At 70.5% G+C, this 91,586-nt stretch carries 80 protein-coding genes, 2 tRNA genes and 1 pseudogene (1 of these 83 cut by a window edge); 52 read left to right on the forward strand and 31 right to left on the reverse strand.

Going from position 1 to position 91,586, the window contains the following annotated elements:
- On the forward strand, positions 1-90 hold the 3' portion of the coding sequence (locus tag ACIHFD_RS44520; RefSeq protein ID WP_397372082.1) for a TetR/AcrR family transcriptional regulator. It extends 621 nt beyond the left edge of the window; 90 of the gene's 711 nt are visible here — the last part of the coding sequence; its start codon lies beyond the left edge, outside the window; it ends in the stop codon at positions 88-90.
- Complete coding sequence (locus tag ACIHFD_RS44525) at positions 87-1,499, forward strand: MFS transporter (RefSeq protein ID WP_397372083.1); 1,413 nt, start codon at positions 87-89, stop codon at positions 1,497-1,499. Before ACIHFD_RS44520 ends, ACIHFD_RS44525 begins: the two co-directional genes overlap by 4 nt.
- A 298-nt stretch (positions 1,500-1,797) precedes the next feature.
- Here the strand turns inward: ACIHFD_RS44525 and ACIHFD_RS44530 are convergent, their stop codons facing one another.
- Positions 1,798-2,730 carry a DUF5996 family protein gene (locus ACIHFD_RS44530; RefSeq protein ID WP_397372084.1) on the reverse strand — a complete coding sequence of 311 codons (933 nt, stop codon included), beginning with the start codon at positions 2,728-2,730 and terminating at the stop codon, positions 1,798-1,800.
- 14 nt (positions 2,731-2,744) lie between these two features.
- The gene (locus tag ACIHFD_RS44535; RefSeq protein WP_397372085.1) at positions 2,745-3,506 is read right to left on the reverse strand and encodes an MBL fold metallo-hydrolase; all 762 of its coding nucleotides are present in this window, start codon (positions 3,504-3,506) and stop codon (positions 2,745-2,747) included.
- 79 nt (positions 3,507-3,585) lie between these two features.
- Here ACIHFD_RS44535 and ACIHFD_RS44540 point away from each other — a divergent pair, with 79 nt between their 5' ends.
- On the forward strand, positions 3,586-3,984 hold the full coding sequence (locus ACIHFD_RS44540; protein ID WP_313043208.1) for a MerR family transcriptional regulator: 399 nt from the start codon (positions 3,586-3,588) through the stop codon (positions 3,982-3,984).
- 9 nt (positions 3,985-3,993) lie between these two features.
- On the opposite strand, the gene ACIHFD_RS44545 is transcribed toward ACIHFD_RS44540, so the two are convergent.
- Together ACIHFD_RS44545 and ACIHFD_RS44550 are read right to left on the reverse strand one after the other, a co-directional pair.
- The gene (locus ACIHFD_RS44545) at positions 3,994-5,178 is read right to left on the reverse strand and encodes a hypothetical protein (RefSeq protein WP_350725879.1); all 1,185 of its coding nucleotides are present in this window, start codon (positions 5,176-5,178) and stop codon (positions 3,994-3,996) included.
- A 113-nt stretch (positions 5,179-5,291) separates the two neighbouring features.
- Positions 5,292-6,926, reverse strand: coding sequence for a dolichyl-phosphate-mannose--protein mannosyltransferase (locus tag ACIHFD_RS44550; RefSeq protein ID WP_397372086.1), 1,635 nt, complete (start codon positions 6,924-6,926; stop codon positions 5,292-5,294).
- Between the two features lie 56 nt (positions 6,927-6,982).
- Between ACIHFD_RS44550 and rsmI the strand changes: the two genes are divergently transcribed.
- Both rsmI and ACIHFD_RS44560 read left to right on the forward strand, forming a co-directional pair.
- A complete protein-coding gene (rsmI, locus tag ACIHFD_RS44555; RefSeq protein WP_397372087.1) occupies positions 6,983-7,852 on the forward strand; it encodes a 16S rRNA (cytidine(1402)-2'-O)-methyltransferase in 870 nt (289 codons plus the stop codon).
- Positions 7,853-7,904: 52 nt separating this feature from the next.
- Positions 7,905-9,449 carry a dolichyl-phosphate-mannose--protein mannosyltransferase gene (locus ACIHFD_RS44560; RefSeq protein ID WP_397372088.1) on the forward strand — a complete coding sequence of 515 codons (1,545 nt, stop codon included), beginning with the start codon at positions 7,905-7,907 and terminating at the stop codon, positions 9,447-9,449.
- On the opposite strand, the gene ACIHFD_RS44565 is transcribed toward ACIHFD_RS44560, so the two are convergent.
- Complete coding sequence (locus tag ACIHFD_RS44565) at positions 9,385-10,860, reverse strand: hypothetical protein (protein WP_355197484.1); 1,476 nt, start codon at positions 10,858-10,860, stop codon at positions 9,385-9,387. The two genes, ACIHFD_RS44560 and ACIHFD_RS44565, sit on opposite strands and share 65 nt — an antisense overlap.
- 171 nt (positions 10,861-11,031) lie before the next feature.
- On the opposite strand from ACIHFD_RS44565, the gene ACIHFD_RS44570 reads away from it, so the two are divergent.
- Both ACIHFD_RS44570 and metG read left to right on the forward strand, forming a co-directional pair.
- The gene (locus ACIHFD_RS44570; RefSeq protein ID WP_363970623.1) at positions 11,032-12,252 is read left to right on the forward strand and encodes a glycosyltransferase family 2 protein; all 1,221 of its coding nucleotides are present in this window, start codon (positions 11,032-11,034) and stop codon (positions 12,250-12,252) included.
- An 88-nt stretch (positions 12,253-12,340) separates the two neighbouring features.
- Positions 12,341-14,122, forward strand: coding sequence for a methionine--tRNA ligase (gene metG / locus ACIHFD_RS44575; protein WP_350725869.1), 1,782 nt, complete (start codon positions 12,341-12,343; stop codon positions 14,120-14,122).
- Here the strand turns inward: metG and ACIHFD_RS44580 are convergent.
- Together ACIHFD_RS44580 and ACIHFD_RS44585 are read right to left on the reverse strand one after the other, a co-directional pair.
- Complete coding sequence (locus ACIHFD_RS44580; protein WP_397372089.1) at positions 14,067-15,302, reverse strand: FAD-dependent monooxygenase; 1,236 nt, start codon at positions 15,300-15,302, stop codon at positions 14,067-14,069. The genes metG and ACIHFD_RS44580 overlap by 56 nt on opposite strands.
- A 46-nt stretch (positions 15,303-15,348) precedes the next feature.
- Positions 15,349-18,552: a BTAD domain-containing putative transcriptional regulator gene (locus ACIHFD_RS44585; protein WP_397372090.1), complete on the reverse strand. Its 3,204-nt coding sequence runs from the start codon at positions 18,550-18,552 to the stop codon at positions 15,349-15,351.
- On the opposite strand from ACIHFD_RS44585, the gene ACIHFD_RS44590 reads away from it, so the two are divergent.
- Both ACIHFD_RS44590 and ACIHFD_RS44595 read left to right on the forward strand, forming a co-directional pair.
- The gene (locus ACIHFD_RS44590) at positions 18,551-19,426 is read left to right on the forward strand and encodes a TatD family hydrolase (protein ID WP_397372091.1); all 876 of its coding nucleotides are present in this window, start codon (positions 18,551-18,553) and stop codon (positions 19,424-19,426) included. The two genes, ACIHFD_RS44585 and ACIHFD_RS44590, sit on opposite strands and share 2 nt — an antisense overlap.
- Before the next feature lie 109 nt (positions 19,427-19,535).
- Positions 19,536-20,453 carry a ubiquitin-like domain-containing protein gene (locus tag ACIHFD_RS44595; protein WP_397372092.1) on the forward strand — a complete coding sequence of 306 codons (918 nt, stop codon included), beginning with the start codon at positions 19,536-19,538 and terminating at the stop codon, positions 20,451-20,453.
- Positions 20,454-20,456: 3 nt separating this feature from the next.
- Here the strand turns inward: ACIHFD_RS44595 and ACIHFD_RS44600 are convergent, their stop codons facing one another.
- Positions 20,457-21,644, reverse strand: coding sequence for a hypothetical protein (locus tag ACIHFD_RS44600; RefSeq protein WP_397372093.1), 1,188 nt, complete (start codon positions 21,642-21,644; stop codon positions 20,457-20,459).
- Positions 21,644-23,527 carry a protein kinase gene (locus ACIHFD_RS44605; protein WP_397372094.1) on the reverse strand — a complete coding sequence of 628 codons (1,884 nt, stop codon included), beginning with the start codon at positions 23,525-23,527 and terminating at the stop codon, positions 21,644-21,646. The genes ACIHFD_RS44600 and ACIHFD_RS44605 overlap by 1 nt, the downstream gene beginning before the upstream one ends.
- A 46-nt stretch (positions 23,528-23,573) precedes the next feature.
- Here ACIHFD_RS44605 and rsmA point away from each other — a divergent pair, with 46 nt between their 5' ends.
- The gene (gene rsmA, locus ACIHFD_RS44610) at positions 23,574-24,434 is read left to right on the forward strand and encodes a 16S rRNA (adenine(1518)-N(6)/adenine(1519)-N(6))-dimethyltransferase RsmA (protein WP_397372095.1); all 861 of its coding nucleotides are present in this window, start codon (positions 23,574-23,576) and stop codon (positions 24,432-24,434) included.
- Positions 24,435-25,529: 1,095 nt separating this feature from the next.
- On the forward strand, positions 25,530-25,901 hold the full coding sequence (locus ACIHFD_RS44615; protein ID WP_397372096.1) for an NlpC/P60 family protein: 372 nt from the start codon (positions 25,530-25,532) through the stop codon (positions 25,899-25,901).
- On the opposite strand, the gene ACIHFD_RS44620 is transcribed toward ACIHFD_RS44615, so the two are convergent.
- Positions 25,874-26,716, reverse strand: coding sequence for an arginase family protein (locus tag ACIHFD_RS44620; protein WP_397372097.1), 843 nt, complete (start codon positions 26,714-26,716; stop codon positions 25,874-25,876). The two genes, ACIHFD_RS44615 and ACIHFD_RS44620, sit on opposite strands and share 28 nt — an antisense overlap.
- Positions 26,717-27,063: 347 nt before the next feature.
- A complete protein-coding gene (locus ACIHFD_RS44625; RefSeq protein WP_397372098.1) occupies positions 27,064-27,966 on the reverse strand; it encodes a 4-(cytidine 5'-diphospho)-2-C-methyl-D-erythritol kinase in 903 nt (300 codons plus the stop codon).
- A gap of 354 nt (positions 27,967-28,320) precedes the next feature.
- On the opposite strand from ACIHFD_RS44625, the gene ACIHFD_RS44630 reads away from it, so the two are divergent.
- Entirely contained in the window at positions 28,321-30,153 is a 1,833-nt protein-coding gene (locus ACIHFD_RS44630) for an ABC-F family ATP-binding cassette domain-containing protein (RefSeq protein WP_397372099.1), read from the forward strand.
- A 373-nt stretch (positions 30,154-30,526) separates the two neighbouring features.
- Here ACIHFD_RS44630 and ACIHFD_RS44635 read toward each other — a convergent pair whose 3' ends face one another.
- A complete protein-coding gene (locus ACIHFD_RS44635) occupies positions 30,527-31,033 on the reverse strand; it encodes a MarR family winged helix-turn-helix transcriptional regulator (protein WP_192788092.1) in 507 nt (168 codons plus the stop codon).
- Between the two features lie 57 nt (positions 31,034-31,090).
- Here ACIHFD_RS44635 and ACIHFD_RS44640 point away from each other — a divergent pair, with 57 nt between their 5' ends.
- The 4 genes from ACIHFD_RS44640 to ACIHFD_RS44655 are packed head-to-tail and all read left to right on the forward strand — an operon-like array spanning position 31,091 to position 34,899.
- Positions 31,091-31,861: a trans-aconitate 2-methyltransferase gene (locus tag ACIHFD_RS44640; protein ID WP_350725846.1), complete on the forward strand. Its 771-nt coding sequence runs from the start codon at positions 31,091-31,093 to the stop codon at positions 31,859-31,861.
- Positions 31,858-32,196 (forward strand): glyoxalase, encoded by a 339-nt coding sequence (locus ACIHFD_RS44645; RefSeq protein ID WP_350725844.1) that lies wholly within the window; start codon positions 31,858-31,860, stop codon positions 32,194-32,196. The genes ACIHFD_RS44640 and ACIHFD_RS44645 overlap by 4 nt, the downstream gene beginning before the upstream one ends.
- Positions 32,197-32,248: 52 nt before the next feature.
- Positions 32,249-33,727, forward strand: coding sequence for a CHAD domain-containing protein (locus tag ACIHFD_RS44650; RefSeq protein ID WP_397372100.1), 1,479 nt, complete (start codon positions 32,249-32,251; stop codon positions 33,725-33,727).
- Positions 33,724-34,899, forward strand: a complete 1,176-nt coding sequence (locus ACIHFD_RS44655) for a cytochrome P450 (protein ID WP_397372101.1) — start codon at positions 33,724-33,726, stop codon at positions 34,897-34,899. The genes ACIHFD_RS44650 and ACIHFD_RS44655 overlap by 4 nt, the downstream gene beginning before the upstream one ends.
- 24 nt (positions 34,900-34,923) lie before the next feature.
- On the opposite strand, the gene ACIHFD_RS44660 is transcribed toward ACIHFD_RS44655, so the two are convergent.
- From ACIHFD_RS44660 to ACIHFD_RS44675, 4 genes are all read right to left on the reverse strand, one after another.
- Positions 34,924-35,754 (reverse strand): NUDIX domain-containing protein, encoded by an 831-nt coding sequence (locus ACIHFD_RS44660; protein WP_397372102.1) that lies wholly within the window; start codon positions 35,752-35,754, stop codon positions 34,924-34,926.
- A complete protein-coding gene (locus ACIHFD_RS44665; RefSeq protein ID WP_364242436.1) occupies positions 35,747-37,807 on the reverse strand; it encodes an RNA degradosome polyphosphate kinase in 2,061 nt (686 codons plus the stop codon). The genes ACIHFD_RS44660 and ACIHFD_RS44665 overlap by 8 nt, the downstream gene beginning before the upstream one ends.
- Positions 37,808-37,995: 188 nt before the next feature.
- The gene (locus ACIHFD_RS44670) at positions 37,996-38,955 is read right to left on the reverse strand and encodes a TetR family transcriptional regulator (RefSeq protein WP_397372103.1); all 960 of its coding nucleotides are present in this window, start codon (positions 38,953-38,955) and stop codon (positions 37,996-37,998) included.
- A 43-nt stretch (positions 38,956-38,998) separates the two neighbouring features.
- Complete coding sequence (locus tag ACIHFD_RS44675; protein WP_397372104.1) at positions 38,999-39,937, reverse strand: acyl-CoA desaturase; 939 nt, start codon at positions 39,935-39,937, stop codon at positions 38,999-39,001.
- Between the two features lie 300 nt (positions 39,938-40,237).
- Here ACIHFD_RS44675 and ACIHFD_RS44680 point away from each other — a divergent pair.
- From ACIHFD_RS44680 to ACIHFD_RS44735, 12 genes are all read left to right on the forward strand, one after another.
- Positions 40,238-40,309 (forward strand) — tRNA-Gln (locus tag ACIHFD_RS44680).
- A 126-nt stretch (positions 40,310-40,435) separates the two neighbouring features.
- The gene (gene glmU, locus ACIHFD_RS44685) at positions 40,436-41,887 is read left to right on the forward strand and encodes a bifunctional UDP-N-acetylglucosamine diphosphorylase/glucosamine-1-phosphate N-acetyltransferase GlmU (protein WP_350725832.1); all 1,452 of its coding nucleotides are present in this window, start codon (positions 40,436-40,438) and stop codon (positions 41,885-41,887) included.
- A complete protein-coding gene (locus tag ACIHFD_RS44690) occupies positions 41,884-42,861 on the forward strand; it encodes a ribose-phosphate diphosphokinase (RefSeq protein ID WP_350725830.1) in 978 nt (325 codons plus the stop codon). The genes glmU and ACIHFD_RS44690 overlap by 4 nt, the downstream gene beginning before the upstream one ends.
- 167 nt (positions 42,862-43,028) lie before the next feature.
- Positions 43,029-43,643 carry a 50S ribosomal protein L25/general stress protein Ctc gene (locus tag ACIHFD_RS44695; RefSeq protein WP_363970667.1) on the forward strand — a complete coding sequence of 205 codons (615 nt, stop codon included), beginning with the start codon at positions 43,029-43,031 and terminating at the stop codon, positions 43,641-43,643.
- A 63-nt stretch (positions 43,644-43,706) separates the two neighbouring features.
- The gene (gene pth, locus ACIHFD_RS44700) at positions 43,707-44,291 is read left to right on the forward strand and encodes an aminoacyl-tRNA hydrolase (RefSeq protein ID WP_350725826.1); all 585 of its coding nucleotides are present in this window, start codon (positions 43,707-43,709) and stop codon (positions 44,289-44,291) included.
- A 108-nt stretch (positions 44,292-44,399) separates the two neighbouring features.
- The gene (locus tag ACIHFD_RS44705; RefSeq protein ID WP_397372105.1) at positions 44,400-45,839 is read left to right on the forward strand and encodes a sugar transferase; all 1,440 of its coding nucleotides are present in this window, start codon (positions 44,400-44,402) and stop codon (positions 45,837-45,839) included.
- A complete protein-coding gene (locus ACIHFD_RS44710) occupies positions 45,839-46,603 on the forward strand; it encodes a 3'(2'),5'-bisphosphate nucleotidase CysQ (protein WP_355197436.1) in 765 nt (254 codons plus the stop codon). Before ACIHFD_RS44705 ends, ACIHFD_RS44710 begins: the two co-directional genes overlap by 1 nt.
- 20 nt (positions 46,604-46,623) lie before the next feature.
- Complete coding sequence (cysD, locus tag ACIHFD_RS44715; RefSeq protein ID WP_350725820.1) at positions 46,624-47,538, forward strand: sulfate adenylyltransferase subunit CysD; 915 nt, start codon at positions 46,624-46,626, stop codon at positions 47,536-47,538.
- Complete coding sequence (cysN, locus tag ACIHFD_RS44720; protein ID WP_397372106.1) at positions 47,538-48,800, forward strand: sulfate adenylyltransferase subunit CysN; 1,263 nt, start codon at positions 47,538-47,540, stop codon at positions 48,798-48,800. Before cysD ends, cysN begins: the two co-directional genes overlap by 1 nt.
- A gap of 87 nt (positions 48,801-48,887) precedes the next feature.
- Positions 48,888-49,784, forward strand: a complete 897-nt coding sequence (locus tag ACIHFD_RS44725; RefSeq protein WP_397372107.1) for a sulfotransferase — start codon at positions 48,888-48,890, stop codon at positions 49,782-49,784.
- Positions 49,781-50,662, forward strand: a complete 882-nt coding sequence (locus tag ACIHFD_RS44730) for a glycosyltransferase family 2 protein (protein ID WP_397372108.1) — start codon at positions 49,781-49,783, stop codon at positions 50,660-50,662. Before ACIHFD_RS44725 ends, ACIHFD_RS44730 begins: the two co-directional genes overlap by 4 nt.
- Positions 50,659-51,555, forward strand: a complete 897-nt coding sequence (locus ACIHFD_RS44735; RefSeq protein ID WP_397372109.1) for a WecB/TagA/CpsF family glycosyltransferase — start codon at positions 50,659-50,661, stop codon at positions 51,553-51,555. The genes ACIHFD_RS44730 and ACIHFD_RS44735 overlap by 4 nt, the downstream gene beginning before the upstream one ends.
- Here ACIHFD_RS44735 and ACIHFD_RS44740 read toward each other — a convergent pair.
- From ACIHFD_RS44740 to ACIHFD_RS44765, 6 genes are read right to left on the reverse strand one after another with little or no spacing between them, the layout of a single operon-like run.
- Positions 51,545-52,429: a sulfotransferase gene (locus ACIHFD_RS44740; protein WP_397372110.1), complete on the reverse strand. Its 885-nt coding sequence runs from the start codon at positions 52,427-52,429 to the stop codon at positions 51,545-51,547. The genes ACIHFD_RS44735 and ACIHFD_RS44740 overlap by 11 nt on opposite strands.
- Positions 52,426-53,691, reverse strand: coding sequence for a lipopolysaccharide biosynthesis protein (locus tag ACIHFD_RS44745; RefSeq protein WP_397372111.1), 1,266 nt, complete (start codon positions 53,689-53,691; stop codon positions 52,426-52,428). Before ACIHFD_RS44745 ends, ACIHFD_RS44740 begins: the two co-directional genes overlap by 4 nt.
- On the reverse strand, positions 53,679-54,524 hold the full coding sequence (locus tag ACIHFD_RS44750; RefSeq protein WP_397372136.1) for a sulfotransferase domain-containing protein: 846 nt from the start codon (positions 54,522-54,524) through the stop codon (positions 53,679-53,681). Before ACIHFD_RS44750 ends, ACIHFD_RS44745 begins: the two co-directional genes overlap by 13 nt.
- 5 nt (positions 54,525-54,529) lie before the next feature.
- Entirely contained in the window at positions 54,530-55,426 is an 897-nt protein-coding gene (locus ACIHFD_RS44755; protein WP_397372112.1) for a hypothetical protein, read from the reverse strand.
- On the reverse strand, positions 55,423-56,703 hold the full coding sequence (locus ACIHFD_RS44760) for a hypothetical protein (protein WP_397372113.1): 1,281 nt from the start codon (positions 56,701-56,703) through the stop codon (positions 55,423-55,425). The genes ACIHFD_RS44755 and ACIHFD_RS44760 overlap by 4 nt, the downstream gene beginning before the upstream one ends.
- Positions 56,700-57,971, reverse strand: coding sequence for a Wzz/FepE/Etk N-terminal domain-containing protein (locus tag ACIHFD_RS44765; RefSeq protein WP_397372114.1), 1,272 nt, complete (start codon positions 57,969-57,971; stop codon positions 56,700-56,702). Before ACIHFD_RS44765 ends, ACIHFD_RS44760 begins: the two co-directional genes overlap by 4 nt.
- A 323-nt stretch (positions 57,972-58,294) precedes the next feature.
- Between ACIHFD_RS44765 and ACIHFD_RS44770 the strand changes: the two genes are divergently transcribed.
- A complete protein-coding gene (locus tag ACIHFD_RS44770) occupies positions 58,295-59,305 on the forward strand; it encodes a hypothetical protein (RefSeq protein WP_350726204.1) in 1,011 nt (336 codons plus the stop codon).
- On the opposite strand, the gene ACIHFD_RS44775 is transcribed toward ACIHFD_RS44770, so the two are convergent.
- The 3 genes from ACIHFD_RS44775 to ACIHFD_RS44785 form a co-directional block, all read right to left on the reverse strand.
- Positions 59,250-60,125 (reverse strand): sulfite exporter TauE/SafE family protein, encoded by an 876-nt coding sequence (locus tag ACIHFD_RS44775; protein WP_397372115.1) that lies wholly within the window; start codon positions 60,123-60,125, stop codon positions 59,250-59,252. The two genes, ACIHFD_RS44770 and ACIHFD_RS44775, sit on opposite strands and share 56 nt — an antisense overlap.
- A complete protein-coding gene (gene cysC / locus ACIHFD_RS44780) occupies positions 60,122-61,336 on the reverse strand; it encodes an adenylyl-sulfate kinase (RefSeq protein ID WP_397372116.1) in 1,215 nt (404 codons plus the stop codon). Before cysC ends, ACIHFD_RS44775 begins: the two co-directional genes overlap by 4 nt.
- A 70-nt stretch (positions 61,337-61,406) precedes the next feature.
- A complete protein-coding gene (locus ACIHFD_RS44785) occupies positions 61,407-62,126 on the reverse strand; it encodes a class I SAM-dependent methyltransferase (protein ID WP_397372117.1) in 720 nt (239 codons plus the stop codon).
- A gap of 170 nt (positions 62,127-62,296) precedes the next feature.
- Here ACIHFD_RS44785 and ACIHFD_RS44790 point away from each other — a divergent pair, with 170 nt between their 5' ends.
- The 11 genes from ACIHFD_RS44790 (at position 62,297) to ACIHFD_RS44840 (ending at position 72,883) form a co-directional block, all read left to right on the forward strand.
- Positions 62,297-62,551 (forward strand): signal peptidase I, encoded by a 255-nt coding sequence (locus ACIHFD_RS44790; protein ID WP_355197411.1) that lies wholly within the window; start codon positions 62,297-62,299, stop codon positions 62,549-62,551.
- Between the two features lie 92 nt (positions 62,552-62,643).
- Positions 62,644-66,132, forward strand: coding sequence for a transcription-repair coupling factor (gene mfd / locus ACIHFD_RS44795; RefSeq protein ID WP_397372118.1), 3,489 nt, complete (start codon positions 62,644-62,646; stop codon positions 66,130-66,132).
- Positions 66,133-66,161: 29 nt separating this feature from the next.
- Positions 66,162-66,767, forward strand: coding sequence for a SurA N-terminal domain-containing protein (locus ACIHFD_RS44800; protein WP_350725791.1), 606 nt, complete (start codon positions 66,162-66,164; stop codon positions 66,765-66,767).
- Positions 66,768-66,770: 3 nt separating this feature from the next.
- Positions 66,771-67,709, forward strand: coding sequence for a MazG family protein (locus tag ACIHFD_RS44805; RefSeq protein ID WP_355197407.1), 939 nt, complete (start codon positions 66,771-66,773; stop codon positions 67,707-67,709).
- Positions 67,710-67,812: 103 nt separating this feature from the next.
- A complete protein-coding gene (gene eno, locus ACIHFD_RS44810) occupies positions 67,813-69,090 on the forward strand; it encodes a phosphopyruvate hydratase (RefSeq protein ID WP_397372119.1) in 1,278 nt (425 codons plus the stop codon).
- Positions 69,091-69,223: 133 nt separating this feature from the next.
- Positions 69,224-69,640, forward strand: a complete 417-nt coding sequence (locus tag ACIHFD_RS44815; RefSeq protein ID WP_350725786.1) for a septum formation initiator family protein — start codon at positions 69,224-69,226, stop codon at positions 69,638-69,640.
- Positions 69,630-70,118: a DUF501 domain-containing protein gene (locus tag ACIHFD_RS44820; RefSeq protein ID WP_364242828.1), complete on the forward strand. Its 489-nt coding sequence runs from the start codon at positions 69,630-69,632 to the stop codon at positions 70,116-70,118. The genes ACIHFD_RS44815 and ACIHFD_RS44820 overlap by 11 nt, the downstream gene beginning before the upstream one ends.
- Positions 70,109-71,056, forward strand: coding sequence for an exopolyphosphatase (locus tag ACIHFD_RS44825; protein WP_397372120.1), 948 nt, complete (start codon positions 70,109-70,111; stop codon positions 71,054-71,056). The genes ACIHFD_RS44820 and ACIHFD_RS44825 overlap by 10 nt, the downstream gene beginning before the upstream one ends.
- 173 nt (positions 71,057-71,229) lie before the next feature.
- On the forward strand, positions 71,230-72,351 hold the full coding sequence (locus tag ACIHFD_RS44830; RefSeq protein WP_397372121.1) for a hypothetical protein: 1,122 nt from the start codon (positions 71,230-71,232) through the stop codon (positions 72,349-72,351).
- An 86-nt stretch (positions 72,352-72,437) separates the two neighbouring features.
- Positions 72,438-72,764, forward strand: coding sequence for a PadR family transcriptional regulator (locus ACIHFD_RS44835; RefSeq protein WP_355197401.1), 327 nt, complete (start codon positions 72,438-72,440; stop codon positions 72,762-72,764).
- Entirely contained in the window at positions 72,761-72,883 is a 123-nt protein-coding gene (locus tag ACIHFD_RS44840) for a hypothetical protein (RefSeq protein WP_397372122.1), read from the forward strand. Before ACIHFD_RS44835 ends, ACIHFD_RS44840 begins: the two co-directional genes overlap by 4 nt.
- A 45-nt stretch (positions 72,884-72,928) precedes the next feature.
- Here ACIHFD_RS44840 and tnpA read toward each other — a convergent pair whose 3' ends face one another.
- Positions 72,929-73,357 carry an IS200/IS605 family transposase gene (gene tnpA, locus ACIHFD_RS44845; protein ID WP_397372123.1) on the reverse strand — a complete coding sequence of 143 codons (429 nt, stop codon included), beginning with the start codon at positions 73,355-73,357 and terminating at the stop codon, positions 72,929-72,931.
- A 53-nt stretch (positions 73,358-73,410) separates the two neighbouring features.
- Here tnpA and ACIHFD_RS44850 point away from each other — a divergent pair, with 53 nt between their 5' ends.
- The 9 genes from ACIHFD_RS44850 (at position 73,411) to ACIHFD_RS44890 (ending at position 80,534) form a co-directional block, all read left to right on the forward strand.
- The gene (locus ACIHFD_RS44850) at positions 73,411-74,694 is read left to right on the forward strand and encodes an RNA-guided endonuclease InsQ/TnpB family protein (protein ID WP_397372124.1); all 1,284 of its coding nucleotides are present in this window, start codon (positions 73,411-73,413) and stop codon (positions 74,692-74,694) included.
- Between the two features lie 140 nt (positions 74,695-74,834).
- On the forward strand, positions 74,835-75,629 hold the full coding sequence (locus tag ACIHFD_RS44855) for a uracil-DNA glycosylase (protein ID WP_397372125.1): 795 nt from the start codon (positions 74,835-74,837) through the stop codon (positions 75,627-75,629).
- A gap of 95 nt (positions 75,630-75,724) precedes the next feature.
- A complete protein-coding gene (locus tag ACIHFD_RS44860; RefSeq protein WP_355197395.1) occupies positions 75,725-77,041 on the forward strand; it encodes an NAD(P)/FAD-dependent oxidoreductase in 1,317 nt (438 codons plus the stop codon).
- A gap of 80 nt (positions 77,042-77,121) precedes the next feature.
- Positions 77,122-77,634 carry an ACT domain-containing protein gene (locus tag ACIHFD_RS44865; RefSeq protein ID WP_350725772.1) on the forward strand — a complete coding sequence of 171 codons (513 nt, stop codon included), beginning with the start codon at positions 77,122-77,124 and terminating at the stop codon, positions 77,632-77,634.
- Between the two features lie 16 nt (positions 77,635-77,650).
- The gene (locus ACIHFD_RS44870) at positions 77,651-78,226 is read left to right on the forward strand and encodes a peptide deformylase (RefSeq protein WP_397372126.1); all 576 of its coding nucleotides are present in this window, start codon (positions 77,651-77,653) and stop codon (positions 78,224-78,226) included.
- Between the two features lie 49 nt (positions 78,227-78,275).
- Positions 78,276-78,348, forward strand: a tRNA-Leu gene (locus ACIHFD_RS44875).
- Positions 78,349-78,867: 519 nt separating this feature from the next.
- Positions 78,868-79,659 (forward strand): Bax inhibitor-1/YccA family protein, encoded by a 792-nt coding sequence (locus ACIHFD_RS44880; RefSeq protein WP_397372127.1) that lies wholly within the window; start codon positions 78,868-78,870, stop codon positions 79,657-79,659.
- Positions 79,660-79,827: 168 nt separating this feature from the next.
- Positions 79,828-80,061, forward strand: coding sequence for a DUF4287 domain-containing protein (locus ACIHFD_RS44885; RefSeq protein WP_185068609.1), 234 nt, complete (start codon positions 79,828-79,830; stop codon positions 80,059-80,061).
- Between the two features lie 65 nt (positions 80,062-80,126).
- Positions 80,127-80,534 carry a PPOX class F420-dependent oxidoreductase gene (locus ACIHFD_RS44890; protein ID WP_397372128.1) on the forward strand — a complete coding sequence of 136 codons (408 nt, stop codon included), beginning with the start codon at positions 80,127-80,129 and terminating at the stop codon, positions 80,532-80,534.
- Between the two features lie 308 nt (positions 80,535-80,842).
- Here the strand turns inward: ACIHFD_RS44890 and ACIHFD_RS44895 are convergent, their stop codons facing one another.
- The 3 genes from ACIHFD_RS44895 to ACIHFD_RS44905 form a co-directional block, all read right to left on the reverse strand.
- On the reverse strand, positions 80,843-82,057 hold the full coding sequence (locus ACIHFD_RS44895) for an acetyl-CoA C-acetyltransferase (protein ID WP_397372129.1): 1,215 nt from the start codon (positions 82,055-82,057) through the stop codon (positions 80,843-80,845).
- Between the two features lie 45 nt (positions 82,058-82,102).
- Complete coding sequence (locus ACIHFD_RS44900; RefSeq protein WP_397372130.1) at positions 82,103-83,461, reverse strand: PQQ-binding-like beta-propeller repeat protein; 1,359 nt, start codon at positions 83,459-83,461, stop codon at positions 82,103-82,105.
- An 89-nt stretch (positions 83,462-83,550) separates the two neighbouring features.
- Complete coding sequence (locus tag ACIHFD_RS44905) at positions 83,551-84,558, reverse strand: SGNH/GDSL hydrolase family protein (protein ID WP_355197389.1); 1,008 nt, start codon at positions 84,556-84,558, stop codon at positions 83,551-83,553.
- A gap of 146 nt (positions 84,559-84,704) precedes the next feature.
- Here ACIHFD_RS44905 and ACIHFD_RS44910 point away from each other — a divergent pair, with 146 nt between their 5' ends.
- Positions 84,705-86,075 carry a cystathionine beta-synthase gene (locus ACIHFD_RS44910; RefSeq protein WP_397372131.1) on the forward strand — a complete coding sequence of 457 codons (1,371 nt, stop codon included), beginning with the start codon at positions 84,705-84,707 and terminating at the stop codon, positions 86,073-86,075.
- Here ACIHFD_RS44910 and ACIHFD_RS44915 read toward each other — a convergent pair.
- A complete protein-coding gene (locus ACIHFD_RS44915) occupies positions 86,072-86,929 on the reverse strand; it encodes an NAD(P)-dependent oxidoreductase (protein ID WP_397372132.1) in 858 nt (285 codons plus the stop codon). The genes ACIHFD_RS44910 and ACIHFD_RS44915 overlap by 4 nt on opposite strands.
- 64 nt (positions 86,930-86,993) lie before the next feature.
- Here ACIHFD_RS44915 and ACIHFD_RS44920 point away from each other — a divergent pair, with 64 nt between their 5' ends.
- Positions 86,994-90,092, forward strand: coding sequence for a BTAD domain-containing putative transcriptional regulator (locus tag ACIHFD_RS44920; protein ID WP_397372133.1), 3,099 nt, complete (start codon positions 86,994-86,996; stop codon positions 90,090-90,092).
- Here ACIHFD_RS44920 and ACIHFD_RS44925 read toward each other — a convergent pair.
- Positions 90,015-91,121, reverse strand: a pseudogene (locus ACIHFD_RS44925) (sensor histidine kinase); the annotation flags it as partial. The gene ACIHFD_RS44920 and the pseudogene ACIHFD_RS44925 overlap by 78 nt on opposite strands.
- A 108-nt stretch (positions 91,122-91,229) precedes the next feature.
- On the opposite strand from ACIHFD_RS44925, the gene ACIHFD_RS44930 reads away from it, so the two are divergent.
- Positions 91,230-91,418, forward strand: coding sequence for a hypothetical protein (locus ACIHFD_RS44930; RefSeq protein ID WP_397372134.1), 189 nt, complete (start codon positions 91,230-91,232; stop codon positions 91,416-91,418).
- Positions 91,419-91,586: the final 168 nt, after the last annotated feature.

The raw sequence follows: 91,586 nt of genomic DNA on the forward strand, positions 1-91,586 counted from the left end.
TCCGGGCGGGGCGGGTCGTCCCCGCTCACCTCCGAGGAACTGGTCGACCTGTTCCTGCACGGCGCGCTGAAAGGCGGCGAGGCCGGGTGACGGACCTCTACGAGGACCTCCCGGCCCGCAGCCGCACGGCGGTGACGTACGCCCTGCTCGGCTGCGCCTTCCTGAGCATGCTGGACGGCACCGTGGTCGGCACCGCCCTGCCGCGCATCGTCGAGCAATTAGGCGGGTCGGGCTCGTGGTACGTGTGGCTGGTCACCGCGTACCTGCTCACCTCCTCGGTGACCGTGCCCGTCTACGGCCGCCTGTCCGACCTGTACGGCCGCCGCCGGCTCCTGCTCGCCGGCCTGGCCGTCTTCCTGGCGGGATCCCTGGCCTGCGGCGTGGCGGGCTCGATGCCGTTCCTGATCGCCGGCCGGGCGTTTCAGGGCCTGGGCGCGGGCGCGCTGCTCACCCTGGGCATGGCCATGATCCGCGACCTGCACCCGCCCTCCCGCGCGGAGGGCATGATCCGCATGCAGACCCTGCTGGCCGCCATGATGATCGTCGGCATGGTGGGCGGCCCGCTGCTCGGCGGCCTGCTGGCCGACCACGCGAGCTGGCGCTGGGCGTTCCTGATCAACCTGCCCCTCGGCGCGGCCGGAGCCGCCATGATCGCCGTGCTGCTCCCCGAGCGCCGGCTCCCCGGCGCCGCGCCCGGCAGGCTCGACGTGGCCGGGATCGTCCTGCTCACCACCGGCCTGTCGCTGGTCCTGGTGGGGCTCAGCCTCAAGGGCAACACCGCCCTGGGATGGGCCGACCCCGCCGTGCTCGGCACCCTGCTGGCCGGCCTGGCCCTGCTGACCGCCCTGGTGCGCGTCGAACGCCGGGCCGCCACCCCGGTGCTCCCGCTCCGCCTGCTGCGCCGCCGCACGTACGCCGCCCTGCTCGCCGGCGGGTTCTTCATGCAGTTCGCGGTCCTGCCCGTCGGCGTGCTCCTGCCGCTCTACCTCCAGCACGTACGCGGCTACTCGGCCACGGCCTCCGGGCTGGTCCTGCTCCCGTTCCTGATCGGGATGACCGTGGGCAACCGGATGACGGCGGTGCTGATCCTGCGTTCAGGGCATCCGAAACCAGCGCTGCTGACGGGCGCGGCGCTGGTCACGATCGGCACGGGCGCGTTCTTCGCCCTCGGGCCGGACACCTCACCGATCCTGACCGGGGCGTGGCTGCTGCTCGCCGGCCTCGGCACGGGCCCCGCCATGGGCGGGATCACGATCGCCACGCAGAGCAGCGTCCCGCACGCCGACATGGGCACCGCCACGGCCGGATCGGCGCTCACCAAGCAGCTCGGTGGCACCTTGAGCCTGGCCTGCACGCAATCCCTGCTCGCCGGGCCCAGGGTCACGGCCGGCGGGGTGGGGGCGACGGTGGCGTGGATCGGTGGGGTGGCGGGGGTGCTGGCGTTCGCGGCCCTCCTCGCCATGCGCGACACCGCCGTCACGGCCCCGGCTCGCTCGTAGCGACCCGCCGTACTTCGGCTGGGATCCTTCGGAGGGGAACGGGCGCGGCGGGGGAGAGAGGGGCGGCCATCTCCTGGTGGCCGGAAATTCGTGTCGGGGTGGGAATGTTCGGGGGGCGGGTGTGGTTACATAGATCGTGGCCGGTGTGTCCAGTGTCCCCGGGCCTCACCTATTGCCTTCGCGGAATACCGTTCGGCTGGAGCCGCGTTGTGCCTTTCGCCGAGAGGCGACCTGCACACCGGTTCGCATACGTTGAGCGCCCGCCCTCCTCGGAGGGCGGGCGCTCAATACTTTCCGCTCAGTACTTCCCGTAGTACGGGTCCGTGACGCCTCCAGGCGAGCTCAGCGCCTCCATGTCGACCCCGGTCAGCCGGGCCCCCGCCTGGTAGGCGCTGTCCAGGAACTCCAGCACGGACGCGACCGGATCACCCATCGCGCGCACGTCGTCGTACCGGAGGATGGCCAGGTGGCTGCCCCGGGCGGGCAGCCACTCGGCCTCGACGGGCCGCAGCGGCTCGAGTTCCAGGCCCTTGGGCTCCGGCGCGGTGTAGGAGTAGAACGCCGGCCACGGCCGCTCCTTGTCGCCGAACCAGAACCCCGCGCTGATGACCTCCCAGCTGTACGCCTCCCGCGTGACCGGGTCGGCGTCGGGCGAGACCCGGACCACGCGGCCGGTGAAGCGCGTCACGGCGATGTCGAACGTGTGCCAGAAGTGGTGCACCGGCGAGGTCTTGCCGGCGAAGTCGGCGGCGAAGCGGTCGAGCAGCTGCACCACCTGCGACAGGATCCGCCAGTAGCGGTTGATCAGGACGGGGTCGTACCGGGCGTGCAGGGTGTCGTCGGCGAACGGCGTGTCGTCGCCCAGGTCGAACGGCACGGCCCAGATCTCCGGCCGGATCCCCAGCCCCGCGAGCGTCTCGAAGAGCCGGTCGTGGAACGACGCCACCGACCGCCCGATCAGGGTGAACTCCGCGCTGCGCCCGTCGAGCACGTCCACCACCAGCCGGTGGCGCACCAGGTCGAAGTCGATGCTGAACAGCGGCTGCTCGCCCAGCCCGCCCATCGGGCGCGTGGTGAGCCCGCGCCCGGTCGGGTGGAAGGGCACCTGCCACCAGTGGTTGCGCCGGTTGCTCGACGACAACCGGATCTTCCCCACGATCTGCGCGAACCTGTGAAAGGTCTCCTTGGCCTCCGCCCACTCCGCGAGCGGCATTGCTGGGAACAGCTCCATGAGACCAATGGTAACTACCGTATGTAATGGGACAGTTCCCAAGGGTCATGCGCGGAGAAGACTGTGACGCCGTGGTCGTGTACGAGCGACCTCAGGCGTTCCTGGCTGGACAGGCGGCGCTCGGCGTCGACCTGGGCGCCGACCTGCACGAGGTCCATCAGCGGGTGCGGCTGGGGCTCGCGGTCCAGCTCACCGTGGTAGAAGTACGCGTCCCCGGCGTGCAGCAGCCAGCGCTCGCCGTCGTTGACCGCCACCCCGGCGTGCCCGCGGGTGTGCCCGTCCAGCGGCACGAGCAGGAAGTCCTCGCCCAGCCCCGTCAGCGGCCGCACCCCGTCCACACCCAGCCACCGGGTGCCCGTGTCCGGATAAGTCACCCATTTGGGTGAGTGAGCCCAGTGGCCCGGGCGGTAGCGGCGGTTCGGGGCCTGGGCGATGGCGTCCTCCAGTTCGACCTCCATGACGTGCACCTGGGCGTGCGGGAAGTCGGGCAGGCCGCCGCTGTGGTCCACGTCCAGGTGGGTCAGCACGATGTGCCGTACGTCGAGCGGGTCGTGACCGAGCGCGGCGACCTGCCGCACGGCGGTCTCGTCGGGCGAGAGCAGCGGCTCGACGAGCTCCGCCCACTCGCGCTCCAGCATCTCCTCGGGCTTGGCCACGTCGTCGAGGCCCAGCCCGGCCTCGACCAGGACGAGCCCGGAGGCGGGCGTCTCGATCAGCAGCGCGTGGCACACCGCGGGCGCCGCCGGCTGCCCGTCCGGGGATTCGATCTCGCGCATGGAGCCGAGATTCAGGTGATGAATTCGCATGCGCACTAGACTGCGACTTGAAGCGCGGTTCAAGTCAAGGGGTCAGGTCGTGGAAGACACGTTGATCGACATAGGCGAGGTGGCCAGGCAGAGCGGGCTGGCCGCGTCGGCGCTGCGGTTCTACGAGCGCAAGGGGCTCATCCAGGCGGAAGGACGCAACGGCCTGCGCCGCGCGTACCGTCCCGAGACGCTGGAGCGCCTGGCGCTGATCACGTGCGCCCGGGACGCGGGGTTCACGCTGTCGGAGATCGCCGAGTTCCTGCGCGCCAGGCCGTCCGACGCGAGGCTGCGCGAGCGCATGGCGGCCAAGGAGCGCGAGGTGTCCGAGCGGGTCGCGCAGCTCACCCGGCTGCGCGACAGCCTGCGGCACGCGGTGACCTGCGACCACGACCCGCTTGTGGAATGTCCTGAGTTCAAGCAGGCCGTGGGCCGCGTGCCGCTGGGCTGAGCACGTTCGTCAGCTCGGGTTGACGTACTTTCTCGGTCGCAGGGCGTGGGCGCGCAGGGCCGCCAGGGCGGCGAGCTGGCCGGAGCGGTCCATCCGCACCGCCAGCTCGTCGCTGAAGGCCAGCCCCAGCGCGGTGAGCTGTGAGATCAGGTCGGCCACCGGCGCGGCGACGTCCTCAACGGTCGTGGTGGGATGCCAGCCCTCGCCGCCGACCACTTCCGCCACCCGCTCGCGCAACTCGGTGGGTGACATCAGCGTGCCGTCGGCGATCAGCATCAGCGCGGCCTCCCGCGCCGACACCTCGAACTCGTGCTTCCCCCTGGCCAGCAGCAGCCTCGTGACCGCCGACCACATGGCCGACTTGGACTTGAGCAGCCGCCGGCCGTAGTCGGTGATGGCCAGCTTCGTGCCGTCGCGGCTGATCGCGCCGAGCTCCCGCTCGGCCAGCTCGCGCAGCCTGAGCGCCTCGGGCGAGGGTGCCAGCCGCAGCGGCAGGCTCTCCTCCGAGGCGGCCAGGGTGAGGAGACGGTGCAACGGGGGCAGGGGCTGCGGGGTGATGGGCGCGTGCAGGCGCACCTCGAACGGCTGGGCCAGCTCGCGCCTGGCCGGGCCGCGGCCCAGCACCCAGCGGTTGAGGCGTTCGCCGTGCACGCGGTTGAGCCAGCTGTCGCCGCCCAGCTCGGAGCGGGGCTCGGTGAGCCAGCGGCGGGTCAGGGCGGTGCGGTCGACGGTCTCACCGGCGACGATCGCCAGTTCGAGGGCGGCGGAGCAGGCGAGGTGCGCGCCCAGCTCCTCGGGCCCCATGATCATGCTCCACTGCAGTTCGGGGACGTCGGGCGGGAGCACGCCCGTGGCCTCGAGCGCCTGCTGGTAGGCGCTGGTGCCGGCGTCCTCGCCCTCGCGGGCGTAGGTACGGAGGATCTGGAGGGTCGTGGGTGACACGCACAGAGCGGCATAGCGCTCCATCCCGCCGAGCTGGAGCAGCCGGCCCAGCGAACGTGCCAGTCGTTCGTGGTCGCCGCCCACCTTGAGCGGCAACGTGTACCAGAGGAACTCGCAGACGTCGAGCTGGGTCACCGTTTCCAGCGGCTCTCCACCCGTCAGCCATTCGACGGCGGTCCTGGCCTCCTCGGCCAGCTCCGGCTGAGAGCGCTCCAACTCGGCGAGCAGGGCGGTGACATCCGGTGCACTCATGCCTCGAAGTTTGCCGTATCGACCCCGGGCCTGACGATGGCCGAATCCGGTGCGTATTGGGTCTTGCACAGCGATAACCCTAAGAAACCACTATGGGGCGGATGGTAAGCAGATCATATCCACCGTTTCTCGAACAACATGCGGGCCTTCCACTCGGTGTACGGGATGAGTTCGGCGGACAGGATCGGGTGCAGCCACCAGAAGTTGATGAGCGCGAGCAGCGTGAACGCGCCGACCACGGCGGCCCCGATGGTGCGCCGTACCGGCATCGCCCCCGTGACCGTCGGTTTCGACGACCCGATCAGCAGCCCGGCGCACAGCGTGATGGCCAGCACCATGAACGGCACCATCGGGATGGCGTAGAACAGGAACATCGTCCGGTTGTCGGCGACGGCGAAGTAGATCCACGGCACCAGGCCCATGGCGTACGACAGCAGCACGGCCCCCGCCCGCCAGTCGCGCGAGGAGACGTACCACGCGATCAGGGCCACCAGCGCGGCCACCGCCCCGAACCAGATCACCGGCGTGCCCACGCCCAGCACGGCCTCGGAGCAGTCCTTGACGCCGCACGTGTTCTGCTTGCCCTCGTAGTAGAAGGCGACCGGACGCAGCAGCAGCGGCCACTGCCAGGGCTCCGACATGTACGGGTGCGAGGTCTCCAGCCCGCTGTGGAACGTGTAGACCTGCCACTGGTACTTGATCCACGACCGCATCGAGTCGACCACGAAGAAGATCGGGTTGCCCGCGGAGGTGGCCTGGTTCCAGTCGCGCCCGTAGCCGGTCGCGTTGGCGAACCAGCCGATCCAGGTGGCCATGTAGGTGACGAACGGCACCACGGCGAACGCCAGGAACGCCTGCGGCACGTCCTTGTTGAACGCCCCGACGTACGGATGCCGCAGCCCGACGGCCCGGCGGGCACCGAAGTCCCACATCACGGACATGATCGCGAACGCCACGGCGAACGCCAGCCCCGACCACTTGACCGACATCGCGAAGGCCAGGCAGACCCCGGCGGCGATCCGCCACCACCTGATCCCCAGCGAGGGACCGTGCGGCGCGAGCGGTGAGTTCTCGTACCAGGTCGCGAGCCGTTCGCGGGCCTGGTCGCGATCGACCACCAGGCAGGCGAACGCGGCCAGCACCCAGAACATCAGGAAGATGTCCAGCAGCGCCGTGCGCGAGAGCACGTAGTGCAGGCCGTCGAGGGCCAGCAGCAGGCCGGCGAAGCAGCCCAGCAGCGTCGACCGCGTCATCCTGCGGGCCACCCTGGCCAGGATGAGGATCGACAGCGACCCGATCAGCGCGGCGGCGAAGCGCCAGCCGAACGGGTTGAGCCCGAACAGCCACTCGCCCGCGCCGATCATCCACTTGCCCAGCGGCGGGTGGACGACGTAGGAGGCGCACTTGTCGAGGGTCTCGGACGTGCACGACTGCCAGATGTCGGTGTTGCCGGCGATGATCGCCTTGTCGGCGTCCTTGATGGTGGTCCGCTCGACACCCCAGGTGATCAGCGAGAACGCGTCCTTCATGTAGTACGTCTCGTCGAACACCACGGCCTTGGGATGGCCCAGGTTGATGAAGCGCAGGACGGCGCCGAACAGGGTGACCAGGATCGGGCCGATCCAGCCCCACAGGATGCTGCCGTGCATGGGAGGCACGAGCCGTTCGCGTACGGACATCGTCTTGGGAAGGCTGTCGCCGACCTCCGAGCTCTCGTTGGCCTGGTATGGGGAATCGGTCACCGCCATTCGGACATCGTACGGGCCCCAAGCCGATCGCAAACGCAGAAACACGGTTATTTGGGATGCCCTGCCACAATGGTCAGGTGACTGGAGACGGCAGGTTGGTGCTGGCAGGAGCCCCCATCGGCCAGGCGGGTGATGTCTCGCCGCGGCTGCGCGAGGTGCTCGGGAGCGCCGACGTGGTGGCCGCCGAGGACACCAGGCGGCTGCGCAGGCTCGCGACCGAGCTGGGCGTGGAGATCGAGGGCCGGGTGGTGTCCTACTACGACCAGAACGAGGTGGCGCGGGCCAAGGAGCTCCTGGAGACCCTGAAAGAGGGCCGCACGGTCGTGGTCATCACGGACGCGGGCATGCCGGGCGTCTCCGACCCCGGCTACCGCCTGACCCGCCTGGCGGTCGAGGAGGGCATCACGGTCACCGCGCTGCCGGGGCCGAGCGCCGTCACGACCGCGCTGGCCGTGTCCGGGCTGGCCAGCGACCGGTTCTGCTTCGAGGGCTTCCCGCCGCGCAAGCCGGGCGAGCGGGCCCGCCGCCTGGCCTCCCTGGCGGCCGAGGAGCGCACGATGGTCTTCTTCGAGTCGCCGCGCCGGCTGGCGAGCTCCCTGGAGGCCATGGCCGAGGCGTTCGGCCCCGACCGGCAGGCCGCCGTGTGCCGCGAGCTGACCAAGACGTACGAGGAGGTACGGCGGGGCGGGCTCGGCGAGCTGGCCGAATGGGCGGCGAAGGACGTCAAGGGCGAGATCACGCTCGTGGTCGCCGGATATGCGCCGGGGGAGGGCGAGCCGGACCTGGACGAGCTGGTCGCCGAGGTGGACCGCAGGGTCGCCGAGGGCGTCCAGCGCAAGCTCGCCGTCGCCGAGGTGGCCAGGCAGGCGGGCATCCCCAAACGCGAGCTGTATGACCTGGTTCACAGGAGATCCCCTACGCCATAGGGTGCGCATGGTGAGGAACTGGGGGGTTTCCGCTCAGCGACTGGTCCCGCCGATGCCGGGGACACCCATGCTGGGCTGGGCCGGGCCGATCCTGGTCGCGCTGTTCGGCGGCCTCCTGCGGTTCATCAGGCTCGACGAGCCCAAGGCCGTGGTCTTCGACGAGACGTACTACGCCAAGGACGCGTACTCGCTGATCACGCACGGCGTCGAGCGGACCATGCTCGGCGACGCCAAGGACCCGATCGCCGACAGACGCCTCATCACCGGCAACCTGGACATCTTCAAGCAATGTCCGCAGCCCGACGACTGCGCCTCGTTCGTGGCGCACCCGCCGCTGGGCAAGTGGATGATCGGCGTGGGCGAGTGGCTGTTCGGGATGGACCCGTTCGGCTGGCGCTTCGCGGCGGCGCTGATCGGCACGCTGTCCATCCTGATCATGGCCAGGGTGGCGCGCAGGATGACGCGGTCGACGCTGCTGGGGTGCCTGGCCGGGGTGCTGCTGGCCCTCGACGGCCTGCACCTGGTGCTGTCGCGCACGGCGCTGCTGGACATCTTCCTGATGTTCTGGGTGCTGGCCGGGTTCGCCTGCCTGGTGACCGACCGGGACTGGGCGCGGCGACGGCTGGCGGACTGGCACGAGCGCGGGCCGATCGGCGAGCTGGGACCGCGTCTGGGGCTGCGGCCGTGGCGGCTCGCGGCCGGGCTCTGCCTGGGGGCGGCGTGCGCGGTGAAGTGGTCGGGGATCTTCTTCCTGATCGCGTTCGCGGTCATGAGCCTCATGTGGGACCTGGGGGCCAGGCGGGCGCTGGGGCTGCGGCAGCCGTACCGGGGGGCGTTCTCGTACGACCTGCCGGGCGCGTTCGCGGCCATGGCGCTCGTGCCCGCGGTCACCTTCGTGGCCTCGTGGACCGGGTGGTTCGCCACCTCCGGCGGCTGGGGGCGCAACTGGGCGCAGGCCACCTCGTCCGGGCCGGTGTTCTTCGTGGTCGACTCGGTGCGGTCGTGGCTGCAGTACCAGGTGCAGGTGCTGGGCTATCACAGCAACCTGCACGAATACCACCCGTACATGTCGGAGCCGTGGCAGTGGCCGTTGCTGATCAGGCCCGTCTCGTTCCACTACCCGTCGGACATCCCGCCGTCGGCGTGCGGGGCCGACAAGTGCTCACAGGCCGTGCTCGGGGTCGGCACTCCCGCCCTCTGGTACGCCGCCGTGCTGGCGCTGGTCGGCCTCGTCGCCTGGTACGTGGCCACGCGCGACTGGCGGGCGGGGGCGGCGCTGCTGGGCGTCGCGGCCGGCTGGCTGCCGTGGTTCTACTACGCCCTCGCCGACAACCGGACGATGTACCTGTTCTACATGATCCCCGTCGTGCCGTTCATGGTGCTGGCGCTCGTCCTGGTGGCGGGGCTGGTGCTGGGCAGGCAGGACGCCCCCGCGCCACGGCGGGCGACCGGGGCGGCGCTGGTGGGGGCGTTCGCGCTCATCGTGCTGATCAACTTCTGGTGGCTCTATCCGGTGCTGACCGCCGAGACGATCACACACGCAGACTGGTGGGCTCGGATGCTGATGCGTTCTTGGGTGACCGCCGCGCCCAAGTGACGCCGCGGCGCAGCGTGATCGCCGCGGCGACGCAGGCCAGCGGGACGGCCGGGAGCACGTACCGGTAGTCGAACTCCGCCGTCGCCGCCGGGGCCAGCAGCAGCCCCACCGCGCCGAGCCACGGCAGCGCCACCGGGCCGCCGAACTTGCGCCACCTGACCGCGACGCCGTACAGGCCGATCAGCAGGATGCCGCCGAGCATGATGCCGCGCAGGTAGAACACCTTCTGGTAGCCGCTCATGATGTCGGCCCACGGGTGCACGATGCGGGTCTCCGGCGGGCCCTGCTCGTAGCTGAACGCGTCGGTGTCGGTGCGGCCGCCCGCGTACGACGACCACTTCGGCAGCCGCTTGGGCTGGCCGCTCTCGTCCGGCTCGACGTACGGCTTGAACTCGTACATGCCGTATGTGGACGGATCGGGGAACATCGGCCGGCCCCAGTGGAACGAGCGGAAGAAGTCACGCGTGACCACCTTGAGGTAGTCGCCGGGCTGCGACAGGATCGCCCGCGTGGCGAACGCGCTGGCCGCGTCGTTGGTGATCTCGCTCCACTTCTTGTTGATGCCCCAGCGGTGCAGCACCTCGCCGGTGCCCGTGCCGTCGCCGTTGCCCTGGCCCCACAGGTACCACTGCGCGTAGTCCTTGCGCTGGCTGACCGGGTCGTTGATGCACAGCAGGAGGAGCTGGACCTCCTTGTACTTGTCGATCTTCATCTTGTTGCAGTCGGCGAAGATGGCCGTGCGCATGTAGAGGATGAGACCGTCGCTGTTGGTCATCGCGAACTTGCCGTACGCGGAGGCGAACCAGCCCATGTACGCCATCACCGGCACCGCGCACGCCGTGATCACGGCGACGATCGGGCGCCAGCCGGTCCGCTTGACCAGCAGGTAGAGCACCACCAGCGCCAGGATCGGCAGGCCGATCGAGCGGGTCAGCCACGTCACCGCCAGCAGCAGGCCGACGACCGCGCCCGCCTGCCACGACAGCCGCCGCTTCCACAGCACCAGCGTGATGACGCCCACCACGAGCAGCGTGAACATGCTGTCGGACATCACCAGCTGCTCGAGCTGGATCTGGTACGCGTCCAGCAGCACCGGCGCCGCCGCCAGCGTGGCGCCCCACTTCGGCAGCCGGAACTTGATCCGCAGCAACGCGTAGATCAGGCAGGCCGTGGCCAGGCCCATCAGGTGCTGCGTGAAGATCACCAGTGCGAAGCTGTGGAACGGCTTGAGCAGCATGAGCCAGAAGCTGTAGCCGTCGGGCCTGATCGGGTGCGGCCGCGGGTGCAGCGCCACCGAGACGTACTCGTAGGAGTCGTTGAACCACATGGCCGGGCCGTAGCCGAGCATGGTGATGAGCCGCAGCACGGCGCCAACGCCGAAAACCGCGGCGAACACTCGATGCCGGCGCACGAACGACAGCCAACGAGCTGCCCGGCCAGGAGCGGAGTGGTCCACAGGGGTAATCTCCGCGACGCTCACCATGCTGTAAAGAATGCCAGTCGTTTTTGGGTCTTGACCCGAGCACGGTTGGGCACAGGGCATGATGGTTCACTGGAAGAGTCTTAACTGAAGGGTAGACACGTGGAACTGACGGTGGTCATGCCCTGCCTCAATGAGGCGGAGACCGTGGAAGTCTGTGTACGCAAGGCGCTGGCGTGCATGGAGGAGCACGGCATCGAGGGCGAGGTCCTGATCGCCGACAACGGCAGCACGGACGGCTCACAACAGCTTGCCCGCGACGCCGGAGCCCGCGTGGTCCACGTCGACGAGAAGGGCTATGGCAACGCCCTCATGGGCGGGATCAGGGCGGCGCGCGGCAAATACGTCATCATGGGCGACGCCGACGACTCCTATGACTTCACCGCGCTGCTGCCGTTCGTCGAGCAGCTGCGCGACGGCGCCGACCTGGTGATGGGAAACCGCTTCAAGGGCGGCATCGCCCCGGGCGCCATGCCCCCGCTCCACCGCTACCTCGGCAACCCCGTGCTGTCGTTCGTCGGCCGGCTGTTCTTCCCCTCGGCCATCGGCGACTTCCACTGCGGGCTGCGCGGGTTCCGGCGCGACTCCATCCTCAAGCTGCAGCTGCAGACGGGCGGCATGGAGTTCGCGTCCGAGATGGTGGTCCGCTCCACGCTGTCGGGCCTCGACGTGCGCGAGGTGCCCACCACGCTCTCGCCCGACGGCCGCTCCCGTCCGCCGCACCTGCGCTCCTGGCGCGACGGCTGGCGCCACCTGCGCTTCCTGCTCCTCTACAGCCCGAAGTGGCTGTTCTTCTATCCCGGCGTGCTGATGATGATCATCGGCCTCGTCGCCGGGACGGCGCTGACGTTCGGCCCGGTGGAGATCGGTGAGCTGGCCTTCGACGTCGACACCCTCGTCGGGTCGTCCGCGCTGGTCGTGATCGGCTTCCAGGCGGCCCTGTTCGCCGTGTTCACCAAGGTCTACGCGGCCGAGGAGGGCTTCCTGCCCGAGTCGCCGCGCATCCGGCGGCTGATCGACATCGTGAGCCTGGAGAAGGGGCTCGTGGTCGGCGGTCTGCTGGCGCTGGCCGGTCTGATCGGCCTGGTGATGTCGCTGGTCCACTGGCAGGTGCGCAGCTTCGGCGAGCTCGACCCGCGCGAGTCGCTGCGTATCGTCGTGCCTTCCGCGACCGCTCTGGTCATGAGCTTCCAGACGATCTTCGCGGCGCTGTTCATCAGCATCCTCGGCATCCGCCGCACGCGCGAGACCTCCATCGACGTGGCCGCCAAGGCCGCGGAGGAAGCCGCGGAGGCGGTTTCCCTGGAGGAGTCCAAGCGATAGCCGTCCCCTGTCGGCGGGGTCCTGACGGGCCCCGCCGACACGGGGGATTCGGTCCGAGACGGACAGGGAGCCCCGTAGGCTAAGGACTATGTCCCAGCACATCTTGACCGCCGTCGCGTGGCCGTACGCAAACGGCCCCCGCCACATCGGGCACGTCTCCGGGTTCGGCGTGCCGTCCGACGTCTTCAGCCGCTACCAGCGGATGGCGGGCAACAAGGTGCTGATGGTGTCAGGCACCGACGAGCACGGCACGCCCATCCAGGTGCAGGCCGACAAGGAAGGCGTGACCGCCAGGGAGCTGGCCGACCGCTACAACCGCGTCATCGCCGAGGACCTCACCGGGCTCGGGCTCTCCTACGACCTGTTCACCAGGACCACGACGAAAAACCACTACGCCGTCACACAAGAGATCTTCAAGGGTCTTTTCGACAACGGCTATATCTTCCCCAAGACCACGATGGGGGCGATCTCCCCCTCGACCGGCCGCACCCTGCCCGACCGCTACATCGAGGGCACCTGTCCCATCTGCGGCTACGACGGCGCGCGCGGCGACCAGTGCGACAACTGCGGCAACCAGCTCGACCCGATCCAGCTGATCAACCCCAAGAGCCGCATCAACGGCGAGACGCCCACGTTCGTCGAGACCGAGCACTTCATGCTCGACCTGCCCGCCTTCACCGAGGTTCTCGGCTCCTACCTGCAGTCCAAGCAGGGCGAGTGGCGGCCCAACGTGCTGAAGTTCGCGCTCAACCTGCTCGGCGACCTGCAGCCGCGCGCGATCAGCCGCGACCTCGACTGGGGCGTGCCGATCCCGCTCGACGGCTGGCGCGACCAGCCCAACAAGCGGCTCTACGTGTGGTTCGACGCGGTGATCGGCTACCTGTCGGCGTCCATCGAGTGGGCCAGGCGCTCGGGCGACCCCGACGCGTGGCGCCAGTGGTGGCAGAACCCCGACGCCCGCGGCTACTACTTCATGGGCAAGGACAACATCGTCTTCCACGCCGAGATCTGGCCGGCGATGCTGTACGGCTACAGCGGGCAGGGCGACCGCGCCGGCACGCCGGGCTCGCTCGGCGGGCTCCAGGTGCCGTCCGAGGTGGTCTCCAGCGAGTTCCTGACGATGGAGGGCAAGAAGTTCTCCTCGTCCAGGCAAGTAGTAATTTACGTAAGAGATTTCCTGGCGCGTTACGACGCCGACGCCCTTCGCTACTACATCGCGGTGGCCGGACCGGAAAACCAGGACACCGATTTCACCTGGCAGGAGTTCGTCAACCGCAACAACGGCGAGCTGGTCGCGGCCTGGGGAAACCTGGTCAACCGGTCGATCTCGATGGCGGCCAAGAACTTCGGGGCCGTGCCCGAGCCGGGCGACCTCACCGACGCCGACCGGGCCCTGCTGGAGCGCTCGCGCAAGGCGTTCGCGCCGGTGGGCGAGGAGCTGAGCAGGTCGCGCTTCAAGAACGGGATCAACGAGGCGTTCGACGTGGTCCGCGAGGCCAACAAATACCTGGCCGAGCAGGAGCCGTGGAAGCTCAAGGAGGACCCGGAGCGGCAGAAGTCGATCCTGCACGTCGCGCTCCAGGTCGTCGACGACGCCAAGACGATGCTCACGCCGTTCCTGCCCAGCTCGTCCAACAAGGTCTTCACCATGCTCGGCGGCGAGGGCGTGTGGTCGGGCATGCCGGAGATCCGCGAGGTCGACGAGGACGGCGGCACCCCCTACCCGGTGATCACCGGCGAGTACGACGGGGCGGCCCGGTGGGAGCACCGGCCGATCAAGCCGGGCACGCCGCTCGCGCCGCCCGTGCCGCTGTTCAAGAAGCTCGACCCGAAGGTCGTGGACGAGGAGCTGGCCCGGCTGGGCGAGTGACCTCGTAGGCCCCGTAGTCCTTGAGGCTGATGGCGTCGGCGGTCTTCCTGACCGACTTCGCCATCAGCCCCTTCCACGGCAGATACGGCAGGAGCCGGTAGTTCTGGTTCATGAACCAGGCCATGAACCTGTTCTCCGGGACCATGAACTTGCTGACGCCCACGGCCGACCGCTGGCACCCCTCGGCGTAGGCGCGCACCTCCCGCTCGTAGCGGGCGAAGGCGGCGCGGTGGCCGCCCTCTGCTGCGGCCAGCTCGCCCGCCAGCACGTACGCGCTCACCATCGCCAGTCCGGTGCCCATGCCGGACAGCGGCGAGGCGCAGCACGCGGCGTCGCCCAGCAGCACCACCCGGCCGCGTGACCAGGAGTCCAGGCGGATCTGGCCGACCGAGTCGAAGTAGAAGTCGTCCGTCCGCCGCATCCTGCGCATCAGCTCCGGGACCTCCCAGCCGACGCCCTCGTACGCCTGCTCCAGGAACTCCTGCTGGCGGGCGACGTCATGCCGGTCGTGGTCGAGCGGCGGCGAGCCGAACCAGAACACGGCCTTGGCCTCGGCGTTCCCCCTCGCGCTGTAGATCGCGGCCATCCTGCCCGGGACGTTGTAGGCGTGACCGCTGTGGTCGAGCCCGAGGTAGTTGTCGATCGTGAACACCGCCGAGTAGAGGCCCAGGTACGACAGGTAGTCCCGCTCGGGACCGAAGGCCAGGGATCGCACGTTCGAGTGCAGGCCGTCCGCGCCCACCACGAGGTCGAAGCGCCTGGCCGGGCTCCGCTCGAAGGTGACCGTCACCCCGTCCGCGTCCTGGTCGACGGCCGTGATGGAGTCGCCGAAGACGTACTCGGTGTGGGCCTGGGTGGCGTCGTACAGGATGCGGGCCAGGTCGCCGCGGAGGATCTCGATGTCGCCCGCGAACAGGTCTTCGGGCATGGCCACGAGCTTCCTGCCGGCCTCGTTGACGTTCCACATGGCGCCCATGTGGGTCTGCTCGCGTTCGACGGCGTCCAGGATGCCCATCTTGCGAAGGACGGTCAGATGCGCCTCGCCGCGGAAGTCCACGGCGTAGCCGCCCTCACGGAGGGCCGGGGCGCGTTCGACGACGGTGGTGCGGTGGCCGTACCGGGTGAGCCAGAGGGCGAGCGCGGGGCCGGCGACGCTCGCGCCGGAGATCAGGATGTCCATGCCCCTGACCCTGCCGATCCGGTCTCACCGCGTCCTCACCGGACTCTCACCACGGGGTCGGCTGATCGGTGACGGCGGCGATGGCGCTCAGCGGTGAGCGGTCGACGACCTCGTCGGGCACCCCGGCGAGCGCCAGCGCCTCCCGGTGGGAGAGCCGCGCGCCCGCCCGCCGGGCCCGCGCGTAGGCCTGGTCGTCCAGCGCCGCCCGCACCCGCTGCGCGACCTCGGGCTCCTGGGGCAGCTCGATGCCCCGCATGGCGACGGCGGCTCCCAGCAGCGTGGCCGCCCGCTCGGCGTCGTCGTCACCGAACGCCAGCGCGGCCAGCGCCTCGAACGCCCGGGCGGTCTCGGGCAGCGCGCCCGACTCGATCGCGCCCGCCACCGCCCGCTCGTAGGACTCTCTGGCCGTCTTCCGATCCCCTTCGGCCTCGGCCACCCGGCCCAGGCCGACGCGGAGCCGGGCCAGGTTCCCCGCCGACTTGACCCATACGGGGTCCGACTGCCCCAGCGCCCGTTCGTACAGTTCCCGCGCCCGTGCCAGGTCGCCTTTCGCGGCGGCAACGTCACCGAGCCCGCGCAGCGCCGAGGCCAGGTACGTCGGCAGGCCCACCCGCCCCGCCAGCTCGGCGGCCCGCTCGTAGTCGGCCCGCGCCCCGGCAGGGTCGGTCGCGATGCGGTGATCGCCCCGGTTGCACAGCAGGTCGGGCAGATCCTCCTCGGCCCCGAGCTGCTCGGCCAGCGCGATCGCCTCCTCCACGCGCGCCACGGCCGTCGCGTCGTCGCCGCAGGTGCCCGCCAGCCACGAGAGCCCGTCCAGGGCCAGCGCCATGCCCCAGCGGTCGCCGAGCACCCTGAACTGGTCGAGCGCCGCCGTCAGATCGGCCTCCGCCGAGGCGAACTCCCCGGCGGTCATCTGCGGATAGGCCCAGATGAACCGGGCCATCGCCCGCTCCCACGGGTCTCCGTCCCGCGCGGCCCGCCGCAGCACCGTGAGCGCCACCGTCGGATCGATCGAACCCGCCGTGATCATCGGCCACAGGAACGTGACGAGCGGGTACCGCCGCGCCCCGGAGCCGTCGGTGACCATCGTCTCGGCCAGGCTCTTGTGGCTCTCCCAGGCGTCCCTGCCGGTGCTCCCGGCCAGCGCGGACAGCAGGCACAGCACGTACGCCTCGCCCAGCTCCGGATCCGGCGCGGGACCCGCCGCCTCCAACAGCGCCACCGCCGGGGCGGTCGCGGCGGCCCGCATGCCGCGCATCCACAGGTACGACGACTGGGCCGCCAGCAGCCGCATGCCGAGCACCACCTCCCCGGATTCCGCCGCCCAGCGCAGCGCCGCCTGCAGGTTGTCGTGCTCCGCGGCGAGCAGGTCGAGGTGGTGGAGCTGGTCGGCGCCGCGCAGGTGCGGGTCGGAGCGCTCGGCCAGGCCGAGGAAGTACGCGGCGTGTGCTTTCCGTACGGTGTGCGCCTCGCCGGCCAGTTGCTCGGCGCAGAACGCGCGGATGGTCTCCAGCATGCGATAACGGCCGCCGCCCGGCTGGAGGAGCGATTTGTCGGCCAGGGAAACCAGGAGGTCCTCGGCGTCCGCCAGCCCGCACACCTCGGCGGCGGCCGTGGCCGTGGCGCCGCCGGAGAAGACGGTCAGGCGCCCGGCCATGGCCTTCTCCCGGTCGGTGAGCAGCTCCCAGCTCCACGCGACGACCGCGCGCAGGGTCTGGTGCCGGGGGTCGGCCGTCCGGCTGCCGCGCGACAGCAGGCTGAACCGATCCTGGTCCGCCAGCCGTACGGCCAGCTCGTGGGCCCCGTGCGTACGCAGGCGGGCGGCGGCGAGCTCGATGGCCAGGGGGAGGCCGTCGAGTGCCGCGCAGATGCGCTCGACCGACTCGTCCGGGGTGAAACCCGGGCTCGCGGCGGCGGCCCGGTCGGTGAAGAGCCGGACGGCGTCGGCGGGGGCGAGCGGGTGCACCGGCCAGACGTGCTCGGCCGTGACGGCCAGCGGCTCGCGGCTGGTGGCGAGGACGCGGAGGTCGGGGCAGGCGGAGAGCAGGCGTTCGGCGAGCTCGGCGGCGTCGTGGACGACGTGCTCGCAGTTGTCGAGGACCAGCAGCATCGGCCGCCCGGCCAGCGCCGCGACCAGCCGGTCCGTCGGCGCGGACCGCTCTCCCGGCCCGATGGCGCGGCCGCCCAGCAGGCCGCTCTCCCGCACGCCGAGCGCGCCGAGCACGACCTGCGCGAGATCCACACCTACCCCCGCCGCCTCTGGCCCCGCTGTGTTCGTCCTCGACGCGCCGGCGCGCGCTGAGGCCAGTTCGACCAGCACCACCTCGGCCGGCTCCCGGGTATCGCCCAGCGGCGGCTCGGCGAGCGACCGGGCGACCTCGACCGACAGCCGGGTCTTGCCCGCGCCGCCCGGCCCCAGCAGGGTCACCAGGCGCGCGGAGCCGAGCAGCGCGGACACCGCCGCCACGTCGGCGTCCCGTCCGACGAAGCTCGTCAGCCTGGCGGGCAGCGCGCGCCGCACCGGCGCGACAGGATCGGCCGGCCCGCGCAGCAGGCGGCCGTGCAGGTCGGCCAGCTCGGCCGACGGATCCGCGCCCAGCTCGTCCGCCAGCAGCCGCCGGGTGTCCTCGAACACCACCAGCGCCTCCGCGGGCCGCCCGTCCGCCTGGAGGGCACGCATGAGCCGGCCGCGCAGCCGTTCCCGCAGGGGATGCCGCTCGATCAGCTCGCCCAGCTCCGCCACGACCTCCCTGTGAGTGCCGCGCCGCAGGTCGGCCTCGATCCGGTCTTCGAGCGCGGCCAGCCGCCGCTCCTCCAGGAAGGCCCCGTGCTCGGGGTCCAGGTCCGCGACCGCCGAGCCCCGCCACAGCGCCAGCGCCTCACGCAGCAGCCCCGCTGCCCGGACGGGGTCCCCGCCACCCTCCAAGGCGTCCCGGCCCGCGTCGGCGAGGCGCAGGAAACGGTGGGCGTCGATGTCGTCGGGCGCGGCGAGCAGCCGGTAACCGAGCTCGGTCAGCTCGATCGCGACCCCGTCCCGCCGCAGCCGGGACACCTGCGAGTGCAGCGCGTGTACCGCGTCGCCGTGGGCCCGGTCCCCGTAGAGGACGTCGACGAGCCGATCCCGGGAGACCACCTCTCCGGGGCGGAGCAGCAGCAGCGCCAGCAGCGCCCGCCGAGCGGGACCGCCGAGCGGCACCTCGCCCCCGTCCGCGCGCCAGGCCATGGTGCTGCCGAGGATGCCGAACCGCATGGACGCTACTTTAGAACTCGTGACCAAGCTTCCCGCCGCTCCCGAGCCGCTTTCCGCACCGGTGTTCGACAGCCACTGCCATCTCGACATCATGGTCGGCAACAGGCAGGCGTCATCCGGCGATTCGGTGGCGCAGGCCGCGCAGGCGTCGGAGGCCAGTGTTCGGAGCATCCTGGAGGACTCCAGGGCGGTCGGCGTGACGCGGCTGGTCACCATCGGCTACGACCTGAGGTCTTCCAGGTGGAACGCCGACGTGGCGGCCGAGCAGGAGGGTGTGTACGCCGGGGTCGCCATCCACCCGAACGAGGCCCACGAGGCCACGGCGGAGGTCCTGGCCGAGATCGAGAGCCTCGCGCGGCGGCCGGAGGTGCGGGCAGTGGGGGAGACCGGGCTCGACTACTTCCGTGACTGGGCGAGCAAGGAGGACCAGCACGCGAGCTTCCGCGCGCACATCGAGATCGCCAAGCGCACCGGCAAGGCGCTGGTCATCCACGACCGCGACGCGCATGACGACGTGCTGAGGGTGCTGGCGGAGGAGGGTGCGCCGGACAAGGTCGTCTTCCACAGCTTCTCGGGCGACGCCGAAATGGCGAAAAAGTGTGTCGAAGCCGGATATTTCATGTCTTTTTCCGGGCCTGTGACGTACAAGAACGCCGCCTACCTCCGCGAGGCCGCCCAGACCGCCCCGCAGGAGCTCATGCTGGTCGAAACCGACGCCCCCTACCTGCCGCCGGTCCCGCACCGCGGCAAGCCCAACGCCCCCTACCTCATCCCCCTCACTTTGCGCTGCCTGGCGGAGGTCAAAGGGGTCCATCCGGATCAGTTGTGCGAGGCGATCAGTGCCAACGGAGTCATGGTCTTCGGCGAGTGGTGACCATCTTTTGCTGAACTCGCGGCTGCGGGGACGAACGCGGCGCTAACGTTCGGGCGGTCCTGACCGTTACCGGAATCGGGCGGCCCGTGGCCGCACCCGGAGGTGCTTCGTGCGAGGTAAGAGGCGCGCGCCTCGTCCCCCGATCCCGTGGCGTTCGCCGTGGACGCCGGTCGTGTGCCTGGCGGGCATGGTGGCGCTGGGGGCGCTCGTGTCGGTGTCGTCCCTGGTCAAAGAAGTCGTCGTGATCGTCGACGGCAGGCAGTCGCAGGTCCGCGCGTTCGCGGGGACCGTGCACGACGTGCTCGCGGAGGCGGGGGTCTCGGTGGGGTACGGCGACCTCGTACGACCTCCCGCCCACGAGGACGTCACCGACGGATCCACCATCGAGGTTCGCCACGCCCGCCCGATCACCCTGACCCTGGACGGCCGCACCAGCCGGCACCTGGTCACCGCCACGAACGTCGGCGACGCCCTCGCCGAACTCGACCTCACCCCGGCCGCCGGCAAGCTCTCCGCGCCGCCGGACGGCGCGGTGCCGCTGTCGGGGATGGAGCTGACCGTCTACACCCGGCGCAGGGTGTACGTGGTCGCCGGCACGAGCCGGATCGCCTCGCGCACCACCGCCAGGACGGTACGCGAGGTGCTCAGGCAGAAGCGCATCCCGCTGCGCCACGGCTACGTGGTGAACCCGCCGCTCGGCAGCTTTCCCAAGGACGGGACGGTCATCACGGTCACACCATCGCACACCGTACCGATCCGTCCGGAGGTCCTGCGGCTCAACTGGCAGGCCCTGGCCGTGTGCGCGGCTCAGGGCGACCCCCAGGCCTACAACCCGGACGGGCCGTACTACGGGATGTACCAGTTCAGCCTGCCCGTGTGGCAGGCCGCAGGCGGGATGGGGATCCCCAGCACATGGCCGGCGGAGGAGCAGACGTACCGGGCGCAGGTCCTCTACCAGCAGATGGGCAGCCGCTGGCAGACCCAGTGGCCGAACTGCGCCGACCGCCTCTTCGACCCGGCCCAGTAGGGGTCATCCCGATAGGGACACCCCGAAATCCGCGCCCTTGGGCGGCTGGACCGACTGGAGCGACTCGGCGTTCCGCCCGGCCACCGCCACCTTCCCGTACGGCCGCGCGTCCGGCTGCCCCACGAACAGCTTGTTGCCGCTGAACGCCACCGACCACCCGGACAGCCCGTCGCCGGTCGCCAGCTGCCGATCCTCGGCCGCGTTCTTCCAGGAGACCACCCGGACACCGCCCCCGTACGGGGCGCCGATGGCCAGCCTGCCGTCCGCCGACGCCGCCATCGAGAACCCGAACGCCTGCTTGCCCCCCTGCGTCACCCTCCGCGTCGGTTTCCTGCCGGGGTCGAGCAGCTGCACGTACCCGGGGCCGGGGGAGCTCACCGCGTACCCGGAGCCCTCGCCGTACACCACCGAGTAGCCGAACCTGTCGCCGGAGACGTCCGTCGGCGAGTCCAGCTTGAACGAGGTGATCTTGGGTGCCAGCACGTCGTCGATGAAGACCACGGACCCCGAGTCGATCTTGCCGGTCTCGACCTGGCGGCCGGCGCCGTCGTCGTTCTCGTACGGGACGCCGACGACCAGCTCGTTCTTCGGCCCGAACGCCATCGACCAGCCGAACTGGTCGCCGACCTCGCTGTTGCCCCGCACGTCGTCGGACTCCTGGCTGATCCTGCGCAACTGGCCGGTGCCCTGGCGTACGTAGATCGCGCCCACGTCGAGGAGCCGTCCCTCGTCCTCGTACGGCGCGCTGATCGCCAGCAGGTCGCCGCGCGCGGCCAGCGACCAGCCGAAGTGCGCGAAGCGCTGGGGCTGGGCCGCGGTCAGCCGCTGGGGAGGCGTGGCGCCGCCGCCGTAGACGACGTACGCGGCGCCGGCGTCCTCGGTGCCGTCCACGTCCGCGTACGGCGCGCCGATCACCAGGTCGGCGCAGGCGTCGGCGTCGACCTTGGCCAGCCGTACGGACCAGCCGAAGGCGTCGCCCCTGGCCAGGTCGGGAACGGTGACGGGGACGACCTTGTCGCCCGACAGCACGCTCACCGAGCCCTTCTGGCCGTCCGCGAACGGGTCGCCCACGGCGACGTCGTCCACGCCGTCACCGTCGAAGTCGGCGGCTCCGGCGCAGGCCGCCGCGCCGGTGTGCATGAGCGGTGTCCCCGTCGCGAGCATGAGCGCGATGAGCGCGGATCGGATCATCACAGCGCGACCTCGATCTGCTTGCCGTTCTCGAGCATGGTCGCCGTCAGCTTCACGGGTTTGCGGTACATCGCCAGGTCGAACACGAACGCGCTGTCCACCCGCCCGCCCGGCAGGATGGCCGGGGGCAGGGTCAGGGCTGCCGGATCGTGTTCGCCGCCCCGGTCGTCGACCATGGTGACGACGGGCTGGACCAGCTGCCTGCGCTCGCCGCCGGGGTTGAGCATCGTCCAGCGGATCACGCAGAGCTGGCCCTGGGTCGCGGTCTTGCCCTCGTACTCCTTCAGCCCGCACTCCGGCGCCGACGCGACGATCGCGACGGGGTCGTCGAAGTTGGCGCCCAGCGCGAAGCGGCGGCCCACGTCGTTCGGGCCGGCGGTGCCGGTCGTCTGGGACGGGGTACCGGGGGTGGCGGTGGTGGGCGTGTTGCGGGCGGAGGTGACGATCAGTACGGCCACCGTCACGACGATGGCCAGCACAGCGGCCGCGGCGGCGATGAGCCACCGGGTGCCCTTCGTCCTGGAGCCGCCGAGGGTGTCGGGTTCGTCGTTGCCCGCCAGGGTTTCGGGCGGCCGGGTGTTGTCGCCGGGCAGGCTGCCCTGACGCGGCTGCACCTGGGCTTCCGGTCCACCCGAGCGAGCCTGCTCCTTCTTCTTGGCCAGGGCTTCGGCCTGAGCCTGCTCCCGCTGCCGAGCCTGCGCCTCCCAGCGCGCGAACTCCTCCTTGGCGGCCTCTTCCTCCCTGCGCGCCAGCTCCTCGACCGACGGCTGAGGGGGCGCGCCCGCGTTTCCGAACGAGCCCGGCACACTGGGCGCACCCGAGGCGCTGGAGGCGCCAGGGATGCTCGGGTTGGGAGGGCTGACCGGATTGGCCGCGCTGCCCGGGATACTCGGGGTTCTACCGGTGGCATCGCTCGGCGGCGGTGTCGTGAAAGTAGCCGTGATATCCGGCTCATCCACGACATTCTGCGGCGGCTGCCATTCGTTGAGCATCTCGGTCGCGACCAAGGTGGGCGGATCGGCGGGGCGCGCCGGCGTACTGCCTCCCACCAGGGCGATCAGGAGATCCTGCGCTGACGGGCGCACGGTGGGGTCCATGGAGGTGGCCCGCCGTACTAACTCGTTGAGCGGCGCGGGCAGCACGCCCAGCTCGGGCGGGGCGTTCAGCACGCGCGTGGCCAGCGTGATGGGGTCGCCGCGGCCGAACGGGTGCCGTCCGTTGCCCGCGTACGCCACCAGGCAGCCCCAGGCGAAGATGTCGGCCGCCGGGCTGACCACCTCGCCGCGCACCTGCTCCGGGGCCCACCATCCGGGGCTGCCCAGCAGTTCGCCGGAGAGCGTGAACCCGGTCTCCCGGTCGAGCGCCCTGGCGATGCCGAAGTCGATCACCCTGGGTCCCGACAACGAAAGGATCACGTTCGCCGGTTTGAGGTCTCTGTGCACGAGCCCGGCCACGTGGATCGCCGCCAGCGCCGCCGCGACCCCCAGCGCGACGCCGTGCAGCGGCCCCGGTTCGAGGGAGCCGTATTTCGCGATCTGGTCCGAGAGCGGGGTGCCCGCGATGTACTCGGTCACCATGTACGGACGTCCGTCCCCGGTGTTGCCGTTGTCCAGCACCTGGGCAGTGCAGAACGACGCCACCCGGCGAGCGTTCTCGACCTCCGCATGGAACCTGGCCGCGAAACCCTCCTGGTTGGCGAACTCCGCCTTGACGACCTTGAGCGCGACGAATCGACCCGTCGGTGCCCGCGCGAGGAACACGGTTCCCATCCCGCCCTCGCCGAGCCGGCCGAGCAGCCGGTACGGTCCGATCTCCCGCAAGTCCGTCGGGCGGAGCGGCGCGGCGCCCGTTGGCTCCATGAGGGACGTCCCTTCCTGTTCCACGCCATCCTCTCCTTTGGTCTCCCCAAGCGCCATCGATGGTTCTTCGATGCGAGAGACTGGTTGGATGATGAGGCTGTTGGGCCCTGCAGAAATACGTATTTTGGCGGACAAGCTAGATCTTCGTCCGACAAAAAAGCTAGGCCAGAACTTCGTGATCGACGCAGGAACCGTCCGGCGCATCGTCCGCGTGGCCGATCTTTCGGAGAACGACGTGGTCATCGAGGTGGGGCCGGGCCTCGGCTCGCTCACCCTCGCCCTCCTGCCCTCCGCCGCGCACGTGGTGGCGGTCGAGATCGACCCGGTGCTGGCGGGCCAGCTCCCCATCACGGTGGCAGACCGCGGCGGGCTCGACAAGCTCACGGTCGTGAACGCGGACGCCATGCGGATCACCCCGGACGATCTGTCCGGATTCGCCCCCACCGCACTCGTCGCCAACCTCCCCTACAACGTGGCCGTCCCGGTGGTGCTCCACCTTCTCGAGGTCCTGCCGTCCCTGCGCAAGGGTCTGGTCATGGTCCAGTCGGAGGTCGCCGACCGCCTCGCCGCCGGCCCGGGCTCGAAGGTGTACGGGATTCCGTCGATCAAGGCCGCCTGGTACGCGGACGTACGCCGCGCCGGCCCGGTCGGCCGTACCGTCTTCTGGCCCATCCCCAACGTCGATTCCGGCCTCGTCTCCATGGTGCGCCGCGAGCCGCCCACGACGAGCGCGTCGCGCGAGGAGGTGTTCGCGGTGGTGGACGCCGCCTTCGCCCAGCGCAGAAAGACCCTGCGCGCGGCCCTGGCAGGCTGGGCGGGCAGCGCGGCCCAGGCGGAGGCGGCACTGAGGGCGGCTGGCGTTGACCCCTCGGCCCGCGGGGAGCAACTGGACATCACATCCTTCGCCCGCATAGCCGAACTCAAGCCCTAACCCCCTCCGCGTCCCCTCCCCGCGTCCCGCATCCCCCTCCCATCCGGCACCCTGCCCACCCCCCCGGATTCTCGGGCTCCCCGGACTCCCGTGCCACACGGGCCACCCGGGCCCCCGGGCCACCACCCCCCCCACCTCACCCTCCCGCCCGGTATCCTGCCCGCCCTCCGGCCCGGCACCTCCGGCCCGGCACCTCCGGCCCGGCACCTCCGGCCCGGCACCTCCGGCCCGGCACCTCCGGCCCGGCACCTCCGGGCCCCCACCCCCCACCTCACCCTCTCGCCCGATACGCTGCCCCGCCCGCCCGCCGGCCCGGCCCGGCACCTCACCTCACCCTTCCGCCCGGGTGCCCCGCCCACCGTCCCAGCAGGTGCCTAACCAGCCGTTCTGGGATGCCCCACGGCGCCCCTTCCGTCCGGTGCCCAACCCCGCGCTCTCATCCGGCGCCTCAACCGACTCTCCGGGTCGGCGCCCAATCAGCCCTCCCGACCGGTGCCCGACCCACCCCGCCCGGTACCCCCTCCCGGCCAGCACCCCATTCACCCGCGGTGCACAGATCCGATGTGGTCGTCCACAGCCCCACCCACCCAGCCTCCCGTTTTCCACAGAATCACGCTCGGCCCAACCCCATCTCCCGCCACCGAATGATCCTGGCCTCCACACCCACCACACGGTCAGGAGGCCACCATGATCACCCTCCCCACCTTCCTCAGGCTCACCCTCGGCGGCGTCCTCTTCGGCGGGCTCATCGCAGTCCTGACCCCCCTCCCGATCTCCGCCCAAGCAGCGGCGACCCGGCCCCGGCCCTGGCCCCAACCCAGGACCCTGACCCCCCTCCCGACCTCGGCCCAAACCGCAGCAACCCGTCCCCAACCCAGGACTCTGGCCACCGTCCCGACCTCCGCCCAAACCGCAGCGACCCCACCCCAACGCAGGATCCTGACTATCAACCCCGAAGCCGAGCCCCTTCAACGCACCTCAGACGGGAGGGCCACGGATCCCACAACCGGGCTCGATTCACTCCTACGCACCCCCGGCGGCAGGATCACCACCCTCACAAGGGGCCAGATCGCCGTCTCGGCCGCCCTGGACCAATTGGGAGTCTCCTTCTCCTGGGGCGGCGGCTCAGCGAAAGGCCCCACCATCGGCATCGGCAGGGGCGCCGGCACAAGGGGCTTCGACTGCAGCGGCCTGACCCTCTACGCCTGGTCGAAAGCCGGCATCGCCCTCACCCACTACACCGGCGCCCAGTTCCGCCAGGGCCGCAGGATCCCGTTCCGCGCCCGACGCGCAGGCGACCTGCTCTTCTTCGGCGGCGGCGCGGGCGACCCGACCCATGTGGCCCTGTTCCTCCGGGATGGCCTCATGATCCACGCCCCCAGAACCGGCGACGTGGTCAGAAAGACCAACTTCCTGGCCTCGCCGTATTTCCGCTCCGTCTACCGCGGCGTCGTACGTCCAGGCTGAGCACAGACCTTCACCAGCTCGCCGACCAACCCGGAGAGCAACTCCTGATCTTCCTGCCTGGACGGCTCGTACTCCGTGAGCCCCAACCCCGCCACCTCGAACCGCTCGGCAACGGCGGCGACGAGCGAGAGCAACTGTTCAGGCTGCAGCCCACCCGGCGTAGGACACCCCACGCTCCGGAAGACCAGAGGATCGAGCACATCGAGATCGATATGAACGTAGACGACAGGCTCGCGCCCCTCAGGGCCGTCATCCCCGAGCGCCCCAGCACCACAGTCCTCGATCGCCGCGACCAGCCCCGCGCCGTCCACCACCGGAAGATGCCGGACCCCGTGCTCCTCGACAAAGGCGGCCTCACCCGAATCGAGGTCCCGCACTCCGACGAGCACGATCCGCCCAGGCGCCACCGGCTCCCGAGCCACCAGCCCCTCGGGCCCTTCCCCGGTGAGCGCCCGCAGCACCATCCCGTGATAGGCCCCGGAAGGCGACGACTCAGGCGTGTTCAGATCCCCGTGGGCATCGAACCAGACCACAACGAGCCGATCCCCGTACCGCTCCCGAGCCGCCGCAACCGGCTCGAGCTCAACCCCGCAATCCCCGCCAACGGTGACCAGGAGCCCATGTTGAGCCTGCCCGACCGCCGCACGAACCTTCACAGCCGTCGAGCGAAGATCGTCATCAACTTCGACACGAACCCGCTGATCCGCCGCCCCCACCATCTCGGCCAGCAACCGCGCCCCTTCCCGCAGGCGCTCAGCCGTGGGAGCCCCGGACCCCCGCCACTGCCCCACCTCAACCACCGTCACCCCGGCCATCGCGGCCCTCCTCGTCACCTCAGCCTCATTGGTCACTCACGGGAGACCGGCTGCTCAGGCCGATACCCCGCAAACCAACGCTACGCGGGAGGACGAGAGTGCCACCAGGGCGGCATCCTGGAGCAGGGCGTGGGCGCCAACGTTGTGTGGGTGGCCGGGGATCAGGCCAAGTTGGCGTCCTGGACCGGCCCGTGGGCGCCAACGCTACGTGGGAGGACGAGAGCCAGACCAGGGCTGCATCCAAGACCGGAGCATGGGCGCCAACGCTATGCGAGAGGCCGAGTACCAGACCAGGGCGGCGTCCTAGACAGGGGCGTGGGCGCGGACGCTATGCGAGAGGCCGGGGATCAGACCAAGGTGGCGCCCTGGACCGGGCCGTGAGCAGCCACGGCCGTGTGTGCGGCGCCGGTGGTGGTCAGGCTGAGGGCCAGGTCGCGGGCGTGGAGGGCGTCGATGGCCAGGAAGGCGCACGTCGGGCCCGACCCCGAGACGATCGCGCCCAGGGCCCCGTGCTGACGGCCGGCGTCAAGCGTGGGCGCGAGTTCCGGCCGCAGGCTGAGCGCGGCCGACTGGAGGTCGTTGCTCAGGTGGGCGCCCAGGGAGTACGCGTCTCCCGTGCCCAGCGCCTCCATCAGGGAGGCGTCCAGCTGAGGCCACGGCACCTCGGCCCCTTCGGCCGCCCTGAGCCGGTCGCACTCGGCGTAGACGCTGGGCGTAGAGAGCCCGCCGTCCGCCAGCGCGAACACCCAGTGGAACGTCCCCCCGGTGGGCAGCTCGCTCAGCTGCTCACCGCGACCGGTGCCGACCGCCGTGCCCCCGAGCAGGGAGAACGGGACGTCGCTGCCGAGATCACCGGCGATCTCCATGAGATCTTCGAACGGCAGCCCCAGACCCCACAGCTCGTTGCACGCCACCAGCGCACCGGCGGCGTCGGCGCTGCCGCCCGCCATCCCGCCCGCCACGGGGATGTCCTTCTGGATGATCAGATCGACGCCGTACGTGCGACCCGCGTGCTTGGCAAGCGCCCGGGCGGCCCGGATCGCCAGGTTGCTCTCGTCTGTCGGCACCTGGTCGGACCACTTCCCGTTCACCGCCACGGTGATCGACTCGGACTCCTTGGCCACCACCTCATCGAAGATCGATACTGCGTGGAAGACGTTCACCAGGTCGTGGTAGCCATCTTCCCTGAGCGGGCCGACAGAAAGCTGTACGTTGACCTTCGCGGGCACACGTACGGTCACCGAACTCATCGATCTTCTGCCACTCTCATCACTTGCCGGGGTCAAGGACACTCGATGTTATCGAGGCCCGCCGCCCTGACATGCGGTTCTCGAAAGATGACCTCGGGAACGCCCAACTCATCAACACGCAGAGTCAAGTTCGTAGACATTTGCCCCAGATCCTCACTGGAGCATAGGCGGCCCCCGCGATGGACGTCTCCTGTGGCGAGGACGTCCTCTGCGATGGGGACGTCTCATGCGGTGGGGACGTCGCCTGTGACGTACGCCACGGCTGGCCGGAAGTGCTGCCGGGTGTTACGAGGTGCGGAGGTGGGCGGATCGTCGGGCGTTGGGTGGGCGGGGAGCCGATACCCTGGGGAGGTCATGAATCTGGTCAATCTTGAGTCGGTTTCCCATGCGTACGGGCCCAAGCCGCTCCTCAGCGACGTATCCCTGGGTGTCGAGGCAGGCGAGCGCATCGGCGTCGTCGGTCGTAACGGGGGCGGGAAGACGACCCTCCTGTCCGTGATCGCGGGAGCGGTACAGCCTGACAAGGGGCGGGTCACGCATAACCGGGGCCTGCGGGTCGGGTTCCTGTCGCAGCAGGACACGCTCGACGCCGGCACCGCCGTACGCGAGATCGTCCTCGGCGAGCGGGCCGAGCACGAGTGGGCGGGGGATCAGCGCGTACGCGAGATCCTCGCCAACCTGATCGGCGATCTCGACCTCGACGCCAGGGCCGGCGATCTGTCCGGTGGGGAGCGCAGGCGTACGGCGCTGGCGCAGCTGCTCATCGACGACCATGACCTGATCATGCTGGACGAGCCCACGAACCACCTCGACATCGAGGCCATCGCCTGGCTGGCCGGGCATCTGGCGGCGAGCAAGAGCGCGCTGGTGGCCGTGACGCACGACCGGTGGTTCCTCGACGCCGTGTCGAGCCGTACGTGGGAGGTCGTGGACGGGCGGGTCGAGCGTTATGAGGGCGGCTATGCCGCTTACGTGCTCGCGAAGGCCGAACGGGCGCGGATCGCGCAGGCCGCCGAGGAGCGCCGCCAGAACCTCATGCGCAAGGAGATCGCCTGGCTGCGCCGTGGTCCGCCTGCCCGCACGTCCAAGCCGAAGTTCCGCATCGAGGCCGCCCAGGCTCTGATCGCGAACGAGCCTCCGGCGCGCGAGACCGTCGAGCTGATGAAGTTCGCCGCGGCCCGCCTCGGCAGGACCGTTTACGATCTTGAGGACGTCACGCTGCACGCCGGCGGGCCGGACAGCGGGCCGCTGGTGCTTGACGATCTCACGTGGCAGTTCGGCCCGGGCGACCGCATCGGGCTGATCGGGGTGAACGGCTCCGGCAAGTCGTCGGTGCTGCGCCTGCTCGCCGGCACGGTGGTGCCCGACTCCGGGCGCGTGATCAAGGGCAAGACGGTACGTCTTGCGCACCTGTCCCAGGAGCTGGCCGAGCTGGATCCGGCGCGGCGGGTGCTGGAGTCGGTGGAAGAGGTACGCAAGTATCTCCAGGTCGGCAAGCGGGAGTGGACGGCCTCTCAGCTGCTCGAACGCCTGGGGTTCAAGGGCGAGGCGCAGTGGAAGGTGGTCGGCGATCTGTCCGGCGGTGAGCGGCGGCGGCTGCAGCTGCTCAGGCTCCTCATGGACGACCCCAACGTCCTGCTGCTCGACGAGCCCACCAACGACCTCGACATCGAGACGCTCAACGAGCTCGAGGACCTGCTGGACGCCTGGCCCGGCACACTGGTCCTGGTGAGCCACGACCGCTACTTCCTGGAGCGGGTGACCGATCGCTGCGTGGCGCTGCTCGGTGACGGCAAGCTCTCGCTGCTGCCCGGCGGGGTGGACGAATACCTCGAACGCCGCGCGGCCGGCACGGCCCTGACCGCCCGCCTCGGCACCTCGGCCAATGCCACTATCGCGCAGGCGCCCAGTGCCGCCGTCGCATCGGGGGGCGTCGCGGGTACGTCCACGCCCGATGAGGGGCTGTCGGCCAAGGAGGAGCGCGAGCTGCGCAAGGAGCTCAACCGCCTGGAACGCCAGCTCGACAAGCTGAGCGACCAGGAGTCCCGCCTCCACGCGGCCATGGCCGATGCGGCCAGCGACTACGAGAAGCTGGGCTCCCTCGATGCCCAGCTGCGCGAGATCAACACCCAGAAGGACACGATCGAAGCGGAGTGGCTCGAGGTGGCAGACCGCCTGGGCGACTGAGGCTTCCCGTCACACGGGGGCGGAGCGGCTTGGGGCTGTCGATCGTGTGGGTGGCTGGGGCTTCGCGTCGCCCGAGATGGAGCGGCTTGGGGTGGCTGACCGCTTGGGCGACTGTCGCTTCGTGTCATTCGAGGTGAAGTGGCGTGGGTTGGTCGCTTGCTGGGGTGGCTGTCGCTTTGCGTGTCCCGAGATGGAGCGGCTTGGGGCGGCAGACCGCCTGGGCGACGGTCGCTTCGCGTTGCCCGGGTGAAGTGGCTTGGGGTGGTCGATCGCTTGGGTGGCTGACGCGCAGCAGCACACCCGCCCGATGGGGGCTGGAGGGCGGGTTGGGGTCGGATGGGAAGGGATGCCTGCCGGGCGTAGAGCTGGTGGGCTAGTGGGGGGAGTCGAAGGGGGCGAGGAGGGTGCGGAGGAGGCCTGAGAGGGCGCGTTGATCGTCGGAGCCGAGGCCGGACAGGAGCTCGTGTTCCCGCCGCAACAAGTCCGCGAAGGCCGCGTCCACGCGGGCGAGACCCGGGTCCGTCAAGGACACCAGGACGCCGCGCCGGTCCTCGGGGTCGGGCCGGCGGCGCACCAGGCCTGCCTGGGCGAGCCGGTCGATGCGATTCGTCATCGTCCCCGAGGTGACGAGCGTGGCCCGCAGCAGGGCGCCGGGGCTGAGCTCGTACGGCTTGCCGGCCCGCCGCAGCGCCGTCAGCACGTCGAACTCCCAGGGCTCCAGGTCGTGCTCGGCGAACGCCGCCCGCCTGGCCCGGTCGAGATGCTTGGCCAGCCGTGACACCCTAGAGAGAACCTGGAGCGGCTCGACGTCGAGGTCGGGGCGCTCCGCACGCCAAGCCGCGACGAGGCGGTCCACCTCGTCTCTAGCATCCTCCGTCATGACACAAGAGTGTACTGTCTTGACATCGAGATATCTCTCTCGATATCAATTATCTTCATGTCAAGAGATATTTGGGACCCGGTAACGTACGCGGTCTACGCCGACGAGCGGTCGCGGCCGTTCATCGAGCTGATCTCCAGAGTGGGGGCGGTCGACCCCGATTATGTCGTGGACGCGGGCTGCGGCAGCGGTGAACTCACCGTTGAGCTGGCCAATCGCTGGCCCCGCGCGACCGTGGAGGGCTACGACTCCTCGCCCGCGATGATCACCAAGGCCCGCGGGCTGGGGTCCAGGGTGCGGTTCGCGGTGGCGGACGTGGCCACGTGGCGTCCCGACCGGCCGATGGACGTGATCGTCTCGAACGCCGTCCTGCAGTGGGTGCCGGAGCATCGCGAGGTGCTGGAGCACTGGGTCGAGGATCTGGCCCCGGGGGGCTGGCTGGCTTTCCAGGTGCCGGGCAACTTCGGCGCGCCCAGCCACGTCGCCATCCACGAGCTGTGCGCCTCCCGCGCCTGGTCCGACAGGCTCGACGGCGTCCTCAGGGCGCACCCGGTCGACGACCCGATCGACTATCTGGACCTGCTCAACCACGGCGGTGCACAGGTGGACGCGTGGGAGACGACCTACATGCACGTGCTCCAGGGTGAGAACCCGGTGCTCGACTGGGTCTCCGGCACCGCCCTGCGCCCGGTCTTCGACCGGCTCGACCCGGACGAGCAGCGGCGGTTCAAGCAGGACCTCGCCAAGTCGCTCGCCGAGGTGTACCCGGCCAGGAGCTACGGGACCCCCTTCCCGTTCCGGCGGATCTTCGTGGTGATGCAGAAATGATCCAAGCACTGCATCACGTCCAGCTCGCCGCGCCCAGGGGCAGCGAACCGGAGCTGAGGCGCTTCTACGAGGGCGTGCTGGGGCTGCGGGAGGTGCCCAAGCCGCCTGAGCTGGCCAAACGCGGTGGGGTATGGTTCAAGGGCGAGGGTGTGGAGGTCCACCTCGGCATCGAGGACGACTTCAGGCCCGCGCGCAAGGCACATCCTGCCTTCCTGGTGGACGACCTCGACGCGTACGCCCCCGGCATGGAGCCCGACCTTCTCTTCCCCGGCTACCGGCGGATCTATCTCTCGGACCCCGTCGGCAACAGAATCGAGCTCCTGCAGGTCGTGTGATGTTCACCTCAAAGTGGCATGATGTTCCGAAATCGGACTCTTGCGAGGTGTAGTGGGCATCGAGATCGAGGACAAATTTGACGTTCCTCCCGACTACGCGATTCCGGACCTGAGCCGTGTGGCCGAGGTCATGGGGCCGAAGAGCTATCAGCTGGTGGCTCTCTATTACGACACCGCCGATCTGCGGCTGGCCACGCGAGGAGTCACGCTTAGGCGGCGACGAGGCGGCGACGACGCCGGCTGGCACCTGAAGCTGCCCAAGGCCAAGGGGGTGCGGCAGGAGATCACCCGTCCCCTCACCCGCAGCGCCAAGGTCGTGCCCGCGGAACTGGCCGAGCTCGTCCGCGCCTACACCCGCGGCGCCCCGCTCGTGCCGGTCGCCGAGCTGGACACCCGCAGGAGCGTCACCGTCCTGCTCGACGGCGACGTCAAGCTCGTCGAGGTCGCCGACGACCGCGTCAAGGGCACGGTGTACGGAGACGAGCCCACGATCGTACGGTGGCGCGAGGTCGAGGCCGAGCTGCTCGCCCCCGATCGCCAGGGCGTTCTCGCCAAGGTCGGCAAGCGCCTCAGGAAGGCCGGCGCGACGCCCTCGGCGGCCACCAGCAAACTCGCCAAACTGCTCGAACCCGCCCCGCTCCCCAAAGCCCCCACCGAGCCGGACACGGCGGGCGAGATCGTCGTCGCCTACCTGGCCGGGCAGGTCAACGCCCTCCTCGCGCAGGATCCGCGGGTCCGCAGGGCCGAGGACGACGCCGTGCACCAGATGCGCGTGGCCGCCCGCAGGATGCGCAGCGCGCTCAAGGCGTTCAAGAGCGTCATCGCGGACACCGCCCAGGTGCAGGACGAGCTGCGCTGGCTCGGCAACGTGCTCGGTGAGGCCCGCGACCTGGAGGTGATCAGGGCCAGGTTCGCCAAGGAGCTGGCGAGGCTGGAGCCCGAGCTGGTCCACGGCCCCATCCAGACCCGGCTCGGTACGGATCTGTACGAACGCGAGCAGGAGGCGTACGGCCGCATCAAGGAGGCACTCAGCGGCGACCGCTACTACACCCTCCTCAACGCGCTTGATCAGCTCGTCTCCGCCCCGAAGCTGGAGAAGGCGGCGGCCAAGCCCGCCCAGGAGAAGCTCAGCGCCATCGCCGCGGCCGGCTGGAACCGGGTGACGAAGGCCTACGAAACCGCTCAGGCCATAGAAGACCCGGAACGTCGTGAAATAGCCATGCACGACGTGCGCAAGGCCGCCAAACGCGCTCGCTACACCGCCGAAGCGCTCCAACCCACTCTCGGCGCGAACATGGGCAAGCTGGCCAAACTCTCCGAGAACGTCCAGGAGATCCTGGGCACGCACCAGGACGGCGTGGTGGCGCAGGAGACGCTGGCGAAGGAGGCCGAGAGCGCCCGCCAGGCAGGCGAGGACACGTTCACGTACGGAGTGCTCATCGGCATCGAGCGCAGCGCGGCCGAGCGGGCGTACGCGGAGTTCCCCAGAGTCTGGGCAGAGACGGTCGGGGCGGTTATGAAGGTTCTATGAGGAACCTTCCCACCATCCCCTTCGAACGCGGCAACCTGCTGGAGGTGCCCGCCGCGTACCGCGAGCTGCGGGCCGAAGCGGGCATCGCGAAGGTACGCACCCAGACGGGCGACGAGGTCTGGCTGGTCAGCGGCTACGAGGACGCGCGCAGTCTGTTCAACGACCCCCGGCTCGGGCGCTCGCATCCCGAGCCGGACAAGGCCGCCAGGCTGTCGGGATCGGCCATACTCGGCGGCCCCCAGGGCGACATCGCCACGGAGAAGGCCGAGCACGACCGCATGCGCAAGCTGTTCATGCCGTCCTTCTCGGCTCGCCGGATGAAGGCGCTCAGCGACCACGTCGGCTCGCTCGTGGACGAGCGGCTCGACCACCTGGCCAAGCTGACGCCGCCGGTCGACCTGCACGCCGAGCTCTCCTTCCCGCTGCCTGTGCTGGTCATCTGCCGGCTCCTCGGGGTGCCGTACGAGGACAGGGAGTACTTCGGGGGCGTGTCGTTCCGCCTGGGCGACATGCTGGACCTGGAGAAGGGCCAGGCGGCGCGCGACGAGCTGAGCGCGTACATGGCCGGGCTCATCGAGCGCAAGCGGCGCGAGCCGGCCGAGGACGTGCTGTCCGACCTGGCGAACGAGCTGGACGACGACGGGAAGATCGCCGAGCTCGCCGGCGGGCTGCTGTTCGCCGGCCACGAGACCACGGTCAACCGCATCGACTTCGGTGTGCTGCTCCTGCTCGCCAACCCCGGCCAGCGCGACCTGCTCATCGCCGACCCGGGGCTGGCGCCCGGCGCGGTCGAAGAGATCCTGCGGATGGCCACGCCGAGCCTGCACGGCCTGCCCAGGTACGCCCACGAGGACATCGAGATCGGCGGCCACACGATCCGCCGGGGCGAGGCCGTGGTGCTCACCCCGGGTGCGGCCAACCGGGATGAGCGGATCTATCCGGATCCGGATGTGTTCGACATCCGCCGTCCGCCGTCCGACCCGCATCTGAGCTTCGGGTACGGCCCGCGCTTCTGCATCGGCGCCAGCCTGGCCAGGGTCGAGCTGGTGGCGGTGTTCGGCAGGCTGTTCCAGCGCTTCCCCACCCTGCGGACGGCCGTACCCGTCGAGGAGCTGCCACGCAGCGAGGGGAGGATCGCCGACGGCTTCGCGAAGCTGGAGGTCACCTGGTGAGCGGCGCGGCCTCCAGGCGCTCGGTCAGGCCGCGTAGCGCTCGACGCTGACGACGTGCCCGCCCGCCCGCTGCAGCACGGCGAACGCGCCCTTGCGCAGGTGCAGGTCCTTTCCGCTCAACGTCCTGATCAGGTCGGGGAGCACCTTGCGGTGGCTGCACACGGCCGCGGGCACGGCGATCTCCCTGACCATGGCGGGGGTCTTCTGCGGGTCCTGCCCCTCCTCGCTGAGGAGGGGCTCCAGCTTGAGTTCGACCCCGTACGGCTCCAGGGTCTGGACGCATCGGGCACTGGGGGAGCTGATCAGCAGCTCGGGCCGGTAGGCGGGTAGCGCGGTGGCCAGGTGCGCCGCCTGCGACCGGCCGTCGGTGTCGAGCGGGCGCAGCTCGTCGTCGCCCTGCCACTCGTTCCTGGAGCCGGCCGAGCCGTGCCGTACGAGGACGAGGGGCACGGTCTCGAGCGGCGCGGCTTTCAGCGCGCGCAGCAGCCCCACATCCCATTCGTACGTCAGCAGCCGCCTGGCCTCCTCTAACGGCAGCCAGCGCAGTTCGTCCACCTCGTCATCGGGGGAGAAGCCGTCGTCGGCGGCCACCCGCGCCGTCCAGTAGTCGACCCGCTTGAGCCGCCCGGAGCTGAGGTAGTGGACCGGTGGCAGCGCGCGGCCGAGCAGCACGGTCAGTCCGGTCTCCTCCAGCACCTCGCGCAGGGCGGCGGCGATCACGTGCTCGCCGGACTTGAGCTTGCCCTTGGGGAAGGTCCAGTCGTCGTAGTTGGGACGGTGGATGACGGCGACCTCGGGGCTGCTCTCCTCGCCCCTCCAGACCACGGCTCCGGCGGCGCGGAGCAGGTCAGTCATCAACGGTCCTCCAGCGGCGCGTGCTGATGAGATGGCTCTGCGGGTCCTCGCCCGGGTGGCGGGCCCACGTGCCGTCGGAGTGCAGCACCCACGCGTTCGTGGTCTCGGCCATGGCCAGGTCCATCAGCTCGATGAGGTAGGCCTTGTGCTGCGGTGAGGTCACCTTGACCAGGGCCTCGACGCGGCGGTCGAGGTTCCTGCGCATGAGGTCGGCGCTGCCGATCCAGATCTCGGGCCGGCGGCCCAGGCCGAACTCGTACACCCGGGAGTGCTCAAGGAAGCGCCCCAAGACCGACCTTACGCGGATATTTTCGGACAGATCTGGAATGCCTGGGCGGAGGCTGCAGATGCCCCGTACCCACAGGTCCACCGGGACGCCCGCCCTGGACGCCCGGTAGAGGGCGTCGATGATCGGCTCGTCCACCAGGGAGTTCGTCTTGATCCTGATCCGTGCCGGGCGCCCCGCCTCCTGGTGGGCGATCTCCCGCTCGATCCTGGCCAGCAGCCCGCTGCGCATCGAGTGGGGCGCGACCAGCAGCCGCCGGTAGGCGGAGTGGTTGGAGTAGCCGGTCAGGTGGATGAACAGGTCCGTCACGTCCTCGCCGACCAGCGGGTCGGCCGTGAGCAGGCCGAAGTCCTCGTACTGCCGGGCGGTCTTGGGGTTGTAGTTGCCGGTGCCGATGTGGCAGTAGCGGCGCAGCTCGCCCGAGGGCTCCTGACGGACCACGAGCGCGAGCTTGCAGTGGGTCTTCAGCCCGACCACGCCGTAGACGACGTGGCAGCCGGCCCGCTCCAGCTTGCGTGCCCAGGAGATGTTGGCGTGCTCGTCGAAGCGGGCCTTGATCTCCACGACCACGACGACCTGCTTGCCCGCCTCGGCCGCGTCGATCAGCGCGTCCACGATGGGGGACTCGCCGCTGGTGCGGTAGAGGGTCTGCTTGATCGCCAGAACCCTGGGGTCGGCCGCGGCCACCTCGATGAAGCGCTGCACGCTGGTGGCGAACGAGTCGTACGGGTGGTGCAGCAGCACGTCGCGCTCGCGCAGGATCGAGAAGAGGTCGTCCTCGGCGCTGATCACCTCGGCGGGCACGAACGGCCGGTAGCTCAGCTCGCCCCGGTCCAGGTCGGCGATGGCGTGCAGGCCCGACAGGTCGAGCGGCCCCTGCAGCCGGTAGATCTCGTGCGGCGCCAGCTCCAGCTCCTCGATCAGCGGCGCCAGCACCTCCGGGGTGATCGTGTCCTCGACCTCAAGCCGCACGGGCGGGCCGAACCGCCGCTTGAGCAGCTCCTTCTCCAGGGCCTGCATGAGGTTCTCGGTGACGTCCTCGTCGACGTCGAGATCCTCGTTCCTGGTGACGCGGAAGACGTGGTGCTGGAGGATCTCCATGCCCTTGAAGAGCTGCCCCAGATGGGCCGCGATGACATCCTCAAGAGGGACGAACCGGTCCTTCGAGGCCTGCACGAACCGCGGCAGCTGCGACGGCACCTTGACCCTCGCGAAGACCGTGTGATCGGTCGCCGGATTCCGCACCAGGACCGCGAGGTTCAGGCTGAGCCCGGAGATGTAGGGGAAGGGGTGCGCGGGGTCCACGGCCAGCGGCGTCAGCACGGGCCTGATCCGCTCCCTGAACAGCTTGCGCAGCTCCGTACGCTCCTCGCGGCCCAGCTCGTCCCACCGGACGATCTCGATGCCCTCGGCGGCCAGCTGAGGGGAGATGTGGTGGTGGAAGGCCGCGGCGTGCCGGATGGCCAGATCGTCCGCGATCGTGGCGATCCTGGCCAGCTCCTCGCGCGGCTTCAGCCCGCTCTTGGTGCGCAGCAGCAGGCCCGTGGCCATGCGCCGTTTCAGGCCCGCGACCCGTACGCGGAAGAACTCGTCGAGGTTGCTGGCGAAGATCGCCAGGAAGCGCACCCGCTCCAGGAGAGGGGTCGATGGATCTTCGGCGAGATCGAGCACGCGCTCGTTGAACTGGAGCCAGCTCTCTTCGCGATTGAGAAACCGCTCCTGAGGCAGGGGCAGGTCGTTGGCGGGTTGGAACGGTTCCGCGGACATATGGCCTATATTGCCCCGTTTGGTTGAACAGAACGTTAACGCGGTCGCAACGGCTTATCCCGGAAAGTCAACCACGCTCTACCCAATCGTCACTCAAGACATCCCCCCTGTTCAAGCCCACCGCCGGACAGTCTTCCCACATCCGCCCCTCCCGCCGACGCCCTCCGGACCGGGGTTCTAACGGCGGATTACTCCTGGTGGTCCGCCTGTTCGAGGCGGGCGGTGCGTTCGGCGAGGCGGGCCTCGCGCTGGCGGATCTTCTCCTCGCGCTCCCGCGCCTTCTCCGCCTCCTTCAGCACCCGCTCGCGCTCCTTCTCGGCCTCCTTGAGCAGCCGTTCCCGCTCCTTGAGGTCCCGGACCCGCGCCTTCTCCGCCTCCTTGAACTCCCGCACCCGTGCCTTCTCGGCCTCCCTGAGCTCCTTGTCCCGCGCCTTCTCCAGCTCGCGCAGCTCCTTCTCGCTCGTGCGCGGCTTGGCGGGGACGGGGGCCGGGGCGGGGACGGAGACGGGCTGGTCGCGGGTCGCCGCGGTGATCGCCGGGTCGGGGTTGAGCCCGGTCAGGCCGTTCCAGGCCAGGTTGACGAGGTGGGCGGCGACCTCCTCGCGGCCCGGCTTGCGTACGTCGAGCCACCACTGCCCGGTCAGCGCGACCATGCCGACCAGCATTTGGGCGTACATCGGCGCGAGCTTGGGGTCGTAGCCCCGGGCCGCGAACTCGTCGGCGAGGACGTCCTCGACCTGGCTGGCGATCTCGCTGATCAGGCTCGCGAACGTGCCGGTGCCCGAGGCGGCGTGGGAGTCGCGCACCAGGATGCGGAAGCCCTCGCTGCTCTCCTCGATGTACTGGAGCAGCGCCAGCGCGGCCCGCTCCAGTTTGATCAGTGAATGGGACGCGGCCAGCGCCTCGGTGATCATGGTGAGGAGCTTCTGCATCTCGCGGTCCACGACGACCGCGTAGACGCCTTCCTTGCCGCCGAAATGCTCGTAGACCACGGGCTTCGACACCTGTGCGGTAGCGGCGATCTCCTCGATAGAGGTCCCGTCGAACCCCTTCTCCGCGAAGAGGGTGCGGCTGATGCTGATCAGCTGCTCTCTGCGCTCGCTACCGGACATGCGCCTGCGAGATCGGGGTTCGGTCACGGTCTCCATAATGACGGCCACGGGTGCGCGGCCGCTCACCGGCTGATCTACGTCAGGCAATGCGCTTCGCCGCCAGGCGTTCGGGAGTGGGCCAGCGTACGTCGTACACCCAGCCCAGCTTCTCGAAGATCCGGATGGACCCGGCGCTCAGGTCGATCTGGCCCTTGAGCGCACCGTGCCGGGCGCAGGTCGGGTCGGAGTGGTGCAGGTTGTGCCAGGACTCGCCGAAGGACGGGATGGCCAGCCACCAGACGTTGCGCGACTTGTCGCGCACCTGGAACTCCTCCTCGCCGAAGACGTGGCAGATGGAGTTGATCGACCAGGTCACGTGGTGCAGCAGGCCGATGCGGATGAGCGAGCCCCAGAACAGCGCGGTCAGCGCGCCCTGCCAGGACCAGGTGACGAGCCCGCCGATCACGCCGGGGAGCACGATGGAGGTGATGGCGATCGTGCCGAACCACTTGTGCAGCTTCATGACGTCGGGGTCCTTGACCAGGTCGGGAGCGTACTTCTCGCGGTTGGTCCGCTCGCTCTCGAACAGCCAGCCCATGTGGGCGTACAGGAGGCCCTTGGACAGGGACTTGAAGCCGGGGCCGAACCGCCACGGCGAGTGCGGGTCGCCCTCCTTGTCGGAGAACTTGTGGTGCTTGCGGTGCGTGGCCACCCAGTCGAGTACGGACATCTCCAGCGACAGGCTGCCCGCGATGCCCAGCGCGATCTTCAGCGGCCGCTTGGCCTTGAACGAGCCGTGGGTGAAGTAGCGGTGCAGCCCTACGGTCACGCCGAGCCCGGAGATCACGTAGAAGACGAAGGAGATGACGATGTCCGACCAGCCGAGACCCCATCCCCACGCGAACGGCACCGCGGCCGCGATCGCGATCAGCGGCAGCCCGACGACGAGCGTGAAGGTGACCAGTTCTGCCTTGGATCGGGGCTCGGGTTCGAATTCGGGCTTCGGCGTCGGGGAAGAACGCTCGGCGACAACGGTCATGGACGACCTCCAACGGCATGTATGAGGATGTATGTCCGGGCTACGCCACCGTAACCTACGCTAGCGTAAGTAAGGAAGCCCTAAGCCGTTAATGGGGGGAACGTGACGCTCTGCAGAACAAGGTGGGTGGGGTTCGCGCCTTGCGCCTTTTAGGGCGGTCTGTTATACGGTCGGCGTGCCGCGTACCTGCCGTTACCTGGGACTTCACGCCCGAGCCGGGTGTGGGACGCAATTACGGGCGCGCGCCGGGGTTCGGGATCGGTATCGTAGGGATGTGTCGGACGCCACGTGTCCGATCTGTCCCGGATCGTCTAATCGGCAGGACAAGTGGTTTTGGTCCACTTTGTAGGGGTTCGAGTCCTCTTCCGGGAGCTGTGACCTGCTCCCCCGGCGAGAATGTTCGGGGTGCGTCCAGGTATCCTCACGGTGTCGGGAGGGTAGCGGTGCGGTAGACGTACCAAATGCCCTGATCCGTCCAGTCACAGGGAGCCTCAGTCCGTGAGTGTGCCGCGCCCGGCAGCCGTCATCGTCCTCGCCGCGGGCGAGGGTACCCGGATGAAGAGTCAGACCCCCAAGGTCCTGCATGAGCTATGTGGCCGTTCGCTGGTCAACCACATGCTCGCAGCCGCCCGCGACCTCGATCCGCAACAGCTGATCGTCGTCATCGGCCACGCGCTGGAGCAGGTCGGCGGCCACCTGGCCGCCACCAGCCCCGACGCGCGCGCCGTCGTCCAGCATGAGCAGCGTGGCACCGGTCACGCGGTCCGCACCGTGCTCGAAGAGGTCGGCGTGATCTCCGGCACCGTGCTGGTCACGTACGGGGACGTGCCGCTCATGCGCCCGCGAACCCTCGCCGAGCTGCTCGAACGGCACGAGGCCGAAGGCAACGCGGTCACCGTGCTGACGGCCAACGTGCCCGATCCGACCGGATACGGGCGGATCATCCGCGACGAGAGCGGCGCCGTGCTGGAGATCGTCGAGGAGAAGGACGCCAGCCCGGAGCAGCGCGCCATCAAGGAGATGAACTCCGGGATCTACGCCTTCGACGGCTCGCTGCTCGCCGACGCCGTCAAGCGCGTGTCCACCGACAACGCCCAGGGTGAGGAGTACCTCACCGACGTCCTGGCCATCCTGCGCGGCGACGGCCACCGGGTCGGCGCCTGCGTCGCGGGCGACTTCGTCGAGGTCGAGGGCGTCAACGACCGCGTGCAGCTCGCCGCCGCCCGCAAGGTGCTCAACCTGCGCCTGCTCGAAGACCACATGCGCGCCGGGGTGACGATCATCGACCCCGGCAGCACCTGGATCGACGTCGGCGTGCGGATCGCGCCCGACACGGTCATCCACCCCGGCACCCAGCTCCACGGCGACACCGTGATCGAGACCGGCGCCGAGGTCGGCCCCGCCACCACGCTGACCGACACCCGCGTCGGCGAAGGCGCCGTCGTCCGCAACGCCGTCTGCGACAGCGCCGACATCGGCCCCGAGGTCAGCGTCGGCCCCTACGCCTACCTCCGCCCCGGCACGGTGCTCGGCCGCAAGTCCAAGGCCGGCACGTTCGTCGAGATGAAGAACACCAAGGTCGGCGAGCGCTCCAAGGTGCCGCACCTGTCCTACGCGGGGGACGCCACGATCGGCGACGACGTCAACATCGGCGCCTCCACCGTCTTCGTCAACTACGACGGGGTCAACAAGCACCAGACGACCATTCGCGACGGGGTGTTCGTCGGCTGCGACACCATGCTCGTCGCTCCGGTGACGGTCAATGACGGCGCCTACACGGCGGCGGGCTCGGTGATCGTCGACGACGTGCCTCCCGGCGCCATCGGCGTGGCGCGTGCGCGGCAGCGCAACATCGAGAAATGGGTCTTGCGCAGGCGCGCGGGCACGAAGTCGGCCGCGGCCGCCCAGCGGGCGCTGGCCGAGCAAGAGCAGCAGGAGAGTGGCACGTGAGCAGCATCAAACAGCCGGGCGAGAAGAACCTCATGCTCTTCTCGGGCCGGGCCTACCCTGAGCTCGCCGACGAGGTGGCTCATCACGTCGGCGTCTCCCTCACCCCCACCAAGCTGATCGACTTCGCCAACGGCGAGATCTACGCGCGCTATCTGGAGTCCGTACGCGGCTGCGACGCCTTCGTCATCCAGAGCCACACCGCGCCCATCAACAAGTGGATCATGGAACAGCTGATCATGGTCGACGCGCTGAAGCGGGCCTCCGCCAAGCGCATCACCGTGGTCATGCCGTTCTTCGGCTATGCCCGCCAGGACAAGAAGGGCCGGGGCCGCGAGCCCATCACGGCCCGGCTGATGGCCGACATGTTCAAGACCGCGGGCGCCGACCGGCTCATGTCGATCGACCTGCACACCTCGCAGATCCAGGGCTTCTTCGACGGCCCGGTCGACCACCTGTTCGCGATGCCGGTGCTGGAGAGCTACCTCAAGAACAAGCTCGACCTGGAGAACACCACCGTCGTCTCGCCCGACACCGGCCGCGTCCGGCTGTCGGAGCGCTGGGCCGACACGCTCGGCACGCCGCTGGCGTTCATCCACAAGCGCCGCGACCTCGACGTGGCCAACCAGGTGAAGGTCAGCGAGGTCGTCGGACGGGTCCGCGGCCGCACCTGCGTGCTGATCGACGACATGATCGACACCGCGGGCACCATCTGCAAGGCCGCCGACGCCCTCTACGAGCAGGGCGCCACCAACGTGATCACCGCCGCCACCCACGCGGTCTTCTCCGACCCGGCCGTCGACCGGCTGAAGAACTCCCGGATCTCCGAGGTCATCGTCACCAACACGCTGCCGCTGGCGGAGGCCAACAGGTTCGACAAGCTGACGGTGCTGTCGATCGCGCCGCTCATCGGCCGCGCGATCACCGAGGTCTTCCAGGACGGCTCGGTCACGAGCTTGTTCGAGGGTGACACCTGAGTTGTGATGGATCCGAAGCGAAGTGAGGACATCCATCACAGCCTTCCGAGCGGAGCTCGGCAGACAGCGCTGTAGACTGGCCCGGTTGCGCTCGTAACGCCTTCCGCTAGGGCGGGTGAGGGAGAGCGCCGACACCCACCAGACTCCAAGCATCCCTAGGAGATGTCATGTCCGAAGTACGTATCGCCGCCGAGCCGCGCAGCGAGTTCGGCAAGGGTGCCGCTCGCAAGATCCGCCGCGCCGACAAGGTGCCCGCGGTTCTCTACGGTCACGGCATCGACCCCAAGCACCTGACCCTGCCCGGCCACGAGGTGCTCCTCGCGCTCCGCACGCCCAACGTGCTGATCCACCTCAAGGGTGAGGGCGTCGACGAGCTGGCCCTGCCCAAGGGCGTGCAGCGCGACCCGATCAAGGGCTTCGTCGAGCACGTCGACCTGCTGCTGGTCAAGCGCGGCGAGAAGGTCACGGTCGAGATCCCGGTCAACACGGTCGGCGACGTCCACACCGACGGCCTGCTCGACCTGCAGCTCGTCGCCGTCGCCGTCGAGGCCGAGGCCACCCACATCCCGACCGGCGTCGAGGTCGACGTCGAGGGCCTGGAGGTCGGCACCGCCATCACGGCCGCGCAGCTCGCGCTGCCGAAGGGCGCCACGCTGGCCGCCGACCCCGAGTCCGTCGTGCTCCAGGTGATCGCCAAGCCGGTCGAGGCGCCGGAGGAGGCCGAGGAGGCCGCCGAGGGTGTGGTCGCCGAGGGCGAGACCGCAGAGGCTTCCGCCGAGTAACGGTCCGATTCGTGAACGGGGCGGCCGGACTCGAGCCGCCCCGTTCCGCTGTTAGGGGTGCAGATGGATCGCTGGCTGATCGCCGGCCTGGGCAATCCCGGGCCCGAATACGCGGGCAACAGGCACAACGCGGGCTTCATGGTGCTCGACGAGCTCGCGGCCAGGGCCGGCGGGCGGTTCAAGGCGCACAAGAGCAGGGCTGAGGTGTGCGAGACCAGCACCGCGATCCTGGCCAAGCCCCTCACCTACATGAACCTCTCCGGCGGGCCCGTCAAGGCGCTCTCCGACTTCTACAAGATCGGCCCGGAGCGGCTGATCGTCGTCCATGACGAGCTCGACGTGCCCTACGGCGCGCTCAGGGCCAAGCTCGGCGGCGGCGACAACGGCCACAACGGCCTCAAGTCGATCACCAAGGTCCTCGGCACCCGCGACTACCTGCGGGTCCGCTTCGGCATCGGGCGCCCGCCCGGGCGCATGGACGCGGCCTCCTTCGTGCTGCGGGACTTCGCCACCATGGAGCGCAAGGACCTGCCCTTCCTCGTGGACCGGGCGGCCGACGTCGTGGAGTCGCTGATGTCCCGCGGCCTCGAAGTGACCCAGAACGACTTCCACCGGTCTGATCTGCATATTTCGGGCCCTCCACGCTGATCGCCACATAGGTCCGTTCGCCGGTTCCCTGCCTCTCTCGCAGCTACCATCTGTGACTGTCCGTTCAGGAATGGTCACCTGGAGGCATGCGTGCGGGGTGAGGGCTTCATGGCCGTCGTCGGACCGGGCCATGTGGCCTCCTGGCGAGTCAGCCCACGCACGCCTTCCTGGGTCCGCTCCTACCGCTTCCGCGCGGTGCTGGGCGACCTCTGCGGGGCCTGGGTGGGGTCCGGGCTCGCCTTCTACGTTCGCTTCGGCGAGCTCACGCCGTACGTGCTGCCGTACCTGCTGGTCAGCCTGGCCCTGCCGGTGGTGTGGGCGTTCGCGGTGGCGCTCAACCGCGCGTACGAGCCGCGCATGCTCGGTGTCGGGTCCGAGGAGTTCCGCCGGGTCGTGCAGTCGGGCGTCGCGCTGACGGCGGGCACCGCCATCGGCTCCTACCTGACCAAGACCGACGTCGCCCGGGGCTACGTCGTGCTCGCGCTGCCGCTGGTGACGTTGCTCACGCTGCTCCTCAGGTACGCCCTGCGCCGCTCCCTGCACCGGCGCAGGGCGGCGGGGGAGTGCATGCGCAAGGTGGTCGCCGTCGGGCACGAGACGTCCGTCGAGGAACTGGTGCGGCTGTTCCAGAAGGAGCGCTACCACGGCATGGACGTCGTGGCCGCCTGCCTGCCGGGGGGCGTGCCGGGCGACTTCGTGGGCGAGGTGCCGGTCGCCGGCGACCTCAGCGACGTGCCGATCGTGGTCGACCAGTTCCGCGCCGACACCGTGGCCGTGCTGGCCTGCCCCGAGATGGACGGGCAGGCGCTGCGGCGGCTGGCTTGGCGGCTGGAGCGCACCCACACCGATCTGGTGGTCGCCCCGGCGCTGATGGACGTGGCGGGCCCGCGCACCATGATCAGACCGGCCGCCGGGCTGCCGCTCCTGCACGTGGAGCACCCCGAACTGGGCGGGGCCAGGAAACTGGTCAAGAACATCTTCGACCGGCTGGTCGCCACCGCGCTGCTGGTGCTGCTCTCGCCGCTGCTGGTGGGACTGGCGGTGGCCGTACGCGTGACGAGTCCGGGGCCCGCGCTGTTCAGGCAGACCAGGGTCGGCAGGGACGGGAGACCGTTCACGATCCTGAAGTTCCGCACCATGCGGCGCGGCTCCGAGCAGCAGAAGATCACCTTGGTCAGCGACCGCGACAGCGTGCTCTTCAAGATCAGGAACGATCCCCGGGTCACGCCGCTCGGCACGCGGATGCGCCGCACCTCGCTGGACGAGCTGCCGCAGCTCATCAACGTCGTACGCGGCCACATGTCGCTCGTCGGCCCCCGGCCCCCGCTGCCGGAGGAGGTGGCGCGCTACGGCGACGACGTGCGCAGACGGCTCCTCGTACGCCCCGGGATGACGGGCCTGTGGCAGGTCAGTGGTAGATCTGACCTATCGTGGGAGGAATCCGTGCGCCTCGATCTGCGTTACGTGGAGAACTGGTCCCTCACGCTCGACCTCCAGATCCTGTGGAAGACTTGGTCGGCCGTCGCCCGCGGGCAAGGAGCTTATTGATGACGATTCGCGACGACCACGCACTCGCCGCTGATCTGGCCACCGAGGCGGGCGAGCGGCTGCTGCGCATTCGCGAGCGCACCGGGTTCGGCGACTCCTCCGCCCTGCGCGCGGAGGGTGACCGGGCCTCCCACGTCTTCCTCATGGAGTCGCTGGCCAGGCTCCGTCCCAGTGACAGTGTGCTGTCGGAGGAGGCCACCCGCGAGGAGCGGCTCGACCCGCGCCGGCTCAGCGCGTCCCGGGTGTGGATCGTGGACCCGCTCGACGGCACACGCGAGTTCGCCGAAGAGGGCAGGTCCGACTGGGCCGTGCACGTGGCGCTGTGGGAGGGCGGCAGGCTGACCGCGGGCGCCGTGGCTCTGCCCGCCCAGGGCCGCACGCTGGCCACCGCGGAGCCGCCCGGGCCGCGCTCCTTCGACGGGGGGCGGTTCCGCATCGCGGTGAGCCGCACGCGCCCGCCGGAGTTCGTGCAGAAGCTGGCCTACCTCCTCGGAGCCGACCTGGTCCCCATCGGGTCCGCCGGGGCGAAGATCTCGGCGGTGCTCACCGGCGAGGTCGAGGCGTACGTACACGCCGGGGGGCAGTACGAGTGGGATTCCGCCGCGCCGGTCGCCGTCGCCCAGGCCGCCGGGGCCCACGCGAGCCGGATCGACGGCTCCGAGCTGACCTACAACCAAGCCGACCCGTCACTACCGGATATCCTGGTTTCCCTACCTGAGCTAGCGACATCGCTGCTCAGCGGGATTCGGGACCTGCACCGCTAAAACCGCCGGAGGAAGCTCCCATGCTCCAGCGCGACTACACGACGTCGCAGCTCGACGTGCTCGAAGCCGAAGCCATTCACATCATGCGCGAGGTTGCGGCCGAGTTCGAGCGTCCCTGTCTGCTCTTCTCCGGAGGCAAGGACTCGATCGTCATGCTCCGCATCGCGGAGAAGGCGTTCTGGCCCGCGGCCATCCCGTTCCCGCTCATGCACGTCGACACGGGCCACAACTTCGACGAGGTCATCGACTTCCGCGACCGCCGCTCCACCGAGCTCGGCGCGCGGCTGATCGTGGCCAGCGTGCAGGACTCCATCGACGCCGGACGCGTGGTCGAGGAGACCGGGCGGCGCGCCTCGCGCAATCGCCTGCAGACCACCACGCTGCTCGACGGGATCGAGGAGCACGAGTTCGACGCGGTCTTCGGCGGCGCGCGCCGCGACGAGGAGAAGGCCCGCGCCAAGGAGCGGGTCTTCTCCTTCCGCGACGACTTCGGCCAGTGGGACCCGAAGAACCAGCGCCCCGAGCTGTGGAACCTCTACAACTCGCGCATCCGCAAGGGCGAGCACATCCGCGTCTTCCCGCTGTCCAACTGGACCGAGCTCGACGTCTGGGACTACATCAGGCGCGAGGGCATCGAGATCCCCTCCATCTACTTCGCCCACACCCGCAAGGTGTTCGAGCGCGACGGCATGCTGCTGCCCGACTCCGAGGTCGTGCAGCGGGGTGACGACGAGCCGCTGTTCGAGGCCGTGGTGCGCTACCGCACCGTGGGCGACATGACGTGCACGGGCGCCGTGCAGTCCACGGCCGCCACGGTCGAGGAGATCATCGAGGAGATCGCGGCCACCCGGATCACCGAGCGCGGGGCCACCAGGGCCGACGACCGCGCGTCGGAGGCCGCGATGGAGGACAGGAAGAGGGAAGGCTACTTCTAATGGACATTCTTCGCTTTGCCACAGCGGGAAGTGTCGATGACGGTAAGTCCACCCTCATCGGACGGTTGCTCTTCGACTCCAAGGCGATCTTCGAGGACCAGCTGGAGGCGGTCGAGCGCACCTCGCGCGACCGGGGCACCGAATACACCGATCTGTCGCTGCTGACCGACGGCCTGCGGGCCGAGCGGGAGCAGGGCATCACGATCGACGTGGCGTACCGCTACTTCGCGACGCCCCGGCGGAAGTTCATCATCGCCGACACGCCCGGCCACATCCAGTACACCCGGAACATGGTCACCGGCGCCTCCACGGCCGACCTGGCGATCATCCTCATCGACGCCCGCAAGGGCGTGCTGGAGCAGTCGCGGCGGCACGCGTTCCTGACCACGCTGCTGCGGGTGCCCCACCTGGTGCTGGCCGTCAACAAGATGGACCTGGTGGGCTACTCGCAGGAGCGGTTCGACGAGATCAAGGAGGAGTTCACGGCGTTCGCGTCCAAGCTGAACGTCGCCGACCTCACCTTCATCCCGATCTCCGCGCTCAACGGCGACAACGTGGTCTCGCGCTCCGAGAACATGCCGTGGTACCTCGGCACGTCGCTGCTGCACCACCTGGAGAACGTCCACATCGCCTCCGACCGCAACCTGGTCGACGTGCGCTTCCCCGTCCAGTACGTGATCCGCCCGCAGCGGGCCACCGAGCAGGCCTTCCACGACTACCGCGGCTACGCGGGCCAGGTCGCGGGCGGCGTGCTGAAGCCCGGCGACGAGGTGGTGCACCTGCCCTCGGGCCTCACGACCCGCATCGCCTCGATCGACACCTTCGACGGGCCGGTGGAGGAGGCGTTCCCGCCCATGTCGGTGACGCTGCGCTTCGAGGACGACCTCGACATCTCGCGCGGCGACATGATCGCCCGGCCCAACAACCAGCCGCAGGTGGCGCAGGAGCTGGAGGCGATGATCTGCTGGATGGCCGACGGGCTCAAGCTGACGCCGCGCTCCAAGCTGACGATCAAGCACACCACCCGTACGGCCCGTGCCATGGTGCGCGACCTGCACTACCGGCTCGACGTCAACACCCTGCACCGCGACGAGGAGGCGACCTCCCTCGGCCTCAACGAGATCGGGCGGGTGTCGCTGCGGATCACCCAGCCGCTGTTCGTGGACGACTACGCGCGTAACAGGCTCACCGGCGGCTTCATCCTGGTTGACGAGGCCACGAACGGCACCGTCGGCGCCGGCATGGTCATCGACGCCCGTTAGGTAGATCTTTCCGGGTTCCCCGACCCTCGGTTACTCTCCGCGATAGGGTCTTCGCGTTCCGTGTTCACGACGTGAAGGCCCTTTTTCGTGACCGACCGCGAAAGCACCACCCGGGTCATCTACCTGGGCGGCCTCGGGCGCAGTGGCACCACACTGCTCGAGCGGCTCCTGGGCGAGCTGCCGGGAGTGGTCGCGCTCGGTGAGGTCGTGCACCTCTGGGAGCGGAGCGTGCTCGCGGGGGAGCTGTGCGGGTGCGGCGTGGCCTTTCCCGACTGCCCCTTCTGGCGGCAGGTGGGGGAGCGGGCGTTCGGTGGATGGAGCCCGGCGCTGGCCGGGAAGGTCCTGACGCTGCGGCGCCGGGTCGACCGCACGCGCAGGATCGCGCGGATCGCGCATCCCGACCTGGCCGAGTACGTGCAGGCCTACCGGCTCCTGTACGAGGCCGCGGGCGCGCCGGTCGTGATCGACTCCAGCAAGCACGCGTCGCTGGCCTGCTGCCTGGTGGCCGCCGGGGTGGACGTACGGATCGTCCACGTGGTCAGGGACCCGCGCGCCGTCGCCCACTCCTGGGCCAGGACGGTGCGGCGCCCCGAGGACGGGCGGCCCATGACCCGGTGGCGGCCCGCCCACACGGCCGTCCACTGGACGGCCCAGAACGCCGCGCTGGAGCTCCTGCCGGGACGCGGGGCCCGCGTCACCAGGGTCCGCTACGAGGACCTTCTCGCCGCGCCCGGGCCCACGCTCAGCTCCCTGGCGCTCGGGCTCGGCCTGGCGGAGCCGGAGCTGTCGTTCCTGGACGGCCGCACGGCCTGGCTCGGGCCCTCCCACACCGCGTCCGGCAATCCGATGCGCTTCCACGTGGGGCGGATCGAGCTGCGCCGGGACGACGCGTGGGTGACGGGCCTGCAGGACGGCGACCGCCGGGTGGTCAACGCCCTCACGTGGCCGCTCAGGGCCCGCTACGGCTATCGGGGGTTCGCATGACTCCCTCCGTAGGCGTGGTGATCCCCACCCGGGGTGACCGTCCGGCGCAGTTGCGCGAGGCGGTGGAGTCGGCGCTGGCCCAGGACCACCCCGGGCGCCTGTCCGTGATCGTGGTCACCGACGGCGTAGCCCCTGGGGACATCGAGGTGCCGTCCTCCGTCCGGGTGCTGCCGAACGCGCTCACCCCGGGCCTCCCCGGCGCCCGCAACACCGGCATCGCGGCCTGTGACACCGACCTCGTCGCCTTCTGCGACGACGACGACGTGTGGCTGCCCGGCAAGCTCGCCGCCCAGACGCGGGCGCTCGCCGAGCGCGGCGGCGAGTTCGCGAGCTGCGGCATCGAGGTGGAGTACGGGCACCGCCGCGTGGCCCGCCTGGCCGGGTGCGACACGGTGACGGCGGACGACCTGGTCCGCTCGCGCATGGTGATGGTGCACTCGTCGACGTTCCTGTTCGAGCGCGGCGCGCTGCGGGTGGACGAGAGTGCCCCGGGCGGCCAGAACGAGGACTGGGACCTGGCCCTGCGCGCCGCCGGACGCCGGCCGATCACCCATGTGGACCGCCCGCTCGTCCGGGTGCGCTGGGGTGGATCCCACTATGTCGCCCGATGGGCGGACCGCATTGCCGGGCTCGACTGGATGCTCGCCCGGCACCCCGAACTGGCCGTGGACCCGCGCGGCGCGGCACGGGTCTACGGCCAGCTGGCCTTCGGCCACGCGGCGCTCGGCCACCGCCGCGAAGCCGTCCGCTGGGCCGTGCGCGCCATGGGGGCCCGGGCCGGGGAGCCGCGCGCCCCGATCGCCCTGGCGGTGGCGGCCGGCCTCATCTCCGCGCCGGCGGTTCTTTCCGCACTTCACCGTAGGGGGCACGGCATTTGACTCGCACCGAGACCACCACCCCGCACGTCCCGCTCCAGCGCCTCCCCAAGGCCCCGCGCCAGGACGCCACCCCGTCTCCACCCACCCTCCCCGACGCACCGCCGCGCGCGCGGGCGGCGGCGTCCGTCCGCTGGTGGGATCGGGTGCGGGTGGGCGGGATCGGGGTGGACGCGCTCACCGAGGACGAGGTGGTCCGGTGGGTGGAGACCGAGCTGGAGGCCGGCAGGGGCGGCCGGATCGTCACCCCGAACGTCGACATCTGCCGCGCCGCCGCCACCGACCCCGCACTCCGGGAGCTCGTGTGCACCGCCGAGCTGGTGGTGCCCGACGGGATGCCGCTGGTGTGGGCGGCCAGGCTGCTTGGCACCCCGCTCCCTGAGCGGGTCACGGGCGCGGACCTCATCTGGTCGCTCAGCAAGCTCGCCGCCCGCCGGGGCTGGCCCGTCTACCTGCTGGGCGGCCCTCCCGGCGTGGCGCGCAGGGCCGGCAAGGAGCTCACGAGCTGTCATCCCCGGCTGCAGGTGTGCGGGGTGCACGCGCCGCCGTACCACTTCGACACCACCCCCGAGGGGAGCGCGCGCGTCCGGAGGATGGTGGCCGCGGCCCGGCCGAGGGTGGTGTTCGTCGGGCTCGGGTTCCCCCGGCAGGACCGGCTCATCGCCGACCTGAGGGAGGAGCTGCCGGAGGCGTGGTTCGTGGGGTGCGGGGCGGCGATCGCGTTCGCCGCCGGCACGGTGTCCAGGGCGCCGGAATGGATGCGCAGGGCCGGGCTGGAGTGGGCGTACCGGCTGGGCTGCGAGCCGGGGCGGCTGGCGCGCCGCTATCTGGTCGACGACCTGCCCTTCGCGGTACGGCTGCTGGGAGGCAGCCTGGTCACCCGCCTCATGAGGTGAGGGCGCGGACCCGGGCCGCGTCCCGCGGGCTGAGCCCCCGGGCGGCGTCGTCGAGCGCGCGGCGGGAGTCCATGGGGCGGTAGGCCGTGCGGGACAGGCCCGACCAGGCGAACCCCGTGCCCGCCCCGGACGGGCCCGTGCAGGCCCGCGTGATGCGGCGTTCGGCCGCGGGCGTCCATGGCAGGCCGGCGTAGGCGTACAGGCCGCGGAAGCCGGTCAGCGGGTCGGCGGCCAGCGACTCGTACGAGGTGACGCGGACGCCGGGCGTGCGGTCCAGGATCGCGCGGGTCGCCCGCCACAGCGCGGCCGCCTTGGCGAGGCGGTCCTGGGAGCCGACGAGCGCGCGCAGCTCCAGCAGCTCGGGGTGGTCGCGGACCAGGAGCGGCTGTTCGAGCAGCTCGTGGAAGTAGACCGTCCAGCCGAGCCGCTGCCAGCTCGCCACGAACGACACCGGGTCCCGCACCAGCGCGATCACCCGGCAGCCCAGGGAGGCGGCGAACCAGCCCGCGCTCAGCACCGCGAACGGGTCGTCCAACAGCGCCCGGCGGCCCGTCAGGCGGCCGACGGCGAAGGCGGTGCCGTAGCGGAGCAGGCGGGCCAGGTCGTACGGGGTGCGGTTCGCGCGCAGCTCGGAGAGCCAGCGGTAGCGCAGGGCCACCGTGTCGCGGAAGGCGGGCAGCCAGTCGGCGGCGTTGTCGTCGCAGATGTACTGGAACCGGTGGGTCACGGTGGCCCTGAGCACCCCCGGGCAGCGGCCGGGCGGGTGCTGCGGGTTGAGCGGCTCGTTGACGTAGACCAGGTCGCCGCCGGCGGCGAGCATCTTGCCGGTCCAGCTCGTACCGCTCCTGGGCAACCCCGTCACCAGCACCGTCATACGGTCCTCCGGTGAAGGAGTGCAGGCAGGGTGTGGCGGCCGAAGGGGTGGAGGCCGTAGCGGCGGTGCAGTTGCCACAGCGGGAGGAGGTTCTTGACGAGCACGCCGCCCGACCAGCCGATGACCGCCCCGAACGCGCCGTGGACGGGGATCAGGGCCACGTCCAGCGCCACCGTGCAGGTGATCGCCGCCACCAGGTTGAGCAGGCTCGTGCCCGTGTGCCCGGCGGCCGTCAGCACGACGTCCACCATCCCGCAGGCCGTCGCCACCATCATCGTGCCCGCCAGCACGAGCGCCACCGGGACCGCGGACCCGTACGTGGGGCCGAAGAGCCGCAGCAGCCACGGCGCCAGCGCCGCGTACGACAGCCACACCGGCCACGTCAGCAGCACCAGCCAGATCGTGGCGGTCTGGTACAGCTCACCGGCCCGCGCCCGCTCGCCGTCCGCGAGCGCGCTCACCAGCCGAGCCTGTACGGCCTGCGCCAGCCCCTGGCTCGCGAGCTGCCCGACCACCTTGAACCGGGTGGCGGCCGTGTAGACGGCGGCCTGCGCGGGCCCGCCGAGCAGCGCGACGACCACGATGTCCAGCCGCTGGAACACCGCCTGGATCGCCCCCGCGACCGACCGGGGAGCCGTGTGCCGCCACAGGTCGCGGGTCGTCCCCGGCAGGTACGGGCTCCGCGGCACCCGCCCGCGCAGCTCCGCCCAGGCGATGACCGCCACCAGCGCGTACGGCGCCCCCCACGCCACCGGCAGCCACGAGACCGCCCCCGCCAGCGCGGCGCAGGCGACCAGCGCGAGCTGCGAGAAGGGCACCAGCAGCCCGTCCACGAGCACGGTGGGCCGCATGGCCCCGAACCCTCGGGTGGCGGCCAGCAGCACGTCCCCCACCACCATGACGGGCAGGATCGCGGCGAGCGGCCCCAGCCGCGGGTAGAGCACGACCCCCGCGACGCAGGAGGCCACCACACAGGGCACGAGCGCCGCCCGGATATATCCGGATATGCCGAGATAGTCGTACGTCTTCGCCCGCGCGATGAAGAACACGAGCCCGTTCCCCGCGTCCAGCTTGGCGATCCCCGCCGCCATGAGGGCCACCGCGGTGACCGTGAAGAACGCCCCGGCGTCGGCCGGACTGAACGCCCTGGTCACGACCATCACGAGCACGAACTGCGCGACCGCCCCGCAGCCCGCCCCCAGCACCCCCGCGATCCCGCCACGCCGCAGCCGCCGGTCCGCGACCGCGGTCACCGCCGCCACGAAGGCTCCCCGCCCAGCCACCGCACCAGCCGGGCGTCGTACGGCTCGAAGTGGTCGCGCAACTCCCGCGCCAGCACCCGCGGCACCGGCCGCGGCAGGGGGCGGCCGTTGTGCCGCTCGAACAGCGGATAGCCGAGATGCGGCACGCCCAGGAACGCCAGCACCCGGTCGTACGCGGTCTCCGGCTCGGCGAAGAACCGATGGCTGTCGAGCACCAGGATCCGTTCGCGGCCGACCAGGGCCTCCAGCCGGTCGAGCTGGTCGGCGTAGCGCCCGCGGGCCACATAGGCGTGGTGGCGGTGGGAGTGGTGCAGGGAGAAGGGTGACTCGCGCAGCGCCTCCTCGGCCCCCGCCAGCCGCTCGGGCTCCAGCTCGATCGCGTGCTCGAGCAGCGACTCCGTCTCGTAGCCCCTGGCCAGCTCGTGGGCGTGGGCCGAGCAGGCGCGCTCGACCGGATCGCGTACCAGCACGATCAGCCGCACCTCGGGCAGGTCGGCCGCGATCCGCTCACCGGCCAGCGGATGGAACAGGTAGTAGGGGGACGACTCGAACGCCAGTGCCCGCGAGCCGTACCGGTGCTCGACCAGCCCGGCGCTCATCCGCAGCGGGAAGTGCGCCTGATACCAGTGCTGTCCCCGCGCGTAGCCGACGTCGAAATAGTGCACCCCCTTGTGCAGCACCGGCTTGAGCAGCAGCGGATGCTGGGCCAGTGCCCGGTACAGCGAGGTGGTGCCGCACCGCTGCGCCCCCGTGATCAGGAACGACGGCAGCACCCGCACCCCCGACGTGATCCTCCCCGTGGCGCGTGACAGCGACAGGACCGACCGTTTCATGGTCTTCACGTGAGCAGCTCCTCGTGGTCGACGACCGGGTTGAGCCAGGTGTCCGGCGGCCCGAGCGGCGCGTGCCCGTCGGCGGCGTGCCGGTCGGCCAGCGCGATGAGATAGCGCAGCGCGGTCTGCCTGGCCACCACGGCCGACACCCCCAGAGGCGCCAGCTCGCGGAAGGCCCGCGCCACGCACGCCCGCGCCGCGACCCGCGGGGACATCCTGCGCAGGGCCCGCTGGAAGAAGTGGTGCACGGCGTCGAAGCCGTAGGGCACGCCGAGCTCGTACCGCTCCCAGTCCCACACCAGCAGCCGGCCGTCGGGGGACGGGCACATGTTCCACGGCGCGAGATCCCCGTGCCAGGCCGCGCGCGGCCCGCCGGTGGCCGCGATCTCCCTGACCGCGTCGAGCAGCAGCGGCCGCGGCACCCGGCCGCGCCGCACCGGCAGCGGCGACAGCGCCAGCACCGCCAGCCCCCGCCAGCTGCCATGGTGCAGCACGGCGGGCGGCACCACCGTGTTCAGCTCCAGGCCGGCCAGCCTGTGCAGGGCCGCCGCCTCGGCGGTGATCAGCGCGCGCGCCCGGGCGCTGTCGCCGATCTTCACGAACGCCAGCAGCCGCCCGCCCGAGCGGGCCTCCAGGACGGGCTTGCGGTTGGCCCGCGCGGCCGGCCGCACGTGCAGGACGGTCTCGACGGGCTGCCCGAAGACCTCGCCCAGGTACGTGGCGATGGACCCCTCACCCGGCACGACGACCGGGGACCAGGGATGCCACCAGCGGCGCGGCACCATGCGGCGGGGCACGGCGGAGTGCGGCAGCACGGTGTACGCCCGGGGCGACCCCGGCCCCGGATACAGCAGCCGCACGGTCTTCTCGAGATAGTCGAGCCGGATGGCGGCGTCGCTCACGTGACTTCCCCTCGGCTGTTGCGCCACAGCAGGGCGAACGAGATGAGATAGAGGCTGAGCGGGGTGACCAGGCCGTCGTAGACGAACATGTAGAGCAGCACCAGCCCCATCACCAGCACCCCGGCCAGCCCGATCGGGCTGCGGTCGGCCCAGTGGCGCCGGATCGCGCCCGCGAAGAACGCCACGTAGAGCACGGCCCCGGTGAACCCCTGCGTGATGATCAGCAGCCAGAGCTGGCCGTCGCTGCCCAGCGGCGGGTGCCCGCAGCCCTCGCACCACTCGGTGCGGCCCGTGGTGATCGTGCGATGGTTGCCCGTGGCGTTGCGCGTGTTGCCGTACCCGATGAGCGGCGAGTGGCCGGCGGCCGCGACGGTGGCCGTCACGGTGAAGGCCCTGATGTCGTTGGAGTGCGGCCGGTCCAGCCGCTGCGCGACCAGCGGCGCGAGCGGGCTCAGCGCGAACGCCACCGCCGCCACCGCGACGGCCCCGCAGAGCGCTGCCCTGGTCCGGCCGCGCACCCGGACGATCAGGTACGCCACGGCCAGGCCGAGCCCGATCCACAGGCCGCGGTTGAGCGAGTAGACGACGGGGATCGCGGCCAGGGCGACCACGGCGGCCACGAAGGCCTTCCGCCGTCGCCCCCCGTACACCCACCACCCGACCACGAACCACACCAGCAGCACCGACACGTTGCTGCCCCACGCGTTGGCCCACTCGAACGGCGCCTCCGGCCTGGGCGAGGCGAAGCCCAGCACCTTCTGCGTCTGGGCGGCGGTGGGGTGGATGAGGTTCTGCACGAACGAGTTGGAGGCCACCCAGTCGGGCAGCAGCAGCTCCACCGGCGAGGTGAACGCGAACGACGGGACGAACACGCCGAGCAGCCCGCCCGCGACCGTCGTGACGAACAGCACGCCGAGCATCCGCACCAGGCGCAGCTGCGGCAGTTCGTGCTCGGTGAGGTTGCCCAGGTAGAGCACCATGATCAGGATGGCGGTGTAGAGCGCCAGCCGCATGGCGTAGCCGACGATCCGGCCGGGCCCGATCTCGCCGTACGTGCCCGGCGGCATCTCCGACAGCATGAGCCCGCTCACGAGGTAGCCGGCGATCAGCAGCAGCCACAGCCCGAACCCGCGCGGCACCCTGATCGGCCGGCGCCGCCACAGGATCACCGCCATCGGCACCGCCACCACGATCACCGACAGCCCGCCGAACCCCAGCGCCCACCACACCGGATAGCCGACGAGCAGCGCCGCGATCGGCCACGCGGGCCCTCTCACGTCGGCTGGCCGGGGCGCCGCGGGTGCATGGGCATGGGGGTGGTCTCGCCCAGGTCCAGCTCGCCCGTGGCGACGAGCTTGCCGAGCGGGGTGTGCGTGCGCGGCTCCAGCAGCGGCACGAACGACGGCAGCGCGTCGCTCACCGTCACCACGCCGATGACGGGTACGTCGTGCCTGGCGAGCCGCCGTACGGCGGCCGCGACGTGGACCGAGGTGGCCCGGCCGAGCCCCACCAGCAGCAGCGCCGCGTCGGCCCTGGACAGGTCGCGTACGTCGCAGCCGTCGAGCACCGTCAGGGGCATGCTGACGGCCACCGGGTCGGCGGACTCCTCCAGGTCGGGCGGCAGGATCCGGACCAGCAGCCGCTTGCCGGGACACGCGGCCACCGCGGCGCAGGCCAGCTCGTGGGCCACGCCGGGCTCGCGCGGGCTCGACAGGTCGCCCAGCACGGGCAGGCCGGTCAGCCGTTCGACGTCGGCGACCGTGCGCAGCCGCCGGTCGAGCCGGTCACGGGAGTAGGCGGCGGCCGAGCCCGCGAGCAGGCCCGCCATGAGCCCGGTGCCGAGGTAGAGGGGCAGGCTGGGCGAGCTGGGCGCGGTCGGCGGGACGGCCTGGCTGATGATCGTGCCGGGGGTCACCGCGACCGTCCTGAGCCCGTCGTACCTCAGCGCGAGCCCGGCGGCCTGCCGGTTGAGCACGCTCTCCCGCTGGGTGGCGATCGTGTGCTCGGGAGTGCCCTTGGACAACCCGGCAAGTTGCTTGATCACCGCGTCGAGCGCGGTGTTGACCTGCTTGAGCTTGCCCAGCACCACCTGCTGCTGGGCGGTCAGCGCGGCCAGCGCGCTCTCGCGGCGGTTGGCCAGGTACGCCTGTGCGTACGCGCGGGACTGGGCCGCGGCGACGCCGGCGTCGGCGGCCGTCACCGAGATCCACAGCACCGCCGAGTTGGGCGGCACCGAGACCTCGACGGGCTCCGGGGTCTCGACCCGCAGCGTCCTGGCCGCCCGCGCCGCGACCACGGCGGACTGCGCGACCTGGGCCTCGGTGTCGAGGTTGAGCGCCTCGCGCTGGCGGCTGGTCACCTGGTTGGCCGGCTCCTGCGGGCCTACCGGCATGACGAGCACCTGCGTGGTCGCGGTGTAGGCGGACGGCGTGAGCCGCATGAGCGCGAGGCCGGCGGTGCCGCCGAACACGACGCAGCCCACCAGCAGCAACCATCGCCTGCGCAGCAGTGAGAGGTGCTCGTCCAGGTCCGTGCCGGAGCTCATTGGGGAGGGTCTCCTGGAATTGCGTCGAGATGTGCGCCCACTATAGGGCGGACGATTATCAGCCAAGCCTAATACCCAAGATTTTCTGCAGAACGGCACAAGGTAAAGGCAGCTATAAAAGGAAATGTCCGGAAAATTCCTTGGGTCATATACCCATCGCGAGCTGCTGAGACACGGCACACTTGCTGAAGTTCCCGGAACGGCATGGCAAGGATCCGGTTTGATAGGCGGGGGTCGTTCGACGAGGGGGTTGAAAGGCTTTGCAGCTACGGGGAATTTCTCATAACACCACCAACGCGGCGCTTATTCTGGCCGTGATCGTGATGCTGGCCGCCTGTTCCACGGCGGAGGGCTCCAACGCGCGCGCGCCCGTGGCGATCAAGGAAGCCTCGGGCTCGCCCTCCTGCACGGCCACCTCCAGGCTCATCCCGTCCTGCGGCGCCTGGTGGGGCCTCGCGCCGGAGGTCTTCAGCGGCGCCCCGCTGGATCAGGCCCTGCACAGCGCCGAGTCGCGCATGGGCGCCGCCGCCGACGTGGTGCACGTCTACCACCGGGGCAGCGAGCTGTTCCCCACGCCCGCCGAGATCAGGCTGGCCCGCGACCCGGCCAGGCCCCGGCTGCTCATGGTCAACTGGAAGCCCTCGCTCGACCACACCTGGGCCGAGATCGCCGACGGGGCGCTCGACGCCCGGATCGACCGGCTGGCCGGATACCTCAGGCGCACCTTCCCCGAGCGGTTCTTCCTCACCCTCCACCACGAGCCGGAGAACGACGTGGACGAGTCGTCGGGCTCGGGCATGCAGGCCACCGACTACGCGGCCATGTTCCGGCACGTCGTGGCCAGGCTGCGGGCCGAGGGGGTGAAGAACGCCGTCATGGTCATGACGTACATGGGGGCGCCCAACTGGGCGGCCGAGCCGTGGTTCGAGGACCTCTACCCGGGTGACGACGTGGTCGACTGGGTGGCCATGGACCCGTACGCCGACGGCAAGGTCGAGGACTTCGAGGGGCTGGTGAACAAGACCCGCAAGGAATATCCGGACTGGCCGGGGTTCTACCGGTGGATGCAGGCCCGCTTCCCCGGCAAGCCGGTCATGGTGGCCGAGTGGGGGGTGTTCGAGCGGAGCGACGACCGGGGGTTCAAGCGGGCGTTCTACGAGTCGGTGCGGCGGCAGATCAAGCGATATCCGCAGATCAAGGCGCTGCTGTACTTCGACTCGCCGCAGGCGCCGCGCGGCGACACCAGCTTCGACACCGGCTCGGGGGCCGACCGGGCGTTCACCGAACTGGCTCGGGATCCTTACTTCCGCTCGACACCCGTCCCGAGGCCGTGAGGCGCCAGCCGACGACGGTGACGACCGTGGCGGCCACGAGGGCCCAGACGGTGAGGGTGTTGCTCACGTTGAGCAGCTTGAGCGCGGAGGCGAGCAGGACGATGGCCAGCAGCGCCCGGATCAGGCCGCCGGGCGCGCGCGAGGAGATCCGGGCGCCGAGGTAGACGCCCGGGATCGAGCCGATGAGCAGCGACAGCGTGAGGTCCAGCTGGAAGTCGCCGAACAGCAGGTGCCCGAGCGCGGCGGAGGCCACCAGCGGCACGGCCTGGACGAGGTCCGTGCCGACGAGCTGGTTGGCCTTGAGCGCCGGGTAGAGGACGAGCAGGGCCACGATGATCAGCGATCCGGATCCGACGGAGGAGACCCCCACGACCAGTCCGCCCACCGTACCGACCAGTAGGGTCGGAATTGGGCGCACGGCGATCTCATGGGCGCTCGACGTGCCTCCCCGCGCGCCGAGCCAGCTCTTGAGCGCCATGCCGGCCACGGCCAGCAGGAGCGCCACGCCGAGCGCGTACTTGACCGCGTCGGTGACCGCGAACGCGCGGGCCAGGAACACCCCGCAGAAGGCGGCCGGCACCGAGCCCGCGCACAGCCAGCCGACCAGGCGCAGGTTGACCGTGCCCCGGCGCAGGTGCACGGCGCTGCCGACCGGCTTCATGACGGCCGAGGCGACCAGGTCGCTGGAGACCGCGGCCAGCGGCGGGACGTTGAAGAACAGCATCATCATCGGCGTCATGAGCGCCCCGCCGCCCATCCCGGTCAGCCCGACCACGATCGCGACGAGGAAGGACCCGAGGATCAGGGGGAAGTCGATCACCGAACCCAGCCTCCAGACCGCAGCGTCCCCAGGACCTGGGAGACGGCCGCGTCGATCGAAATGTGCGTGGTGTCGATCACCAGCTCGGCGTCGTCCGGCTCCTCGTAGGGGTCGGAGACGCCGGTGAACTCGGGGATGAGGCCGGCGCGCGCCTTGGCGTACAGGCCCTTGCGGTCGCGCCGCTCGCACTCCTCCAGCGGCGTCGCGACGTGCACGAGCAGGAAGTCGGCCCCGACCGACTCGACCATCTCGCGCACCTCCTCGCGGGTGGCCGCGTAGGGGGCGATGGGGGCGCAGATGGCCAGGCCGCCGTGGCGGGCGGCCTCGGCGGCGACGAAGCCGATGCGGCGGATGTTCAGGTCGCGGTCGGCCTTGGAGAACGTCAGGCCCTTGGACAGCAGGTGGCGTACGACGTCGCCGTCGAGGTAGGTCACCGTGCGGCTGCCGAGCTCCAGCAGCGCGTCGCGCAGGCCGCGGGCGATCGTGGACTTGCCGGAGCCGGACAAGCCGGTGAAGAAGACCACGAGGCCGCGGCGGTGCGGCGGGCCCGGGATGTGCACGGGGTCGGGGCCGGCCAGGTGCTCGGCGGCGCCGAAGGCGGTAGCGACGTGCTCGCGCAGCTCCAGGTCGATCTCGGGCTCCTCGCGGGGCGCCAGGGGCACCGAGACGACGATCGTGTCCTCCGGCAGCTTCTCCTTGGCCCGGAGCGCGGCGCGTACGACCGCGGGGCCCGGCTCGCCGTACGAGAGGGGGAGCAGCATGATCAGCGCGTCGAGCTCCTTGGCGGTGGCGACGATCTCGGAGAGGTCGTCGAGAGGCCCACGCATGGTGACGGCGAGCGCGGGACGCCCGCCGAGCTCCGCCTTGACCTCGGCCGGAGTGCGCCGCAGGCGCGCGAACGGGCCGTGTTCGGGCGTGCCGAGGCCCTTGACCGGCCCCGAGGTCAGTCCGTCGGGCTCCTGGGCGGCCACCGTGAGGGCGGCCAGCGGCAGGCCCTCGGGGTCGAGCAGCGTGACCTCGTCGCCGGGCGAGAGATCGGCGGACACGTGGAGCGTGACGGATGCGGGCCACGGCGTGCCGTCGGCGAGAGTGCCCCGCTCGTGCACCGCGTGCAGGTCATCGTGGCCCAGGAACCCGGTCAGCGGCTCGAAGACGCCGGAGAGCAGCAGCTCGAGGTCGGCCAACTCGCGCGCATCGGGGGTCCACTCCACGGCTCCAACATCCCAACTATTCCGATTGAATTGGTAGGGATGGAGTCTACCGATTGATGCAAGTGTGCCGCTAGAGGACCCGGGCGAAGTGGTGTTGCGGCTTCCTGATCACCATGGTGATCTCGTCATGGGTGGCAGGGTAGCGGCCGTTGCTCAGCTTGGAGGCCAGCGCGACCGCGGCGACGGTGAGCTTGCGCCGGCGGGCCGGGCCGCTGGTGTTGCGCTGGTCGTCGGTGATCATGAGGCCCCGGCTGAGGCAGAAGGCGTAGATGCCGTCGCTCGACGCCAGCGGCTCGTACACGCCGGGCAGCGGGCCCGGGGTGCCCGGGGTGACGAACATGCGCCAGAACACGCGGCGCAGCAGCGACGGCGTGATCCGGTCGAGCAGCCCGTAGGCCGACTTGCGGTCGCGCATCCGCAGCAGCACCAGGCCGCCCGGGCGCAGGGACTGCAGCAGCCGGTCGAAGACCAGCTCCGAATGCTTGATGCGCTCCAGCAGGAAGGACAGCTGGATCACGTCGTACGACCTGGGCGGCAGCGGCACGCAGCGCAGGTCGCCCAGCGACCACGACACCAGGTCGGCCCGCTCCCCGAGCACCGCCCGGATGGCGGGGATCTCCTCGTCGGCCCCGGTGGCCCTGGTCTCGATCTCTTCCAGGTTGAGCGGTTCGTCGTGCGCGCACCCGGCGACCAGCACGTCGAGCCGCCTGCCTGGCAGCCCGGACCAGTGCTCGCGGACCCGTTGACCGAAGACGTCGCCCCGCTGGGCGACCGATCGCACCTCAGACATGTCACCTACAGTAATCACTCGAACGGTTTCAGTGAGCCATTTCCTCGCTAGCATCCTTCCCCGTGAACGGCGAGGTTTACGTAGGAAATGCGGGCGTAGATGCGGCCATGGACCGGGGCTGGTTGCTGGGTCATTTCAAACCCCTCGGCGACCCAAGGCACAGTGACGACGTGGAGATCAAATGGGGGGTGCACACGCCCGGCGAGGAGCGCGCGGAGTGGGTCAAGGGGGAGGCGCGCACGGCCCTGCTGGTCCTGATCAGCGGCCGGTTCCGGGTGGAGCTGCCGGGCCGCAGCGTGCTGCTGGCCGAGCCGGGTGACTACGTGGTCTGGGGCAAGGGCGTCGACCATTCGTGGCGCGCGGAGGAGGCCTCGACCGTGCTCACCGTCCGCTGGCCGTCCGTGGCCGGCTACCGGGTCGGCTGAGCTGCGCCTGCGAGTACCCTTGGAGAGAACCCCCGCGACCTGACCCGGCCGGGGGTAGTCGTGTTGCCGTCGTGGGGCTGTGGGCGTATCTGATGAGTCTTTCCGGGCTACTTGACCTTGTTCGCGCCGACCCGAAACTGACCGCCGCTCTCGAAGAGGGCGGCGATGTCGCGCTGGTCGCGCCCGTCGCGCTGCGGCCGTTCGGCGTGGCCGCGCTGGCCACGCACGACCAGCGGGCCGTGCTGGCGGTCACCGCGACGGGCCGCGAGGCGGAAGACCTCGCCGCCGCGCTGACCAGCCTCATCGAGCCCAGCTCGGTGGCCGTGTTCCCGGCCTGGGAGACGCTGCCGCACGAGCGGCTCTCGCCGCGCAGCGACACCGTGGGGCAGCGGCTGGCGGTGCTGCGGCGGCTGGCGCACCCGATCAAGGGTGACAGCGCGGCCGGGCCGCTCAGCGTGATCGTGGCGCCGATCAGGGCGCTGCTGCAGCCCATCGTGAAGGGGCTCGGCGACCTGGAGCCCATCAGGCTGCGCGCGGGCGACGACGCCGACCTCGACGAGGTCGTCGACCGCCTGGTGACCAACGGCTACCACCGCGTCGACATGGTGGAGAAGCGCGGCGAGGTGGCCGTGCGCGGCGGGCTGCTCGACGTGTTCCCGCCGACCGAGGAGCACCCGCTGCGGCTGGAGTTCTGGGGCGACACGGTCGAGGAGATCCGCTGGTTCAAGGTGGCCGACCAGCGCTCGCTGGAGGCGGCCGAGGAAGGGCTGTTCGCGCCGCCGTGCCGCGAGCTGCTGCTGACCGACGAGGTCAGGGCCCGGGCGGCGGAGCTGGCCGAGGAGCACCCGGCGCTGGCCGAGGTGCTCGACCAGCTCGCCGAGGGCTCGCCGGTCGAGGGCATGGAGGCGTTCGCGCCCGTGCTGGCCGGCGAGATGGACCTGCTGCTCGACCACCTGCCGGTCAGGTCCGCGGTGTTCGTGTGCGACCCCGAGCGGATCAGGGGCCGGGCCGAGGAGCTCGTACGCACGTCGCAGGAGTTCCTGGAGGCCTCCTGGATCAACGCGGCGGCCGGCGGCGAGGCGCCCATCGACCTGGGCGCGGCGGCGTTCCGCACGCTGGAGGAGATCCGCGACCACGCCGACGCGCTGGGCCAGCCGTGGTGGACGATGGCGCCGTTCGGCGGCGGGGTCGAGCTCGACGCGCAGGACTCCGAGGCCTACCGGGGCGACACCGCCAAGGCGCTGGCCGACATCAAGGGCTGGCTGGCCGAGGACAAGGCCGTCGTGCTGCTCAGCGAGGGCCACGGGCCGGCCGAGCGGATGGTCGAGCTGCTCAAGGGCGTCGACGTGCCCGCCAGGCTGCGGCAGTTCCTGGACAAGGCGCCCGAGCCCAAGGTCGTCCACGTCAGCACGGGCCTGATCGAGCACGGCTTCATCACGTCCAACCTGGCCGTGCTCACCCACCTCGACCTGGTCGGGCAGAAGGCGTCCACCAAGGACATGCGGCGCCTGCCGTCGCGCCGGCGCAACATGGTCGACCCCCTCCAGCTCAAGGTCGGCGACCACGTGGTGCACGAGCAGCACGGCGTGGGCCGCTACATCGAGATGGTCCAGCGCACGGTCCAGGGCGCCACCCGCGAATACCTGGTCATCGAATACGCCAAGGGCGACCGGCTCTACGTGCCGACCGACCAGCTCGACGAGGTCACCCGCTACGTCGGCGGCGAGGCGCCCACGCTCAACCGCATGGGCGGCGCCGACTGGGCCAAGGCCAAGTCCCGGGCGAAGAAGGCGGTCAAGGAGATCGCGGGGGAGCTGATCAGGCTCTACTCCGCCCGCATGGCCTCGCCGGGCCACGCGTTCGGGGACGACACGCCGTGGCAGCGGGAGATGGAGGACGCCTTCCCGTACGCCGAGACCGGCGACCAGCTGGAGGCCATCGACGAGGTCAAGCGCGACATGGAGCGCGGCGTCCCGATGGACCGGCTGATCTGCGGCGACGTCGGCTACGGCAAGACCGAGATCGCGGTGCGGGCGGCGTTCAAGGCGGTGCAGGACGGCAAGCAGGTGGCCGTGCTGGTGCCGACGACGCTGCTGGTCCAGCAGCACATGTCCACCTTCACCGAGCGGTTCTCCAGCTTCCCCGTCACGCTCAAGCCGGTCTCCCGGTTCCAGACCGACGGCGAGGTCAAGGGCACGCTCGAAGGGCTCAGGTCGGGCGCCGTCGACGTCGTGATCGGCACCCACCGGCTGCTCAGCCCCGAGGTCCGCTTCAAGGACCTGGGGCTGATCATCATCGACGAGGAGCAGCGGTTCGGCGTCGAGCACAAGGAGGCGATGAAGCACCTGCGCACGCAGGTCGACGTGCTGGCCATGTCGGCCACGCCGATCCCGCGCACGCTGGAGATGGGCCTGACCGGCATCCGCGAGATGTCCACGATCCTCACGCCGCCGGAGGAGCGGCACCCGATCCTCACGTTCGTGGGGCCGTACGAGGAGAAGCAGATCGGGGCGGCGATCCGGCGCGAGCTGATGCGCGACGGGCAGATCTTCTTCGTGCACAACCGGGTGGCCTCGATCAACCGCGTGGCCGCGAGGCTGCGCGAGCTGGTGCCCGAGGCGCGCATCGCGGTGGCGCACGGGCAGATGAACGAGCACCAGCTCGAGAAGATCATGGTGGGCTTCTGGGAGCGGGAGTACGACCTGCTGGTCTCCACCACGATCGTCGAGTCCGGGCTCGACGTGCCCAACGCCAACACGCTGATCGTCGACCGGGCCGACAACTACGGCCTGTCGCAGCTGCACCAGCTCCGCGGGCGCGTCGGGCGGGGCAGGGAGCGCGGTTACGCGTACTTCCTCTACCCGCCGGAGAAGCCGCTGACCGAGACCGCCCACGAGCGGCTGGCCACGATCTCGCAGCACACCGAGATGGGCGCGGGCATGTACGTCGCCATGAAGGACCTGGAGATCCGCGGCGCGGGCAACGTGCTGGGGGCCGAGCAGTCCGGGTTCATCGCGGGCGTCGGCTTCGACCTGTACGTACGGCTGATGGCCGAGGCCGTGCAGGAGCAGAAGGCCAAGCTCGAAGGCGGCGAGGCGCAGGAGGAGCAGCAGGACGTCAAGGTCGAGCTGCCGATCAACGCCCACATCCCGCACGACTACGTCACCTCCGAGCGGCTGCGGCTGGAGGCGTACAAGCGGATCGCGGCCATCGCCGCCCCCGCCGACATCGACGAGGTGCGCGCCGAGCTGACCGACCGCTACGGCAAGCCGCCCGCGGAGGTGGAAAACCTGCTGGAGGTGGCCAAGTTCCGGATCAAGGCGCGCCAGGCCGGGCTCACGGACGTGACGCTGCAGGGCCAGAACATCAAGTTCGGCCCGGCCAGGCTGAGGGAGTCGCAGCAGGTCCGGCTCGACCGGCTGTACAAGAAGGCGATATACAAGCAGGCGGCCGAGACGCTGCTGGTGCCGGTGCCCAAGACCAAGCCGCTCGGTGGGCAGCCGCTCCGGGATCTCGACCTGCTCAAATGGTGCGGTGACCTGGTCGAGGCGATGTTCCTCGAGCCAGCGCGGGTAAGCTAGCGGCGGTTTTCGGTCGGAAAGGGACGCACGTGAAGTCGATACGAGTGGCTGTGGCCGCTGCCGCGGTGGGCATCGCGCTTACCGCCTGCTCTTCCCCCATGCAGGCCGGCGCCGCGGCCGTGGTGGGCAAGGAGCGCATCTCGACGGGTCAGCTCAACAGGGACGCGGAGGCCTACAAGGCCGCGCTGAAGCAGAACAAGCTGGACGAGACGGCGCTCGGCGTGCCGGTCAGCCAGTACGTGCTCCAGCGGCTGGCCGACATCAGCGCCGCCAAGCAGCTGATGGCGCGCAACAACGTCCAGGTGACCGACAAGGAGATCGACGCCAAGCTCCAGGACCCCGGCCAGTACCAGTCGCCCCAGATCAACCTGCTGGCCCTGGGTGTCGCGCCCAGCTACGCCCGCGAGTACGCGCGCACGGCGGTCGGGATGGCCAAGCTGCAGCAGCAGGCCGGCCAGGGCGGGCTCGACAAGCTCCGCCAGGACTTCGCCTCGATCAAGACGATCTTCAACCCCCGCTTCGGTGTGGTCAACGCCAACCCGTCGCAGGAGAACCCGTCGCTGTTCGTGGACGCCGGCAGGTTCGGCAAGGCCACCCCGCAGCAGGCGCCTCAGCAGCAGCAGCCGCAGGGCTGAGCCGTGCCGCTGACCGTCGTCACCACCTCGCCCAGGGTCCCGCCGGGCCTGCTGAGCCATCAGGCCTGGCAGGTGCTGCGCTCGGGCCCGGTGCTGACCGGGTCCGCCGCGCATCCGCAGCTGCCCTACCTGGCGGAGGCGGGGGTGACGGTCGAGGTCGTGGAGCCCGACCCGCGCGGGCTGGCCGCGCGGGCCGTCGGCGAGAGCGTGGTGTGGCTCGCCTCGGCCTCCGAGAAGGAGGACGAGGAGTTCATGCGCGCGGTCGGGCACGCCGCGATCGCGCTCGAGGAGCCGCCGCTGATCGAGGTGGTGCCGGGCTCGTACGACCTGCCGGGGGCGCGGGTGCTCGACCTGGTCGCCGTGATGGACCGGCTGCGGACCGAGTGCCCGTGGGACCGCAAGCAGACGCACGAGTCGCTGGTGCCGTACCTGCTCGAAGAGGCGTACGAGGTGCTGGAGACCATCGAGCAGGGCGACTACCCGGCACTCCGCGAGGAGCTGGGCGACCTGCTGCTCCAGGTGGTCTTCCACGCGCGGGTGGCCGCGGACTTCGACATGGACGACGTGGCGGCCGGGATCGTCGAGAAGCTGGTGCGACGCCATCCGCACGTCTTCGGCTCGGTTCGCGCGGAGAGCGCCGACGAGGTCAACGACAACTGGGACGCGATCAAGGCGGCCGAGCGGGCCGCCAAGGGCCGGGAGTCGGTGCTCGACGGCGTGCCCATGGGGCAGCCCGCGCTGTCGCTGGCCGCCCAGCTGGTGCGCCGGGCCGAGCGGGCCGGGGCGCCCGACGCGCTCGCGGCGGCCGTCGGGCAGGGGGTGGCCCGGGAGCTGTTCGACCTGGTCCGCCGGGCCGCGGAGGCCGGTCTCGACGCCGAGGCCGAGCTGCGGGCGGCCGCCCGTACGTACCGGGACCGGGTGCGCGCCTGGGAATCGGCCTGACCCTGCGGTGCCCGGTTCGGTGTCTGGTGACCGTGCGGTCCCGCGTCCGGGTGTACCGATAGGCTCTGATGGCATATCGCCTTTCACTTAGGAGCGCAATCCCGTGGCTACTATCGAGGTCGTATACGCCCGCGAGATCCTCGACTCCCGAGGCAACCCCACGGTCGAGGTCGAGATCGTGCTCGACGACGGCAGCACCGGCCGCGCGGCCGTGCCGAGCGGGGCGTCCACCGGCCAGTTCGAGGCGGTCGAGCTGCGTGACGGCGGCAAGCGTTACGGCGGCAAGGGCGTGGAGAAGGCCGTCCTCGCCGTGACCGACGAGATCTTCGAGGAGATCAACGGCATCGAGGCCGAGGACCAGCGCATCATCGACCAGATCATGATCGACCTGGACCGCACGCCCAACAAGGCCAAGCTCGGCGCCAACGCCATCCTGGGCGTCTCGCTGGCCGTCGCGAAGGCCGCCGCCGACAGCGCCGACCTGCCGCTCTTCCGCTACGTCGGCGGCCCCAACGCCCATGTGCTGCCCGTGCCGATGATGAACATCCTCAACGGCGGCGCCCACGCCGACACCAACGTGGACATCCAGGAGTTCATGATCGCGCCGGTCGGGGCGGAGACGTTCCGCGAGGCCGTGCGCATGGGCACGGAGGTCTACCACGCGCTCAAGGGCGTGCTCAAGGAGAAGGGCTACGCCACGGGCCTGGGCGACGAGGGCGGCTTCGCGCCCAACCTGCCGTCCAACCGCGACGCGCTCGACCTGATCCTGGTCGCCATCGAGCGGGCCGGCTACGTGCCGGGCGAGGACGTGGCGCTGGCGCTCGACGTGGCCGCCTCCGAGTTCCACAAGGACGGCGTCTACACGATCGACGGCAAGGGCCTGTCGGCGCAGGAGCTGATCGAGTTCTACGCGGACCTGGTCGCCAACTACCCGCTCGTCTCCATCGAGGACCCGCTCGACGAGGAGGACTGGGCCGGCTGGAAGGCCATCACCGAGGCGCTCGGCGACAAGGTGCAGCTCGTGGGCGACGACCTGTTCGTCACCAACCCCGAGCGGCTGGAGCGCGGCATCAAGGAGGGCACCGCCAACGCCCTGCTGGTCAAGGTCAACCAGATCGGCACGCTGTCGGAGACCCTCGACGCCGTGGACCTGGCCCACCGCAACGGCTACAAGTGCATGATGAGCCACCGCTCCGGCGAGACCGAGGACACGACGATCGCCGACCTCGCGGTCGCGGTCAACTGCGGCCAGATCAAGACCGGCGCCCCGGCCCGTTCGGACCGGGTGGCCAAGTACAACCAGCTGCTGCGCATCGAGGAGCTCCTCGACGACGCCGCCCGCTACGCGGGTCGCGCCGCCTTCCCGCGCTTCCGGCGCTAGGTTTTTGCGAGGGAGCGCCGTCGTTTTCCTCGCCATGGAGGGAGCGAAGCGACCGGAATGGTGAGGAAAACGACGGCTCCAGGGCGACCGAGCCCGCCTCACGAAGTGAGGCCATAGGCAGGGAGTGCAGCAAATGGCGAAAAGGCCGCAGCTGACCGGGCGGGCCGCCATCCTGGCCGTCGTGGTGTGCGCGATCGCGATGAGCCTGGCCTACCCTGTCCGCGAGTACATCAGCCTGCGCCGCAGCATCGCCGAGCATCGGGCGGAGAAGGCCAGGGTCGAGGCGGAGAAGCAGACGCTGCTGGAGCGCGACCGGCAGAGCGACGATCCCAACTGGATCAAGAAGACGGCCAAGGAGCGGCTGCACTACTGCGGGCCCGGCGAGAAGTGCTACGTGGTGATGGACCAGCAGCAGATCAAGGAGCCGGCGACCGTGCAGCAGGCGCCGGCGCCGCCGCCGTGGTACCAGACGCTCTGGGAGTCGGTGGAGGCCGCCGACAAGGGCACCGGCCGCCGGGCCGTGACGGGGAAGGAAAGTGTTGGACGGTAAAGACGTCGAGACGGTGCGACTGCAGCTCGGGCGGCCGCCCAGGGGGCTGCGCGGGGTGGCGCACCGCTGCCCGTGCGGCAACCCCGACGTGGTGGAGACCGCGCCGAGGCTGCCCGACGGCTCGCCCTTCCCGACTCTCTACTACCTGACCTGCCCCAAGGCGGCCTCGGCCATCGGCACGCTCGAAGGCTCGGGGCTGATGCGGGAGATGCAGGCCCGGCTGGCCACCGATCCCGAGCTGGCCGCCGCCTACCGCGCGGCGCACGACGACTACGTCGCCAGGCGCGACGAGGCGGCGAAGGAGGAGGGCATGGAGCCGCTCCCGCGCGACATGCAGAGCACGGGCGGCATGCCGCTGCGGGTCAAGTGCCTGCATGCGCTCGTCGCGCACGAGCTGGCGGCGCCCGGGAGCAACCCGTTCGGCAGGGAGGCGCTCGACGCCCTCCCCGACTGGTGGGGTGACGGACCATGCGTGTAGCCGCCGTCGACTGCGGCACCAATTCCGTACGTCTGCTCATCGCCGACGTGGGCGACGATCTCATCGACGACGTCGAGCGGCGAATGGAGATCGTCCGCCTCGGCCAGGGCGTCGACAGGACCGGCAGGCTGGCCCCTGACGCCCTTGAGCGCACGTTCAAGGCCATGAGGGTCTACCGGGAGCTGATCGACCGGCACGGCGCCGTCAGGACCCGTGTGGTGGCCACCAGCGCGACCCGGGACGCGGCCAACAGGCAGGAGTTCGTGGACGGGGTCCGCGAGATCTTCGGGGTGGAGCCGGAGGTCGTGTCGGGGGCGGAGGAGGCCGAGCTCTCGTTCGTGGGGGCGACCAAGGGGCTGGTCCGGCTGTCGCCGGAGACCGAGATGCCGCAGGGGCCGCTGCCGCCGTACCTGGTGGTGGACATCGGCGGCGGGTCCACCGAGTTCGTGGTCGGCTCCGAGCACGCCGAGGCGGCGCTGTCGGTGGACATCGGCTGCGTGCGCCTGACCGAGCGGCACCTGAAGGACGCCGGCGACCCGCCCTCCGCGCCCGCGCTGGAGGCCGTGGTGGCCGACATCGAGGCGGCGCTCGACAGGGTCGAGGCGGAGGTGCCCGTGCAGCGGGCCCGCACGCTGGTGGGGCTGGCGGGTTCGGTGACGACGGTCGCGGGGATGGTGCTCGATCTGCCCGCTTACGACTCGGCCAGAATTCACCACTCGCGGATTTCGGCTGGACAGGTACATGAAGTGACGCGGCGGCTGCTGGCGATGACCCATGGTGAGCGTGCCGAGGTTCCGGTGATGCACCCGGGAAGGGTCGACGTGATTGGCGCCGGCGCGCTAATTCTTGACCGGATCATCCGTCGTTTCGCGTTTTCGCAGGTCGTGGTCAGTGAACACGACATTCTTGACGGTATCGCCTGGTCTATCGCCCGATAGCTGAAGAAATCCGGACATTTCAGGTCTATGGCCTGTGTTGAGCGTGCAATCAGTATTGTGGTTAGGTAAAGGGGCATTACGGGGGCTTTGCCATATTGCTGTGCACGGAAGGTGCCGGCGTGGCGACCGTTCCCGAGCGCGTCTCTTCCCTCAAAGGAATGGAGCACTCTCACATGATGTCTGTTGGGTTAGCACGTAAGGCGGCGGCGTTCGGCGCGTCCGCCGCGGTGCTGGCCGCCCTGGCCGCGGGCCTGGTCGCCAGCCCCGCCCAGGCGGCGACGGCCGCCACCACCAAGGCCGCTCCCAAGGTCTCGGTGTCGACGCCCGCGGTGTCCGCGGGCGACTACGAGGGAGCCTGCCCGGTCAAGGTCAACTTCTCGGCCAAGATCAAGGTTCCCGTCCGGGGCAAGACGGAGCTGGCCTACCGCTGGCTCCACGGCGACGGGTCCAAGGGCAAGGTCAAGGTGCTCAAGCTCTCGGGCAAGGGCACCAAGTCGGTGACGGTCAGGCAGTCCATCACCTTCAAGGAGAACGTCAAGGGCTGGGAGGCCGTTCAGGTCCTCGGTCCGAAGAAGGTCACCTCGAAGAAGGGCTACTTCTCCGTCTCCTGTGAGGAGCCGAAGGACGTGGGGCGTACGCAGCTCGACGTGTCGGTGTCCGCCCGCGCATGGGCCAGCCCCGACTCGTACTCCGGCGTCTGCACCCCCGGTGACAAGATCGACTTTGTCGGCCTGATCGAGGCCAACCGCCCGACGTGGGTTCGCTACCGCTGGATTCTCAACGGTGAAGTGGCCGACTACGGCAGGGTCAAGGTCTACGACACGCGCAAGGTCGGCTTCGGCATCTCCCCGCGTCACAGCCAGCGCGGCTGGGCGCAGCTCGAGATCCTGAGCCCCGAGGGCGCCTCCTCCAACCGGGCCTACTACAAGGTCTGGTGCAAGGACGCGGAGGCTCCGGCCCCCGCCCCCAAGGTCTCGGTTTCGGGCGCGACGGTCGCCGGTACCCGGCTTGACATGTGCAACGACGGCCGTGGCCCCGGGGTGGACTTCAAGGCCACGCTGACCAGCACCGGCCCCACCACCGTGCAGTACTACTGGGTCGTCAACGGCGTCCGTGACCACAACACGCTTGAGCGTACGGTCAACGGCAGCCTCGACGTGACCTGGGGCATCGGCGGAGCGCAGAACTCCACCAAGACGGAGGGCACCGTAGAGCTCGTCGTCACCAGCCCGAACGCCGCGTCCTCGGGCGTCGCCTCCTACTCGGCGACCTGCCCGCCAAAGGCCGCAGCCTAGGCTGATCGGACCGGGTGGCAGCCCTCGCGGGCGCCACCCGGTTTTCTCGTTGCCACTATTGTGCTTTGCACAGTAGTGTGCATTACGTGGATAGCAGCCAGCTCCTCAAGGGCGTGCTCGACCTGGCCGTGCTCGCCGTGCTCAACGAGCGCGACGGCTACGGCTACGACGTCGTGCGCCGGCTGAGGGAGGCCGGCCTGGAGGAGGTGGGCGACGCCTCGGTCTACGGCACGCTGCGCCGCCTGTTCAAGGCCGGGGCGCTGACGTCGTACGTGGTCGCCTCGGACGAAGGGCCGCACCGCAAGTACTACGGACTCAACGAGGTCGGCCGGAGCATGTACGCCACCTCGGCCAAGACCTGGACCTCGTTCTCGGCGACCATGGCATCCCTGCTCAAGGAGGGACAAGCATGACCCCCGAACAGTACGCACAGGCCGCCGAGGCCTCGTCCAACGACGGCGTCTACCAGAATGTGGGGCAGGGCCCCGGCGTTTACGCCGGGGGTGAAGGCCCACGCGGGAGTGCCCGCTAGGGGCGCGAGCGTGCCCTGACCTTTCAGGTTTGTCGGCGGCTTCACTCACACAGGTCGTTTCTGCTGCTCGATGTACTGCTCGAGCATGGTCAGCGGGGCTCCGCCGACCGATCCGGCGAAGTAGGAGCCGGACCAGAAATGATCAGCCCATAGGTGCTTGCGGACGTGGGTGCCGAACTCTTTGTGGAGCATCCGAGCCGAGACCCCCTTCAGCGAGTTGACCAGCTTGGACAGGGCGACCTTGGGGGGATAGTGGACCAGTAGGTGGACGTGGTCGTCCTCGCCGTTGAACTCGCGAAGTTCGGCCTCGAAGTCGGCACAGACCTTGCGCATGATCTGTTCACATCGGACCAGCATCGGGTCGGTGAAGGCTCCACGCCGGTATTTGGTGATGAACACCAAATGTGCGTGAAGGTGATGAACGACGTCCCGCCCGGAGCGCACATCGGGGTTTGGATTCCACCTCGGTGACATAAACCAAACGATAAGATCAGTGTGTGGAGAAGGTGAAACAGACGCGGGCGCATGTGGCCCGCCTGGAGTTGAGCGCGGCCCAGGCGGTGGTGCTGGACGGACAGGCGCACACCGCCCGCGTGCTGTGGAACCTGCTGCACGAGTACTTCACCTTCCGGCAGGTCCGGTTTCCGACGCTGAAGGAGTGCGACGCGGCGATCCGGGTGGCCCGCCATGAGATCGAGTGGATGGGGCAGCTGCCCGCTCAGGCCGCGCAAGCCGTACTGAAGACCTACCGGCAGGCGTGGGCGAACTTCTTCAACCCCGGCCACCCGGCCAAGCGCCCGACGTTCAAGAGCCGGTTGCGGTCCCGGATGGCCGTGGACGTCCCTCAGGCCCGCGACTTGCAGATCAGCCGGATCAACCGCAGGTGGGGCGCGGTGAACCTGCCCAAGGTCGGTCGGGTGAAGTTCCGGTGGACGAAAGACCTGCCCGGCCTCACCAAGGGCGGGCCACCCGGCAGGGTCACCGGGGCTCGCCTGGTGAAACAAGCCCACGGGTGGACCATCGTCTTCCGTACCGAGCTGCTCGTGTCCGCCCCTGTCGCGCACGCCGGGCCGAAGGTTGGCATGGACCGGGGCGTCACGGTCCCCCTCGCTCTGTCCAACGGGCAACACCTTCGGCACGGCTCGTGGCTCACCAGCGGGGAGAGTGAGCGGTTGTTGCGTCTGGAGCGCAAAAGCGCCCGTCAGCGTGCCACCCGCGAGAAGGGCGGCCCGGTCTCCAATCGGGTACGCCGCACCTACGACCAGATCGCCCGGCTCCGCGCGACAGCCAAGCGCCGAGCCGTCGACTGGCAGCATCAGAGCACGACCGACCTCGCGCGGCGATTCAGCGCGATCGTGGTCGAAGACCTGAACATCACCAACATGATGGCCTCGGCGTGTGGGACCGTGCAGGAGCCGGGGGTCAACGTCGCCCAAAAGCGGGGCCTGAATCGCTCGATCGCGGGCCAGGCGTGGGGCCGAACGGTGGAGTTCCTGACCTACAAGAGCGCCGATCGCGGCGGCCTGGTCGCCATGGTCCGCCCGCACGGCACCAGCCAAGAGTGTCACCGCTGCCACACCACCACTGCGGGATCACGCGAAACGCAGTCGCGGTTCGCGTGCAAGAACCTGCCGTGCGGATGGATCGGCAACGCCGATACCAACGCCGCCCGAAACCAGCTTCATCGGTACAACTCTGCCGCCGGACGGGCGGTCACAGGACGTGGAGACTCCGGGATACCGGGGCCTGTGAAGCGTCAAGCATCCTGTCCCACAGTCTCGCCCGCACCTGCGCTGCGAGCTGCTGCGTAAGCAGCACAGGAATCCTCCACATTTATGTGGAGGAGCACGTCAAAACATCAAGCCGTACGCCCACGTCGGCGCCGAGGCCGATCTGCCCGACCCCCACGCCCGGTCCGAAGCCCGCCAAGTGATCGGGCACCATCGGTGTCATGAGCTTCGTACCTCCTGGCACCGGCTGGCCGGAAGACCCGGCGACCGCTGACACCCCGGTCGCCCACGACCCCGCGGACGTGCGCCGCCTCGCCGCCACCAGTGACACCCTCGCGGAGCTCACGGCCGGACAGTCCGTCTGCCGTGCCTGTCCCCGCCTGGTGGAGTGGCGCGAGCAGGTCGCCGAGGCGAAGCGGCGCGCGTTCGCGGACGAGACGTACTGGGGCCGCCCGGTCCCCGGCTGGGGCGCCGAGCGCCCGCGGATCCTGCTGGTCGGCCTGGCCCCGGCGGCCCACGGGGGCAACCGCACCGGGCGGATCTTCACCGGCGACCGCAGCGGCGACTGGCTGTTCGCCTCGCTGCACCGCACCGGCCTGGCCGCGCAGGAGACGAGCACGCACGCCGGGGACGGGCAGCGGCTCATCGACACGCGGGTGGTGGCCTCGGTGCGCTGCGCGCCGCCCGCGAACAAGCCGCTGCCCTCGGAGAAGGCCGCCTGCTTCCCGTGGATGGCCAGGGAGGTGGCGCTGGTGGCGCCGTACGTACGGGTGGTCGTGGCGCTCGGCGGGTACGCCTGGCAGGCCGTGTGGCCCGCGCTCAAGGACGCCGGCTACGAGCTGCCGCGCTCCAGGCCGCCGTTCGGGCACGGGGCCGAGGTGGAGGTCCGCCACGCCGGCGTCCCCGTCACGCTGATCGGCTGCTACCACCCCAGCCAGCAGAACACGTTCACCGGCCGCGTGACCGCCCAGATGCTCGACGATGTCTTCACCAGGGCCAGGTCACTGGCTGTGTGACGCGTTCCACCACCCCCGGGTTGGATTCATCAAGCGCGCTTGACGTAAGCTTGTGAATGCTTTCACAAGCACTCCACGAGGGATGGGGCCTCAGGATGAACAAGCACATCTTGATCGTCGGCGGTGGATACGTCGGCCTGTACACAGCGCTTCGGCTGCAGCGCAGACTCCAGCGTGAGCTGCGCGGCGGCGAGGCACGCATCACGATCATCGACCCCCAGTCCTACATGACCTACCAGCCCTTCTTGCCTGAGGCGGCGGCGGGTAACCTCTCGCCCCGGCACGTGGTGGCCCCGCTGCGGCGGATCCTGCCCAAGGTGCGGATCCTCAACGGCAGGGTCACCGAGGTCGACCACGCCGAGCGCACCGTCACGTTCCAGCCGCCCGAGGGCGCGCCGCGCCAGGTGGCCTACGACGTGATCGTGATGGCCGCCGGATCGATCTCGCGCACGCTGCCCATCCCCGGCCTCACCGACATCGGCATCGGCTTCAAGGCCGTGGGCGAGGCCATCGCCCTGCGCAACCGCGTGCTGCACCTGCTCGACGTGGCCGAGTCGACCGACGACCCGGAGGTGCGGCGCAAGGCGCTCACGTTCGTCGTGGTCGGCGCCGGGTTCGCGGGCGTCGAGGCGCTCGCGGAGCTCGAGGACATGGCCAAGGACTCGACACGCTACTACCGCAACATCAAGCCGTCGGACCTCCGCTGGGTGCTCGTGGAGGCCTCGAACCGGGTGCTGCCCGAGGTCGGCCCCGAGATGGGCAAGTGGACCCTGGAGCAGCTGCGCGAGCGCGGCATCGACGTCAAGCTCGAGACCCGCCTGGAGTCCTGCACCGACGGGCACGTGATCCTCTCGGACGGCTCGGAGTTCGATGCGGAGACCCTCGTGTGGACCGCGGGCGTCAAGCCCAGCCCCGTGGTCAACGACAGCGGCCTGCCGCTCGACGAGCGCGGCCGGATCAAGTGCACCGCCATGCTCACCATCGCCGGCACGAACGACGCCTTCGCGGCGGGAGACGCCGCGGGGGTGCCCGACGTCACGAACCCCGGCCAGTACTGCGCCCCGAACGCCCAGCACGCCGTCCGCCAGGCCAAGGTGCTGGCCGACAACATCGTCCGCCACCTGCGTGGCCAGCAACTGGTCGAATACCGCCACAAGTATGTCGGATCGGTTGCCGGTTTGGGCCTGCATCAGGGCGTCGCCAATGTCTATGGCGTCAAGCTTCGCGGATTCCCTGCGTGGTTCATGCACCGGACCTACCATCTGTCGCGGGTGCCGACGCTGAACCGCAAGGTCCGTGTCGTCGTCGACTGGACCCTGGCCCTGTTCTTCAAGCGCGAGACGATCTCGCTGGGTGAGATGGAGCACCCGCGTGAGGACTTCAGGGCCGCAGTCGCGACGACCCGTCGCTAGCCCAGGAACGGCAAGCGCCCCGGCGAACCTCGCCGGGGCGTATTCGGCACCCCTGGTCGCAAGCGGAAGGGGTAGCACGGATGGGGCTCTCAGCGGTGACCGTGCTCGGCGTCGACCGGCCCGGCGTGATCGCCGCGGTCACCGGTTCGCTCGCCGACTGCGGAGCGAACATCCAGGACTCGACGATGACGTTGCTCGGCGGTCACGTGGCGATGATGCTGCTGGTGTCGGGCGATCTGGACTCGGCCGAGCTGCTGAAGCGTCTGTGCGCGCCCGATCTCGTGGTGACCGCCTCCGCCATCGAGGCCCAGCGGCACTTCTGCGAGGAGGGCGGCGGTCTCGGTTACGTGCTGACCGTGCACGGGCCCGACCGGCCCGGGATCATCTCGGCCATCAGCGCCGTGCTCGCCGCTGACCGAGGCAACATCACCGGGATGAGCACCAGGCTCACCGGCCGTCTCTACGTTCTGATCGCGGACGTCGAGCTACCGAAGGAGGTGGACGTGGCGGCGCTCATGCGCAGGCTGGCGGCCGTCGGCGCCGGACTCGACTCGGAGATCACCTTCCGCCCCGTCGAACCGGACCTGCTGTGAACGGGCAGGAGGACAGATGAACGGATGGGGCGGCGAGCCTTGGAGGGCGCCCGGCGGCAGTGATGTGCTCGGCGGCCGCGTGGGAACCCCGCGCGAGGTCCTCGGCGCCCCGCACCCGCTCCTGTCCGCCGCCGCCGAACCGGTCGACCCCACCGCCCCCGAGATCGTGGCCGCCGCCGCCGATCTCCTGGCCACCCTCCGCCGGGAGACCGCCACGACCGGGCTGGCCGCCCCTCAGATCGGCCTGAGCTGGCGCCTGATCGCCTTTGATGCCGGACTCCACCCCCGGAGCCGTTCGTGGGCCGGAGAGCTCGTTCTGGCCAATCCACGCCTCGCCAGAGCGTCCCACTGGGACCCGGGGCGCGAGGGCTGCACGTCCATCACGGGACTCACGGCAGATGTCCTCCGCGCCACCCGTATCACCGTACGTGGGCATTTGCCAGGTACGGGAGAGCCCGTCACCATCGAAGCGGACGCCTTCGAAGCCCGCTGCATTCAGCACCAACTCGACCATCTGGACGGTCTACTCTTCTTGGACAGAGTGCCTGGAGCCCTCTCACTTCACCGCAGACTTCACAGTTGTGACGCCTGATGCGAAGTTGTGCTCCTCTTAACCATGGTCTGTTTCGTATGATTGCGGCGCCCCCGTAGCCCAATGGCAGAGGCAAACCCCTTAAAAGGGTTGACGTGCGGGTTCGAATCCCGCCGGGGGCACTTGCCGTCTTCATCGCCTTTGGGTTCCTGACCTGGAGGTTTACCGCGATCGTCGGACGGGCCTGTTGCGGCCGATATCGAGTTGTTACGGTGTCGCGCCGCCTGCGGGCGCTTCGCCCCTGCTGGAAGGGCCTGTGGGCGCCGACGCCGGACCGGTTGAGGCCGACGTGGAGCGGCCGAGTAAGCTCAGGTGGGCGTCGTTTACTTTTCGCCTTCGGCATATTGACAACGGGCTGTCTTTCTGCCTCTCCGGGCTTCTCCCGAACGTTTCTTTCTGTGAATGCTTGACTACGCCATTACTGCCGGTCTTTTCTCGTGGACGCACAGTAAATAGGACGCGCCGAGACCCTGGGGCCGGGGCTGCGGATGATCTTGAAGGGCGAGCTCGATGACCTTGGGAACTCTGGGCCGGGCACGTTCGTTGGGAAGCTGCCGAAGTCCCGAATGAACATCGATCTAACACGTCAGTTGACCAAGGTGTCGCCGCGCCCCGTAGGCTCGGCGTCACAGGAGGCAGCGATGGAGAGCAAGAACCCCGTTTTCAGCAGGTCGCGGCAGCAGTCCGCGGGCTGGGCCGGGCCGTCCCCGACCCCCGACCAGCTGCAGAACATGTACGACGCGCCGTCGTACGCGCAACCCACTCGGCCCGCGTACCGCACCATGACGCTAGACGACGTCGTCGTGCGCGGGTTTCTCACCCTCGGGGCTCTCGTCGCGGCCGCCGCCGCGGCCTGGGTCCTCAACGTCCCGCCAGGGGTCGCCATCGGCGCCGCGGTCGTCGCGCTGATCCTCGGGCTGATCGCCTCGTTCACGCAGAGCACCAACCCGGCGCTCATCCTGGGGTACGCCGTCTTCGAGGGCGTGTTCCTGGGCAAGATCAGCTCCGTCTTCGAGGGCATGATCAGCGGCATCGTGCTGCAGGCCGTGCTCGGCACGGCGTTCGCGTTCGGCGCGGTGCTGACGGTCTACTCGTTGCGGATCATCCGCGTCACACCCAAGCTCGTGAAGTTCGGCCTCGCGGCCGGCATCGCGGCGCTCGGGCTGCTGCTCGTCAACCTGGTCCTCGGCTTCTTCGTCGACGGCGGCCTCGGCCTGCGCACCGACAGCCCGATCGGCTGGGCGTTCAGCATCGTCATGATCCTGATCGGCTGCTTCTTCCTGCTGCTCGACTTCGACTCGATCGAGCAGGGCGTGCGGGAGGGGGCGCCGGAGAAGTTCGCCTGGCAGTGCGCGTTCGGCCTGACGCTGAGCCTCGTCTGGATCTACCTCGAGGTGCTGCGGTTCGTCAGCTATTTCACCAGTAGTGACTGATCGTTAACGTCTGCGTCACCCCCGAGGGCTCCGCCGTTCCGGCGGGGCCCTCTCCTTGTGTGACCGAAAATCTACGTGCCGTCACAAAATGATGCCTGGTTGGGGGCTTGCCATTCGGACGCTGGTGTTGCAGGGTCGAGCAAAGGACCCTTATTCGCGGAGGTGCCCATGTCCTTGAACCACTCACCGGAGACGCAGACGAAGCTGATCGCAAGAGTCCCGTCCATAACGGGGCGCGAACTCCCAGAGTGGTTCCAAGCCATCGACAACGGCCCGGCTTTCCTGAGGTGTGACGAGCGGGCCAACTGGCTTGCCGACGAGCACGGGCTATCCCACGGCTACGCCGCCGCGATCGTGCACGAACACGAGCGGCACCGCCGTAACCGCATGGGCTTCATCTAAGCCCATCCATCCTCGCGCCCGTGCCCCAGGCGCGGGCGCGTCCTCATGGGCGTCATCATGAGGAGATGGACCTCGACAAGGCACTCGCCTTCCTCCGCACCCACCACCGCGCCGTCCTGCTCACCAGGCATCGCGACGGGCGCCCGCAGATGTCCCCGGTGACCGCCGGCGTCTCGGGCGGCCAGGTCATCGTCAGCACCCGCGAAACGGCCGCCAAGGTCCGCAACGCCCGCCGCGACCCGCACGTCTCGCTGTGCGTCTTCACGGACGGTTTCTACGGCGAATGGATCCAGGTGGACGGGACGGCCGACATCCAGTCGCTCCCGGACGCCATGGAGGGCCTGGTCTCGTACTATCGCGACATCTCCGGCGAGCACCCGGACTGGGACGACTACCGCGCCGCCATGACCCGCGAACGCCGCGTCCTCCTCCGCATCACCCCCCACCACGCCGGCCCGGACACCCACGGCTGACCATCCCGACCACCTCCCGCGGCGCTCGGGCCCCCGGTCGGCGGGGCGTCGTGCGGTGGTGCCCGGCGCAAGCCGGGCGGTGGGCAAGGTGGGGGAGCGTAGCCGGGCAACCATGGGCTCGCGTAGCGGCGCTCAGCCGGTGAAGGGTCAGCGGCCGTTTCCCTGGAGGGGCCCTGCTCATGGTCGCGCTCGCACGGGGCTCCGCTGGTCACGCAAGCTGCCGTTCTCCGCCCCAGGCTCGCCGCTCCGTCAGCCGGAGTACGGCGGGTGGTTGCCCGGGCAGCGCGTAAAAAATGGATGGGAAGTGGTCAGAGGCGTTCGAGGATCATGGCCATGCCCTGGCCGCCGCCCACGCACATCGTTTCGAGCCCGATGCTCTTGTCGTGGTGCTGCAGGCTGTTGATCAGCGTGGACGTGATCCGCGCCCCCGTCATCCCGAACGGATGCCCCACCGCGATCGCCCCGCCGTTGACGTTGAGCCGGTCCAGCGGGATCCCCAGATCCCGGTAGGACGGGATCACCTGGGCGGCGAACGCCTCGTTGATCTCCACGAGGTCGACGTCCTCGATCGCCATCCCCGCCCGCGAGAGCGCCTGCTTCGAGGCCTCCACCGGCCCCAGCCCCATGATCTCCGGGGACAGCCCGGTGACCCCGGTCGAGACGATCCGGGCCAGCGGCGTGATCCCGAGTTCGGCGGCCTTGACGTCGCTCATCACGATCACGGCCGCCGCCCCGTCGTTCAGCGGGCAGCAGTTGCCGGCGGTCACGGTCCCGTCGGGCCGGAAGACCGGCTGGAGGGTGGAGACCTTCTCGTACGTCGTCCCCGCCCGAGGCCCGTCGTCCTTCTCCACCACCGTCCCGTCCGGCAGCGTCACCGGCGTGATGTCCTTGGCCCAGAACCCGTCGGCCAGCGCCTTCTCGGCCAGGTTCTGCGAGCGCACCCCGAACTCGTCCTGCTCCTGGCGGGTGACCCCCTTGAGCTGGGCGAGGTTCTCGGCGGTCTGTCCCATCGCGATGTAGATGTCAGGGACGACGCCGTCCTCGCGCGGGTCGTGCCACACCTTCCCGCCCTCGCCGAAGGACTTGGTACGTGCCAGGGCGTCCAGGAAGACGGGGTTGTGCGTGTCGGGCAGCGAGTCGGAGTTGCCCTTCGTGAACCGGGACACGGTCTCCACCCCGGCCGACACGAACACGTCCCCCTCGCCCGCCTTGATCGCGTGGAAGGCCATCCGCGTGGTCTGCAGCGACGAGGAGCAGTAGCGCGTCACGGTCGTGCCGGGCACGTTGTCCAGCCCGAGCATCACCGACACCACCCGGGCCATGTTGAACCCCTGCTCGCCCCCGGGCAGCCCGCACCCCAGCATGATGTCGTCGATCGACGAGGGATCGAGCTGGGGCACCTTGGCCAGCGCCGCCTGGATCATCTGCACGGTCAGGTCGTCGGGGCGGATCTCCTGGAGCGAGCCCTTGAAGGCCCGGCCGATCGGGGAACGCGCGGTCGCGACGATGACTGCCTCGGGCATGGCCCCTCCTTTGTCGGGTGCTACAGATAGAACTATATTCCGGTCCTATCCATACATGCCGGGCGCGGTGGAGGTTTGGTCGTTGATGGCGTGGATGGCCCCCTTCTCGTCGCGCCACAGCCGCCACCCGTCCTGGCTGCCGGTGAACCAGGGAGGCGGCACGACCGCACCCTTGACCTGCTTGCCGGTGGCGAGGTCGTACTCGCAGACGGCCGCCGTCGAGTAGAAGCCCGGCGCCTGCCCGCGCAGCGGCAGCGGCTTGGGGTCGGTCACGCAGAAGGACCAGCCGTGCTGCTCCTCCACCGGCACCGGCTTGCCCGAGACCAGGTCGAACGCCGTGCCCTTGGCGTCGTGCTTGAGGAAGCCCAGCTTGTCCATCCGGTCGGGGAAGGCCAGCCACCAGCCGGACCCGGGCACGTCGGCCGCGGTGACCTGCCCGACCACCCGGCCGCTCTCCGAGTCCAGCCGGGCGAAGCCGCCGTAGGCCCCCTGGCGGTCGACGGGGCGTACGACGGGGGCGTAGCCGGGGCTGCCGCTCGGATAGACGCGTACGACCGAGGGCCGCATCCAGTTGATCGTCCCGTTGGGGATCTTGACGGAGAAGAGGCCGAAGGCGGAGACCTTCTTCGTCTGGGGGTTCGTGTAGGGGGCGACATAGCCGACCAGATTGTCGCCGGTCGCCCCGAACGCCCACCCGCCCGACATGTCGATCCCCGGGCCGAGCGCCTGCTCGATCGGCTGCTGCCACTGCAGCTTGCCGGTCTTGAGCTCGTACGACTCGATCATGGGGCTGGCGGCCAGCCTGAGCAGCAGGACCCGGCTCGGGTCGGACCACTCCACCTCGGAGATCCCCGGCAGCTTCCACAGGGTCTTCCCGGTGGCCGGGTCGAGCACCACCATGCGGGCCTTGGCCAGGGCCGTGTGCTCCGACACGCAGACGTACGGCCCGCACCGCTGCGGCCCGAACGTCGAGTGCACCGGCCTGCTCCACTTCTGCGCCCCCGAGCGGGCGTCGCGGGCGATGAGCGTGGCGTTCCAGTGGCCGCTCTTGGCCGGGTCGAGCGCGACGACCACGCCCTGGCCCGGGGACGTCTCGACGACCGCCGGGGCCGAGACACCCATGCCGGGCAGGCGGCCGGCGATCGTGGCCGGGTAGGACCACAGCCGCTTGCCGTCCCGCAGGCCGACGGCGACGGTCTCCAGCGAGCCGTCGGGCTTCATGGAGGTGGCGGCGACGACCCCGCCCGCCACCGCCATCCGGCTGACGGCGTTGACCTGGGTGTTCTGCCAGGTCGGGAAGTTCGGGGTGGTGGCCGCGTCGCTGCCGGAGCAGGCGGCCGCGGAGAGGACTCCGACGAGGGTTCCGGCGAGGGCTACGGTCGGTTTCCAGAGGGGTCGCTGCACGGGCAATCCACTCCAAAGGGGACGAGGAGTGGCGACGCGGGCGCGCAGAGTAACCGACACTGGCACTCGGCGGGCCTTGACGGGGGACGTCAGGCGTCGTCGAGCGTCTCGCCGAGCCGGGACGTCAGACGCCGGGCGTCGTTGAACGTCTCGCCGAGCCGTCGGCGGAACAACGTCGCCCACTTTCCGTGCAGGCCCGTCGCCCGTCCGTCGACCCGGGTCGCGGTGACCTCGGTGCCGGGCTCCTCCGCGGCCGTAGCCGCCGCAAGGTAGATCGGTTGTAGTGCTTCGCCGCGTGCGGGGCGCGGCTCAGGCCACAGCCCCAACGCAGCGCACACTGACGGTAGCACCGCGTAAGCGGCCTGCGCGTAACCTCGGGCAGATGGATGGAAACGATCCGGTCCGAACATTTCTGCCGGATTTGTTGCGAACTCGGGGCCCAGGAGGTCGGCGAACGCCACCGTACGGCCGCCCGCGTCCACCACCGCCACCGTCTGCGCCGCGGCGAGCTGGCGGCTCCACCGCCGCGCCACCCAGCGCAGCGGCTGCCCGATCGGCCGCACCGTGCCGAGGTCGGGACAGGTGCCCACGACCACCTCGACCCCCGCGTCCCGCAACCGCCGCACGGCTTTGGCCAGATGGCGTACGGCGACGGCGGGCGGCGTCTGCGTGATGATGTCGTTGGCCCCCACGAAGATCACCGCGATGTCGGTCTCCATGGCCAGGGCCTTGTCCACCTGGTCGCCCAGCTCGGACGAGGGCGAGCCCGACTTGCCGACGACGAGCAGGTGTACCGGGCGTTCGGCGACCGAGGCCAGGCCGTGCGCGAGCAGCGCGCCGGGGGTCTGGGCGGGGTCGGTCATGCCGAGCCCGACCGACGTGGAGTCGCCGAGCATGGCGATCTTGAGCGGCTCGCCGGGAAAGTCACCGTACGTGCCGTCGGAAGGCGGCCCGTCCAGGCCGTGCGGTTGCCCGATGGCCCGGCGCGCGAGCAGCCCTTCGGCGACCAGCAGCCCGTACGCCGTCGCGCCGAGGGCCGTAAGCCCGCCACCTCCGAGCGCCGCGGCCGTGGCGATCTTGCGTGCCGCGCGCGCCATACCAGCTGGCCAGACCACCGTACGTGCCCTCCTAGTCGAACTCAGCGGTAGCGTTTGCTTGAAAACTAGCCGAGTGCCGGCCACCCCCACTGGATCTCGGCCACTGGCAAGCTGACCAAGCTTCGGTAAAGAAGGTGAACACCGCGGTGCGCGTTTACGATTCCCTGGTTGATCTCATGGGGAACACTCCGCTCGTCCGGCTGCACAAAGTCAACGCGGGGTTGTCCGCACAGGTGCTGGCCAAGGTCGAATATTTCAACCCGGGCGGCTCGGTCAAGGACCGCATCGCCGTACGGATGATCGAGGCCGCGGAGGCGTCCGGCGAGCTGCGTCCGGGAAGCGTGATCGTCGAGCCGACCTCCGGCAACACGGGGGTGGGCCTGGCGATCGTGGCCCAGCAGAAGGGTTACCGGTGCCTGTTCGTGGTGCCGGACAAGGTGGCCCAGGACAAGATCTCGGTCCTGCGGGCCTATGGGGCCGAGGTCGTGGTCTGCCCGACCGCCGTCTCGCCCGACCATCCCGACTCGTACTACTCGGTCTCCGACCGGCTGGCCCGCGAGGTGCCGAACGCCTGGAAGCCCGACCAGTACTCCAACGTCAACAACCCCGACTCCCACTACCACTCGACGGGTCCGGAGATCTGGGAGCAGACCGAGGGCCGGATCACCCACTTCGTCGCGGGCATCGGCACCGGCGGCACCATCAGCGGCACCGGCCGCTATCTCAAGGAGGTCTCCGGCGGCCGCGTGAAGATCATCGGGGCCGACCCGGAGGGCTCGGTCTACTCCGGCGGCACCGGCCGGCCGTACCTGGTGGAAGGGGTGGGCGAGGACATCTGGCCCGCCACGTACGACACCAAGATCTGCGACGAGATCATCGCGGTGTCCGACAAGGACTCCTTCACCATGACCCGCAGGCTCGCCCGCGAGGAGGGGCTGCTGGTCGGCGGCTCCTGCGGGATGGCGGTCGTGGCGGCGCTGCGGGTGGCGGCCACGGCCGCGCCCGACGACGTGATCGTCGTGCTGCTTCCCGACGGCGGGCGCGGCTACCTGTCCAAGATCTTCAACGACGACTGGATGGCCGACTACGGCTTCCTGACCACGTCGTCCGAGGAGGGGCTGGTCGCCGACGTGCTGGCGCGGAAGGGAGCGGGGCTGCCGGAGTTCGTGCACGCGCATCCGCACGAGTCGGTGGGCACGGCCATCTCGATCATGCGGGAATACTCGGTGTCCCAGCTCCCGGTGATGAAGGAGGAGCCGCCGGTCATGGCGGCCGAGGTGGTCGGCTCCATCGTCGAACGCGACCTCCTCGAAGCCCTCTACCACGGCAGACTCTCCTCCGACGACCAGATCGGTGATCACATGTCGGCGCCACTACCCATGATCGGCAGTGGTGAACCTGTGGCCCGTGCGGTCGAAGCGCTGGAGAAGGCCGATGCGGCCGTTGTGCTGGAAGACGGCAAGCCCTCGGGCATGATCACCCGCCAGGACCTGCTCGCCTTCCTCGCCAATCACTAGGGCTTTCGGATCGACTCGATCACGGTGCCGAGCCCCTCGTGGCCCCGGCCCTCGGCGTCGGCGCGCTCGAACAACGCCTTGAGCGCGCCCGGGACCGTGGTCTCCAGCCCGGCGTCGGCCAGCGCCTCCACGGCGTGGCCGATGCCGACGGCCTGCATGTGCAGGGAGTTCAGCTCGCCCGGATACTTCCCGGCCGCGAACTCCTCGGCCAGGATCTTGGCGTACCCCATGGGTCCGTCACCGCCCAGCTGGGTGAACAGGTCCCGGGCGAACGGCAGGAACTCCGCCGGCGCGGTCCCCGCCGTGCGCAGCATCGCCATGGCGTGCATGAAGCTGGTCAGGCTCGACCAGAAGATCAGGAGCTGGGCCTGGTAGTACATCATCGCCAGCGCCCGGTCCGCCCCGACGTAGGTGACCTCGCTCAGCGCCTCCAGCGTCCCGGCGTGCCGGTCGAGGACGTCCTTGGGGCCGCTGTAGAAGGTGTACGCGCCCGGCTGCCCGATCCCCGGCGGCGGCACCATGATGCCCGCCGTGATCAGCGTGCCGCCGCGCTCCTCCACCCACCGGGCCGCTCGGCGCAGCGCCTCCGGGGTGTCGGAGCTGAGGTTGACCACCACCTTCCCGTCCAGCCCGGCGTCGCCGAAGCTGTCGTACATCGCCTGGTAGCTGATCTGGCTGACCACCAGCAGGTCGCCGTCCGCCGCGCTCGCCGCCTGCCTGGCGCCCTGGGCGACCAGCGGTGCCGTCCTGCTCGCCGTACGGTTCCAGACCGCCACCTCGTGCCCGGCGGCCAGGAACGTCTCGGCCATCTTCGAGCCCATCGGGCCCATTCCCACGACTGTCACTTGACTCATGCCCGACACCCTCGGACACGCCGCTACGGAAATCCTTCCGCCCCGCCACGGGTTGAGTACTGACGTGGTGCGATTCGGGGTGCTGGGACCGCTGGAGGTCCGGGCCGAGGACGGCAGGCCCGTCCCGGTGGCCGAGCCCAAAGTACGCGCGCTCCTGGCCGACCTGCTGGCGCACGGGGGCGGGCCGGTCTCGGCGGACCGGCTGATCGACGACCTCTGGGGCGCCGCGACCGGCCGCAACCCGGTCGGCACCCTCCAGGCCCGCGTCTCCCAGCTGCGCCGGGCCCTCGGCGACCCCGGCCTGGTCGTGCACGGGCCCGCCGGATACCGGCTGGCCGCCCACGACTGCGACGCCGGGCGATTCCGCTCCCTCGTGGAGCGCCGGTCCCCTGATCCGCGCACGCGCGCGGCCGAGCTGGAGCAGGCGCTGGCGCTGTGGCGCGGGCCCGCGTACGCCGACTTCGCCGACGCCGCCTTCGCGCTCCCGGAGGCCGCGCGCCTGGAGGAGACGCGCCTCGCGGCCCTGGAGGAGCAGGCGGAGGTACGCCTGGAGCTGGGCCGGCCCGTGGACCTGGGCGACCTGGTGGCCCGCCACCCGTTGCGCGAACGGCTGGTCGCCGCCCACATGACGGCGCTCTACCGGGGCGGGCGGCAGAGCGAGGCCCTGGCCGCCTACGAGGGCCTGCGCAGGCGGCTGGGGGAGGACCTGGGGCTCGACCCGTCGCCAGCGCTGGCCGATCTCCACCAGGCCATCCTGCGCCAGGACCCCGGCCTGACGCCGGCCTCCTCGGTGGCGCCCGCCACCAACCTGCCCGCGCCGCTCACCGACCTGGTCGGCCGGGAGGGGGAACTGGCCGACGTCCGTGCGCTGCTCGCCGCCTCCCGCCTGGTGACCCTCACCGGGCCGGGCGGCGTCGGCAAGACCAGGCTCGCCCTGGCCGCCGCCGCCGACGCGGGGCCGGACTTCCCCGACGGGGTGTGGCTGGCCGAGCTGGCGGGGGCGGCCGAGCCCGCCGAGGCGGTCGCGGCCGTGCTCGGCGTGCGGGACGACGACGCCGCCCCGCTCGCGCCCAGGCTGGCAGGAGCGCTGGCGGGCAAGCGCATGCTGCTCGTCCTCGACAACTGCGAGCACCTGGTGGAGCAGGCGGCCGAGCTGGCCGCCGCCCTCCTGCGCACCGCCCCGGGGCTGCGCGTGCTGGCCACGAGCCAGGAGCCGCTGGGCGTGACGGGCGAGTCCGTACGCGCGGTGCCGCCCCTGCCCGAACCCGAGGCCGTACGGCTCTTCACGGCCCGGGCGAACGTCCCGCCGAGCGAGACCGTGGCCACCATCTGCCGGCGCCTCGACGGCATCCCGCTGGCGCTCGAACTGGCCGCCACCCGTGTACGCGCCCTCGGGGTGCGGGAGCTGGCCGACCGGCTGGACGACCGGTTCAGGCTGCTCAGCGCGGGCATGCGGGACGCGCCGGCGCGGCAGCGCACGCTCCGGGCGATGATCGACTGGAGCTGGGAGCTGCTGAGCGAACCCGAGCGCGTCGTGCTGCGGCGCCTGGCCGTGCACGCCGACGGGTGCACGCTGGACGCGGCCGAGGAGGTGTGCGCCGAGCCCGGCGTGGACGTGCTCGACACCGTGGCCAGGCTGGTCGACCGGTCGCTGGTGGTGCGCGTGGCCGGGCCGCGCTACCGGCTGCTGGAGTCCGTGACGGCGTACTGCGTGGAGCGGCTGCGCGAGGCGGGCGAGTACGACGCGATCAGGGAGCGCCACGCCCGCCACTACACGGCCCTGGCCGAACGGGCGGACCTCAAGGGGCCCGGGCAGCGGGAATGGCTCGCCCGGCTCGACGCCGAGAGCGCCAACCTCCGGCTCGCCCTCGCGGGACCGGAGCCGCTGCGCCTGGCCAACGCCCTGGCCTGGTACTGGTTCCTGCGCGGGCGCCTGCGCGAGGCCCGCCGCTCCCTGTCGGCGGCCCTGGGGACGCACACCGCCTCCGGGGCGGAGGCGGCGCGGGCGTCGGTCTGGCTGGCCGGGATCGAGCTGCTGATCGGCGAGCCCGCCTCGCCGGTCCGGCGGGCCGAGCTCGACCCGGCGGGCGCGGCGCTGGCCGACTGGTTCCTGAGCCACGTCCGGTGGGCCTACGGCGACCGGCGGGCGCACGAGGTGGCTGCGGAGCGAGCGCTGGCGGCCTACCGGGAGCTGGGCGATCGGTGGGGTGTGGCGGCGGCGCTCTGCCTGCGCGGGAAGCTCGCCGTCGTCCGGGGCGACCTGGCGGCCATGGAACGCGACGGCGAGCGGGGCCTGGCGCTCTTCAGGGAGCTCGGGGACGAGTGGGGGCAGATCGAGGCCATGGACGTGCTCGACCGGGCGGCGGAGATCCGCGGCGACTACGCCAGGGCCGCCCGGCTGCGGGAGGAGGCGCTGCGGCTGGCGGAGGAGCTGGGGTTCGAGGTGTCGTTCAGGGTGGCCGCGCTGGGCCGGATCGCGATGTTGTCCGGCGACTACGGGCGGGCCGACGACCACCACGAGCGCGCCAGGCGGCTGGCGGTCGAGCAGTCGTACAAGTCCGCCGAGGAGAACGCCGTGCTCGGCCTGGCCCTGAGCGCCCGGCGGCAGGGCAGGTACGAGGAGGCGGAGTCGTACCTGCTGTCCCTGCTCGACTGGCTGCGGCAGGTGCGGGGGACGCCCGGGATCGCGTTCGTCATGGCGGAGCTGGGCTTCGCGGCCGAGCAGCGCGGAGCCGCGGCGCTCGCGCTGGCCAGGCATCGCGAGGGGTACGAGGCCGCGCGGGCGAGCGGCGATCCCCGGGCGGTCGCGCTGGCGCTCGAGGGCCTGGCGGGCGCCATGTCGCTCGACCTGTCGCTCGACCAAGGGGGCAGGCCCGTGGAGGCGGCCAGGCTGATCGGGGCGGCCACGGCCATGCGGGCGGCGGCGGGGGCGCCCCTGCCGGTGGGCGAGCGGCTGGACGTGGAGCGGATCGGCGGGCGGCTGCGGGCCGTCCTGGGCGGCGAGGCGTTCGAGCGGGCCCTACGGGAGGGGGAACTCGGCGACCACCTCCCAGGCGCCCTCGGCGGACGGGCCCGCGTAGAGCCTGCCGCCCAGCGCCTCCACCCGCTCGGCCATCCCGACCAGCCCGAACCCGCCGCCGAGGCGCGACACCTTCGGATCTGACCCCGACCCGAAGTTCCGCACCCGCAGTACCACCACCCTCTCGAAGCGCCGCAGACCCGCCTCGACCCAGGCGGTACGGGAGGCGTGCTTGCGGATGTTGGTCAGCGACTCCTGGAGCACCCGGTGCAGGGTTGTCATGACCTCGGGCGGCAGCGTGCGATCGTCCAGCCCCTGCCCGATCTCGAACGCCACCTTCGGCCCTTCGGCGGAGAACCGCTCGGTCAGCATCCGCAGGTCGGCCAGCGTGACGCCGGGTTTGCGGGCCGCGTCGTCCTCGGTGCGCAGCACCGTGACCATGCGCCGCATCGAGGTCAGCGCCTCCGACCCGGCCGTGGCGATCGCGTCGAGCGCGGGCGCCACCGCCTCCGGCTTGGTCTCGGCGACCGTACGCGCGGCCTGGGCCTGGACCACGATGCCCGTGATGTAGTGGGCGACCAGGTCGTGCAGCTCCCTGGCGAGTTCGAGGCGTTCGGCCCGCCGTACCGAATAGACGGCCTCCGTGCGGCGCTCCTGCTGGAAGCGGAGGTAACCGCCGACCCCGGCCGCCGTCGACCACCCCGCGAACAGCAGGAACGAGAACGCCAGCCCCGAGTCGTTGTACTTGCGCCCGACGGCCTCGGCCAGCAGCACGATCAGGCCCACGCACGCGAGCACGGCCGCCCGCCGCACCGGCTCCACGTGCCGCAGCACGCCGATGATCAGGATGAGCAGCGATCCCGTCTCCGCCATGCCGGGCACGCCCCGCAGCTCGGTGCTGCCGATGACGATCGACACGCTGAACGACAGGGCCAGCATGATGCTGAACCCCTCGATCCGGTAGCGGCGCCGCAGCACCACGGCCGCGATGCCGGCCGCGCCGCAGAACGGCACGAGCCACTGGACGCCTCCGGTGACGCCGGCCAGCACGAGGTCGAGCAGCAGCATCATGCCCAGCCAGCCGATCATCGCGATCTCGCTCAGCCGCCGGATCCAGTACACGATGCGCTTGCTCTCCACCACGGCCTCGAGCCTAGGCCGGAAGTCGGACATCTCGTATCAGCCGTTCGGCCGAGAGGGGTGGCAGGAGACCAGTCCTTCAGCGGAGGCGGGAGCCATGGGGTGTCGCCGATGCTGGGAGATGTCGGAAGGGGACAGGAAATGGTTGCCATCGGATTCGTGCTGCTGGGTCTCGGGCTGCTGGTGGGGGTGCTGCTCGCGCTGGCCGACCCGGTGCTGCTCTCCCGCATCAACGGGGAGCCCGCGGAAGGCGGCAGCGGCCGGTTCATCGAGGCGGATGTCGTACGGCTCCGGCCTCGCTCAGAGGGCCACGAGTTCAGGGCGGCCTGAGGACCCGGCTCGCGCGGGCATGGTGCGCGAGCCATCGCGGGGGCCGTTGGGGGACGGTGCCCGCGAGCGGGGGGGGGGGGGGGGGGGGGGGGGGGGGGGGGGCGCGGGGGGTAAATGTGGGGGGGGTGTGGAGGGGTTTTTTAGGAGGGGTGGCGCACGCCGGAAGGA

The organism is Nonomuraea sp. NPDC051941, from assembly GCF_044593615.1.

Coding starts and splice junctions, on each gene's coding strand:
- ACIHFD_RS44530 (WP_397372084.1), bottom strand. CDS start 2,730: ATGGAGCTGTTCCCAGCAATGCCGCTCGCGGAGTGGGCGGAGGCCAAG.
- ACIHFD_RS44535 (WP_397372085.1), bottom strand. CDS start 3,506: ATGCGCGAGATCGAATCCCCGGACGGGCAGCCGGCGGCGCCCGCGGTG.
- ACIHFD_RS44545 (WP_350725879.1), bottom strand. CDS start 5,178: ATGAGTGCACCGGATGTCACCGCCCTGCTCGCCGAGTTGGAGCGCTCT.
- ACIHFD_RS44550 (WP_397372086.1), bottom strand. CDS start 6,926: ATGGCGGTGACCGATTCCCCATACCAGGCCAACGAGAGCTCGGAGGTC.
- rsmI (WP_397372087.1), top strand. CDS start 6,983: ATGCCCTGCCACAATGGTCAGGTGACTGGAGACGGCAGGTTGGTGCTG.
- ACIHFD_RS44560 (WP_397372088.1), top strand. CDS start 7,905: ATGCCGGGGACACCCATGCTGGGCTGGGCCGGGCCGATCCTGGTCGCG.
- metG (WP_350725869.1), top strand. CDS start 12,341: ATGTCCCAGCACATCTTGACCGCCGTCGCGTGGCCGTACGCAAACGGC.
- ACIHFD_RS44580 (WP_397372089.1), bottom strand. CDS start 15,302: ATGGACATCCTGATCTCCGGCGCGAGCGTCGCCGGCCCCGCGCTCGCC.
- ACIHFD_RS44590 (WP_397372091.1), top strand. CDS start 18,551: ATGGACGCTACTTTAGAACTCGTGACCAAGCTTCCCGCCGCTCCCGAG.
- ACIHFD_RS44585 (WP_397372090.1), bottom strand. CDS start 18,552: ATGCGGTTCGGCATCCTCGGCAGCACCATGGCCTGGCGCGCGGACGGG.
- ACIHFD_RS44600 (WP_397372093.1), bottom strand. CDS start 21,644: ATGATCCGATCCGCGCTCATCGCGCTCATGCTCGCGACGGGGACACCG.
- rsmA (WP_397372095.1), top strand. CDS start 23,574: ATGCGAGAGACTGGTTGGATGATGAGGCTGTTGGGCCCTGCAGAAATA.
- ACIHFD_RS44620 (WP_397372097.1), bottom strand. CDS start 26,716: ATGGCCGGGGTGACGGTGGTTGAGGTGGGGCAGTGGCGGGGGTCCGGG.
- ACIHFD_RS44625 (WP_397372098.1), bottom strand. CDS start 27,966: ATGAGTTCGGTGACCGTACGTGTGCCCGCGAAGGTCAACGTACAGCTT.
- ACIHFD_RS44630 (WP_397372099.1), top strand. CDS start 28,321: ATGAATCTGGTCAATCTTGAGTCGGTTTCCCATGCGTACGGGCCCAAG.
- ACIHFD_RS44635 (WP_192788092.1), bottom strand. CDS start 31,033: ATGACGGAGGATGCTAGAGACGAGGTGGACCGCCTCGTCGCGGCTTGG.
- ACIHFD_RS44640 (WP_350725846.1), top strand. CDS start 31,091: ATGTCAAGAGATATTTGGGACCCGGTAACGTACGCGGTCTACGCCGAC.
- ACIHFD_RS44645 (WP_350725844.1), top strand. CDS start 31,858: ATGATCCAAGCACTGCATCACGTCCAGCTCGCCGCGCCCAGGGGCAGC.
- ACIHFD_RS44655 (WP_397372101.1), top strand. CDS start 33,724: ATGAGGAACCTTCCCACCATCCCCTTCGAACGCGGCAACCTGCTGGAG.
- ACIHFD_RS44660 (WP_397372102.1), bottom strand. CDS start 35,754: ATGACTGACCTGCTCCGCGCCGCCGGAGCCGTGGTCTGGAGGGGCGAG.
- ACIHFD_RS44665 (WP_364242436.1), bottom strand. CDS start 37,807: ATGTCCGCGGAACCGTTCCAACCCGCCAACGACCTGCCCCTGCCTCAG.
- ACIHFD_RS44670 (WP_397372103.1), bottom strand. CDS start 38,955: ATGGAGACCGTGACCGAACCCCGATCTCGCAGGCGCATGTCCGGTAGC.
- ACIHFD_RS44675 (WP_397372104.1), bottom strand. CDS start 39,937: ATGACCGTTGTCGCCGAGCGTTCTTCCCCGACGCCGAAGCCCGAATTC.
- ACIHFD_RS44695 (WP_363970667.1), top strand. CDS start 43,029: ATGTCCGAAGTACGTATCGCCGCCGAGCCGCGCAGCGAGTTCGGCAAG.
- pth (WP_350725826.1), top strand. CDS start 43,707: ATGGATCGCTGGCTGATCGCCGGCCTGGGCAATCCCGGGCCCGAATAC.
- ACIHFD_RS44705 (WP_397372105.1), top strand. CDS start 44,400: ATGGCCGTCGTCGGACCGGGCCATGTGGCCTCCTGGCGAGTCAGCCCA.
- ACIHFD_RS44710 (WP_355197436.1), top strand. CDS start 45,839: ATGACGATTCGCGACGACCACGCACTCGCCGCTGATCTGGCCACCGAG.
- cysD (WP_350725820.1), top strand. CDS start 46,624: ATGCTCCAGCGCGACTACACGACGTCGCAGCTCGACGTGCTCGAAGCC.
- cysN (WP_397372106.1), top strand. CDS start 47,538: ATGGACATTCTTCGCTTTGCCACAGCGGGAAGTGTCGATGACGGTAAG.
- ACIHFD_RS44730 (WP_397372108.1), top strand. CDS start 49,781: ATGACTCCCTCCGTAGGCGTGGTGATCCCCACCCGGGGTGACCGTCCG.
- ACIHFD_RS44740 (WP_397372110.1), bottom strand. CDS start 52,429: ATGACGGTGCTGGTGACGGGGTTGCCCAGGAGCGGTACGAGCTGGACC.
- ACIHFD_RS44750 (WP_397372136.1), bottom strand. CDS start 54,524: ATGAAACGGTCGGTCCTGTCGCTGTCACGCGCCACGGGGAGGATCACG.
- ACIHFD_RS44765 (WP_397372114.1), bottom strand. CDS start 57,971: ATGAGCTCCGGCACGGACCTGGACGAGCACCTCTCACTGCTGCGCAGG.
- ACIHFD_RS44770 (WP_350726204.1), top strand. CDS start 58,295: ATGCTGGCCGCCTGTTCCACGGCGGAGGGCTCCAACGCGCGCGCGCCC.
- ACIHFD_RS44785 (WP_397372117.1), bottom strand. CDS start 62,126: ATGTCTGAGGTGCGATCGGTCGCCCAGCGGGGCGACGTCTTCGGTCAA.
- mfd (WP_397372118.1), top strand. CDS start 62,644: ATGAGTCTTTCCGGGCTACTTGACCTTGTTCGCGCCGACCCGAAACTG.
- ACIHFD_RS44815 (WP_350725786.1), top strand. CDS start 69,224: ATGGCGAAAAGGCCGCAGCTGACCGGGCGGGCCGCCATCCTGGCCGTC.
- ACIHFD_RS44825 (WP_397372120.1), top strand. CDS start 70,109: ATGCGTGTAGCCGCCGTCGACTGCGGCACCAATTCCGTACGTCTGCTC.
- ACIHFD_RS44830 (WP_397372121.1), top strand. CDS start 71,230: ATGATGTCTGTTGGGTTAGCACGTAAGGCGGCGGCGTTCGGCGCGTCC.
- ACIHFD_RS44840 (WP_397372122.1), top strand. CDS start 72,761: ATGACCCCCGAACAGTACGCACAGGCCGCCGAGGCCTCGTCCAACGAC.
- tnpA (WP_397372123.1), bottom strand. CDS start 73,357: ATGTCACCGAGGTGGAATCCAAACCCCGATGTGCGCTCCGGGCGGGAC.
- ACIHFD_RS44855 (WP_397372125.1), top strand. CDS start 74,835: ATGAGCTTCGTACCTCCTGGCACCGGCTGGCCGGAAGACCCGGCGACC.
- ACIHFD_RS44860 (WP_355197395.1), top strand. CDS start 75,725: ATGAACAAGCACATCTTGATCGTCGGCGGTGGATACGTCGGCCTGTAC.
- ACIHFD_RS44865 (WP_350725772.1), top strand. CDS start 77,122: ATGGGGCTCTCAGCGGTGACCGTGCTCGGCGTCGACCGGCCCGGCGTG.
- ACIHFD_RS44870 (WP_397372126.1), top strand. CDS start 77,651: ATGAACGGATGGGGCGGCGAGCCTTGGAGGGCGCCCGGCGGCAGTGAT.
- ACIHFD_RS44880 (WP_397372127.1), top strand. CDS start 78,868: ATGGAGAGCAAGAACCCCGTTTTCAGCAGGTCGCGGCAGCAGTCCGCG.
- ACIHFD_RS44885 (WP_185068609.1), top strand. CDS start 79,828: ATGTCCTTGAACCACTCACCGGAGACGCAGACGAAGCTGATCGCAAGA.
- ACIHFD_RS44890 (WP_397372128.1), top strand. CDS start 80,127: ATGGACCTCGACAAGGCACTCGCCTTCCTCCGCACCCACCACCGCGCC.
- ACIHFD_RS44895 (WP_397372129.1), bottom strand. CDS start 82,057: ATGCCCGAGGCAGTCATCGTCGCGACCGCGCGTTCCCCGATCGGCCGG.
- ACIHFD_RS44905 (WP_355197389.1), bottom strand. CDS start 84,558: ATGGCGCGCGCGGCACGCAAGATCGCCACGGCCGCGGCGCTCGGAGGT.
- ACIHFD_RS44915 (WP_397372132.1), bottom strand. CDS start 86,929: ATGAGTCAAGTGACAGTCGTGGGAATGGGCCCGATGGGCTCGAAGATG.
- ACIHFD_RS44930 (WP_397372134.1), top strand. CDS start 91,230: ATGGTTGCCATCGGATTCGTGCTGCTGGGTCTCGGGCTGCTGGTGGGG.